Source organism: Propionispira raffinosivorans DSM 20765, from assembly GCF_000381065.1.
In the GTDB taxonomy this organism is placed as follows: Bacteria; Bacillota; Negativicutes; order Selenomonadales; family Selenomonadaceae; genus Propionispira; species Propionispira raffinosivorans.
Map to the genome: position 1 here is coordinate 1 of NZ_KB905858.1, position 91,701 is coordinate 91,701.

Below are 91,701 nucleotides of genomic sequence, written 5' to 3' on the forward strand. Positions count from 1 at the left end.
CGCCAGATTGTTTTCTTGAGCCAACCGAATGATTTTGTTTACGGTTTTCTTTGAGGCACCGCAGCTATATGCGATGTTCTGTTGGCTGAATCCTAATACGTGCAGGCGTAGGATTTCGCGATAGTGAGTCATAGAAATAACCTCCATAAAAATGAATTTACACCGAATGGTGTATAACTCCATTATAGGTCGAATTGGTTTCCATGACCGGAATCGCGGTTTCCAATTTTCCGGTAGGCCGGTTTCCTAAAGCCGGGCTGATGGTGTAGTTTGGACCATATTATTCAATCCTTGCGCATCTTTCATAAATTTGCACTCTTACTTATCATATTAATGCTCAGCAGTACGTTACTTCAATTTATACTTTTCGATAAATTTGTTATGTCAAATCTTGATGATCTAATATTATCTATCAATGAACGGGCTGCAAAAAATTTTGCCGTACAACTTTCTTCCACCTTGGAAAATATTGAATATACCTTAAAAAAAGCTGCAAATACCCCTGCTATTTGGCAAAATCAAAAAGAATTAGATCTCATGAATGAGATAACACCAAACATAACCGTCATGGCAGTTTTAGATTTACAGGGGAATTTCATAAGAATTAGTGGAATACCCGATCTCCCCACTGTCAATCTAGCAAAACGAGATTTTTTTCAGGCAGCCCTTCAAGGTAAAACCTCCATTACCGACGTCTATATCAATACGGCTGGTTATCAAATCATCGCCATCGCAACACCTATTTTGCAAGAGGGCATAATTACAGGTGTGCTGATCGGTTCAATTCGTATCCATGAAAATAGTTTTCCCTTGGTTTTTGACAATACGATTTTTGGTCGTGATGGTTATATATCCGTTATTGACAAACAGGGTACTATTCTTTATCATCATCTAGCAGAACGAATCGGACAAAAATCATCTATATTTTCAATAATTTCAGATCAAAATGGTGCACTAATTCATACCAACCCGTTCGGGCAAGAAAATTACGTAGGTTATAGCAAGGTTCCAACATTAGACTGGCTGGTTACCGTCAATCTTCCTACTTCTGAATTAACTGGATTTCGTCAATTATTATTTTATCAAAATATGATATCAGCTATTATTATCACAATTATATTGATCACGATTGCAATCTATACAATTCGTCGGGTCACGGACCCTATTGAGCGTTTAATTTCAGCATTCGCATTAATCCGGCAGGGAAAATATAAAGGAATCAATACAACGGACTATGCCGGTGAATTTCATGAAATGATTCATGCCTATAATTCAACGATATCTATACTGCAAAAATTGCATATTTCACTAAAAGAAAAATCGGAACTAGACAGTTTAACCAAAGCATATAATCGCCGTGCTTTTGACAGGTTAGCTAAAAAACTGGATCAAGAAATCCAATCCCATGCAGTAGACCAAGTTGTTGTAATGATTTTAGATCTTGATTTTTTCAAAGAACTAAATAACTCGCAGGGGCATTCAAGCGGAGATGATACCTTGCAAAATTTCACTGAGCTATGCCAAGCTGTAGCCGGAATTAAGTCCGTCTTTCGTTTTGGTGGTGATGAATTTACGATTATTCTACGAAATGTCTCTCTAACAGAGGCTCAGCATATTGCCGAAGAAATTCGGGCACTGTGCCAAAAAGCACTAGCTCCATGTACAACTAGTATTGGAATTGCAAGCTATCCTGAAAATGCTGCTACAATAAGAAATTTACTACTCGCAGCCGATAAAGCCTTGTACATCAGCAAAAAAAATAGAAACAGCATTACCATGGCTGATACACAAGCTTGATGATTATTAATCTCCATGCAACTACCCCAGCTTGATATAACAAAAGCTAATCTCCTCCATATTCATATCAATACTTCAAAAAACTTTATCATTAGCATCCATATAAATTCATGAATTCCCCAGCAATCACATCAATGCTTTTTATAGTTTCATTATGTATTTATGTGTTTTTATGTACCATAGTCGACTAATCTACTGTTTAACTTATAATTGCAATTTAACAAAAAATAATATATTATAATTTAGTGAATAGAAATAATGATTAAAGCTCTGAAAGATTTTTTCTTTTTAAAATTTTTGTATTATATATGGGCAAACTTGTTGAAAAACAAGGGCGCAAAACTATGGGTCTAAAGAAGTATTCCATGACTGCCAGGTTGCATAAGCGAATCGTGTATAAAATATACCGATATCCTATGTACTGGCAGTATTTTTTTTGTAAGAACAAAATAAATGTATACGAAAAAAATCGGTGAGCGATGTACGCACATTTAAAATGTAAAAATATTAACTGTAGAAATGGTTGTTAAATATGATTGAATTCTATCTTTCTTTTAATTTTAAAGAAGGCGGTGACAAGCATCCGCCCAAAATCGCTAATACAATACGAAAATGTCTGTTTGACAATCAGATTATAACATCTGGAAGACAGTTTCATCTTTACGTAGATGCAGAAAGACATAATCTTGACAAGAATAAAAATTGTCAAACCAAAGGATGCTTAACTAAATCAGTTCGCATGAACTTCTTATGTAAAGTTGATACAGCTCCTGATTTGCCTCCTTATGAATTAACTCTTCTCAATTTATTACTAGAACCTGCTTTTAAAATTTTAAGCAAACAATGTGGACTGGATAATTTTAAAATAAGGAAAATATAATCAAAATTTATCCGATGTAATACACCTATTGAAATATGAGGATGTTCAGGGGGGTTATCATTCACCCAGAGATAGTTGATAGTGTTCGGCTTATCCGATCATCTGATTCCCTCAAATAGAAATTTTTTCATCTGCTCGCTTCTCGTTATCATGAATCCAACTAAAAAGCTCTTGTCGTTCACAAATAAATACGAAACCCAATAATCCAAACGCTGCTATTCCACATAAAGGAAATCCCCAGACTCCGCCTAGATATTCCATCGCAGTTCCTGCATAAAAATTCCCCACAGGCGTAGATCCCTGATTAAGAAAAGAATATACACTCATGACCCTGCCACGATGTTCACCATCAGCATTTAATTGAAAAATCGAATTTCCCATATTCATAAAAGCTAAATTCAAAAAACCGATACAGGCAATACAAAGAAAGGCTGCATTATAATCTGCAACAAAGACCATAAAAATTTGCAAAAGTGCGGTTGTACATAAACAAAACAGAAAAAATCTTTTTCCTACCCCTTTTTCGGCACGAAAAGCCATAAAAACTGCACCAATAAATGCACCAATTCCAGCTGCGCTCATCAAGCCAGTATAAGCCTCCGCCCCCATACCTAGTACACTTTTGGCAAAGACAGGAATAATAACTGCATTATTCATCGCAAAGGTACAAATAATTGCCATAAACATTATATTGATCATCAATGCTTTACTCTGCTTAATATAACATAAACCTTCTTTAACTTCTTGGATAACCTTTTGTTTTTCCCGTATAACTTGCTGTGGTGAAACCTCAATATAAAACAAACTTAATAATACCGCAAAAAAGCTAATGGCGTTGATCGAAAAACAATACACGGTTCCAAAGTTCACCATCACAATTCCCGATAAAGCAGGCCCAATAATCTTTGCTAAATTCACAACTGTCGAGTTGAGTGACACGGCATTCATAATATCTCCCCTGCCAACAAGTTCAATAAAAAAAGACTGGCGTGCTGGCATATCAAAGGTTTGTGTCAGTCCTAAAAAAATGCTAAGCAGCAGAATATGCCAATATTGGAGCATATCAAAATAAGCTAAAAGAGTTAAAACAATCGCTTGAATCATCAAAGCAGATTGCGTCATCAATAAAATATTTCGTTTTGAAAAACGATCGACCAGAGCCCCCGCAAATAAAGTAAAAAGAAGGATCGGTGTAAATTGACAAACCCCGACCATACCTACCATAAAAGGTGAATTCGTCATCGTATAGACAAGCCAGACCTGTGCTGTCCGCTGCATCCAAGTACCAATCAGGGAGATGCATTGTCCAAACCAAAAATAGCGGAATTCTTTATGCTTCAAAGAAGAAAAAACTCTTTGCAGAATTGGAATTAATTTATTTTTTAGCAAGCAGGATGCTCCTTTCTGGTATCTCTTTTCAGATTACGAATATATCTGTATTGAAGTGTAACAAAAAATATATGTATTTGCATGAAAAGTCTTTCAGATTCACGTAGAATTGCGTTTACGGGATGACGTAAAAATAACCTGAGCTCTATTTTCTATAGAGCTCAGGTCTTTCGTCGCCTCAAAAAAAGCTGTGTGGAACTGCACTGAAATTCGTCGCGAACCAGTTAATCGTTCATATTGATTTGCTTATTGCATTTCTCTATGAGTTTGGTCCACCTGTTGCACGGCACGATTTTTTCCATCTCGCAATCGCTGTCCACCTCCAGGTCCACCCCAGCTTTCCTTGAATGACGTGCCCCAAGACATTATTTTATCCACCGGCGGCACATTAAAATAACTTGCTCCCATCAATACTAGTATAAATACAAGTGCTAATATGGACTCGATATTCCATATTTTTTTCTGCCTGCCTAATAACAGATATCTCCACAAAACGGAACGATTATACCAAGCATGCAGTAAAGCTACTACTAAGAAACCCAAAGACAAAATCGTATGCAACCGAATATATTCCGTCTTAGAAATTCCCGCCAATGTCCACTGTAACTCACGAGCTACCCTGCTCGGCGGTACTATATACAATACCAGACCAGTCAACACCATAAAAATAAACAAATACAAAGTCAATAGAGAAACAAGCTGTCGTGAAGATATTCCTTTAAACATGTTATCTACCTCCCCTTCGTATGATTTAAGAACCATTAAAAATCTATTCTATCTTTTCCAAATATTTCACACACCTGTAAATAATAAACCACCAGCATAATTCTGGCAGCTTATATATTTTTATTCACTTGTACCATTAATGCGCCTTTGTAGAACAGGTGCTTAAAACTACTTTTTTATCATATGTGCTGTTATAATGGTGTAACTATAAGAATTTACTGTAATGATGCAATTATCTATATTCACATACCAATTTTTACCTTTTTTATTTGTAATCGAACTAGCCTTCTGTATCTTTTCTTTGCACCAATTGACGACTTCATCTGTTTCTAACGAAAGATTTCTTTTGATGCGTACAACTCCCAAATCGGTTGTATGCAGCTTATTTAAATTTAAAAGCAATTCATTTGCAGTAATAATATTCAACTCCCCGATCGTATTTTTGCAAAGTTCATGGATTTTGAACAGCCTTTTCCCTATTATATCAACTTTTTGCCATTCTTTCATGCCGTAATATAATGGCATGAAAAAAACCGTCTAAAACGGTAAGCGGGTTCTTTTCAAATCAATAATTTAGAGGAGAGCAAACTCAACCACACATCAACTGTTTCTTTGTTTATAGTATAATACAAAAATATAATTTACAGCAATATTTAACTTTTTATCCTGCGATTCAAACTAATATTGCTACACGATATAGTGGGAGATGAAAAAATTATTCGGAGAAAAGTAAATTATAGTGGTGTATTTCATCTTCTTTTCAATAAGATTGCATATAATAAATTTAAAGCGATATGGCTTAGAAGGAATATGTTTCTAAAATCAAGGAGGTCCTTATCCAGATGAAAGGATTTAAACAGTTACAAGCTAAGCAAAAACTGACGCTTTTAATTACTGTATTTATTTTTTCTATTATCGGTGTATCGATAACAGGAAATTTGGCTGTAAAGCAAGGTAATGCTCGAATGGATCAACTTTTCACCATAAATATGAAGCAAATGCAATCCGCTTATAAAAGCAAGGTATTATTACATGAAACTGTAGAAGATGTATATAGTTTAATGCTTACGACCGAAGACAGCGAAAATCAAAGAATCAAAAAGGATCTCATTGTAAAAAGAAAAGAGCTGGATGAAAATTTTTCAGCCTATGAGCAGCTATCATTAACAGCAACACAAATTAACGAAATGAACGCTTTGAAAGATGCTTTGCAGCAACTCCGCACTGCTGACAATCATATAATAGACCTGGCAACACAAAACAAGAAACAAGAATCATATGCGTTATATCAGAAAGAAACAGTACCTTTATTTAAGAACGTTCTGTCCGCTTTGGATAAGATTGCAAACGATTCTAATCAAGCTGCCACGGAAATGAATGAACTTGGCAAGACCGAAATGGTTAAATCTGTATGGACATCTATTATAATCACCTTAATTGCCACTTTATTAGGTGTAAATTGGTATATTAACTCTTAAATCAATAAGACTAATAATGCCGTGTTTCTTCGCAGAGACACGGGTTTTATTATTTTCATTAAAAGGTGTAAGTAACCCAGATTTCCCTCCTATATTTGGTAGATTTAGAAACAATTTTGGTGTATAATCACAGCACAGGTTTCATTTTGTGTTTATGCTGACCGTATCATCCGTTTTTATAAGCTCAAAAGAAAGGAGGGAGCATTTTGAAACGAAAACCGTTTTTATTAAAAAAATTTTTCAAAGCAGAACCGTTTTTCATACTGAATAACATTTCTGCTTATGTTGCCTATATTGATGCCAATACTTTGCGCTATAAATTTGTTAATAATGCATTTATTAAAGCTTATAATATCTCAAGAGAACAAATTATAGGTAAACATATGAATGAAATACTTTCAGAAAAGAACTATCAAAATGCTATCAAATACATTTCAATCGTAAAAAAAGGAAAAATTGCCACATATGAATATTACTTTAATATGCATATTGGCAAGCGTTGGATTAAGGTAGAATATATACCTGAATTTGACATAAATAAAAAAGTTTGTTCTTTTATTGTTCTTGGATCTGATATTACCGATCGCAAAATAGCCGAAGAAAAATTGCAAAAAAGCGAAGCTCGTTACCGTTTTATGGTTGAGACTGCCAATGAAGGAATTCTAATTACTAGGCACGATTTGAAAATTATATTTGTTAATAATAAATTAGCATCTATGCTTGGCTATGAAATCAAAGAATTGATGGGACAACGTTTTAAAGATTTATTATTTGAAGAACATTTGGAAGATCTGAAAAGAAAAATATTGGAAAGAATACAAGGAAAAGATGCAACCTATGATCAATATTTACGAAAAAAAGATGGTTCTAAACATTGGGTAACTATTTCTGTAAAAGCAATGATGGATAACAAAAATAATTATATGGGCTCCTTTATCATGCTGACCGATATTCATGCGAGAAAAGTGCTTGAAGAACAATTAAAAGCCGCCATAAAAAAGCTTGAAGTATTAAGTAATGTTGATGGATTGACCGATCTGGCAAATCGACGATATTTTGATAATACAGTATCTTTAGAATACGATAAATTAGCAAAACATGGAGAGCTATTATCTTTTATTATGATTGATATTGATTTTTTCAAGGGGTTAAATGACTATTATGGACATCTGGTTGGAGACGATTGCCTGAAACAAGTTGCAAAGGCTTTAGCTGGGAGTGTTTCCGATCCCACCCAGCTCATTGCGCGCTATGGCGGTGAGGAATTTATTTGTATGTTACCAAAAACAAATGAGAAGGACGCCGAAACCCTTGCTGAAAAAATGCGAATTGCAGTTGAAAAGCTTCATATCTCTAACAAAGGGTCTAAAATCTCAACATATCTTACTGTCAGTCTAGGCGTTGTAACTATGCAGTGTTCCCCTGAACAAGAAGTAATAGAACTTATTAATCATGCAGATAAGGCACTTTATCGTGCGAAATCTACCGGACGTAATAGAGTTTGCACATAAATTTATATAATCCATACACGTGAATATGAAATCTAATACTTGCCTATTTACTAGCAAAATACACAATTATAAAGCAAAAAAGGGCTGATGCACATAATAAAACATGTGCATCAGCCCTTTTTAAAACTATAAACTTAAAATTAGAAACGTATAGCTTTTTATTTTTTGTTATTACACGTTTTGCATGTGATTATCTTTAAAGTCCGACCCATATTTCAGTCCAAACCCTAATGTACGATCCAATGAAATATGAGCGATCCATATGGTAGCAATCATCATGAAGGTCTGCTGTGCTGTATATAGACCATACACTAGCAAAATCACAGGCAATACATACGTGTGTCCAATATTGTATATATATGCACCTAAAGTTTTATCTACAAAATAGCCAATCATAAAAATATCAGGCGCTAATAATAATACTGCAAATACTATCCAATTAAACTGGCAAAAAGAATACCAATAGATACTACTTATTAAAATAACAGCATTTTCAGCTCTCAGAATAAATTTTATCATCATCACACCATCCCTTGACTTTACTATAAGTACTTTTATTTAGAACGATTATTTAAAATCCACTTGCTTCCATTAAATTTTTCATAAATTCAGGTACGATTGTAGACAATAACAACATAAGTGTTAAAACAATTAGTACTATAGTAAAGATCCATGCAACAATATTATACCATCCCGAATTTTTATACTGACCCATAATCGTTTGGTTATTAGCAATGAGTACCATAAAAATCAGAATAGGTGGTAATAATACCCCATTAACAACCTGGGATACTAACATGACATCCGTCAAGGATATATGGGGCCACAAAGCAATCCCTGCGCCTAATAAAATAATCACGGTATATACGCCAAAAAAAACAGGTGCTTCTTTTGGCTTTTTACTTACACCACTTTCGAACCCAAATGCTTCACAAACAGCATAGGCACTACTCAAGGGCAATATAAATGCTGCAAGCATGGAAGCTCCCAATAAACCAAAAGAAAACAACATACTTGCATATTTTCCAGCCAAAGGTTCCAGTGCCATTGCCGCATCTTTTACCGATTCAATTTCAATATGATTAATATTTAAAGCAGCCGCTGTAGCTACAATTACAAAAAATGCAATCAGCCAAGTAAAAAATGCCCCCAGCATAACATCCCAAAAAATATATTTATAATCTTTAACAGTTATTCCTTTATCAACCACTGCAGCCTGTATATAAAATTGTCCCCATGGGGTGATCGTTGTACCAATAATACCAATAGCCATCATAAGAAAAGCTGCATCGCTATGAAATGTAGGAGTAAAGGAAGTCATGAGAACTTCTTCCCACGGAGGGTTTATAATAATTCCCGATATAATATAACTTAGAAAAGTAGCACACAACACAAAAAATACTTTTTCAATTCGAGAATAATTGCCTTTAAGAACTGCCCACCAAACCATAAAGGCCATAAGCGGTACTGCAATAATTTTACTGACACCAAACATTTCAAAACTGGCAGCAATACCAGAAAATTCCGAAGCAGTCGTCCCCACATTCGCAATCATTAATACAATCATAGCAAAAAAAGTCCATTTTACACCAAAGGATTCACGAATCAAATCGGATAAACCGCGCCCGGTAATCGCGCCGGTTCGTGCTGAAATTTCTTGCGCCATAGCAAGACAAATCGAACTAACTAAAAGTGTAAATAATAAATCATAGCCATAGGTTGCCCCTGCCGAGGCATATGTGGCAATACCACCAGCATCATTATCAGCAAAAGCAGTAACAACGCCTGGTCCCATGACTGCAAAAAATAAACTCAAACGTATGCGCATATTTTTCATTTTCTACCTCCCCACTTACGAAGGGTAAACCAAGAGTGCATATCGATTTTTCCTTGTTCCGGCAGCAAAAAATCAAGAACATCATCTACCGTAACAATGCCTAAAATAATACCCTGCTCATCAATTACTGGCACAGCCAATAATCCATATTTATTGATAACCTGTGCGATAATTTCATGACCATCATCAAGCTGTACAGTCTGCAGCTTCATATGCATTAAATCGCGCAGTATTTTATTTGGCGCTGCAATAATCAATTCTCGCAAAGACAATATGCCCTGTAAGATTCCAATATTATCTACTACATAAAGATAATAGATTGTTTCGGCTTCCGGTGCCAATTCTCTAAGCCGATTGATAACCTCTTGTGCCGTAAGTTCTGCAGAAAATGCAATAAATTCAGTTGTCATCAACGCACCAGCAGTACCTTCCTCGTACTGCATAAGTTCACGCACGCCCTCCGCATCATCGACTTTCATCAGATTGAGTAGTTCTTCCGATTTTTCTACTGTCATTTCTACTAGAATATCGGCGGCTTCATCTGGCGGCATTTCTTCTAATAAATCAGATGCCCGCTGTTGATCCATTTGTTCAATAATTTCTACTTGTGCATCTAAATCCATTTCGCCCAAAGTATCAACTGCTTGTTGATCATTTAAAGTCTCAATAAAACCAGCACGCGTTTTATAATCCATTTCCTCTAGTAAATCCGCAATATCTGCCGGATGAAGCTGACTGATTTGTTGTTTTTCACGATTCAATTGAAGATAGGCATTCCAATTTTCTAAAGGATTCACATATTGTAAATCCAATAAATTATTTTTACAACCAGCGACTAAGAATTCTAGTCCAAGGCGACGGAACAATCCTTTTATCCCAATATCAACAGCAACTAATGTCATATATTCAATATTTTCCTGCATGACCCATGACAAAATAACATCATTAACACGAACAAGTTTTGATCCTTTTAAATCAATGATTTGCTTGTCCAGCAGCCATTTACTAATATAAATATCCGTTTCATGCAATACGATCGTTTTTTCTATTGCAAAGTTTTCTTTTAGCCGTATTTCTCGATACGTACAAGATTCTATCTGATCTATAGCAATTAATTGATGTTCTCTTGATTTATATTTAATTCCGATGATTTGTGGATAAGAATTCTCCCACTGTACAGCCATATCTTTGATTTTGCCTATCTTTCGATTACTTTTATCATAGATGGGCTTTCCTAATAAGCGACTAAAGCAAAATTCTCCTAAAACTTGTACCTCTACCATAGTAGAATACCTCCTTTTATCCACGAAAAGCGGATTATGTAAAATGCCCCCCTGCGTAAATTAAATAGTTTGAGTGACATACTTTCATCATCACTCAAACTATTTAATGATATCTGCTTTCAAAACATTGACCCATAGCATAGATTTTATCAAAAAAGCAACAACATATTCTACTACAACAGTGCACCCTTTGCTTATAAAAGTTCGTTACTAAACCCCAACCTGACCGACAGTAGTCGGAAGATTTTGCACCAGTCCCGCAAGCTTCCGACTAGCTGATGCAAATTTATACACTTTTTCCTCATATAACAATTATAGTTCATACTTAGCTGATTTTACAACTCCTAATTATTATGGTTAATCACCAATAAGTTAAAAGCATCAAGGAAAAAGCGTTAATCGAGATAATTCTCGATTTTTATGTATAGCTAATATCAGTATTTTTGTTGCATATCTTATTCTACCTCAACTATTTTTTGCTTGGAGGCTTTGTTCAGTCTTCCATTTAACAACTAATTTTTATCGTTGTTTTGTCAACTTGCAGCATAATTTGATTCATTCTTGTCTTCTATCGGAGAAATCGTTTTGGCAGTCTGTTTTTTTGCAGTAAGTATGTTTTTATATAAATAACCTTCACGAATGCCCGATTTGCTAACCACAATTGTTGTGCTTTTAAAATATCTACTCAGCGTATGTAAAATAATCAGTCCCGGTACAATTGTTTCAATGCGTCCTGGCACTGTTTTTAATAAAACCTTCAATGTTTCACTCGAAAGAAGTTCATTTTCTTCATCATTCTCTAAAAGTTTAATCATTTTTTTCATGTTAGACACTTTAATTTCAGCTGTATCCATCGACAAATTGAATAAAGATATATTGATTCTTCCGGTTGCACGAATCAGCCCACCCACACCACAAATAAAGGTTTGTGGTCTCGAAGCAAAATCAGTAATTTGTGCCAGTTCCGCTAAAACCGCATTTTTAATCATTTTTTGTTCTTTTTTATTTGGCAGCAAATATTGAACATACTGTTCATAAGCATTAAGTGAACCTATCGACAGACTTATGGAATTAACGATACGTCCATTTTCATACAAAACCAATTCTGTACTCGCTCCACCGATATCAAGGAGCAAGCCGTTTTGAGTCTGCATAGCATGTGTTGCTCCGAAAAGATCAAGTGCTGTCTCTTCCGTCCCCGAAAGAACAGTAACGCTTACACCTGTTTTTTGCATAATTTGTGCAATAACCATTGCACTATTTGAAATATTTCGCAAAGCCGTCGTAGCAAAGGCTGATATATTCGTAATATGAAATGTCTCCAATAAAACTTTAAATGAAGAAATTGCCTGACAAGTTTTATCAATTCCAGCTTGCAGCATTTTTTCTTTTTTAATATAGGAAGCCAACCCAGAAGGATGCTTTTTATTCAATAAGGCTGTTACTTGACCGTTATCTATTTTATATATTGCCAAACGGATAGAATTTGAGCCAATATTAATAATTCCCTGAACCATATCAAATCACTCCATCAATCTATATTTTCTACAACTAAATTATCATGTAAGATAATGAAGCTTCACGCGTATACACAAAATTCCTATATCTATTATAATATAATTCAAGCAAACTTATGTTAATTTACGGTTAAGTTATCTGCTATTAAAAAAATCAGATAGCTACCTGTTCTGTAGAGAAAAAGATCCCTCAATTATTAAGCCCCTAAATCAATTTGGCGTCTTGCCATCCTCTTTTGATTCAGAAACTTAATAATTGAGGGATCTAACTTTAAATTATTATTCTGCTTTTTGTCTAGTACCTTCATCTGCTGGATCTATTATCTGTTTTAATTTTTCAAGCTCATTTTTTAAATGATTGTATTCTTTCTGTTTTTCGGATATCTTTTTTTCTAAATCATTTTTCACTTTATATTTTGTTTCAGAATCGATTTTTCCCTTAAGCTTTTCTATTTTCAAGTCTATTTTTTCAGTCTTTTTATTTTTATTGCCAATATCTTTTAAGACTTTTACAATTTCCGCTCTTCTGTTTTTAGCTGCTTTTATTTCTGGTTTATTTTTTTCTATATATTTAAGATATTCCATAATTTTTTTCGTTAACTTTTTTGCTTTTTGAATACTATCTAAAGCTTTATTTGCATCCGTATCTTCTATAATAATTTTCATGCTATTTTGGATGTCCGTCATTATTGATTTATATTGATGAGCAAAATCAATAATTTCAGGTTCTAAATTAGCAGCGTTATTATCTGCTGCTAATTTCATGTTTCTCTTATAAATATTCACAAGTTTTTGAGCATACGCTTTACTAATACCAAAAGTACGTGCCAATGTTTCAAGAGATGCACTTATTTTTTTATTGCCAGCCACTATACTTTCTTTTGATAAATTTTTCAGTCTTTCTTGTTCATGATATATGATTGCTGCTTTATCTTCTGTAGTCATTTCAGACTTTGCAAAATTTGCAATCAATGCAAGTTTTTTTTGATCATCATCCGTATCATTCAATTCTACAATAGTAGCAAAAATATCTTTTTTGGAATTCGTTGCATAACGTGTATTTCCATTGATAATACCATATATCGCGGTTTTTTTAGTGGATTTTCCTCTTTCTGCAACGGTCAATTCTCTAATTAAGATTGGCTGCAAGTGTCCTACCGGCTTAATAGTATGTTTTATATTTTCGATATCAGACTTATATTCTTCTTTTGATTTTTCTTTTTGATCTTCTCGTATGTTGCTTTCCTCGATAACATCTGGATCAATTAAATCCATTCTAATTTTTGTTGCTTTAATGTTTTTCATTTTAAAAATCTCCTTTTATTTTTTATATACTCAATTTATTTTCATTTACAAATATATATTATTTTTCGTATACTTAGTATACGTTTTAAAATTATTCTTATTATATAACGATTTTAGTTAAACCGCAATCATTTTAGCAAATAAAACTGCCAGCAGCCCATTTCACAGGGTTACTGGCAGTGTAAAACTTTTTTCTTATAGAATTTTGGGTATTAAAAAGCACAAGGGGAAGAAGTAATACACTTTCCGCATACTTCACTTCCCGTACTATTTGCTGTCGTTAAAGTTTCATCAAAATAAGAACTACCAAATTCTGTGTAAACAGCAGCATTTTCTTTTAACATCGTATAACATTTCGTACGATTATAACCTAGTTCAGTAAGAGCACCGACCGGGCAATTTTTAAGGCAAATTTTGCAGCTCCCATTTTTTTTATATAAACATAGTTCATTTACCATAGGTCTGTCTGGCACTATATCCAAATTGGTTACAATCGTGAAAAAACGACCACAGCAGCCACTTTTGGTAATCAACATATTATTTATACCAAATGTTCCAAGCCCTGCTATATAAGCAAAATGCCGATGTGACCAATTGCTTATAAGTTTTTCTGTACTAAATGTTGAAGATTCCTTAGAGATAGCGGCATTATAGCCTTTTGAATTTAAATATTCTATTATATGTTGGTTTAAATATTTAAACATGGCATTTGTCTCTTCATAGGCTAAAGCCCACTGAGATGATGCTAACCTATGCTTCGTACTATTTGTTTTAGCAAGTTCTTTCGTAAAGGGGATGTAATAGGCAAGAACAATAGAAGCATCGTTTAATATATCTGTTGGCAATTCATGCTGGGAACTTATTATATTTTTAAGATTTAAGATAAAGGGATGTTTTGCATCAGCAAACCCAACCAGTGGCTGACCCCATTTTGTTGATATTTCTGTTTTCGCTTCATAGTTTTTCACAAATGAGGAAATTTCTTCTTCTATTTGTCCCTTTAGAGTTTGGTGTTTGTCTGTCATATTTTATATCCTCCGCCTATTTAAATTTATAGTATAAGTTAATTTACTCTAGACGGAATCATTACCTATCGCAACCGGTTCCGTTTAAGAGCGGCTCGCTGTTGGAACATCATTTTCAAATAAAGGTTTAAAAAACATCCAAATTCCTCCTCGTAAGCATATATTTAGAGTATAGCATATTCTTATAATGTCTGAAATAAAAAATGTTTGTGATGTTTTTGTCTTTTCACTTGCTGTTCATTATGTTTTCTTATTTTCAAGATCAAGCAGTGCTTTTTTCATGTCCAATCCACCTGCATAGCCGACAAGCTTCCCACCCATTCCAATAACCCGATGGCATGGAACCACGATCATCAAAGGATTTTTATGATTCGCCATCCCCACTGCACGACTAGCTTTCGGGTTGCCAACTACCGTCGCAATGTCCTTGTACGTGCGAGTTTCTCCGTAAGGAATTTGCCGAAGAGCTTCCCACACTTTTTTCTGAAATTCCGTACCATGAAGCTCATAAGGAAAGTCAAAAGTTTGGCGTTGTCCGTTGAGATATTCACTAATCTGTTTAAAAACAAGATTGGTTAGTGCTGAAGATTCATTGTCCATATCAACCTGCTCGACTCGGTCCAATGAAACAATAACCGTATCAGTATAGCCGATTTTTAGAATTCCAAGTTTAAAATCATAGAATGCGTACTGTATCATTTTCGATACTCCTTTCTGTATGCAGCAGGAGAAACTCCTGTTCCGGTTTTAAAAAATCGATAAAAAGATGACAATCCACCAAAGCCTACAGAATACGCGATGTCGATAATCCTGCCATCGGTATCCGAAATCAGCCGTTTTGCTTCTGTCAGACGCAACTTACTCACATATTCGGACAATGTAATACCATATTCCTCTTGAAAGATTTCAACCATACGATGTGAGGATACGCCCAACTGCCGCAATTTCTGATTCAGATCACAGCTTTTGCGAAAAGAATCATCAAGAAGCCGTTTTGCCTTTTCCGCGATTTCTCTAATTGGTTGATAGTCTAAAAGGTCGCTTCTGCACCGCTTGCAGGGACGAAAACCCGCGCGCCTCGCCTCTTCTGCAGCAGAAAAGAAACATACATTTTCCCGTTTTGGTATTTTAGACTTACAGGAAGGACGGCAATAAATCCCTGTGGATTGAACCGCGTAGAAGAAAATGCCATCATAGGCGGCATCGTTTTCATATACTGCTTTCCACATTTCTTCCTGTGTCATTTTTTTACCACCTCCCGTTTCTTTTTCGGTGCATAGTCTCGCATTCCATCAATCGCGCCTCCGGCAATTGCCCAAAGATACAGACTTGCTACCGTCCCGTAGGGTGAATACCGCCTTGCATATTTCTCAAACTTTTTTCTGTCGATACTTCTATGATGATACAGCATCCGCATACCTCGATGAATTGCAAGGTCTCCGTAGCTCACAATATTAGGTCGCTGCATACAGAAGGTCATAATCATTTCCGCAGTCCAAATACCAATCCCATTTAGAGATGAAAGTTCTTTGACAACCAATGCATCGGGCTGGTTGACCAGTGCTTCGATGTTGAATTCCTTGGTTTTTATCTTCTGCGCAAAGTCTTTGATGTATTCGGTTTTTTTGAATGTCATGCCAATTTTTTGAAGTTCGTTTGATTCAATAGAACAGATTGTATCTGGATTTATATTTTCAAGTCTGTCATTCAGCCTTTGCCAAATCGTCGCCTGCGCCTGAGTAGAGATCTGTTGTCCGATAATGTGATGAATGACGGAGGAAAACAGATCGCTGTCGACCGTCCGATAAATATGCCCGATCCGATCAATCGCTTTTCCTAGCAAATCGTCACGACTTTTTAAGAATTCAATGGCCTCGCTGCCATATTCAAAATGCAAAAAAATCACCCCCACTGCTGCAATTATAGCATAAGTATCCGGTGATTTTCTTCTCAATTTTGGATATTCAATTCGAAAAAAGTGTACTTTCTTTTCATCATTTTTTTAGAACTGGCACTTTCTTCAATGATCGAATAATATGATCGATTGCTAACACCGGATGCTTATATATCATGCGAGGTCCCGCATACCGCATTACAGTAGTTATTTTTTCTCGCATCTCTTTTTGATAGCAATGAATTGGACATTTACCACATACCGGTTTACGCTCACCAAAGAAACAATGGTCCAGGCGCTTTTGTACATAGTTTAACAAATCTTTACATTCGCTGCACAATCCGCTATCTATCTTATGATTCGCCTTGCAATAAATCGCAGTCATTTTTTCAGCAGTCTTTTTCTCACGCAAAATTCTTTGTCTCGTCAAACCGCACACTCCACTTCAGCTAGACTCTAATAATTTATACTACATTTTGTATTATTTTTTCATTACAGAATGCAAAATCCCTATCCCTTTTTGAATTTCTTCAGGTTCTAAATGTCCATATCCTAACAAGAGCTTATTTAAATGCCGACCTTTTTGAATTCCATGATAGTCGACTGAAGTGATTTTAAGACCCTTCCTCTTGCAACGTTCAAAAAAATCCGAATCAAAATTTTCCTTTTGAAATTCTATTGCAAGATGCAAACCCGCAGCATCACCCCAACTTCTCCAAGTATCAGCAAAATGAAATTTCAAGGCTTCTAATAATACCGTTCTTCGCTCCCCATACAATTTTTTCATGGATCGAATATGTCGATCAAATTTTCTTGTATGAAGAAATTCCGCCAGAGCAGCCTGCTCAAAGGGCGTATTTTGAACATCAGTGTGTAAACGAAGTTCACACCAGGCCGCTTGCAGCTCCCGCGGTAAAATTACATAGCCAATCCGAATTGCTGGAAATAATACTTTACTGAACGTGCCTATATAGATCACCTTATTTGGTGCCATTGCATAAAGTGGCGCTATCGGATCTCCCAAATAACGAAACTCACTGTCATAATCATCTTCTACCAAATAAGCTTCATTGGCTTTAGCATATCGAACCAACGCAGCTCGGCGAACAGCTGGTAATATTCCACCTAAAGGGAATTGATGGGACGGCGTCGTGTATACTGCACGAACTTTGGTTTTATTCAGCCACTCTGTCTGAATTCCGTGCTCATCAACAGGAATAGGCTCGATGCTGCATCCTGTATTTAGAATTGTTTTCAAAACACCTTGATTACATGGATCTTCTATCGCAATTTTATTTCCATGCCCGCCAAGAAGATTGCTAATCAGGTGCAACGCCTGAGTAGCACCTGAGCTAATAAAAATATCCTGTTCCTGCACACTTAATCCCTTACTGCGAAGCAGCCATGCGGAAATCTCGCTGCGCAGCGCAATCAACCCCTGCGGATTGCTATAACCGAAATCGTCCAATTGCAAGATTGCAGTAGTTTTATGCATCATTTGCTGCCAAAGGTATTGCGGAAAACGCTTCAAGTCTGGACGTCCGGTTTGAAAATCAACGATATAATAAGGGTTTTTTATGACTTTAATCTCAGCCCTTTTTTCTAAATCTGTTTCAAGCTGCAGTCCTTCTGCTATACGGGTCGGTGCTCCTTGGCGGTGCAGAACAAATCCTTCCGCAATGAGCATCTCATAAGCCTCACACACCGTATTACGCGATACTTTTATTTGTTCAGCTAATTCTCTCGTAGAAGGCAGTGCCACTCCTGCGGTAAGAACTCCAGTAAAAATCTGATCGCGTATTTTTTGATAAATTTGTCGTTTTATCGGAATCGCACTTTTCCGCTGGACTTGAATGCTATACATAACCCCTCCACTGGACTGGTATATTATTGGTTATACTGGAACTTTATCCATACCAGTTAATCAAATATAATTATAGCATATCAGATTGAAATGATCACATTTTTAGGAGGATACACTATGCAGCAAATAAAAGGAATGTTATTTTTATTAGGGGCATTTACATTGGCTGGTACTTCTGTAGTTGCAGCACGATATGTTACCGGAAAATTAGGTCCGTATACTATAACGTGTGTCAGTCTGCTTTTTGCCATATTATTTTTATTACCTCTCACCCGATGGAAAAACATAGAGAGTCTTTTCCATTTAACAGGCAAAGATTGGATTTATTTATTCTTTCAGTCCGTATGTGGTGTTTTTTTATATCGTATGTTTTTATTGTTTGGACTACTTCATACAAGTTCTGCAGAAGCTGGTATTTTAACCGGAGCAACTCCCGCGATTACAGTAATTCTTTCAAGATTTCTCTTAAAAGAAAAAATAACGTCCATTAAACTACTTGGTATTTTTTGTACGGTTGCCGGAATTTTATTAATCCAAAATATCTTTACATCCACAGATCATTTTTCTATGGCACATCTTGTCGGGAACCTATTCGTCATCTGTTCTGCGACTTGCGAATCTCTATTTAACACTTGCTCTAAGATTGCCGTTACCCAAAAACGATCTGGACCAAACACTACACTTTCTCCCATACTTCAGACTATACTGGTTAGTCTCATCGCAATAGTTCTTTGTCTCCTCCCGGCCAGTTTTGAACAGCCACTTGCGCTTCTTGCGCAGGCAGACCAGACAGAATGGTTTGCACTTATTTGGTATGGTGTTTTCGTAACTGCACTCGCATATATTTTTTGGTATGCAGGGATTAAACATTGTACGCTTTCGACTGCAGCTGCCTTTTCCGGCATGATTCCTTTTACTGCATTAGTTTTATCTGTTTTAATTTTAAAGGAACAGACCACGCTGCAACAATGGAGTGGCTGTATACTGCTTATAACAAGTATGGCCTTAATTGGTTTCACAAAAAAATCTTCAAATATTAAAATAAGCTCCGAATCAAAAGATACAATATAAAAACAACGCAGCGGTTTTCAAACTCGCTGCGTTGTTTTTATATCTCGAAACTATCTAGTCTTTTCAACAAGCCTTTATATTGTTCCAACAGTTTCCCGTCTTCCAATCGAATCGATGAATTATAATATATAACCTGTCCGCTGCCTCCACCAAGGGCATTTTTTTTCTTCAACTGGTGTTGTAGATTTTTTATCGTACCAATGTTCCCGTCAACAATCGCCATTTCCGGTGGCAGTATTTTTCTGAAGGTATCTTTGAAAAATGGAAAATGCGTACAGCCAAGAACGATAGCATCATAATCCGAAAGATGATACGGTGCAAAGACTTCTTCCAAATAAGGACGAACCCTCTTTTCATCAAAAGAGAATTTTTCTGCCAGCTCTACTAATCCGGGCAAGGGCAGAAGATCTACTATATTTTCGCCGTCAAGTTTTGCTATAAGATTATGCAGCTTTTCTTCCCTTAACGTCAACGCAGTAGCCGTTACAAAAACACGACGCCCTGGCTGTGACTTTTTCTCCAGTGCTGGTTTTACAGCTGGTTCCATTCCAATAATGGGCAGATCTTTATATTTTTCGCGCAACCCCTGAACGGCTACACTCGTTGCCGTATTACATGCAATGACAATCGCTTTAACGCCCTGGTGAACAATAAAGTCCATAGATTCAAAAATATATTTTCTTACCTCTTCTTTTGGTTTTGTCCCATAAGGAACGTGCGCCGTATCCGCATAGTAAATATAATCTTCATCCGGCATCCTTTTTATTAAATCATGCAGAACCGTCATACCGCCCAGTCCTGAATCAAAAACTGCAATTTGCATTGATTCTTCCTCCATACTATTTAGCTATAAAATTTTACAATTTGTAAAAAAACTTAAAAATCATCGCTTTTTTGCATATTCTATTGTATCGCATTTTCAGATTTCGTCAATGCCACAATCTGTTTCAATAAAAAATATAATCAATACAGGATATCAGTAAATAGTCTATCTCATTTTTTTATACATCGATAAAAATCTTTTCTATTTAATATAATTGTAACAACTGAGGCTATACTTCCTAATAGAACTAATCCACCCCAACCATATAGCTCGCCTAAAATACTACCAGCTTTGGTTCCTAATGCACCTCCTAAAAAATAAGCTGTCATAAAAGCAGTATTTAATCTACTTCTCGCACTTTCATTTAAAGAAAAAACTCTAAGCTGATTCCCGATAACACTATGTCTGGCAGAAACATCCAATAATATCATAAACGTCAATACAACCATTATACTCCATACAGAAAAATACATTACACAAAAACCCAGCAGAGAAATCACTCCCCCTACTGCAACAACAAATCCCGGAGTATAGGTATCAGCAATGCGCCCAATATAAGGAGCAACAATTATTCCTGCGATTCCACTTAATCCAAGTAATCCCACTTCATGGCTTGTAAGAAAGAATGGCGTTGAACTTGTCAAATATGCTACCGATCCCCATAGTGCACTGTACGCACCAAAAATAAGAAAACCACTCAAACAAGAACGTCTCAATTCTTTTTCATGTAAAAATAAAGAACATGTAGATTTTATTAACATTTTATAATTCAATTGATTATTTCCTTTATTCGCAGGAAAATTAAAAGATATAAATAAAATACTACCTATATCTATAAACGAAGCCACAAAAAAGACTGCACGCCATCCCCAAATTTCACCGATATATCCAGAAAGCAGCCGTGCTACTAATATTCCTGTTACTAACCCAGAAAGTAAAATACCAATTGCTTTACCTCGATTTTTCTTGTCCACATAGGATGGTGCAGCTGGAATTATAATTTGTGCACCGATGGATGTTATTCCAATAAAAAAATTTAGTACTTCTAATAATAAAAAAGACTCCGATATTGCTATTATAAAAGATGCAATTAGATTAATAAAAAGCAAGATTTGCAATAACCTTTTTCTATTGACTTTGTCCCCGAGTGGAACTAAAAAGAGCAGTCCTACAGCATATGATAATTGAACTATTGTAGGAATATTTCCGATTTGCGCTTGTGTAACGCCAAAAGCTTTCGCTAAAATCATTAATATTGGCTGACTATAATAGATATTGGCCACACAAAATGCACATATCATAGACATTAAATAAATAAGACGCATTATTATACCAAACCTTCCAACGATAAATTCATTTTTAATTGCACTATTTTGCTACGCTAATGTGCAATCAAGTTGACTCTGCTATTTTATAATATTAGTATAGAAAGAACAAGATAACTTATAAACCTAGGATTATTTCTCCTAGGCTTAAGCAGGGAGAGTCATATGAAAATCCACGAAGATATGAGAAGAAAAGATCTCGGCGTATTTCTTAAAACAAGGCGTAAAAATTTAATACCTGAAGCCTATGGATTTCATAGCAAAAACAGAAGAACAACGGGTCTTCGACGCGAAGAAGTTTCATTATTAATTGATGTTAGCGTGGATTGGTATACTCGTTTAGAACAAGGTCGAGATATACATGTTTCCTCTAGAGTTTTAGATAACATAGCCGATGTCTTTCATTTAAAGGCTAGTGAACGAACCTATTTATTCTTACTGTCACAACAAACAGTTCCAATGGACACATCCTCAAAAGCAGATACCATAACGCCTTCTCTTCAAACTTTTTTAGATAATCAAGGAACAAGCCCTTCCTATATTACAAATTTAAAATGGGATATTATCGCATGGAATAACGCAGCATGTGTAGTCTTTGGAGATTACAATAAGATGAATCGTTTTTATCGCAACTCTATTTGGCGAGCGTTTCACTCCCAATATATGAAAAATATATTAGACGACTGGGCGTCACATGCGAAAAAAAGAGTTGCACAGTTCAGAGCCAGTTATAGTCGCTTATATAAAGATCCATGGTGGGAATCTATGTTAAATGATCTCATATTAGATAAAGACTTTAAAAACTGGTGGGATTTATACAATATACAGGAGTCACCAGATGGCGATAAATTATTACACCATCCAATTGCGGGAACTTTACATTTGGGATATTTATCTTTCCGATGGTGCGATAATCCTAATTTGCTAATTACAGTACATATGCCAACCGATGAAGAATCCTCCGATAAAATAAAGAATTTAATAAATAATTATGAATTACAACACAAGAAATAATAACATTGTAAGCATTAAAAATGCCGTTACCTTGACACTATGTCATTTGGTAACGGCATTTCAAAAAATTCAAAATAAGAATAAACCTACAAAATTAAAGGTTATTACCCAAAAACTTGATCAAGTTTTTTCTTTAATTGAGCTGATATTGGAACTAAAGGCAGCCTTGCTTCATCTGAATGAATAAGCCCCTCTCTATATAATACATATTTTATCGGCATTGGATTGGATTCCGTAAACAACAATGAAATTAAATCGACTACATCATGCCACTTCTTCAATGCAGCATGATGATCGTTATTTTTCATCGCCGCATACAGCGCAATAAATTTTTCTGTCTCTATATGGGCCGATGCCATTATTCCCCCATCCCCACCAAGTGCTAAGGAATTATAAAAAAAGCAATCTTCTCCGGTAAGTATTGAGAAATTTTCCGGTTTATTTAATAGCAATTGCATTGATTGTTTTGTATCTCCACAAGAATCTTTTAAGCCGATTATATTTTTCAGTTTTGCCAGCCGATAAATTGTCTCATTTTCCATATTTATTCCAGTGCGATACGGAATATTATATAAGACGATATCTAAGTCCGTTGCCTCCGAAATCTTTCGAAAATGTTCATAGATTCCTTCTTGAGAGGGACGATTATAAAATGGACACACTGAAAGAATTCCATTCACCTTATATTTTTCGACAATTTTTAATTGCTTTACCAAACGTCTAGTATCATTCCCCCCCCAGCCAACAAAAATCGGTACGCGTCCATTCACATATTCAACGATTTTAGCAATGATTTCTTCATATTCAAGTTCATCAATCGTCGGGATTTCTCCCGTTGTTGCCAACGGCATAAATCCATAAATTCCTTTATCAATATAATGCTCCACCATTTTTTTTAGTGCTGGAAAATCTACATGATCGTTAAGAAACGGAGTAATTATTGGCAGCCAAACACCTTCAATCAAAGTCTTCTACCTCCATTAAATTTTATTTTCTCGATAATTTTGCTATAATCAACTATAATATACATTTTTATCGTACGGCATATAAGAATAGATGTAAAATGAAAGATACGAATAACTATGATCGAAAAATTAGATGGGAGTAGGTTTCTATGGATATTCAGCATTTGACTTCTTTTATCGAGATTGCAAACTCAAAGAGTTTTACTAAAACAGCTGAAAAATTGGGCTATGTTCAATCGAGTGTTTCCGCTCACATCAGTACCCTCGAAAAAGAATTAGGGGTTAAACTATTTTACCGACAAACTGGCAAAGGCGTACAGCTCACAAACGAAGGTAAGCATATGTTGCCGATTGTCGAACAGATCGTTAGCCTAGCCTCACAATTAGCAAAACCAAGTTCATCACCAGAAACTTTATCAATTGCCACAATTGAATCTTTGAGTCGAACTCGCCTAAAAGACCTCTTTCACGCCTATCCGGCTGCCTATCCCAATATCAATTTAGTCATAAATTACGGAAACTGCACGGATAATCTCAATCAACTGCGCCAGGAAAAAGTAGACATTGCGATTGTCCTCGCACCAAAAATTATTGATCCCGAATTTTCTATACAAGTTTTTTCGCAAGAATCACTGAGTGTCTTGGTATCCCCAGAGCATCCTCTCGCAAAAAAAGAAGAACTTGCACCTGCTGATTTTCAGCAACTGGATATAATACTGACAGAAAAAGGCTGCAGTTATCATGATTTATTTATTCGCTATATCCAGGAAAACCATATCACCCCACGAAAAATTGTAGAAATCAACAGTATTTCCGCAATCCTTGAATTAGTCCACACCTGTCAAGGAGTTACCTTTTTACCTGAAATTTCTGTATTAAACCAAATCATAGCAAACAAACTGCACCCACTAAAATTAATCGGACAAAAAACGGACATGTTCACGCAAATTGCCACCAGAAAAAACAAGACATCCGCTAACGCTATAAAACTATTTTTAAACGACTGTTCTTCGCATTCTACGTTGGAATAAAAGTTTCTGGATTACTTATGCTTAACTATATAATCAATATAATGATCAGCGCTCTGGTTGATTTCTTCATCGCTTGCTTGAAAAGATGAACCAAAAACAGTGAAATATGGTAATGCAATTGCGCCAACATGTATTGCACTAGCTTTAAATGGCATAATTAATTCATCTATTGTAAACGAAACCGAACCAGTATGTGTGTAATTTTCTTTTTTATCGCCTATCGACATTGCTAAACCAAATTTTTTTCCTTTCAGTTTATTCCCCTTTGAACCATAAGCCCAGCCATGAGTAAAAACATCATCGAACCATTTTTTTAGTAAAGGTGGATAACTATACCAATACAATGGAAACTGGAGAATAATATGATCGTAAGTCTCTAAGAGTTTTTGTTCGCGTTTAACATCAATATCCAAGTTTGGATATTCTTTATAAAGCTCGTGAATTACAATTTCATTTGGATGTTGAATTAGCTCCTGTTTCCACCTTTTGTTTACTCTTGACTCTTTAATGCAGGGATGCGCTAAAATTACAAGTGATTTCATGGTAAATCATCTTCCTTTCAAACTGCTTTCATATGATAAACCCATTATCATATACAACCCACTATTAGTAAATACACACCATAAAGTCAGTAAAAAGCTTACCTATAAGTATGTATTAGACTTGAAAGTAAATATATGTCATACTAGCATTATCATTTAAAATTTATAATTTTAAATGCATAGGAGATGATACTATAAAGCAATATAATTTGGGTATCGAGGCAACACTCGAAATACTCGGTGGGAAATGGAAAGCCCTCATTGTATGTCTACTTATAACAGGGACTAAAAGAACAGGCGAACTACAACGTCTTATTCCTGCTATCTCACAAAAGGTTCTCATACAACAACTCCGTGAACTTGAAAGGGATGGTATTGTAGGTCGGCACGCATATAATGAACTGCCGCCCAAAGTTGAATACTATATGACTGAATATGGAATTACAGCGAATAAAATCATTGATATAATGTGTTCTTGGGGAAGAAATAATATCAAAATGCGCCAAGAAAAGGGGGAAGCCGTCGAATTATTGAAAAACGAACTATAAATATAGCCTTAATGGATTCTTTACCATATTCCGCTAAGGCAAAACAACAAGAAGAGCCGCTTTTATTAGCAGCTCTTCTTGTTGTGCAGGAAAATACCAGCAATACTATTTTTACCAATTAAGTTTTACCAAGCAAAATATGCCAATGCCAGCCTACCGAATGTAATTCATTATCATTGATAAATTCGTTAATATGCTGTACTGAAATGATCTCAAATTTTTTAAATAGTTTTTCTATTAAAGTTATATCTGCATAAAAATGTGGAATGCCATTTTCCGGACCATCTTCTACACGAATTTTTGTATTTTCATCCACAACCGGCCAAGATTGATGAAAGCCCCATGCATTTTTAGAACCCAGAGTTACATAACATTCTCCACCAGGTCGCATAACACGAAATATTTCCTCCAATATCTTTTTTACGCCTTCGGTATCTGAATGTGATATAACATTTCTGCATAGGATGCAGTCAAACTGACTATCGTCATAAGGTAATTGAAGCATATCACCGACAGTACAATGGATTGCAAGTTCTTCAGTCTTTGCCCATTCTTTTGTTCTTGTAACAGCATACGCACTTAGATCAAAGGCCCAGGTAGTAAAACCATTTCCAGCAAAAAGTATACTGTGTCTACCTAATCCACAACCAAGATCCAAGAACTTATTCTTGTCTTGCTGTTTCCAACGATTAATAAGATAATAGCTTTCGATTGCTGGATTTCTCCAACATTTCGCATTATTCTCATCGACAATTTCCCATTTCCATGATTTTGATTTTATCATAGTCTCTTCCTTCTTCATAAATTAAAAAGCGAATGCTCTCCGTCAGCATTCGCTTTTTTGTGTTATATAAAAACAAGTTATATTTTATAAATTTTATACTATTATATTACCATAAAATTCGCAAAATTTCAAGACTTGTATAGTTCCTAGTATAAGCTTATCCTATACTATACGGAGGCGATGAATATGACGTTTGCTTTAGAAACTATAAAACTGCAACAACTTGCAGCTATACAGGAATTACAGGAATGCAATCAATTCACAGAAAAATTTGGTCTTACTTTGACCGGAGAGCAGATTCAAAGACTAGTGAATGAACGCTTTGAAGCTTTGCAAGAAAATGGACGCATTGAATTTGGCGAAGGAGTGCTAAAAAAGCTCGTTTACGCATTCTGCAGCTCACCTTATCTTTACCAGTTTGATTATGAGGATACTATTGCTGCATTGCAGGAAACTTTTTATTATTTCAAGAATGAATCCGATGACCGTCTTTCCGATGATGAGCTTATTACCTTCATGAAGCAGACTTTTGACGGTAAAGCGCAAGGCTCACTGGAATATCTGGCAGAAACCTCGCTTGAGGAACTTTGCCGCAATGCCCGGTATGGTTATAAACGAAACGAAGGAGAGTCTCTATGAATATATCGGCTTTGTTTCCATTCATAGATCCATTAGTAGACGATTTGAGCTTGCAGGATACGGAACGGCTGCAGATAAAGCTTTGGCAGCTCGTTTCCTACCAAAGCAAGCGTTACACTATGGGGGATAGCAGTTCACTTCGTATCGAAACAGCAGAGGAACTTTTCACTTCAATCTGCTTCTTGCTGCAACTTTATCAAAGAGAAACCCATATTCCATGGCAAAAGCTTTTTGATGCGGATTTCAAAGAACTTTTAAAAGAATCCCGCTCACTTGCAAAAGTCAGGATATCCCAGGCGAAAAGCCTTTATACAAGAACCCAGCAAAGTCTGCCAAAAATCAAAAACGATTTTCTCGAAGATACGCTGACCAATATCGGCATCTTTTTTCAAAAATACGATATATATTTCTTTGCCCATCAGATTCCCTGCATAATAGATTATCCTTTAGCCTGTCCTGTTCCTGAAACTTTATATGGTATCGAATACATTTTACAATATCTGCAGCAACTACTCATCGAAAATCATTTTCTGCAACGTTTCTCAAGCAGGGATTTGAACTGCCTGTTATCTGTCTATATACCCAACTATGAATCATCGCTTATCGATCTCTATGAGCCAGTTGTTATAAATGTTTGGGGACGCCAACTGCTCGCACAAACAATCACAGCCTTGAACATCAACAGCCACGAAAAATTTCGTCTGCAACAACGTCTTCAACACCATTCATCATCAGAGCTTCACCACTTAGCCGCCGCTTCTGCCAAAAAGCTTACAATTGAACTTTCATTGTCCACTCCTATCGAAACAGACTATTTACAGCATACTATCGACTCTTTGATTCCCCGCCTAAAAGTCGCTTTAGATGCACAAAATCTAAACGGAATTTTCATGTCATGGTAACCCTATCGTCAGGGGGCAGATTATGCTGCAAACTTATATTCTATGTCAGCTTTTGCGTTTACAGCGGTCGTCCGCTCCATTGTCCATAAGAGACAAAACCATCATCAGAATAAAGATTGCAAATTTAAACTTGTTTACTTTGAGTTTTGAATTCAACAAATTTTCCATATAACTTCTCCTTGCTATTGATACTCGACACGAATATTCCCCATGATGTTTCTTCAAATTTTATAATGATAACTCTTTTATATGTTGTTACAATGTAAAATCCAAACGCTTCTACTCTCTTACTTAAAAAAAATATTATAATAAATCTGTGCTAATTTCAATAGTTTTAAATGTAAAAATAAATTTAGTTCTTTCCACAATTAATTAAAAAGGCAGTTAGCTATGTAAAGAACCAAAAAGTGGTGCCAATCCAACAGACCAAAGAAAGCTATCAGTACACCCTTTTCTACAAGTAGCGCTGGATAAAAAAGAACGATTTAACCCAAACGTATCCCGTTACTTTCTCGTTCAAATACCAAAACTATCGGCTGCATCTTGCATGCATTAACAGTAACCTCAGCAATAATCATATGACCATCAATTACTTTTTATATGATAGTTTTCAACCGTTTTAAAGTATAATTCTTCTACATAAACAGGGAATTCTTCAATATTCCTATATAAAACAAATCCCTACCTGCCAGCTAGATAGAGATTGTTTTATACATCAGTCTGTATATGCAACAGCACTTATTTCAACTAATTGTGACGAAAAAGCAAAATATGGTACGCCTATAAGAGTTCCCGCGGGGCGGTGCTTCCCTAAGTATTCCTTGAACAGCTTAATGACGGAATCCGAATGCTCCCCAGCATCTGCCAGATAAATTTCCACATAAGCGAGGTTGGATTTCGTGATGCCAAACTCCGCTAAAACATGATCAAGATTTTTAAGTGTCTGGCGAGTTTGCGTTTCAATATCACCTTCGCCAATAAATATGCCTTCCGAATCATGAGAAAATTGCCCTGAAATATAAATCGTGCCATTCACGCTGTAGGCTTGGGAAATACCATGATCCCAAAGATTATGATTATAAGTTTTAATATTAGTCATTTTCTCTCTCCTTTACTTTAAGGTAAATTTAGTATAACAAGACAGCAAACAAAAAAATAGTACGCACTTTATTGATAGGTACTATTAGAAAGGATAGTGTAAATTATGGGAATGGCTGCATATAAGGGGCAAGTAAAAAATATCCAAGATACACCTTTTGGATACACCTTGTCAGTGATTGGCGGTAAATGGAAAATGGTTATCATATACCTTTTGGCAGAAAACCAGCCAATTCGCTTTAATGAACTAAAAAGACAAATTGGCTCAATTACCTTTAAGATATTGAGTTCACAACTGAAAGAACTGGAATCAGATGGTTTGATAGAACGAAAAGAGTATCCTCAAATTCCTCCTAAAGTTGAATACCGTTTAACAACTAAAGCAGAAACGCTCTTGCCTGTTTTAGAAGGATTATGCGAATGGGGAGCAAGAAATCAAAATAAATAAGCTGCCCGTTCAGGCAAGTTTTTTCATGACTGCCGCCTTTTCATCTAGCTTAGAAATGTTTTTTGTTTTTTTCTTTACTAAACTTTCGTGCATTTTTCATTCCACCTACTCCCGTGAACATAGCATTAAACTTTTCAGTCTCAATCTGCTTTGAATTTAATCTCTCATACTTGGCTTCTTTTTGAAGCTTCAAATAGTTCGCAAACCGATCCGCTGATACCATCCCATCATTTATGGCTTTTCGCACTGCACAAGCAGGCTCGCTCGTATGCGTACAATCTTGAAATTTACATTTTCGGGATAGTTCATCAATATCCGCAAAGGCTTTTGACATATCAGCACTTTCAATTCCTAATTCTCGCATTCCCGGAGTGTCAATAACGGCACCTAAACCCGGAAGAGCAATAAGTTCCCGTCTAGTAGTCGTATGCCGTCCCTTATCATCATGTCTAATTTTTTTAGTTTCCAAAACATTTTTTCCAACGAGCCTATTTATCAAAGTAGATTTCCCTACACCTGATGAGCCAATAAATGCAACGGTTCTGCCCTTGTCAAGATACTTTTCAATAGATAGCACACTGTCATCGCTTAAACTTGAAGTAACCAGCACATCCACTCCGCAAGAAACGGTGTCGACTTCAGACAGTTTTTCCGCAAGATCAACGCATAAATCTGCTTTGGTAAGCACGATAACCGGAATGGCCTGACTACTCCAAGCAACACTAAGATATCGCTCCAGTCTGCGGATATTAAAATCATTATTAAGTGACATGCAGATAAAAACAGTATCAATATTTGAGGCTACGACCTGTTCATCCTCCGATGTTCCCGCAGCCTTTCTGATAAAAGCACTTTTTCTTGGCAAAATATGCCGGATGATTGCATTTCCACTGATATTTTCATTACGGTCAAGCATAACGAAATCACCTACTGCCGGAAAATCAGACAAAGTCTTAACCTCAAAACGAAACTTCCCAAATATTTCTGCCGCTAGCTCGCCCGCCTCCGTTATTACTTTATACATATTTTTGTATTGGGATGCGACTCGGCCTACATAAAGATTCTTGTAAAAATCAGCTTCAACAACAAATCGTTCACTGAATCCCAAGTTTTCCATATCTATTTTGCTCATTTTTACCTCCAAAAGTTAAAAAAATTCAAAAATTACAAGATCACCTTTTAGTCCTTTGATTTTATATCATTATATTTTGTTTCGCAAAAAATGTATTCCCCTTTTTTCTTTCAGAAAAAAGAAAGAGAACGCTGCATTCTGCATAGCGTTCTCTTTCTTAATAACAAATTCATATTTTCATTTTAGTTAAAATTCCATAAACCGTTTTATCCGACAAAAAATATGTCTTCGCAATTTCTTTTACCGAAATTCCCGCTGCATATTTCCTAAAAATCTCCTGGTTTCGCGCGAACGTAATCTGCCGACTTTGACCATCCGCATCCCATGGCTGTCGATTATCCTTTTTGCGAGGAATATAGATGTACTCACCATCAACATATTTTTGGATCGCTGCAAGCAAAGACTCCGGCAATACCGCTTTACCATTCTGATAGCTCATTTTGCTTCCTCCTAAAGAAAAATATTTTTTAGGATTTAGCAAAAGCTATTCGAGCTTTAATTTTACTACAAACAGCTTTTGCTATTTGTAGTAAACAATCATCGATTTCATCAACAACTTAATAAGTCATTTCTCCCTTCATCATCAATTAATATTATTTTATATAGATTTTTCTAACATGTCAAACAGCAAACTGCTTATACAACAATAGTTTTCAAATTTTATTTTATGATAATATTCCCTTATTATCGCATTCAAAAAGTCCCCATATAGATTGACACCTGTTTCAGCATTTTCTTACATTAATACTAAAACAGATATCAATTATGAAGACTTTTTAACTATAGATACTTTTATAAAACAATCAACTAACATCTTTTATCGGAGGGGTAATTTCAACGTGTATCACTGTGGTCGATTCTTCATTAGAATAAATTGTAATAGGCTCTACGGCTTTTCTTATATGAATTAAGGTTTCCTTGCCTACTTTTATTTTTTCCAAATTAGTTTGCAATATAAAAGTACCACCAACAGAATAAAAAAAGTGCTCTTTCTCTGCCAGCATAATTTTTTTAGGTAATTGAACATATGCTTGTAGATTGACTGTCAATCCGCTATTCTTTCGTAACATAACATTAAAGTCTTTACAGCATCCCCAGCTGATTGTATCATCAGCACCGTCAAATGCATCAACAGCAAATGGCTGCAGAATTTCACCTAATTTATCCTTGTGTTGTAGTTTAATATTATTTTCCAAAATCATAAGAAATCGATCATAGTTGGGCAGCTTTGTAAAAATTGATTTTTCAATTTCTACAGTTGCTGAACTAATCCTAAGTGAAAAATCACGGTCAGCATATCGTCTGTCCTGTGGTGTAATATAAAGTTCTGTAGTGGTTCCACCTGACCACTGCGTTGTATTTTGATCTTTTTTCTCAAATATTTCTATATTCATCGTCATTTTACCATCAGGCTCCAGTTTGAATGCCTTGCAATAACTTCATACTTTCCGTCCGAATAATTTCTGTCGCCTGAGCCTTATATTCCATAAATTTTTGTGTTGTTTTTATATGATAATCTCTTGGTCGTTCTAAATCGATATTTAATATTTCCTTAATTTTCCCTGGACGGGAACTCATCAAAGCTACACGATCTGCTAAAAAAATGGCTTCATCAATATCATGTGTAACCATAATAATCATCTTAGGCGATTTCTGCCATACGTCAAGCAGTAATTCCTGCATAACGCCTCTAGTTTGCATATCTAAAGCACCAAATGGTTCGTCCAACAATAAAATATCTGGATTATTAGCTAAAGCTCTTGCAATAGCAACCCGTTGCCGCATACCACCGGATAAAGAATTTGGATGCTGATTTTCAAACCCTCTAAGACCTACTAAATCAATATAATGAGCTGCAATCTCTTTTGCGTTTTTAGTGTTTATTTTTTGTTGTTTCAACCCAAATTGAATATTTTCCGAAACGCTCATCCATGGAAAAAGAGTATACGCTTGAAATACCATGCCCCGATCAGCTCCAGGACCAGTAAGTTCTTTTCCGCAATGCCGAATTTTCCCCTGCGTTGCTTTTTCAAGACCGCAAATAATACGCAGCAATGTACTTTTACCGCAACCAGAAGTTCCCAATAAAGATACAAATTCTTTTGGTTTTACATGTAAATTTATTTCATCCAAAGCAAAAACATCACCATTTTTACTTGGATAAATTTTGCTTACACCTATAACATCAAGCCCCTGTTCTATCTGCGTGTTCATAGAATTACCGCCTTTCTTTAATGACTATCTTTATTCCAGTAAAATAATCGGTTATGACCTTCTTTAAACAAAATATCAATAATCATTCCTATAAACCCAATTGTTAAAATCCCCACAAAAATACGAGATGTATCCATCATTCTCTGTGACTGAATAATCATATAGCCAATCCCTGAAGAAGCTCCTACCAATTCAGCAACAATAACGTAAGTCCAAGCCCAGCCAAGCACGGTTCTCAACGTATCCACAATATCCGGCATTGCTTTTGGTAAAATAACTTTCCAGAGAACATCCCATTTTGAAGTTCCTAAAGTATAAGAAACCTCGATCATCGACATTGGAACATTGCGGACGTTTGTTGCAATCATCAAAATAAGTTGTGGTAAACTGCCCAAAATAATAATAGCTATTTTTTCTGATTCATCGATGCCTATCCATAAAATAAATAAAGGAATAAACGCTGATGCCGGTAAATAACGAATAAATGAAAAAACATATTCCAGCAAAGCCGAAGCTGGTGCATAAGTTCCTATTAAAAGCCCCAGTGGTATGGCAATTACAGCAGAAATAAGAAATCCACTCATGACCCGATATACTGTCATTTCAACGCCTTTAAGAAATTCTCCATCCGACAACAAATCAACGGCAACATGCACTGTATTCCCTATTGTTGGTAAAAAAAATGCATCTACTGTCCCCGATACTGTCAAAAACATCCATAGTAAAATGATAGAAAGAAAAGCTCCTGCAGCAAGTAGTACTGTATAAACTTTTTTTATTCTGCCCTTCGGCGTAAAAGCATCATTTAATTTAGCAATTATTTTTCTTCCTTTTTTCAAATTATTGTTTGCTGTTTGCTCTGTTGCAATAAACAGTGGCTCGACCTGCATATTTGCTTTTTCATTCACCATAATAACTCACCATCCTTTATTACATGTTGAACAATATTAATGCCCGTATGATATACCAAAAAGCGATAATCAGGATATGCCAGTAATAGTATGTCTGCTCTTTTTCCCTGTTCAATGCTGCCGACAGAATCTGCCTGATCGGTTGCTGCTGCTGCATTCAGCGTAATCGCTGTTAAAGCTTCTTCCAATGTCATCTGCATTGAAATCACTGCCAAGGCTAATATCAATGGTATAGAATACGTATAACAGCTTCCCGGATTGAAATCACTTGCTAAAGCAACCGCACAACCGGTATCAATCATTTTTCTTGCAGGAGCAAATGGTTTTCTCATACAAAAAGCTGTTGCCGGCAAGAGAACTGCTATTGTATTACCTGAAGACAAGACTTGAATATCTGCTTCTGTAATTGCTAATAAATGGTCAGCAGAAATGGCTTTGAGTTTATGAGCTAAAGCTGCTCCCCCTAGAGAATTAATTTCATCCGCATGCATTTTTAATTTAAACCCCATCTGAGCCGCTGTTGATAATAAACGTTCGGATTGTTCCAAAGAAAAAACGCCTGTTTCACAAAACACATCACAAAAATCCGCTAAATTTTCTTTTTTAACCTGCTTTAACACGTCGTTGACTAAAAAATCTATATATTGATCGCCATTCCCCTTATATTCTGGAGGAACCGCATGCGCTCCCAAAAAAGTTGTTTTCAATGAAATCGGCAAATCCTGTTTCAACCGATGCATAACGCGAAGCTGTTTCAGTTCGGTATCTTTATCCAATCCATAGCCACTTTTGCCCTCTAACGAAGTAACTCCCAGCTTTAGCATATTGTTTAAGACAGCCCTACCACTTTGATATAGACTCTCTTCTGAGCTTTCTCTCGTTGACTGCATCGTAGAACAGATGCCACCGCCTTGCTTTAAAAGCTCCAAATAAGGTACCCCTGCCAAACGATCGATGAATTCATCCGCGCGACTTCCACCAAAAAGAAAATGTGTATGCGGATCAATAAAACCAGGAATAGCACATTTACCATGAGCATTTACAATTTTAAAATCGTCACCAGCTTTTTTAGCATAGATCTCAACATCCGCGCTATTACCGACTTTTTGAATAATTCCTGCTTCGATATAAATTGCCGCATTTTCCTGGATTTCAATCTGTCGCATTGCAATTCCATGCCTTGCTGTTTTTCCTTTCGGGGTAACAAGCTGCGAGATATTTTGAATTAAGAGTTTTTCCATGTTCTTTCCGCCCTCCCCTTCTTTTTTCTTAAAATCACTTTGTAAAATATCCTGCAACTGCTTTCTTAATTAGATTATCATCTGCCAGACAAGGTTCTGTAATATGACTTTCATCCGCATATTCTCTATTGTATTTTTTCACGGTTTCGATTGAATGTTCATTTCTTGCCCAGCTGCGGCGTGCTACGCCACCCATAACATCCCAAAGCAGGGCACTTTTTATAATTTGATCAACTCGCGTACTGCCATCCAAAACCAGACCAAATCCGCCATTAATTGATTTGCCGATACCAACACCACCACCATTATGCAACGCCACCAGACTCATTCCACGGGCAGCATTCCCCGCGTAACATTGAACTGCCATATCGGCCATGACATTACTACCATCTTTGATATTTGCCGTTTCTCGAAAAGGCGAATCCGTCCCGCTTACATCATGATGATCACGTCCCATCATAACTGGACCAATTTCGCCAGTCTTGACCATTTCATTAAATTTTAAAGCAATACGAATGCGCCCTTCTGCATCTTGGTATAAGATACGGGCCTGTGTTCCAACAACCATATCATTTTTTTCTGCATCACGAATCCAATTATAGTTATCACGATCCTGATACCGACGATTTGGATCTATACATTCCATTGCAGCATGATCTGTCTTTAATAAATCTTCCCGTTTCCCGCTCAGGCAAATCCAGCGAAACGGGCCATAGCCATAATCAAAAAGTTGTGGTCCCATAATATCTTCCACATAAGATGGTAAAATAAACCCATCCTTTTCATCGATTCCATTTTTTGAAAGTTCTTTAACTCCAGCATCATAAACGGCTTTAAGAAACGAATTCCCATAATCAAAAAAGAATGTCCCCTGTTCTACACAACATTTAATTAATTCATAATGATGCCGTAAACTTTGATCGACCATATGCATAAATTTGATACGGTCTTTTGCCAGCATTTCTGTACGTTCATCAAAGGTTACTCCCTGTGGACAATAGCCGCCATCATAAGCGACATGACAGGATGTCTGATCAGACAGCAGGTCAATCTTAATTTTATGTTCTACCGCGTACTCTAACAAATCAACAATATTACCGCAATAAGCAATCGAGATAGTTGTTTTATCTTTAAGATGTTTCTGTGCCGAAGCAAAGACATCTGCCAAATTTTCATAACATTCGCTAACCCAGCCTTGATCCAAACGTGTTTTAATCCGTAAAAAATCGACCTCAGCCACAATTCCAACCGCATTGGCAATTTCTGCGGCCTTCGGTTGTGCACCGCTCATTCCGCCAAGACCGGAACTTACAAACAAATGCCCCGTCAAATCGCCATCGTTTGGTATTCCCAAATGCATTCTGCCAGCATTCAGCAAAGTGTTGTATGTCCCATGAACAATCCCTTGCGGCCCAATATACATCCAACCACCTGCAGTCATTTGTCCATAATTAGCAACGCCCATTTCTTCAGCAATTTCCCAATCTTTTTGATTATCAAACATTCCAATCATCAAAGCATTTGTAATAATGATACGCGGGGCTTCCGGTTTCGATTTAAACAATCCCAAAGGATGTCCTGATTCCATCACTAATGTCTGAGAATCTGTCATAACTTGCAAATACTTCTTGATTAAACGATACTGAAGCCAATTTTGACATACACTGCCTGTTTCACCATAGGTAACAAGCTCATATGGGTAAAGAGCTACTGCAAAATCAAGATTATTGTCTATCATTACCTGAAATGCTTTGCCTTCAATACAATTCCCTGAATATTCTTCGATTGGTTTTCCATAAATATGTTCTACCGGACGAAATCTATAGGCATAAATACGACCATACTTTATTAGCTCTTCCAAAAATTCAGGAACCAACTGTTTATGCAGCTTTGGATCAATATAACGCAGCGCATTTTTCAAAGCCACCTCAGTCTGTGCTGAAGATAAATGAAAACCTCTCGAAGGCGCCCGCCGTATACCTTCTTTAAATTTAGGCATAGACGGCAATTCTGTTTCCGGACCAATTACAAATTTTTTATTATCAGATGTCATAAAACATTTTCCTCCAAAACTAAAAATAATATTGGATGAGGCAAAAACGGCCTCATCACAATACGAATCCATGATTTATTTTGATCTCGTCAAGAACGAATCATCAATAATAGAAGCCGGATTAACTGCTTGATCAATTAATTTAGTCTGTAACCAAAGGTCTGATGCCATTTTTACAATTTTGTAAAAATCACCAGGTTTTTCTTTTGTTCCGAAATATGCTTTGTTTCCGGCTTCATCATAAAATTGTACATCCTTTAATTCTGCTTTGAGTTTTTCTGGTTTTTCACCAAGACGTTTTGCCATGATCTGCAAAGCATCGTCTTCATTTGATTTTAAATAATCCAAAGCATCATACCAGGCATCTACAATAGCCTGTGCCGATTCTGGATGTTGTGCTATAAAGTCTTTTTTCATTGCAAAGGTATCAACAATCACACCAGGACTTTGCTTACTATCCATCATAGTATAACCAAAGTCCGTAGCAGCTGCCCTTGAAAGCCATGGCTGCCAGGTAATCGCGGCATCTACTTTTCCGGCAACAAAGGCTGCACCAGCATCCCCCGCTGACATTGCCTGCACATCAAAGTCTTTAAGACTCATTCCCTTTGCGCTTAGTAAATATTGAAACCAGAAAAAGTCCGCCCCGCCCGTAGTGTCCAAGGCAATTTTTTTCCCTTTCAGCTCTTCAATTGTCTTAATTTCTTTTTTTGCGACAATTCCATCACCACCCGCCGAAGTATCGAGTGCCAAAATTTGTACTTCATCAATTCCTGCTGCTGCATTTACAACATGTGTATCCGCTGAAGTAGAAACTCCCTGAATACGATTTGCAGCCAAAGCACTCTTACTATCTGCCTTGCTTTCTATCGACTGTATTTTTACATTTGCACCATGCTTTTTAAAAAAACCTTTTTCTTCAGCAATATACAATGGTGCAAATCCAATCCAGGAAGACTGTCCTAAGATAATCTCACCATCATAAGCAGCACTTGAAGAAGATGCTTTCGCTGTGTCTTTTGCCGTAGAATTGGTACCACAGCCAGCAACTGAAAAAAGAAATACACCGGCCATTGCAACGGATACAATTTTTTTTAAGTATGTTTTCATTTTTTAACTCTCCTTTTATTTTCTATTACAAACAAAGTTACTAGTCATTGCTACTTAAAATTTTTAACCTTTATATTTGAGAATTTAACGAATTTAATTCACCAAATCAGCGGGGCGTTCTCCTTTTAACATTTTTAATGCATTTTCTACAGTTCTCCGTTTAAGTTCTTTATAAGATTCAATTGATATATAGGAAATATGTGGTGTTATAAGTATATTTTTCTGTGCAAAGATATTTTCGTTTCCTTGTGGTGGTTCCTGAACAATCACATCTAAGATTGCACCTGCCATTTTTTTTGAAGAAACCGCCTTGATCAACTCCTGTTCATTTAAAATTTTCCCCCTTGAAGTATTGATGAGATACGCCGTCGGTTTCATTAAATCAAAATGTTTTTTCGTTATAAGATTTTCGGTAGTCTCATCACACTTTATATGAATACTGACAAAATCAGCTGCAGCAAAGCCCTCTTCCAATGTTACTTTACAAGCACCTAAGGATGTTATTTTATCAGTTTTTACATACGGATCATAAATTAGGACTTGCATTCCTAATGCCCTTGCTTTTTTTGCAACGCCTGAACCAATTGTTCCGCAGCCAGCAATAAATAAAGTACTTGAACTAACCCGATGTATTGGTTCACGTACAGCCTGAGCACCCCATTTCCCCTGATGAATCGCCTCCGCATAAGTATCCAGCTGCTTATTACTGCGGTAAATTGCTGCCATTACATAATCTTCAATATCTTCCAAGCAATATCCCCGGACATTCGTTACCCCAATATTTTTTGCTCTAGCAGCTTTGATATCTACACGATCGTACCCACCACCATAAACGGCAATTCCTTTACAATGTTCCAACTGTGCTATCACAGATGCCGGAATTTTTGCATAAATTTGTGCAAAAATAAGATCTGCGTGTCGGCCAAAAGATGTAAGGTCTTTTTCATACGTATAGGTTGAAAAACGAAGCTCACAATTTGGCAGTTCTTTTTGTAAAATTTCTATTTCATCCTTATAATCTGACCATTCCTCATCTATAATCCAAACTAAAAATGACATCTCCCTTTTCCTCCTATAACAAAGTGATTACACCATTTTCTGCATCAAGTTCCACTCTGGTTCCATCGGATACATCTCTATAAAATTCAGTTGCTGCTTTATTGACCATTGGAGCTTCTAAAATAATTGCGCTGGCAGCCAACGTCGTATCGGCATTTTCTACAATCATTCCTGCAGGACTCATGCCTGTCATCTTCATCTGATACATTCCATCTGCTTGTACAACAGAACTTCCCTTTCCATAAGGAAAAACAATGATTTTTCCGGCAATTGATTTGCCATATAAGCAATGTTCTTTTTCAATAACAACTCCTGTTTTTGGATCAACCAGATAAAAGCATAAGCCATCCTGCGAAAACAATATTTCACCTTGTACCTTGCCACCAGAAATTTTATGACATGAATAACTCTGCCCCATCTTAATACATCCCTTTCAATGCAGCTTCCACGCTGTCTTCAAGTGAAGCAATTACAAAGCGCATATCTCTTCTTTTCGTATAGTACGCACATTTTGGTGAATCCGTAATGCCTTTTTTCCCATATAAAAATTTCCAACAAGGTTGATCCATACAAGTATCTTCAACAAGCTCTCCACCCGCTTCACGAATGATATCCATATATCCCATTTTTTCGGATAAATTTCTCGACAAAGCAGAGGACATTATGAAAAGTGGCACCTTTAATTTTTTTCCTTTTAACAAATCAACCACTCTGGCTATTTGATCAATCGTAAAATGTGGACAGCCAAATAAAGCAAAGTCAATCTCACCACCAGCATCTGATATTTCTTGTTGCATTGCTTTTAAATCAGCTTCCGTTATTGTCACCTCACCTTTTGGCTTTTTACCTTGAAATGCAGATTTCATATCTCTCGCTTCCGGTGTGAATCCCAAAATATGATACATTGCTACATTACCACCCGTATTTAGTTGTGCACCTAAATTCATCAGCGCTTCTTTGCTTGGATTTTTCAAGCCCTCAAAAACTGGAATTGAAAAACCGGTTTTCTTAGGAACAAAATAGCCTAGCATTTGATATGAAAAATCATCGGTCATATCTGCTTCTACATGAACCAAAATTTCACCGGCTCTATTTTCATCCAATAAATATCCATAAAGTGGTGTAACACCTGTTATCGCAGAACATAATGCACTTTGTGCGGATTCGCGATTAGAACGAGCCCCGCAAACAGAATTCACAAAAGGTGTAGCACTCGATTCAGAAAATGCAATCACTTCACCAAAACGAGGAACGTTTTTTTCAAGATAAGGCGTACAGTCATATGTCATTATTGCTTCTAAACGATTATATGCAGCATGGGTACGTTTCACGATCGCTTCATCTTCCGCTTCAATTCGCGTTATTTTTTGAAACTGCTTCAAGTGGAAACTCGGATTTACCGTTGGTCGAATGCGGCAGGTCGCTCCACCAGCTACTAATTTTTCAGCAAACCATAAATCAGCCTCCTGATTACTTAAAGCTACATGCGTTCGCGTGACTGGAACCATTTTAGGTGCATCATAGGCTTCTCCCACCGCTACTAAAATTTTCATTGCCAACTTTGTACCTTCACCATAAAATCCATTGAGCATTTTCTGTTCTTCATCTGTTAAAAGCATTTCATATCCCTCTTTTCTCCTTATAAATTTTCTTCTAAATGCTGCATTGTCTGTCCAATTTTTTCTAGAACTCTTTTTTCTGATATGCTTTGCAATTCACCGTTGCGAACTGTCGTCCGCCCATTTACTGCAACATTTTTTATAGCTGTTGGCTGCATCGAATATACCAGGTTAGGCAAAAATTGATTTCCTGCCGCCGTAATTGGCTGCATCGAAAGATTTCGCAAATCAATCCCCGTAAAGTCAGCTTTACAGCCCACCTCCAGCTTCCCAATTTTTAAACCCAATGCTTTTCCTCCGCCTATAGTGCCCATACGAAATGCATCTTTATAATTTACACACAAGGCATCCAACGTATGAACTTTCTGCAAAATAGACACCATGCGCATTTCTTCAAATATACTAATTCTATTATTGCTGCAAGCTCCATCACTCCCCAATCCAATAGAAACACCATACTTTAAAAATGCTGGTATATTCGTTACACCATCTGCCAAAAACATATTACTTGACGGACAATATGCCAGTTGTCCGCCCTTATCACCTAATAGCTTTATTTCCAAGTCATTCAACCATACACCATGAATAATGACCATACTTTCATCTACAACACCAATACTATCAAGATAAGTTAATGGCGTCATTTTATGCTCTTTTATAACTTGCTCCACTTCAAAAGGTTCTTCCGCTACATGAATATGATAGGTTGTCCCATATTTTCGCGCGAGATTGTACCCTGCTTTGATCATTGCGGGAGAAGCTGCATGTAAACTATGTGGCGCTGGCAAAACACGAACCATTCCCCCCGTATATTTTTTCATCAAAGTTTCTGTATTAAAAATCGCTGTTGAAACATCCTCAACATATCCCGCAGGAGCTCCGTCCCAGTCATACATTGTCCGTGCCAGTACAAGCCTGATCCCAGCATCCGTTGCCGCCTGAATTACCGCTTCATCACTTTCAATACCCTCATTATGCAAATAGAAAAAATCGCAAACCGTCGTAACGCCGCTTTTCATCATCTCTGTAAACGCAAATAAAGCTCCAGCATATATATCCACCGTCCGCATTTTAGGTGAAAATTTATATAAAGACTCATCCCTCCATTCTAAAAAAGGACGATCTACCGCAATACCTCTTAGTAAACTCTGAAAACTATGATTATGCGTATTCACTGCTCCTGGAATCAGCACGAGCCCAGGCCATTCTTCAAGCAACGCATTCGGATAAGAAGCTATTAATCGACTGCTTTCATCCACAGAAATAATTTCACCATTTTCTACAGCAATTCCATACCCATATTTTAATTTTTCATCTAATAGACAAGCTTCTGGTTTAAATATTTTTACAGTCATTTATTTTAAGCTCCTATCAAGTATCAAAATTGTATCCAATAAAATCTGTGCCGCTTTTACAATCTCATCATTTCCTGTCATTTCCTTGGGGCAATGGCTGTATCCATCAATACTTTGAACAAAAAGCATACCTGCTTTTGTGACTCTGGCCATGTTAGCCGCATCATGCCCTGCCATACTGACCAATTGCCGTTTTGTTTCTCCTGCAAAAAGAATCGCTTCATTGAGCGAATCTATGACGATCTTGTCCATTTTCATTTCCGGTTGATCCAAATCAAGGTTCCGTACAATCTGCAATTTTCGTTCGACCATAATTTCATCAACTGCTTTTGTCAATATTTGAAGAGCTTTGCCCCTTTTTACTGGATCAGCTGTACGAAGATCCAATGTCAAAGTAACTTCTCCAGGAATGATATTCGATGAATTCGGTAAAACCTCTACTCTTCCGACAGTAGCTGACACTTCCGTCATATCAGGCTGTTTCATAATATTTTCTACTGCCAGACAAACTTCGGCGGCTGCAGCCAAAGCATCGCGGCGATTTTGTATCTGTGTCGTTCCCGCATGGTTAGCCTCACCAACAATGCGAATGGTTTCACGATAAATTCCCGTAATGCAAGTCACAGAAGCTACAGCTTGGTTTTTATCATAAAGTCTGCGTCCCTGTTCAATATGACATTCAACAAATGCCGCTAAACTATTTTTTTTAATAACCGCATCTCCTACTTTGCTTATATCCCCACCGAGCCGACTAACAGCATGTTCTAATGTTTCGCCTGTATTCTTATCATAAAGTTTTTGTAAATCTCTATAAGTCAATCGTCCGCATAATACCTTGCTTCCTAAAGTAGAAACCGAAAACGAATTTGGCTCCTCCCCGGTAAAAGAAACTATTTCTAGCGGATGTTTCAATTCCAATAAATTTTCCTGGATAATCTGCATAATTTCAGTTGCGATTAATACCCCTAATGCCCCATCAAATCCGCCGCCATTTGGTACCGTATCATGATGTGAGCCAATTACAATTGGCAATCTTTCTGAAACTGTTTTTTGCCTCGCCCAAATATTTGCAATCGGATCTATATAGAGATTTAAATCCAATTCTTTAGTCCAGCAATTCACCAACCATTTTCTCGTTTTTTCATCAGCGGGACTAGCTAATTGCCGATCAATCCCCCCCCTTGTATTCATCCCTATTTTCGCAAGTTCTTGTAAGCGTCCAATCAATCGTGGAGCATTTATCTTCATAACTGATAGTTCTGCTTTTTCTATAATATTTTGCATTTGCGCACCTCTATTTCTATTGATTAACTCATTTTTACATTTCTATGAATGATGATATCATTCATAGAAATGTAAAAAAAAGACGTTTTACTTCCTTGTTTTCGGAAATAAAGCGCCTTTGCTTCTTCAACTGTCTTCAATTTCTTTTATTATAATCTTCCCTAAATTAAAAGTCAACTAGAAAATTACAAAGTTACAAATATTCATTTAAAATAAACTTCATTTTCTCGTTCGATTTGTTCAATCTGTTCCATCCTTTGATCTAATTCTGGCATTTGCTTGGCTGCATCACGTAATAACAAATTAAAAAAAGCAATTGGTGTACTATAAATATCAAAAATAGACGAAGTTGTTGCTGGTACAAATACCGTAGATTCACAAAAATTCATTGCAGGTGAAAAATGATTATCCGTAACGCCCGCAATATGGAAACCCTTTTCTTTTAATGAACTGCATTTTTGTACAAGTATTTTAGGATAACGAGGAAACATTACCGTAACTATATTTACATCCTCCGGATTACACAATTCAAGAGTGTCCCACATTGGCGAATTAGGACTTAACTGAAAAACATTGGATCGCATTTTATTCAAAATATAACCAACATATGGCAAAATAGTAGCTGACATTCTTGCAGAAAGCAAAATCAACTGTTTATCGGAAATAATCATATTTATAAGATTTTCATAAGCTTTCCCTTGCATAATATTAATCAGTTCATCCATATTCGCCAATTCAATGTCAAGAATATCCCGCAATGGATTGTCTTGCTTTTTATGTTGTTTGCTATACTGCAACCGTTGTGGAGCTGTCAATTTCTCACTTACAATATTCTGCAAAGTTCTCAAAAAATCATTATAGCCCCGATATCCTAAAGCAATAAAAAACCTGGATACACTTCCCTGACTAATCCCCAACTGATCTGCCAATTCATTTGCTGTCATAAAAATTATACGAAGATAATTTTTTTCTATATACACTGCAATCTTTTGATACGTTGGTGACTCTTTTGCTACATGCATCAACATACTATTTAATTCTTCAAAGTTCTGGATAAGTTTCGGATCTTTCATATCAGATAGGTCTCCTATTTTCAATTATATTGTAATACACGTCATTTTTCTTATTATATAATACATCGTAGTAAATTAACACATATTCTATTTATTTTCTTCCGGCACACCAATAACAACTTATGCTAAAAATAATCACAGCCAATGAATATTCTCTAGATCAAGATAGCAAGAAATAATACTAAACTACGTTTCATCAACCCGTGTAGTAAAGCATCTAAAAAAAATTAACACCCTTGAATTTTTTTCAATAACCAAGCCATATTTTCGCCGATATTTTTCATATTATTCATACCTTCCTGATCTTGTTCCACTTCACCGATCTCATTGCCATAGACCATATTCCAATAGGTTGAACCAACGAGGAACATTTCTTTACTATGCAAAAAATGATTTAACGTATCAGCCGCACTTATTGCCCCGCCTCGACGAGCAGCGATTACGGTAGCACCAACCTTATGTTTTAATAAACCTTTATTCGCTGCTAATACGATACTAGCTCGATCAATAAGCGCTTTGATCTGTGAAGTCACCCCTGCAGAATATACAGGTGAACCCAGAATAATCCCATCTGCCTTAATCATTTTCCCCAAACAATCATTAAAATCATCATTTTTGATAACGCATTGCTGATTTTGATTTTTCATACAGGCTTTACAGGCTATGCAGCCTTTAAGGTTTTTCCCAGATAAGGAAATCAATTCTGTTTCAATCCCCTGCTGATTGAGCTCTTTAAATACGGTTTGAATTAATATCGCTGTGTTCCCCTCTTTACGAGGGCTTCCATTTATACCAATAACTTTCATTACTTACATCTCCAATTCTGTCAGTCTCTTTTTATAAACTACTTTACCCGTTATCCACTCTAAAAGTTTGCCTTATTTTGAAACACGTTAACAAATATTATGCTTGTACCAAGCTGTTCCAGCCAGTCGTTTTATATAGAAACTACCACGGAATAACCAATCAATAAACATACCCATCCATACCCCTTCAATGCCAAAGCCTAATTTTATACCCAATAAATACCCGCCAAAGATTCTGAAAACCCACATTCCGATCAATGAAATAATCATTGTATATGTGGCATCTCCAGCCCCTTTTAATCCAGCTGGCAAAACAAAAGATATTGCCCAAACTATCATAAAAGCAGAATTCATGATCAATAAATCCAAAACCATTTTTGTAATAACCAAGTCTCTGGTATACAAGAGAACAACCCCCGGATAAAATGGAATACATGTCAAGGCAAATATTGTTAAACAAGCTGTGGCGAGCTTTAGTATGTATATTACGTTTTCCTTTGCTTTAGCAATATTTCTTTTCCCGATAGATTGTGCAACCATTGTAGTAGCAACTACACCTAATGCATTACCTGGTATATTCAACATTGCCGAAATATAGATTGCAATATAATTAGCGGCAATTGCTTCGGTGCCCAAACTAACAATATAAATCTGTGTAATAATTTTACCACCGTTAAAAAGCAATGCTTCTATTGCTGCAGGAATACCTACACTAAAAATCTTTTTAATTAAATCCAAATTTGGTCTAAAATAAAATGGATTTCCTATCTTTAAAAAACCAATACCATATGCATAAAAGGCAATTGCCAGTAATCCACCAATTATGCGTGAAATTCCTATTCCTAATGCCGCCCCCACGATTCCAAGCCCTGTAATTTCAAAAGAATATTCTTGTGTATGAAATTGTACCCCATATATAAAAGTATAACTCAATAGAATATTCAACATATTCATAATGATATTAATGAACATCGGCAATTTCGTATTTCCTACACCACGAAATATCCCGCAAACAATTAATTCGATGGCAATAAATGGATAGGTAAATATTGTTATTTCCCAAAAAGCAATAGCATTTTCCATAACACGAGGCTCTGCCTCATTGTACAAAAAATATAAGATCGTGTGTTCATAATATCCTATTATTATAGTTATAAGTATTGATATAAATGTCCCTATATACAATATCTGCTTGCCACTTTCATTCGACAAATTACGTTCTTTTCTTCCATAAAATTGTGCAACAAGAACCGTGCCACCTATTGCTAGTCCTGAAAAAGCATATATTATGACTATATTAAAAGAATCAATCATGCCGATTGCAGAAACAACTTCTTTTCCTAAACTACTAGCTATAATTGAGTTAAAAAAACCCATTATTAATATACAAAATTGCTCCACCATAACCGGAATAGCTAAATTCATAACATCTTTATGAAATAACATTTTATATAATATCCCCTATAATTTTCTAGCCTCAATCTGAGCGTTTTAAGACTAACAAATCCATACGATAAGAGTTTCAACGAATCATTCATCGATATTCTCAGGATTTCCTTACGTACTTATACAGCTCTTTTTGATAAAAGCCTTCTCATATCATATCACCTGTACTACTATTTTTCCATATTTAGGTATTCACAATATTTGCATTTTTAACATCAAACAAGTTGCAATATGATCTTTTACATGATAAAATCCAAAAGAATGTACTTAAAACGATGAATGGAGCTGTAGTCATGAAAAAAATCTTATTATTCCTACTATTATTCTTACTATCAACAACAACGGTATTTGCAGAATCAACACCAACAGTAACTCAGAAAAACTACACTGTTGCAATTATTCCATATCTAAATACTACCGAAGAAACAAAAGATTTCGTAAAAGACGTTGTTCAATCCAAATATGCGGAAGAATTTACAACAAAGAGCTTCAATATTGTCGCTGACGTAGATGTACAAAAAGCCTTACATACCGCTGGTTATGATGCCTCTAATATGGAATTACCAGAAAAAGATGTATTTGCCGCAGTAGCCAAAGAAACAAAAGCTGATTATGTTGTTGCGATGGAAATAACAAATTTAATAAGCACTAGACATATGAGTTTCTTTTCCACAAAGGTAGAAACAAAAGCTAAACTAAAATACAAGTTTTATAATACAAGCCAAGATAAACTCACTGCCTTCCAAACAACTGGAGATTCAGAAAATGTCGCCACACTCGTTGGAAATGTTGGATATAAAGCACCAATAACCACTGCATTGAATAAAGCTATGGATTCAGGATATGATAAAATCGTTAGTAATTTTTAAAATTGCCTAAATGTATCAACAGTAAAAACAGGAGCTATTCGGTTCCTGTTTTTTTGTCCCGAAAGATGATCACAGGTAAGACATTTTTCAAACCATCAAGTTTCACGAAATAACACACTTTTTTTGAAAACGTGAGTCACTCTGTGACTTACACCAACACCTGCCGTTTTATCGTCTTATAAAATTGGTAAGCACATCTCATGTTCCATTTCCACAAAACCATATTTTTTATACAATGGTTTGCCCATAGTTGTTGCTTCAAGCGAAATAAATGTAATATGTCTCGATTTTGCTTCCTTAACAAGGCAATCTAACATTTTTATTGCAATGCCTTGTTTACGATATTGGGGTACAGTATACATATTCATAATATAAGCTTTTTCACCACTTGGATTTTCATAAGTAGGCATGACTCTATAAAAGCTCACGCCACCGGCTCCTACAAAAAGGGCATTCTTATAAACTAAATATGCAATATGTGTTCCATTTGCTAAGCTGTGTTTATAATACTTATATGATTCTTGTTCTATCATGGACATATCAACATCATCATTCAGTTTGTTAGCTGCACGTAATACTTGAATTCTTGTTTTTATGAGTGTATCAATATCATCTATACTTGCTGTTTGGTATCGCAAATTCAAAAATCCACCCTTTCTCTACTTTAGAAATTAAGAAAATTTACATTTTTTTAATTTACACAAAGATAATCAATAATCTTATAATTATAAAACTTTCGTTCTATAATTTCAACGCAAAACAACATACTGCTATTCAGCTAATGAATTTTGTTTTTGACGAGAATCTTTTTTACATAAAATTTTCTTTGATAAATTTGATGAGAATTCGTTCATCAGTGTAAATCTGCCGACCTTTTTTCATTACAATGCCCGCCTCAAGATACAGCGGCTCTTTTACTGATATCGATATAATATCATCATCTGGCAAAATTGCATGCCGCATCAAAAAAGACGAGGCAATTTTTTGCCTTACAAGATTTCTCACTGTATGCAAATAAGGTGAATAATGTATCACATTCGGTTTAAAACCTTGCTTCGTAAATACCTGATGGACTAAATGCGTGAGATTGAATGTACCATCCAGCAGAACCAAAACTTCATCTTTTATATCCTCTATGGTAATAAACGGTCGCTGAGCAAAATATGAACTCTTGAAGGTACAAAAACAGCATTCTGCCACACCAAGTTTTCGATAAGTAAAGCTTTCGTCACAATCCTCGGTATAATTCATAAGTGCTAAATCCAGTTTCTCATCCTTTAACATACGCAGAGAATTCACTGGACCAGTTTCAATAATTTCCACTACAATTTCCGGGTATTTTTCTCGAAATTTCCCTAATAATAGTGGTGTAATATGCATACCAATTTGTGGAGGTACTGCCACACGGATATGATTTCGCCTATGCGTCATATCATTGATTTCATGTTCCAAATGATCTATTTCTTCTAATATAGGACGAATCCTCGCCAACAAAATATTTCCATCTCTTGAAATAAGAATCTTTTTACCATTACGTCGAAAGAGATTTAGCCCTGTTTCTGCTTCAAGTGTCTGCATCGCTACGCTAACCGTTGGCTGTGATACATGCAGAGTTTCTGCAGCTTTTGTGATATTTTGCCAACGGCAGACCTCATAAAAGTACCGCATTTGAATAACATTCATAACGTATTTCCGCCTCCATCTACAAAGATTCCAACGGTTTAATTATAGCATATCTATATAGTTTTTAACTATATAGATATGCTATAATTGTATTTCCCTTTTCCATCAATTTTGTTAATAATAAAAGAAAGAATCTTTTTAACTATAAGCAGAAAGAGGGTATCCATCATGACTCATACAGTCAGAATATATAATATAGTACCAAAAATTTTTGACAAACTTGATACGTATCGCAACAAAAAAATGCAGCAAGCCAAAGAATGTTGTCACCAATACGAAAAAGGCCATAAACCCTATCCTGATCTAAAAAACGAGGATATTGTTTCTTTCAACGCAAAATTCTTTGACGATCTCAGTTGAGACTGAAACCTAAAACCTTGTAAAAATTGCACGCTAAAAAAGTGATTCCTACCAGATACCGGAATCACTTTTTTTCATATGTTAATAAATTAAATGTTTGAGTGTCTGCAAGATCAAATCTGATTCGTGACAAACGGAATTTCTCCACCTGATCCAACTTTTGGAATAGTAATGTTTGGTTTTTTATAAACGCATACCAATGTATTGTTTTCATAGACAAAATAGCCAACTGGTCCAGACAGACAATCTTTAGGAATTAAGTACTGCTGTCCCCCGCCAATTCCATACGTTATATTTGCCTTACACTGTCCACCAGCAACTTCAATGAAATTGACTGATTCCGGTAACTTGATTTGATAAGCGGCAATAATCTGCCGATCACCCCATTCATTGTTTTTAAATACCTGTAATTTTTCGGCAAGCTCTCTAGCAGAATGTGCAGCCTGAAGCGTTTCTTGATTCGTATAAAAATCACTAGCACCGCCTGCAGTATAAAGAGCATAAACAAAATCCCCCTTCTTCAATTTAACTAATGCATAGTCATCTTGCTTATAGTTTTTGACTTGGTTTGATTTCGCTATATCGACAATGGTAGCAGTCTGATACGTGTATTCACCATTTGGATCTGAGTTATACACTGCATTTGCCGCAGTAATTGTACTACTGGAAAATACAAATAATAATGTTGCGAAAATAATTGATTGCAAACGTTTAGCTTTATCAACACTAATAATTCTAAACCAAGCCAGCCTTGCCCGTTGTGTTATTTTTGTAGTTGTCATTTTCATTCCTCCATTATTATAAATATATATATTTATAGAATACAGTTTACAGGGATCGACCGCAAGCCGCAAATTACTGTTACGACAGTAGCTTCGTCGATTTTTGCTGTTAAATTATACTTTGCCCTTTTCCATTCCTCCATAATATAACATTGTAATTAAAAACATAGTTTGGCACGAATATATTCATAACAGTTGTTTCTATTCATTATGTTAACTTTTTTATAATAAAAAATATAAAAAAAGCACACAAATGTTGAAAAATATTTCCATCAAAATTTGTGTGCTTTTATTATATTTATACTATCAGAAGATACTTTTATTTATTGTATTTTTTTCAGATGCCAAATAAATGCTGCATAATCTCCGTTGATTATTGGTGAAACCATTCCGGCAAATAGTTTGTCTCTTCCACCTGATCCATCAATATTCACATTACCAGAAACTGTATCTGGTACATTAAGCCCTACATACATGAGTTCGTCACCACCATATATGGTATCAGTCAGCCGATCTTGATATTGTCCGTTTGGATCAAGTCCTACAATACACAGACTAGTGAAATTAGGATTAGGCTCAGCACTCTGGCGGAAAAAGCTGACAACTGCTTCGCTTTTATCTTTAGATACAAAGGTCCAAGCGACTTCATTACCTTCAAATGGACTCTTCAAACGATAAAATTCCCCAAATTGAATAACTTTACGAATTTCCTTATAAAATGCAACTTGAGCTTTAATTTGTCTCTTTTCTCCATCACTAAGTTTCGTTAAATCGAGCTCATAACCATAATTTCCTCCCATAGCAGCAATACCACGTGTAGCAAATGGCGTAACACGCTGTACCTGATGATTTGGAACAGCAGAAACGTGACAGCCCATAGCAATATTAGGATAAACTAAGGACGTGCCATACTGAATTTTAAGCCGTTCCATCGCATCCGTATCATCACTAGTCCATGTTTGCGGCATGTAAGCAAGAATACCTGGATCAAAACGTCCGCCACCACCAGAGCAGCTTTCAAACAAGATATCTGGGAATTTTGCCGTAATCGTATCCATAATATAGTAAAGACCGAGCATATATCGATGAGCCGTTTCGCGTTGTCTCTGTGGGGGAAGTTTAGCTGAACCGATTTCCGTCATATTACGATTCATATCCCATTTCACATACTCAATATTGGCACTTTTTAATACATCACTAACAACTTTAATTATATAATCACACACGTCTTTCTGGGTGAGATCTAATATAAGCTGACGACGAGCTTGTGAACGGTTACGTCCATCAATATGCAAACACCAATCTGGATGCATTGTATATAATTTACTAATCGGACAAACCATTTCAGGCTCAAACCATATGCCGAATTTGAGTCCCATGTCATTAATCTCATCAACAAGCTTCTTTAACCCGCCGCTGAGTTTATTTTCATTAACAAACCAATCCCCCAGCGAACAAGTATCGCTGTCACGTTCACCGAACCAGCCATCATCTAAGACAAATAATTCAATGCCGAAAGTACTCGCCTGTTTCGCAATGGCTTTTATTTTGGTTTCATTAAAATCAAAATAAGTAGCTTCCCAGTTGTTTATTAGAATAGGCCGTTCTTTATCTCGCCAGGTACCACGCATCAAACGTTTGCTATAAAAGTTTTGAAAAACATGGGACATTCCTGTCAAACCTTTGTCCGAATAAACAAGAATTGCTTCTGGAGACTGGAACTCTTCACCTGATTCTAATAACCAAGCAAAATCAAATGGATTCATACCAATCTGCATTCTACTATTACCATACATGTCAACTTCTGTATTCGCTAAAAAATTGCCACTGTAGACCAGACTCATAGCATAAACCTCGCCGCTCTGTTCTGTCGTTTCTGGTCTGATCAATGCCAAAAATGGATTTTGCGCATGGCTGCTAGCACCTCTGCGACTTTCAATGCATTGTCCACCGCTGCGTAAAGGCGTACGGATGATATGGCGTTCTCTAGCCCAAGATCCAGAAAGTTGAATCATTTCAAATTTGTTTTCCTTAAAATCAACATTTGCACTCAGCACACGTTGTATTTTAATAGTATCCGTACTTTTATTAACAATTTTGACAGAACGAGCAATCGTATCATAACCATCAAAAACAGAAAAAGATAGTATTACTTCTACCGATTTAGCTGTATCGCACAAAATAATTTCTAAAGTCTGTGCTTCACTGTCATTTTCTACATACGTAGCAGGCAACCCCAGAAGCTTTTGTTTACCTGAAATAATTTTATGCGAAACATAACGAAAATCAGTAGCCGAAGTGCCATCTGCATATTCAAGTTCTACAGCAGGCGCACGCAAATCTGTAGATCCATATCCAGGATATTCCTGCGGTAAAGATTCCAAATGAAATTTCTCCACATTATCTGTATTAGCTAAAAAACTGCCCCAATCCTTCAGTCTAACAATATAGTCCAAATTATCAGCTCTAAGCTGGTGTCCCCAGTAGAGATGCAAAAGATGCCCTCTATCTAAGACTTTCATAATATAACTACTTTTGTTGCTTTTTAAATGAAAGGTTTTACTTTTCTCATCAAAAATAATCAATTCAATTTCTCCTCACAAACCGTATTGAAAGCAACCTATGCATCTACGGTAATAATAATTTTCCATTTCAAGAGCTTTAAGAAGATCTCTGGCGCATGCCCGTATCCTATTACAAGTCCATTCTCTTTTCTTGTGAATGATACTCTATCTAGTATATAATGTATGCTAGATGTATTTCTATGCTGATTGTTTCAAAAAATTGTCTTTATGTTGTATATCCTATCTAAAATCTATATTATGATTATGAAAGGATCTTTTATATGCGAGGTGAATTTCAGGAGTTTACTGCACAATCAAATCTAAGCCGTTCACTAACCTTATATTATGGAGGCTGGGAACACTGCTCCGCTTCACATGCCTTTGGCCCGGCTATTCGCCAACATTATCTTCTACATTACATTGTATCAGGAAAAGGGTCTTATTATGTGCACAACAAATGCTATCAACTAAAACAAAATGACGCCTTTTTGATTTGTCCGGGTGAGTCCACTTTTTATAAGGCTGATGAATCTGACCCTTGGGAATATTGTTGGATTAGTTTTGATGGCTATGAAGCGGCCGATATTTTAAAACGCTGCGGTTTATCAAAAAGTGCATTAATCTTTCATGATAAAAGCAACGGTAAACTACAAAACCTCTTACTTGACCTAATTTACCATTATGAAAACTTCACTAAGAATGAATATTCCACACTGAGCCAACTATATCAATGCTTTTCCTATATGCTTGAACAAGTCTCCCATATCAATGAAAAGTCTGCCTATATTGAAACTGCCATTGATTATATCTATCATAATTATAGTTACAATATAAAAATCACCGATATTGCAAAACATGTCAATCTTGACCGTACTTACCTATATCGTTTGTTTAAAGAGAGTTATAATATATCACCCCAGCAATATCTTTTACAATTCCGCTTACAAGTTGCTGTGAATATGTTAGAAACTACAAATGTAAGCATTACGGAAATTTCTTATTCCTGCGGTTTTAAAGATACGCCGACATTTTGTAAACATTTTAAAAAATTCTACTGTGATACACCCTTTCGCTACCGTAAAGAAAAACACATTGCTCTTGAAATAGAACAAAAAGCTTAACCAAACAATGCTTTGATTATGTTTTTTCTGATGGTATACCCCTAAGCAGAACAATGCCTCATCTTTACAATACCCATAAGAATCATTCTTGGGACATTGTAAAGATGAGGCATTATTTTCCTTGCGAGGATGATTGGTAATAGCTTCTAACCTTTTACAATTTAATTGTAACGCCTAAGTCAGCTTATTTCCGCCATAGATCACAGGCAATTTCATTTAAGGACTGTTTTGCTTCATCCGTTAGCGGTGTTAATGGTTCTTTACAGTTTTCCTGCATAGGTTTATTTAATTCCGCCATCGCCCATTTCATAACCGGATTGAACGGTGTATATACTTCATAAAATTTCATGCGTTTATCAATTTCCCGCTGCATTGTTTTAATTTTCTGGAGATCTTCCTGGCGCAAAGCTTCAACAACATTATGACAAAGTTCCGGATAGACATTGGATAAGGCTCCAATACAACCATTGCCGCCAGAAATAACGGCTGGAATACAATTGTTGTCATAACCCGTAAACACTTTAAAATCAGGATATTTACTCTTGATTTCCTGAATATATTTCTGTGTATGACGTAATACAGGATGTGTATCTTTCACACCAACGAAATTTTTATGTTTAATCAGAAGTCTTAAAATGGTATCGACGGATACATCATAGCCAGTACGATCCGCATAATTATATAAGAAAACATCCCCGTGAATTTGGTCCATAACTTCATCATAATAATGAAATACATCTTCCTGATTGCAAGCACTGTAATAAGGACCAACAATAATAACTGCATCAGCTCCAGCTTCAATCGCAATATTAGAAAGGGAAATCGTTTCCGATTTAGCCATCCGACCTGTACCAGCTAATACAAAACCTTTATGATTGATATGCTTCGCCGCATCGACAATCATCGCCTTGATTTCCTCATAGGTAAAAGCATAAAATTCACCGGCACTCCCGCCGACCAATACTCCGTCAATACCCGCCCCCAAAATTTGATCGTATAAATCATGCATTTCTTTATAATTTACGGTTCCATCTTCATTGATTGATGTTAAAATTGGACAAATATATTTACAATTCATTTAATTATCCCCTTCACAAATTTATTATATAAATCTACTTATTCATGCTTTCTTTATTGAGATCATAGACGAGCTTCATATCAGCCCACCACTCATGTTTAAAAGCGCCATCTATACGCATTTGGCAGGGGTCAGTTTCTTGCCACCATCTCTGTGTTTCAGCGTCTTGTGCCATCTTTGCCATATCGTATTCGAAATCATCCCCGCAGTACTCCATAATAGAAAAGAGTAAATCATCACGATTAAATATTTGATATTTCGTAATACCACATTCTTTTATCTTTTTATTTACACTAGCAAATGGATTTGCATGCAGCTTTTTATAATAATCTGCTTTTTCGGGACGAAGTCTGATTACACTGGCAAATATTTGCGGTTTATTAATTTGATAAAGCTTCTTGGTATTTTTACTAAAAAAGTCAGCATCATCACCAAAGTATTCCCTGACGGTTCGCAAATGTTCATCAAAGGATGAGTACAATTCAACAACCGGGAAGTTTGAAGCATACAGCAGTTTAGAAGCATCAAATTCACCCGTCAAAAAATCAAGCAGATTTTGTACAAAAACTTTATCCTCAGTAGCAAAACCAGAAACCTTACAATACACATTCGGTAGCTTAGCCAGCTTTTTCATGGCTCGTTTATAATCCGACGTCAGTTGTTTTACATTACCGCAATGATTGATCACAATTTTTGCCTTTGGAATCTGCGCTGCTGCCTGATACAAATCTTCCAGTTCTTCCACTCGATTACAACTCTCAAAAATCATATTTCGATCTACCAAAACTTCAAGCCCTTCAAGGAAACTTTGTTCTAAGCATCTCCCCCGCGGTGATGTATCAATATGGAGTGGCTCGCGAACACCAACAATTCCCATAGGAAGCCGCATGTGAGCACATAAATGTGGGGCCCGCATAATTCTGGCTAAAATCTTAGAACTCTTTAGATTAAAAATATACTCATCTTCCTGAATAGCAAGATCACAATCAACCTCTACAAAAACACCACCTTTAAAATCAACTTCATGTTTAGCGTAAACTTTGCATAAATCGTCAACGCTGAAGCTTTTTTTTATACCAGCGCATAAATCCAGCCATGGCAGATGTAATACATTCAAATCCCATATATGAAAGTGACTATCAACAACTTCTAGCATCCTATTATCTCCTTATACAATTTCTATTTCGAAAGGACTTTGCTTTTTATATAGCTTTGCAGCCTTTAAATCCATACCACGCAACAAATAAAAAGCAAGGTAAAAGAAGCAGATATCCAGCAGCAGTACCAAAATTGTCGGCAACATGCCCCATGAAAAATGGCATAATCGCTCCACCCACGATGCTCATAATAATTATACTGGAAGCCGTTTTAACAAGATTATCAGGAATTCTTACAACGCTTAAAGCAAAAATCGTGGGGAAACTAATTGACATAAAAAAGAAGGATGCGATCAACAAGAATATACTTAAACTGCCTGTGGCAAAATTCAAACAAACCATAAGAATAACATTTAGCAACGAATACAGTCCCAGAATGTTACCAGGGCTGAATTTTCTCATTAAAGGAGTGGTTATAATTCTTCCAACCATGAATGCTATTAATGCAATACCGAAGAAATAGGATGCTTTACTATCGGAAAGTCCATTCCAATGCTCAACACTGTAATTAATAAAAAATGCACCGGCACCGACCTGCGCCGCAATATATAAAAACTGTGCCAATGCACCAAGTCTGAAATGCTTATAGCTAAACAATTGGCGATATGACCCTGTGCCTTCTGAAGAATTTTCGCCGCCAGAAATTTCAGAGCCTTCCGGCATTTTTGTGACTAGAAATAAAAATAGCATGCATAAAACAATTGCTGCAATACCAATGTAAACCAACTGAACATTATGCATATTCTGCGCTATATCATTGCTTTGAGCGATCGAAAAAAATAATGTCCCCCCTATGATTGGTCCGATAAACTGACCAACACCATTAAAGCTTTGGGCAATATTGATACGCAAGGCTGCCCCTTCATCACGACCAAGTTTGGTAATATATGGATTCGCATTTGTTTCCAAACTGCCAAGACCACAGGCAATAACAAAAAATGCACATAAAAAGATAGGAAAACTGTGGGCATTACTTGCCGGAACTATAAGCAAGGCACCTAATGCATAAAGGAAAAGCCCCATGATAATTCCGCCTTTAAACCCAAATCGCTTTGCTACCATTGATGCCGGCGTAGCGATGACAAAATATCCGCCAAAATAAGCTGCCTGCAGCAAACCGGATGTTGCTTTTGTAATACCCAACTGATTTTGGAAATTTTTATTCATAACATCAATCAAGCCATAACTTAGCCCCCAAAGAAAGAACAGTACGGTAACCAAACAAGCTGCTATCTTAATATTTTTACTGCTGCTATTGTCACTCATTATTTTGCCTCCTTAACTCAATGCTCTATCTATATGAACATAACCACCATCCACAAAAACCCACTGAGCCGTGGTATGCGATGAAAGGGGCGACAGTAGAAAAACTGCCATATCTGCAATTTCTTCAATCGATGTAAACCTCTGTTCAAAGGGGATTTTATCCGCAATAATCTTTTTTCTTGCCTGAGGATCATCAAACGATTGAATCCAATTTGTATATAACGGAGTCCAGCATTCGCTGACTACAATCGCATTACTTCGTACATGATCCTTTGCCAAAGCAGCAGCCCACTCCCGTGTCAATCCCAAAATCGCCCCTTTTGCTGCCGCATAGGCGCTGGTTTTCCCCTGTCCCGTAAGAGCTGTCTTAGATGAAATATTTAAAATTGCTCCATGGCTGTCTTTAAGATGCTGCACAGCCGAATGAACAAGTGCATAATAATGTGTCAAATTCCCGTGCAGGCTCTTTTCAAATTCTTGCCAAGACGTTGTTTCTAAATCTTTATTATCATTTGCACCAGCATTATTTACGATACCGTAAATCGATCCCCAGCGTTTAACCACAGCCTCAACAATCGGTTGAATTTTATCCGTTTCATTCAAATCAACCTGAATAAATTCATACTGTTTTGTCAATCCTTCCAACTTTTCTTTGAATTCCGGCAAAATTGCCGACCGAGAAAGAATAATAGGAATCGCTCCTTCTCTGGCCAGAGCAAGTGTAATACCGCTCCCTATACCTTTCCCACCACCTGTTACAAAAATGACCTTTTCTTTTAATTGCAAATCCATATCGTTTAACCTCCATCTAAAATATATTAAACTGTTGTAGCGAGCCGCCAAATCGAAAAATCATTTTGTTGATTCAGCTCCGCTTTGGTAAGGGTTCCATTGCTTACCGACACAATAAAATCTAAAATTTCTTCACCCACGTCTTGAAGATTCTTTGTCCCATCGATTACAGTCCCTGCATTCAAATCTATGGAATCATTCATCGTCTGAAATACCGCTGAATTTGATGCTAATTTTATTGTCGGTGTAATGGCACTTCCCGTTGGGGTTCCAAGTCCTGTGGTGAACACGCAAATATTACACCCACCAGCCACCATACCACTTAGCTGCTCTATGTCATTACCCGGTGTATTCATAAAAGTGAGACCTTTATCCGTTATCTGTTTGGCGTATCCTTTCACTGCCACAACCGGTTGATTCCCTGCTTTGTAGATACAGCCCAATGATTTTTCCTCAATGCTGCTCAATCCGCCTTCAATATTTCCCGGACTTGGATTGGCACCACGCATATCGGCATGTGATTTTATTACGCTGTCTTCAAAACCCTTAATCGTGTTCAGGATTTCTTCTTTTACGCTATTATTTACCGCTCTACTGGCTAGAATATGTTCCGCACCGATCAGTTCTGTTGTTTCAGCCAAGATTACACTGCCACCATGCTGTATAACCATATCGGAAGCTTTGCCAAGACCTGGGTTTGCGCTAAGACCTGAAAAACTATCACTGCCGCCGCACTCCGTACCCAAGACTACATCTGACAAATTCCCTTCGCTTTTTTCCATTTTCATTGCTTCGGTCAGCATTTTTTTGACAATTTGTATTCCTTTTTCAATGCTCTTGCCAACACCGCCCACTTCCTGAATCGTAAAACACTCTATGTTTTTATAGGGCGCTCTGTCTCTAATTTCCTCTGCAACGGCTTTTGCAGGAACGCCCTCACACCCAAGACCTACCACTAAAACACTGTGAACGTTCGGGTTAGCTCCCGTTCCGACGAGGACATCCTGTGTTTGTCTTGCATCATAATTTAATTCGCTGCATCCATGCTGGTGCGTAACATAAACCACATTCGTTTCATCATTTTTGACTTCATCACTATACGTTATAGCATTCGCTATCCTTTCAACCACTTTATTGGCACAATGTACGCTGGGAATCACTAAAATGTGATTTCTAAAGCCAAAGCTTCCATCACTTCGTCTATATCCCTTAAGATTATATGTTTTATCATTTTGCGCAATCGCTGATTGACCATAAACCTTCTGTTTAATGTCTCTTACGCTGCTGTCCGTATCACCTCTGCCGCGTTCACTTTCAATATTATGTATATGTACCCATTCCCCAGCTTTAATATCACAGCTTGCAATACCGATGTGCGCAGCATATTTTATAATGGGCTCACCTTTTTTTATAGCCAGCGTTGCAAACTTATGGCCTTTACGAATATCTTGAAGAACAGTTACGCCAAGAGCAGCATCATTTTTTTTGAGAATTTCTAATGCGGTTGCCACATTATCCATTTCACTCACGTGAATTGCATTCATTTGACTATCCCCTTTCTTTTGTTCGTATATATTAACTTTGTTTGTATATACTTACTTTTACCATTATAATAGCAAATCAAATATGAATTGTCAAGAATTTAATGAAAATTCAATTAATACTTTACATAAAAAATATCGCACAACAGTTGGCTGTATAAATACAGTCCGCTGTTGTGCGATATTTTTATCATTACGCATACATTTAAAAATTTTTATCTAAACACTTGAAAATATTTCGTTTCAATCAGAAAACATATTTGCTTTCATCGGCAGTAACACAAGTTCTTTTTCAATCAGTTCAGCATGAAGTTTTAAAACAGCCAAAATTTGCTGGATTTTTTCCGGCGTAGAACGAAATATAGGAAGACTAACACTAATGGATGCTAGAACCTTATCTGCTATTTTAATAGGAACAGCCAGACACTCTATATCAATATTCGTTTCACCTCTTTCGTGAGCATATCCATTAGTTCTTACTGCCGCAAGTTGCAAAAACAGTGCTTCAAAATCCGGTGTAGTTCGTATCGTATATTTTATAAATTCATCTGGATAAAGTTCCATAATCTCCGCATTCGTTAATCCACTAAGAAGACATTTTCCGAGAGCTGTTGCATAGGCAGCAATTGTCTTGCCCGCAGACGATTCGATCCGTATGGCCTGATTCGGTTCCATCTTTTCTACATAAAGTACGTCTCCTCCATCTAATATACCAAGCTGGCATATTTCATCACAAGCCGTCATAATATCTCTCATATGCGGCTTAAGAATATTTAAATAATTCAACGAATGTACATAAGCATAGCCTAATTTAAAACAATTCTTTCCAATTGTAATTCGTGAACCAAAATTTTGGAGAAAGCCTTCCTGTAAAAGCGTCATGACGATAGGGTGCAATGTTCCCTTGGCAATGTCGGTACGCCTTGAAATTTCAGCAAAAGTAATTCCATCGACACTGTTATATACAGCATCAAAAATCTGCAAGACTCTAAGCGTTGGATTGTGTAATGTAATTTTATTCATATTCACATTATAGCGAATTAATTATTTATTGTAAAGTTTGCAGCAACAACAACGCTTCAACTAGGACACTTTATATAGCAACTTCTGCAAAATTAACACTTTAATTTTACACAGGAATAATTTTCTTCACCTATGCAAGTGCCGGATAGGTAAACAACAAAAAATGGGTTAAATTCAAACAAAAATGTGCCAATATACTAGCCTCAATGTGATTGGTTTTCTGATAAATCCATCCATATCCCAATCCTGCAAAAGTACCCCATATACTATAGCTAATTCCTCCTGCATAGTGAGCAAAGCCAAAAAGCAGCGAGGCAATGATAACAGCCATAACATTTCCCCACCGAAAACCCTTAAAAACAGCAACAAGGTTTTTCTGAATAAATCCACGGAAAAATCCCTCTTCAGCCGTACATACAAGCAATAAATTTGTTATCAGCCAAATAGGTAAACTCTCTGGCAGCTTCGGATCAAAACGAACCTTATCGGCAATAAGGGCAAAAAATACAAGAAGTATAATAAGCAGTCCTATTTTAGGAAAAGTTTGTTTTAACATAGCAAGCCATTCTTTTTTATGGAACAGTAACCGCTGCGTTAAGCCCAAAATAAGTAACCCAACTACCGTTTTATCAAAATTAATATAGAGTGTAAAAGGAACAGCTTCTTTACTAATATATACATCAGATAAAACTTTCAGATTATAAAAACAAGGGATTTTATGTGCACCGAGAGCGTAAGCCAAAAAGCAAACTATAATTCCAGCAAAGACGCGTTTTGAACACCTATATTGACTTTCGGTATATTGCACAGCATAAGCTAATAAAATAATGACAAAAATAGCATACACTTCGATTTGGCCGCTCATCAAGCCTAAAATACAGGCCAAACTAAAAGCAATACTCCATGCTGGAATTCTAAGTTTGCAAGGAAACCATAATAATAAAACTGCTATATAGAGAAGACTATAGCACACAATAGTTGTCCACGATATCATATCTGTCAACATCATAAATTTAGTTCCATTTCCTTTATCCCTTTTTTAACTCTTCATATTTAACAAATTTTAAATGTACATATGTCAAGTGTGGTTCGCGTATTGCTAGAAGAACTAGCTTCGCAATACCTCCTATATCGTGCTTCAATAAAATGCCTCTATTTTTGAAACAACTTTCTCATTTCTGGCAAAACACTTCAATTCCCTTAAGGGCAAATGCTTTCAAATCCTCTATCAAGTCTTCTTCACTATAACGGACAGGCAGTAATTTTATAACTTCTGTATTATTGCTACGTACCAAAAAAGTCAATGCAAAAGGCGCCATTGTACTCAAAATACAACTGTAAAGCTTCGGATTGTTTTTAGATAAGCCTGTGTATCCACTGAAAATTTTCACCACAATATTGAGTTTTGGAATTGCATTTTCTGATAAGATTTTCGCAATAAATGGAGAAGGATTCATCAATTCTCTAGCCCAAACCTTGATTTGCCAGCATTCTTTTTTCCATACATTCAAAATGAATGTATCTAAAAACTGAACCAGCTTTTCCTTTGCCGATATGTTTTTTTCTTCTATTTCCTGCAATTCCTTAATATTCAACAGGTATCGGTGAACCTCTTCCAAAACAGCCACATAGAGGCCATCATGACTTCCAAAATGGTAGTTAATGGCTGCACTATTTGCTTTAGCCCTTTCACAAATATTTTTACTCGTTGTCTTTTCATAACCTTGCTCTGCGATCAACTTTCCTGCTACATCGATGAGGAGTGCCTTTGTTGCATTCCCATCTCCTCGCAGCATATTATTTTTTACATGTTTAATTTTCTTCATGAAATTCACCTTTTCTTGCATTATTCACACTAATTTATTACGGAACAACCAGCCTGCCAAAGGCAAGGTCACTGCAGCGACTACAAGCATTGGCAAGAAATTGAACGCAATTTCCCCCGTTGTACAGCCTTCCAAATAAATCCGACGAATCGATTCAAGCGCAAAACGCAGCGGATCGGCATAGGTCAGTATTTGTAGAGTATAGGGCATATTGTGCACCGGAGTTGCCAGCCCAGATAATAATACCATAGGCAGCAATAAAACAAAACTATAAACCATGACCTGCTGCATACTAGATGATATTGCCGAGATGGAAAGACCTATACCGGTACAACTCAGGGTAAATATAATCAATGTTAAATAAAGGGGAAATATTGACCCCGCCATCGGTATTTTAAACCAAAACCGGCAAATCAGCAAGACGATTGTTGCTTGTGTCAATCCCACGATAAGAGGTGGCACTGCTTTCCCAATGAGAATTTCTGCTGGAGAAAGTGGCGTAACAAGCAATTGATCAAATGTTCCTTGTTCTCTTTCTCTGGCAACAGACAAGCCTGATAAAAGCAAAACCTGAATCAGACTCAAGAGTCCCATTAAGCCCGGCAAAAAATTCCAACGCGTAATGAGATTTGGATTATACCAAGTAACGGTTTCCAGTCGTATCGCATCGAGATTTCCACCCCAGGTTCGATTAAAATCATCCACGATACGATTTAAATATCCGCTGGCAACGGATGCCGTCATCGTATTGCGGCCATCTGTAATAACCTGAATATTTCCCCTTCCCCCTTTTTCTAAATGACTTGCAAAATCAGGTTCAATATGGATCACCATCAAAGCCTTTCCCGAGTCAATGACATCTGCAATCTCATTGGCATTTGCCAGGGTTTCAACCCGGTAAAAAACCTTCGTCCCATCCAATTTTGCTAAAAAATCCACAGACGCCTGACTATGACTTTGATCTACGCAGGCATAAGGCACTTGCTCTAAATTGTACGTAGCTGCATACCCAAACAAAATACTCTGAACAATTACAGGTACAATTAAAATGGCCCGTGTCGATGGGTCTTTTAATGTCGATAACATTTCTTTTTGACAAATCCACTTGAGTCTCCATAAAAATGCATATATATACTCCATATCAGCCAACCTTCTTTTTCGTTACTTTTAATGCGATTCCCAGAAAAAAGATGGCATACAAGGTCAGTACCCCGCAATTTTTTATAATCATTGTCCAGTTGTTTCCTGCCAAAAACAGCGATTTCAATAATTCCAAATAATACGTTGAGGGCAAAACCCCCCCTATACTGGCAATCCATTTTGGCACACAACGCAAATCATATAAAAATCCCGTGAGCATTAATGCGGGCAAAAAACTTACGATAAGGGATACCTGGCACGCCAAAAACTGGCTTTTTGTTATCGCAGAAATAACGAGACCCAAGCCTAGTGCTGTAAATAAATACAATACAGAGGCAAAAATTATAATCCATATGGAGCCATGTATCGGAACTTCATACAAAAATTTTGCTGTGAACAAACAAAGACCAAAGCCCATCATAGCAATACAAAAATAGGGGATTATCTTTGCAAGCAAAAGCTCCAGTAACTTTACAGGCGTTACAAAAAGCGATTCCAGTGTTCCCCGTTCCCATTCACGTGCCATAACAAGAGCCGTAAGAAATACACCCACAATTGTCATAATGAGCATCATAAGCCCGGGAACAAAATACCATGTGCTGGTATTTGCATCATTGAACCACATACGATTTTCAATAACAACTCGCCCTTTTTGCGGAAAAACAGATTTCGACAAAGCTATGTTTTTTTGCCGTACACTACCTTCTATATAGCTTTGCACAGCCATCGCCGTTGTAGAGTCTACACCATACAAAATCAATTGCAGGGAACTTTGCCTTTTCTGCAGTTTCTCTGAGAAATCAGGTGGAACCTGTAAAATAGCATCAACCTCTCTTTTTTTCAACAACTGTTTTGCTTCATTCATTGAATACACATACCATGGCGAAAAATACTCTGAACCATTAAGAAAATCCAATGCGTGCTGCGCTGTTGGGGAAGTATCCTCCATCACTACAGCCATCGGCACCTTCTTCACATCCAAAGAGATACCATAGCCAATGAGTAAAATCAATACGACAGGCAAAATTGCTCCAATTAAAATGCTGCTGCTGTCCCGACAAATTTGCAAAAATTCTTTATAGATCAAGGCCTTTAATCGACGGCAAAATCCATCAGCAACTTTATCTATCATACTTTTCACCTAGCCTTTTTCGTTCACGTGCATTTTCAATAATTTTTATAAAGACTTCATTCATACCGTCTTCTTTTGTGCCAACCTTTTCTCTGATTTCCTGCGGAGCTCCAATAGCTAAAAGCTTCCCCTGATCCTGTATCATAATTCGATCACAGTACTCAGCTTCTTCCATAAAATGTGTCGTAATAATAATTGTTGTTCCTTTTGCGGCAAGAACTGTAATCTGTCGCCAAAAATCTCGTCTGGCAAGTGGATCGATTCCACTTGTAGGCTCATCAAGAAATAAAATTTGGGGTTCATGCAAAAGTGCTACCGCCATGGAAAGCCTTTGCTTAAAGCCGCCAGGAAGCTCACCTGCAGCCTTATCTTCCTGCCCGTTGAGCTGGAATTCTTCTAAAACTTCTTCCATCCTTCGTTTCAGTCTTTTCGAAGCCATTCCATATACTCCGCCATAAAACAACAGATTTTCCCGCACACTCAGGTTCCCATATAAGGAAAATTTTTGTGCAACATAACCAATATTTGCTCTTGCTTGTGTTCTTGCCGTACGTAAATCCACTCCTGCAACACGCAGAAATCCACTGGTTATTGGCAGCAAACCGCAAAGCATACGAAAAGTAGTTGTCTTTCCTGCTCCATTTGGGCCCAATAGGCCAAACACCTCTCCCTCATGTACTTGAAAAGAAGTATTAGCAACCGCTGTAAAATCACCAAATTTACGAACTAAATCACGAACTTCAATATCCACCTTTTCTGACAGACTATATTCTCCTGCAAAAAATATTTTATTTTTTCTCGATAAAGAATTTTTTTCATGCTTTCTTTTATCCTGATGAAGTAACATCATAAACCCATCTTCCAGTCGTTCCTCCACTGGTTCTGCGTTCAATTCAGGCCTCGGTTTTTCTTCCCCGTTCTGCTGGATAAACCGCACAGCCCCACCTTCTGGAACTGCATCCACCACATGGTCTTTATCATCAAGCAGCATCGTCTGTAATATACGGGTTGGCATATTAGCTTTTGGCCAGACTTTATAACAACGGCCTTTGGCAATAGAGCACAAATCCTCTGGAGTTCCTCGTTTTAATAAACGGCCATCATTCATAACCAGAACTTCCTGGCAAAGAGCAGCCTCCTCCATATAAGCTGTACTAACAAAAACACTCAATGCCTCTTCTTTTACTAATTGCTGCAGAATTTCCCAAAGCTCTCGCCGCGAAAGAGGGTCGACACCAACGGTTGGTTCATCCAATAATAAAAGCTCCGGTGATCGCACTAGTGTGCAAGCCAGCCCTAGTTTTTGCTTCATCCCACCTGACAGCTTTCCTGCCTGACGTTCCGTAAAATTTTTTAACCCTGTCATTTCCAAAAGATGTGAAAATCTCTCTTCTCGTACATTTTTGTCAATACCATGCAAGTCTGCATAAAGGTTCATATTTTCCTGGATAGTCAAATCTTCATAAAGGCCAAATCTTTGCGGCATATAGCTGATACGATTCTGTATGTTTTGCTCATTTCCTTGTGTTTTCATTCCAAGCACCAAAAGCTGTCCTGCCGATGGTTCCATCAGCCCTGCAATCAATCGCATAAGTGTAGTTTTGCCAGCACCATCCGGCCCAATCAAAGCCGTAAGTGTTCCCTTCAGGACAGAAAAATCCACCTCATGTAAAGCTGTTATTTTTCGTGTAGATCGATGTATTGGAAACTCTTTTGTCAGGTGCTCCGCAAGTATAATCTTTGCATCCGTCATAAAACCCCATCCTTATTTTTTTAAAGTTTTACTTTTACTGTTGCAGGCATCCCCATGCGCAATAAATTTTCCGTATCTTCCACATAAACCCGAATCTCATACAAAAGAGATGTTCTAAGTTCATCGGTTTGCACTGTTTTAGGCGTAAATTCTGCTGTTGATGAAATATAGCCTATTTGTCCGTCAATTGCTTTGTCATGATATGTATCGATAAAAACTTCTGCTTTCTGTCCTTCATATATTTTCCCCAAGTCTGTTTCTTTTATATATGCTCTAACCCATTTTTTATTATTTAGCACTAATTTAAAAACAGGTTGTTGTGGTGAACCCATATCACCAACTTCTAAAAGACGCGAACGCACCACGCCATCCGATGGAGCCTGCAATTCAGTTTGCGCCAGGATATAGGACTGACGGGAAAGCTCATCTTTCAACGCTTTTAATTGTGCTTCTGCCTCTGCAATATCTTCATCTCTTGCACCAGCCAAAGCAAGATTATATGCCTCACCAGCTTCCTTTTTTTTAGCAGTTGCTACATTTGCCTTGGCTTGTACATCTTCCAGGTCCTGCTGGCTCACCGAACGTCCAGATGAACTTTCAAATGCATTTTGCTTGCGCGAAAGCTCTTGTGCAGCATACGTCTGATCCGCCTTTGCCGCCTCTAATTTCGCCGCATATTGGGCAATTTCTTCCGGTCGTGTTCCATTTTTCAAACGTAATACAACATTTTCCTGGGCTTCAATCTGTGAAGTCACCTGCTGTATTTTTAATGATACTTCCTCTGGGTCAAGCTTTGCTAATAGCTGGCCTTTTTTTACGGAATCCCCCTCTTCGACAAAAATATCGGTAATCCGATCACTTCCCCTGAAGGCAAGCGCCACTTCACGAACATCTACATTTCCAGATAAGCATAATTCACTGGCCGCTTTTGCTGCTTGGTTTTTTTCCTTTTGATAATAAAAAAATGTGCCTATACTTACAAGCAAAACAAGAAAAACGATAAAAACAGCTTTCTTTTTTCTTTGAACCAAATTAATAAAATTTATATTTTCTTTCATTTTACTGTTTCCTCACTTTTTCTGCATTTTTAATATTACTATTGTTAATCTCATCGTTTTCCAAAGGCGACCAGCCGCCTCCCATAGCTTTAAAAAGCTGCACCAGATCCGTGAGTTCCTGCCCTTTACTCACTACATAATCATTCTGCAGTTTAAGTAAATTACGCTGTGCATCTAAAACATCATGGTAATCAGTTAAACCATTTTCGTAGCTGTTTTGCGCAAGTTCCAATGCATCTTGGGCAGATTTTGTGCCTTTTTGCAACGCCTCTTTTCTTTCTCTTTCCTGTGAAAGCCCAGTCAATGAATTTCGCACTTCCGCAACAGCTTGTAACACTGTATTTTCATAATCTGCAAAATACTCTTTTTCCTTCTCTGTCTGTACATCAATATTTCTATGAATAGCACCCGCATGAAATATTGGCAAACTAATTTGCGGGCCAATACTAAAGCCTTTACTTCCTATAGAAATCAAAGATCCGCTATTTTCCGACTCCCAGCCCAATGAACCAAACAATGAAAATTTCGGTTTTAAATCTCCCTTTGCCGCTTTTGTTTTAGCAAGCTGCGCTGCTAGTTTTCTTTCCGCAGCATGTATATCAGGCCTTTGCCTAAGCGAATCGGCGGGTATAGCCGCATAAAGCTGCGGGTTGATATCTGGTAGTCCTGAATTTTTCTGCAACGTTGCCTGCAAGCTTCCTGGCAGCGAACCAGTTAAAATAGCTAATCGGTTCATCGTTTCCGAAATACTCGTTTTCAACTCGGGAATTTCTGCCTGCATCTGCTGTAAGGTATAGCTTGACTGTGTCAATGGCAAGTCACTTATCAAACCTGCATCGCGTTTTGTTTGCAGCAATTCTATGGATTTTTCTTGAGATTTAACCTGTTCTTTTACAATGTCCAATCGTTCCTGCAGCGCTCTAAGCGAAATATAATTCATAGCAACCTCAGAAGAAAGCGTGACCCAATTGGCATAAAGCGATGCATGTTCTGCCTGCAAGCTTGCTGATGCAGCACGGACATTCTCTTTTTGCCGGCCAAAAACATCAATTTCCCAGGAGGCATCCATTCCTAGCTTATAATCTGTGTGAAACCCTCGCAACCCTGTATATGGTGAATTTTCTGAAGTATCTGTTCTCGTCCAGCTTCCATTCGCATCCAACCAGGGCAACAGAGTCGCTTTACTGATTCCCAAAGCAGCTCGGGCCTCATTGACACGTGCGCGGGCCGATAGCAGATCTTTGTTTTGTTGCAAAGACAAAGTAATCAACCACGTTAATGTGTCATCCTGCATGACACTCCACCAATTCGCCAAAATGTCTGGTGACAAAGCAGCTTTTTCATTTTGCTCAAAATAAGGTTCTGGATATTCCAACGCTAAATCTGTCCAAGATTCCTTGGTCAAACCTTCATATTTTGCGTCAGCACTACTTTCTGCGGCATAGCCTATACTATTAAAAAGTACAGAAACCAATATTATCAAAGCAGCTCCAACCAATTGTTCAGGTAGTTTTCTCATCTTTATATTCACACCTTTCTCTTCGTTCAAGGCACAAAACGTAATGAAAAACTTGTGCCTAAACGCATTGTTTTTTTATAATATAATGACTTATTTGCTTTGCCTGCTTCCTTGTTTAAGGCGTTAAATATTATTTTCAACCTTCACCTTCTGTAAAGTATATTTCTCTCTTGCATTATATCAAATTCAAATTTTAATTTCAAGTTAATGTTTAAAATCTCATTCGACACGATATAATGTGATTATTCAGGCCACATTATATCATGTTAAATGAGATTTTTTGTGTCGACCTATAGACTCAACCTGCAAAACTTAACTCATAAATAATTATAGCCGCTAATTAAATTATTTATACTTTATTATTTCTTTATAGTCGCTGGTTTATAGTCCGTATACTTTTTGCATTTCTTTTCTATAATACCAATATTGTCAAAATATTTTTTCATAGTATCTTGAATTTCAAAAAAATGATCCTTGGCGCCATTGCCATTTAACATGGATTTTCTATGCCCGTTCTGTTCAATAACAAATTTCCATTTTCCGTTCTCATCTTTTTCTAAATCGCCGCCACAATGACAGATAGGACACTCAATGGTAAACCCTGCTTCATTCCAAAGCGGCTCCCCCAATGATAAAACATTAGAATGACAGTTCGGACACCAGCCCAATTTTTCATCGCCAAGGAAAGTCACATTTTCATAATTTCTAATACCTATTACTAAGTTCTCGCCCACGTGGGCAGCTCTATTGAGTAGACCCTCATCAAGCAAAACCTGCCCCGGTCTTGGCGCACGGTTTACCATTACTTGATCCACTACTTTAATATCTTGTGATAGTAAGGTTATATTCACACTTTCTAAAGTCAGCGACATCCAGCTATGAGTTGACCCCCCATTGCCTATAATTGCACCAACACGATGACGGAAAAATGCCTGATTGCCTACTTGCTTATGAAAGTTTGGTTCATAAGCCAAAAAGCGATCCGTAAAGACACGATAAATCCCAGCCGGCATAAAAGAATATGCCGGAACTGTCACCAGAATTCCGTCCGCTGCCAACCACTCCTTCATAATCAAGTCCATATCATCTTTATTTTTATACACACATTCCGGCGCTTCGCCCTTTTGCGTAAACTTTATGGTGCAAGATTCACAACCTGAGCAAGGTTTTATCGTGTAATCATGCAGATTAATCATTTTTATCTCTGCACCAAGTTCCTCAGCTCTCATCAGCGCGGCTTTTGTTAAAATTTCACCATTACCATTTTTTCTACCTGCAATAACTGCCAATATTTTCATTTTTGCCTCCATAAATTCCATATTAAAGTTCTACTGCTGTATCAAGGGAGTTATCCCCAATTATTTTTTTCTTCCGCATATACTTGTGGTAAAATTTTAGCCAAATTACTAAATTCTTTAATATTATGACTAAACAATGCACGTACTACTTCTTCTGGCACAGATTTTCTCTCAGGTACTACCTTTATGATTTCTCCATTATTAAAAGCATATCCAATCCAAAATCTTGATTCAAACATTGTCCCCCCGTCTACTGCATAAAACTTATGTGTCATAAATGCGGGACATGCACCCACACCTATTGCACATACCAGCGAATTACAGTATTTCGTTCTAATTAAACTTATATCATAACCAAAGTCTTTTGGATTTTTAAAACACAATGTCAACTTATCCGGTCCCATTCCAATATCTTCTAGTATTTCATGGTTAACTCCCCATGTTTTTTGATGATTCGGTACTCTAGGATCTAACACATACTCTGGCTTATCTGCCCGAGCATAATAATGATCCTCAGGATCCCATATTTTATACCTTAAATCACTGGACACACTATGCCATCCAAACCACCAGTCAAGCATTTCTACTGTTACATTTTTCATAAATGTCTTATTAGCTACAAATCCCGTTCCAAGTGTTGTAACGCAGAATCCAATTTCTAATTCTGTAGCCTGTCCCACCAAAAATTTATTTTTCTCTTCAATGGAAAGAGCTTTCTCACTATCCGCTACTTTCCCTATAGCTATTTTCTGTTTTTCAACTGGAATTTGGGCTAATTCCTGATAATAGTATTTAACATAAGGAAGCTTCTTTTCTATATCCGTTAATTCAACCATTTTGTCCCTCCATTTTGTTTCTACCCCTAAATAATATTCATTGCTGCAAGATAAGCTGTTTTTAATGCAGCATCTACTTTACCCGGATGAATACAATCACCAATTTCGAATACTGGAATGTTACCCGCAGCAGACTTTAATTCATCTGTTTTATTTGATTTCATACCCAATGCATAGAATATACGATCCGCCGCTAATGTCTTCTCATTTCCCAATTCATCTGCACACCGTACGCTATTTGATGTAATTTCCATACAATGATGGCCAGTTAAGGTTGAAATTTCGTATTTCTCCATTTCCTGCACTAACGCTTCACGATACATTCCAAAAGAGTCTTTTGCAACTTTTTCTAACATTTCAATTATAGTTACTTTATGCCCGCTTTTCGCTAAATGAAGTCCAGCTTCACAGCCAACAAGTCCACCTCCAATCATAATAATTCGTTTCTCTTTTATTTCTTTTTGATTAAATATCTCCAGTGCCTGTGCCGCTGTATTCAATCCCTTTATTGGTGGCATTGATGGTGTGGCTCCAATGGCTAAAATCAATGCCTCTGGACGCTGTTGCTTAATCAAATCTCCATTGGCCTTTTTTCCATAAATTACTTCAATGTTTCTTTTTTGTACTTCTGCTGCCAAAAGGTTTTTAAATGCTCTTAAATCATCTTTATCCACATCAATATCTGTAAAATTCAATACACCACCTAACGCAGTATGTTCGTCTACTAATGTTACTTTATGCCCGCGGTTACAAGCAGTGATTGCGGCCTGCATTCCAGCAGGACCACCCCCAATAATCAGAACCTTTCGACTTTTTTCCGGCTTACCAAATTCACTAAACATGACCTCAGTATCCGTTTCAGGATTAATTGCACAAACTCCTACTTTCTTAGACAGCGTTACTCCGTCATAAGGAATATCAGTATAGCCTTCTTCTGGTGAACCGGGAAAACAGTTGAAACAGCGAACACAGCGTCTGATTTCACTTTCTCTACCCGATGCTGCTTTATTAACAAATTCAGGATCTGCAATCATCTGACGCCCTAAAATCACATAATCTGCCTTCCCTTCAGCGATGATTTTTTCTGCCATTTCCGGTGAATTAATTCCGCCAACCACCCCCACTGGCAGGCTTGTATATTGCTTAATAATTGCCGAATCAGCTGCATTACAGCCGTGTTAAACAAACATAGAACTAAATTGGTGGGTTACAATTGGATCCGTATACAATCCCGTTGAAATGTGTACGGAGTCAGCAATGCCTTCCATCATCTTACAAAATCCCCCTGTTTCTTCTACCGTAACTCCTCCAGGAACACCTTCTGTTGCACTTAGTCTGACATCAATAATAAAACCTTTTCCTGTTATTTCTCGTATTCTTTTCAAGATTGCGAGCGGAAATTTCGCTCTATTCGCTAAGGTACCACCATACATATCTGTTCTAGTGTTTAATCTTGGTGATAAAAATTGTGTAAACAGAAATCCATGCCCGCCATGAATCAAAATTCCATCAAATCCTGCTTTTTGCATAAATTTGGCGGCTATAGCAAATTCATTGGCTACTCTATCCATATCGTCTTGTGTCATTGCTTCAACTCTAATTCCTTTGCTAGTGGTAAACGCAACTGGACCAATAGGATTTTTTTGACCTTTAAATGGAATTTTTTCAGATCCTGCATGAGATAATTCACAGATTGCTACAGCACCATATTTATGAATACGATTAGAATATTCTGAAAAAGCGTCAAAGCTTTTTCCTTCACAAACGGTAAAATCAACATTTGGAAATGGAAGTCTGTCCGCATCTGTAAAATTAATATCTGTCTCACCAACGATAACAGCTGCTACCCCGCCCTTTGCACGCGACTCAACTTTTCTGTAAGATTTTTCAGCTACTTGCGGATCAAGTGCAGATAAACTAAATGTCATTGGTGCACTAACAATACGATTTTTATAAGTCACTTTATTTACCTGAAATGGTTTAAATAACTTTTGAAATTTACTGCTCGACATATTACTTACACTCCTTTTATTTGTTATTATTGATTATACTTATTATATTTCTGTATTTTTTATACGTCTAATATTAAATTAAGCCTCAGTAATAACTATTTCTTATTTATTAGTCTTGAATGTCAAACTCAAATTCTATATAATAAATTAAAAATATAAATGCGAGGGAGGATACATACAACATGCATATTAGACAGTTAGAATATTTTATTGCAGTAGCAGAAACACTTAATTTCACAAAAGCATCACAACGTTTTTTCATTTCACAAACAGCCGTAACGCAACAAATTAAAGCATTGGAAAAAGAAATGAATGTGATGCTTTTTCTTAGAAATAAAAGACATGTGGAATTAACTCCCGCCGGGAAAGCATTTTTAACGGATGCCAAGGAAGTCGTGAGGCACCTTACTATTGCCATAGCAAAATCCACCTCCGTTTCTACTGGATTCATTGGTACACTTAAAATTGGAATTGTCAAAGATTATATGGATGTAGATCTTGTTGACTATATAAAACTATTTTACAAAGAATATCCTAACATCTCATTTACATTTGTTCGAAACAATGTTGGCTATTTATATGATAGTCTTTTAAACGGCAACTTGGATATTGTATTCAATGTTAAATTTAATTTAGAGAAATATTCACAAATTCAATACAGAACATTTAAAAAAGCTCCTTTACTTGCGATTCTACCACCGTCACATCCTCTTGCACATAAAATCAGTCTCACCAGAAGTGACTTAAAAGAAGAAGCATTTATATTGATAGGTACGGAAGAAAACAATTTTGGAGAAAAAGATAGTATCTTAAAGGGATTCCTTGAATCTGGTTATCTCCCCAACAACAGACAGTATGTAGAAGATGTTGAAACTATTTTAATTATGGTAGCATCTAATATGGGAATTGCCTTAGTACCTTCATATGCCCTTCCCTTGCAGAACTTTGCGGGAAGAATTATCTCGGTTCCTATATTGGGAGATGAAGAAAGAGTGGAAATTATTTCTGCTTGGGACAAAAGCAACAACAATCCCTCACTCACTAAATTTCTAGCAAACTTATAAAATCTAAAAATACACTTTTTTTATTTTCCAGCAATATTCTCTGTTAAGGTTAAATATTGAGAAGCAGTACAATGAAAGACATTGACCAATTGCCGCCGGAGGTAATCTATAGTATACTTAAATGTCTTAAAATAAAGATTAAGGTATGTAAAAAGATTTATAAAACTCGTTGATATTTATGTAGTCTACACTATAGTTTGATTTTCCAGGTCTTTACTGGCCTTTTTTCAGTGTGCCCTTTTTCTTCATAAAAAACTGATATCATTCGGTCAAAACCAACATCAATTGTCACTATTATTGCCTTCCTTCGCAGTTATAATTTGAACATTATTCTGTTCTAAAACCTCCGGAATAAATAGTAGTGGAATGTTATCAGTGACCAAAATATCATTTTTCACAGTGCCGCAGATGTAATAAAAAAAGTTTTTTGGATCAAACGAAGCTCTTAGCTCAAATTACATTATATTTCTTCAATGCATTATAAATGCCATCATTTCTAACATCATCAGTAATATCAAAGGCAATTGTTTTAATTTCATCAGTAGCATTACCCATGGCAATTCCATGTTTTACAGTTTTTAGCATTTCAATATCATTACAAGCATCCCCAAAAGCAAAAGTATCATAAAAAGACACACCTAGCTTTTCATATAAATACCCCACTGCAGTTCCTTTTGTATACCCTGGTAAATGAATGTCCATTCGTATATTGCCGGTGGTATAAGCATCTACAACCCAACCACTGGGAATATTAGCTTTGCAATCAAACAATTGTTTTTCTGTTTCAAACAAAGCCGTAACCATGTTTGCATGAACATCTTCCATCTTCCAATTAGCTTGCTCACTAGTTCCACTGGAAACAGATCCTCCAAAAAGTTCTACCTGGCGAAGTATTAGTGGATGCGTTAAAAGGCTTGTCCATTTACCAAAATGTCCGTTAAAAATGTATTGCCCTTCCTTTTGTTTAAATAAATCTACTAGAAACTTGATGTGCTTTTCCGAAAAAAAGTTATCATAAATAAGATTGTTTTGGAACTCTATATAGTTTCCATTACAAAAAATAAAGCCATCAAAGTTTAGGTTTGAAAAAGCTTCTGGCATACTAGCCCTAGCTGTTGCAACGACTGAATAATGACCCTTCAATCTTAGCTGTTCTATTGCTTTAATCGTACTTGGTAATGGTTCAAGCATTCCCGCAGGAATATCTATCATGGTTCCATCAATATCAAAAAACACTATTTTCTTTTTCATAAGATTACCTTCCTCCCTATTTATATTTTTAAGATAACATCATCTTAAGTTATGGGAACATTCCCATGCCAAGAAAATTTCATAAATATTCTTTAAATATTTATGATCGTTTTTATCTGGCTGTTCTCGTCATTTCCTTTTGTTTTCTTACCTGATACGAATTAACGAGCTGGATCATCTACAATAGATTTTAGTGGTCTGTATTTTTCATCTCCTACAGCACCTTATGGTGACTGCTTAAAAAGCTTGACGCCTGCCTTATTCCTCAAATGCCGCTTACACAGATGTTTCATCCCCAGGCGAAAGTGTTTTCCCAGCGACTAGATTTTCACAGATGAATGCTAGATTCTGTCAATTCAGGTTAAATTCAGATGAATTTTTCAATAAATTATAGATGCAAGTTTTATCAATTATAAAACATTTTGCACAACAGATCTGTTTTTTATCTTATGTTTATATATAGTAGGAGAACAATTCATGTATTTTTTAAATATTTCGGAATAATAACTACTACTAGAAAAGCCAGCTGAAATAGCCACTTCTGTAATGTTTAATCCTTCGTTTAATAAATAAGGAATACTCTTTTGAATGCGATAACTTAGAAGATAATCAAAAGGTGTATGATGTACAATTTTTTTAAATAAACGGCAACAAGAACTATTACTGAGATGGCAAGAGGTGGAGATGTCGTTTAACCTTATGGTTTCTTTGTAGTGGGCATGAATATAATTCAGTGCTGATTTTATTTGCATAATGTTTTTGTGCGGATTTTTAGGTTCATTTGGAAGTTTGCGATAAACATCTTGGTATAAATAGAAGCATAATTCAAACAATTTACTCACGATTAGCAATTCATAGCCAATAGTTTTTTCTTTATAAATTTTTTCTAGTTCCAATAATACTGAAATAATATTATTACTATCATCGTTACTCGAATTAAAATATGCAAACGCGAGTTGTTCATTTGTAACTATTTCGAATAGATATTTGTTTTCGAAAATACTATTTCTATGTCCTGAAATTAAAGTTGGATGAAAAGTAATTGCAAAATATTGGCAATTTAAACCAGAAGATGCTGTTCCTGAATGAAGACAGTTTTGATTTGCACATATAGCATCACCCTCTTTGAGCAGATATTGACTATTATTTACTTGATATATCATAGAACCGCTAAGAATATAAGTAAATTCAATTTCTGGATGCCAGTGGCACCCAAAAGTAGAACCCCTATAATTTGTAATTTCTTCATAGCCGATTCGAAAAGGAAAACTATCATTTCTAGCATAATCTCTATTTTCCAATTGATTTTCTCCGATATTTAGTACTTTACGTTGCATAAATCCTCCAAATGATAATATTGTTATAAAATGTAACGATATTATCGTAGATTTCAATTATATATAACATTATAATTGAAATTATAATAATTGAAAATAGTAAGGAGAAAACTTATGAGTGAGTTAGAAAAATGTATGATAGGCAATACGTTTAATTGTATTGACGAAGAACTTACGGATATGATAAGTAAGTCCAGAATAATGACCTATCAATATAATTCAAGCAGTAGCATAAAAGAAAAAAAGAGCATTCTGCGTGAGTTATTTGGTGAAATTGGTTCTAATGTAAAGATAGATATTCCATTTTACTGTGATTATGGTAAAAATATATTTATTGGGAATAATGGCATTATTAACATGAATTGTACATTTGTAGATTGCAATAAAATAGAAATTGGAAACAATGTTTTAATTGCCTCTAACGTACAAATATATACAGCAACACATCCAGTAAATGCAAAAGAACGTTTAGTGGACGAATGGAAAGAAAACTCGGGTCAAGCCTTTTTTAGAACTTATGCGTTACCGGTTAAGATTGAAGATAATGTCTGGATCGGCGGCGGCGCTATTATTCTGCCTGGCGTTACTATTGGGAAAAATAGTGTAATTGGAGCCGGAAGTATAGTGACGAAGAATATACCTACTAATTGCGTTGCGGTAGGAAATCCTTGCAGAGTAATTAGAAAACTTAATGAGAATAGGGAATAGCTGATAAATAAAATGATCCAGGTCTTGCATAATGCTGTATTTTTTTTGCATAACAATTCTTCTTTTCCGCATAAGCTATTTTTATATTCGTGATAAATGTAAGCGTCAACTAAACCATCACTTGTACAATCACATCATGAGAAAATACATTCAGGATATCTAAATTAAAGCTTTTTAGATTCTTTGAGAGGCTAAAAAACTCGAAGGGAGTCTAATTATGGATGTACAAATCGTAACACATGAAGTTCGGTTGCAAAAATGGATTGATCTTGTAAAAACTTGCCGCAGTAGTGGTAAAACCATTAAAAAGTGGTGTGCTGACAGTAAACGTCAAAAATGCCGTTACCTTGACAACCAGTCAGTTGGTAACGGCATTTTTGACGTTTACAGTTTTCCTATATCAAACATGCCAGATCAGCTCATGAAGCTTTTAAGTAGAGTTAAAAACAGGTATTTTAATTATTGGTCTTCAGCAATCAGTTTTGCTGCTACCTCACCCATTTCAGCCTCATTGTGTCCAACACCAGGCACCGTAATTAGCTGCCAATTAAATGGCACACCCATTTGTGCTGCTTTTTTCTGTGCAATAGCAAAAAATTCCTGCCCACGTTCAAAGCGATTTTCCCCTTGTGCATCTGCCAGCGGAGTATGCCGAAGATCAGCATTTGATTTCGTATCAGCCTCACCTAATAAAATTGTAACGGGTTTAGCAAAAGCTGCCTTCAAATCAGCTGCATTCAGTGGCAGCCCTTTAATTCCATAAGGGAACGCGACCTGGGAATCTGGCATTGTATACCAGCCAGAATTAGCAGCGATGATTTTTTTTGCTTTTGTTTCTTTATTAAGAAGCACATACCTATGAACCATTTGCGATCCAGCCGAATGTGAATATAGTACAAAATTTTCACCAGTAGCTCCTGACCTTATCTTTGCCTGGTCAAAAATTCGGTCAATCACTGGAAAAACCCAATTTTCTTTCGGCTGTAAATTGCCTGTTTCATCATCCGTATCTGAAACATTTCCTGTATTATAGTAACGCACACCCGGATACTTAGATTCAGAGAACTCCGGGCATACTACCAATAGATTATATTGGTCAGCATACTGAATCCAATCATCACAATAATCTTGTGCATTACGCTTAAACCCATGCATCACAACAACAATCGGTCGATCTGCTGTCCAATTGGCTGGGCGATAATAAAAAGCTTTCAGATCAGCATTCGTTGCACCTGTAGGTTCCGGCATTAAAAATGATCCTGACCCAACGTTTATTGTTTCAACTTTTTCAAAACCAATGGCACCGCAGTCAGCACTTTGCAACAAAAAAAGTAGACAAATAAACAGCACACTTGAGTTTAAAAATCTATGATTCAATTGAAATCCCTCCATATTGATAGCATAAATTCATTTTTTTACATTACCATTCTCTCTCAAAACAATTTATCTTATATTGTATAACATTCGGACGGTTACCATCCTAAAATATATCTCTGCCAAAATCTGATTCATTCCTTACACTAAACTTTGTGTTTGCTTATTATATAATCGTCAAATTAAATTATTTTTAATACTAGCCATAAAGTCCTCCACAGTTCTTGCATTATTAATATCATTTAATACATTCACATTATTAAGCAAGAAATATAATGTTTTAAATTCTTCTTTTTGGTATTGATTTAATGCAAGCATAAAAACACTATCTATCTTATATCCCGGGTTCCATTCAATGGAGTCTTTTAAGGTCATCACTGCAATAACAGGTTTAATTATAAATTCAGGGTTTCCATGCGGTATTCCAACATTTTGAAAAACACTTTGTGCTAGTTTTTCTCTTTCATAAATTGATAAAATATATTGTTCACGGATATATCCTTTTGCGGCCAAGGCTTGTCCTAAAAAATTTAAAACATCTTTCTTATTATTAAACTCCTGCTGCAGAAAAATTAAATCAGATGAAAAAAGCCGCACTAATGTCATTTGTTGTATTTTATTTTGTTTATTATAAACCAAAGAAAAATCAATCAATTTTTTCAATTTCTCTATACCATCATGGCGTATCATTTCCGTAGAAGATATAAACGGAATTCCTGAAATAACCGGTCCCATTGTTCCAACAATAGCAATAATCCGATAAATCTCTTGTAGTTTTCTCAAACGAACTTGAATATCTTCTTCGACTAATACTCCCAATGCAATAATATCTATACCCTCCAACTTTTCTGGTATTGTTTTGCGAATATTATCCTCAATCCATTTTGCAGTTCCAATTCCAGTGAGGCACATTGTTACAATTACAGAAGGAGCATCTGTTTTCCTATCAATACCACAAAATTCCTCATCAACTTTAGAAAAGTCATATTTCAATGAACTTACAATTTCGTCAATATCCATATTAGGAAGAAGTGCTTTACGAATAGCTTCCATCACCATTGGCGTATGTACTTTTATTACTGTACGTACCAAAATTCCAGTTTGATCGGTAATTAATTTGCCAAATCCAACCAAAGATCCCATATCGGCAAGCAATAACACACCTTTGCCTCGATCAATTTGTTTTACTATTTCAATCGTACGTTGTAAAGCCATTTCACAACTTTCTTCCAAAGGCATCTCCAGTGCTCGTGCGTATTCTACATTTAATAACCGATTGGCAACCTGAGCCATTCCCTCTGCAACATGTCCGTGCGACAACACAAGCACACCCACATGAGCTTCGGCAAACGAATCTTTTTTAGAATATGCTTTTAAATACATTGCAATAAATATTGTTTCATCCTCAGGTAAAGAAATCTTCAAATTATAATTTGCTATTTTCACCATTTCTTGTGCAAGTGCATATTCCATAGGGTTTTCAGCACATAATGTCGTTAGTTGATAATTTACAATGTTAGAAGCTGGCATTCTTTGACGTTCAAAAAACGTACCTAAATGCGTTGCCAAACAATATAAAAGACTATCATCGATATCTGGCATTTTACGTTTTGCAAAATTAATCATTTTTTCAACTACACAAATAATTTCTACTGATACAATTTTTTCTAAATCTTGCCGTGCTAAATTGTTTTTTCGTTGTTGTGTTTGTTTGATAAATTGCCGCATTTTCACTTCTAACTCTTCACTTATAATACGGTTAATAACCGCATTTTCAATGCCCTGATTTTCCATGTTAATATAACTATTTTCAATTTCTTGATAAATGTCAGTTGGATATAAATAGGTAGTCTGAATTAAATCTAATTTAGATTGATCATTTGGAGCAAATTCCAAATCTCCTTGCAACGTTAAAATTTTTTCTATTGAAGTTCTTTTTTCGCCAAGACTAAGTAACCCACGAACAACCTGCTGACGTAAATCACTGATTTCTATTTTTAAAGCAGGTTCTTTTTTTGTCATATGCCGCAAGAAGGATCGTGCACAGGCGACTTGAATATCAGAATACAGTTGACCAATATTTCCCGGACAAGTATATATTAACAGAGCAACAACAACATTATAAGACACTTGCACTTTTAAATGCAGTCGATTAGCCTCTTCTCGCATAAATGCAACGATGATTTGCAAACGTTCTTCCATTGGACGCTGTTCTAAAGATGGCAGCTCAATGAGCATAGGAATTCGACGTCGAAACTGTAAGAGTAAAAAAGATTCTACATTTTCTGTCGTTGCGGCAATTAACATTAACGAGATATTTTTAAAATTATCATTTTCACCTAATCTTCTGAATTTTCCTTTATCAATTAAATAATACAGCATTTCCTGTCCCTCTGGTGATAAGCGATGAATTTCATCCAAAAATAATATTCCATTATTCGCTTTTTCAACTAGGCCAGCCCGATCGCTATCCGCACCAGTAAATGCCCCTTTTACATAGCCAAACAGCTGCGACATTAAAAGTTGTGGTGTTTCAGCATAATCAGCACAATTAAATACAACAAATGGAAAGTTTTTTTCATCGTGTCCAGCTTCAAGCGCAAATTTATACATACAATGTGCTAATTCGCTTTTTCCTACACCAGTAGCTCCAACAATTAATGTATGCAAGCCTTTAGGAGGATACAAAATGGAAGCCTTAGCCAATTCCACCTGAGACCTTAAACTTCCATCACTACCAATAATAGCTTCAAATGCATTTTGTTTAGGAATAACTTCCTGTTCTAAAACAACTGTCTCTTCACTATGTTTTTTGGTAATTTTATTTTTAAATTGCTTAAATATTTCGCCCACTGCGTGCCGAGAAATATTATATCCTTCGTCATTTATTTTTTTTGTCAATGCTCTTTCTGATAAATCGGGGGTCTCTTGTAAAATTTTTTCTATTGTCACGAATAATACATCGCGCATTCTTTTACGAGAATTTTCAATGCCAAGCGAATTGCGAATTTTTATAACATCTATACGTGTAACATGTAAAATGGTTGCAAGTGCTTCATCCGTAAAAGGATTTTTTTTATCTTCATTTACAATTATTTTTATTAACTTTTCCATTAATTTCACCATCCAATGAATCTTAATATAGCCAAAACATAACAGCTGTAATATAACATTTTCAATTTAATATGTATAGTCTATCTTCTCATAAAATAAACCAATACCGCCTGTAAAAACAGGCGGCTATGTTATATTAAAACTATGCAGATTTCTTACTTTTATAAATCTAAAATGATGGAAACATCACCAAAAAGGCTATCCTAAATTGGAAAAGCTCATAAATTTTATATTCTTAACTATATGCACCCGTACATTTTTGCAGAAGATGCTCAACACTTTCATACGCTGGCGCATCTTCATAAAGAATTTCATATAATCCTTTCAATAAAGGTAGGCGTTCTATTTCTAATTTACCGTGCTTCGCTAATTCCTTTGCAACTAAATACCCAAAGTTGATTGCTGGATAACCTTCAACTGTGATACCTTCATCTTTCATTTTTGTAATTGCCTGACTAGCGCTCAACCCGCTGCCAATTGCTTCACCCAGCATACGATTCCGTCCAGCTTCACCAGTCAACTCTAAATCTCCAGCGCCCGGCAGACCATAGACAGGAGCCAGCGTCCCACCTAATGCTGTCGCCAATATTGCCATTTCAGATAATGCAAAAGTGAAAAGTGCACCCTTTGTATTTTTGTGAAGATATCCTTTTTCTCTCTTAAAAAAGCCTTCTGCCATTCCTAACCCAACACAATAAGCATTCTTCATGGCCGCACAAAGTTCTGTACTAATCACATCAGTTGTCACATTAACTCTATATACATTCGTCATCGCTGCTTTTTGCATACTTTTTGCAGCTTCAATATTGGTACTTGCATACGTTACAGATGTTGGTACTTCCCATAATATTTCAATTGCTTTGCACGGACCTGCAACAAATACAAAAGAAATTTTATCCTTAAGAACCTCGGGTACACGTTCCTTTAAAATTTCCGGTAAAAGTACAATATTGCCATTATGATCAGAATTAAAACCTTTTGTTACACTACCGATAATCATACCTGGCTGCAGATATAAAACAACCTGTTCAAAAACATCACCTAGCGCATCGGACGTGATCGCCATAATTACAATATCAGCACCATCAATAGCCTCTTTCATTTGAGTACTATAAAAAGTCTTAACCTCTTTCGGTAAAGGAAATTTATGTTTAGGGTGATTTTTTCCTGCTTGTAAAGCATCAATAATTTCATCATCCAAAGGAGAACCCCATAATCTAACTTCATTATCATTTCTTGTTAGTGGCATAACTAATGCACTGCCCATTGCACCTGCACCAATAATAGTGACTTTTGCCATAATATATACACTCCTTAAGTTTTATTTATGGATATTTACAGCGAAATAAAAACGATACTGTTATATTGAATTCATTTTCATTATACCATAAATAAAAATGAATTCAATATAAAAAGATAACAAAGAGTAAAAATAAGCAATAAAAGATAATTAAAAATATCTTTCCTTTTGATCGAGTAAGTAGTGAAAATTCCATTCCAATCTTCTTCCCTGAACCGAAACAATTCTACTTTATACATCCCCTTCTTGACCGATTTATTCGTTTTCATAACTCTCTTACTAATTAGATTCATAATAATTGATTTCTAATTATATGACCTCGCATACATCAGCGATTATTTTACAGATACACTTTATGAAAAATTTAATTTTCAAACAAATTAATAAATTGCTACAGTATAAAAAAATACAAAACAATCAAAAAAGTAAATAAAAGGTTGTTTTTTTGTTGCTTTTTTTATTTTTTTATGGCTAACTTTGTCTGTCATCTCTATATCTGAAATTATTTTTTATTTCAAAACAGTTGAATTTCTTGATTTCAGTCCTTATAAAAACAAATCATCCCATCATTTGGCATGTAAGTTGCATATATATAATTGAGCGAGATAGAAATTATACTGTTTTGAATTCAATTAACAACTTTCAAAAATTATTTCAGAATAAAAAGGAGGGCATAGTCTAATGTAAACGATAACCACGATGCGATCTAAGGAAGGTAATAATCGAAAGCAAACCATAAGAAAAATATAATCTTATCAATTTTAAATATGTAGGTGATAAAGTAATGGAAAAAATTTTTAAATTTGACGAAACCGTCATACGCGTAGGAATTGAAGCAGTTGATTGTTATGATGCCTTAGATCAATTGGCCAACACGCTTTGTAATGCAGGATATGTAAAAAAAAGTTATGTAGACGCAATTATCACCAGAGAAAAAATTTTTCCAACAGGTCTTCCCACTGGTAAATATGGTGTAGCAATTCCCCATGCCGATATATGTCACGTAAACTCTTCAATGATTGCAGTTGGCATTCTAAAAGACCCTGTAGAGTTTAAAAACATGGGAGATATTGAAGATACCGTATCTACAAAAATTATTTTTATGTTAGCAATGAATAACAGTGAAAATCAAGTAAAGCTCTTATCTGCATTTATGGGTAATTTACAAGATCAAGAATTACTCAAAAATTTAGCTGAAGCCAAAAATGTTCATTCCGTTATAAAACTAATCGATGGTAAAATTAAATTTTAATATGTAACACAATTGAAAGGATGTAAAATTATGGTATATAAAGTATTAACAGTGTGCGGAACCGGAATTGCAACATCAACCGTAGCCGCTGAAAAGTGTAAACAGTTATTATTAGAAAGAGGTCTATCTATAAATGCTATAGAGTGTAAAGTGTCCGAAATCGAAGGGAAAATTTCGGTTTTTCAGCCTCATGTTATAGTTCCTACAACAATAGTCTCTGATAATAAACTCTGTGGAATAAAAAAATTTCCTGGTCTTCCTTTCATAACAGGCATTGGCATGGATAAAGCCGCTGATGAAATAGCTGAATATTTAAAATCTATTAAAGAATAAATATATACACTTAAGTACTGAATATAACAAAATAAAAAAGCGAGGTTTAAATTTATGGAAATTATACAATTTATATTAGATTTAGGTCCCACCGTAATGATGCCAATTATTATTTTGATTTTGGGAGTTATATTAGGACAAGGTTTTCCAAAAGCTTTACGTTCCGGTTTGACTGTCGGCATGGGTTTTGCTGGTATATTTCTTGTTATTGGCTTGTTAACAACAAATCTTTCACCAGCTGCAAAAGCAATGGTTACAAACTTCGGACTGCATTTGGATGTAATGGACGTTGGCTGGCCAATCCATGCAGCAATCAGCTTCGGTACACCGATCGTCCCTGCAGTATTCCTTTTAGGATTGGTAATTAACATTATCATGCTGTCCACTAATTTAACAAAAACAATGGATATAGATTTATGGAACTATTGGCATTTCATTTTTGGCGGTGCACTTGTTATGTATTTGACGCAAAGCGCAGTGCTTGGAATTATTGCTTCTGGTATTACCATTGTTTGTGTTCTTAAACTAGCTGACTGGACGCAACCCTATGTGGAAAAAGTTTTTGGAATGCCCGGTATCTCACTTCCACATACAGAAACCGTAGGCTGGGCACCGCTTTGTATCTTCTTAAATAAAATTCTTGATAATATTCCTATAATTAATAAAATTGATATCAATCCTGAAAAAATTCAAAAAAGATTTGGCGTAATTGGTGAACCAATGTTTATCGGTGTTGTATTGGGGGCTGCCATCGGCGCACTTGCCGGCTATAAGCTCAATGCCATTATTCAATTGGGTGTAAATATGGGAGCGGTTATGTTCTTAATGCCAAGAATGTCTCGTATTTTAATGGAAGGATTAATGCCCCTTTCCGAAAGTGGTCGTGATTTTTTAAATAAAAAATTTCCTGGTAAAGAAGTATATATTGGTTTGGATGCCGCTGTCGTAATTGGTCATCCGTCCGTTTTGGCCGTTTGCCTGCTTATGATTCCGATTACCCTATTCCTTGCGGCAGTATTGCCTGGAAACAGAGTTCTTCCATTTACCGATTTAGCAGGGCTTCCTTTTTGCCTACTCTGGGCAGTTGGTGCTAGTAAAGGGAATGTGTTTAGAGGGTTAATTATCAGTTGCATCTTAATGGTAGGTATCTTATATATCGCAACAGATATTGCGAATGTAAGTACCACTATGGCAAAAGCAGTCCACTTTCCTTTCCCTGAAGGAACACTATCCATCTCATCACTTGATGGTGGTTCTCACATCGTTCCTTATATTATCTACAAGATTGTTGAACTTTTCTATTAAGAATCATAATTTTTCAACAGTGCTAAATTAATAAATTTTTCTGTCTTTTCTGATGATTATCATCAAAAAGACAAGCAAGTGAGGGAAAAATGATTTATGAAATGATGCGTGCAATGGCAGGTACCTATTTATGCAGTATCACAGATCTTTATATTGAACATCAAGACCTTCTTAACACGCTTATAGTCTGTGGTGCTCTTGTATGGCTGATATATCGCAACAAATATCATAAAAATAACAAACCAATAAAAGCAGTAAAAATAATGGGCATGACGATTTATGAAATAAAAGATTCTTAATAGAATAAACTAAAAGGGGCTGTTGCACTAAACGCATAATCCTAATAAATATACAAATCCTATCTTTTTGACGTGCAAAAGCTTGCGCTTTAGAGAATGGTTTTGCATATTTATTTGCGAAGAATGTCTAATGCGATAGCTCCTTTTTAATTGATGACAGGAAAATTCATAATATTACCAAAATGAGGTGTAAAATATGCTGTTACAAAAAGAAAGAGAATCCGTTGTAGTATATTGTCAAAAATTAGTAACAAATGGCTTAACCAGAGGAACAGGCGGAAACATTAGTATTGTAAATCGGGAAAAAAAGTTAATAGCAATTAGTCCTAGTGGTTTAGATTATTTTAAAACAAAACCAGAAGATGTAGTTGTTATAGATTTTGATGGAAATGTAGTAGATGGGGATCGTAAACCTTCCAGCGAAGTAGATATGCACAGAATTTTTTTCATAAATCGTCCCACCGTAAATGCCGTGGTTCATGCCCATTCCTTATATGGTGCTATTTTAGCTTGTTTGAATTGGAATCTTGAACCGGTACATTATCTGATTGGCTATGCAGGAGAAAATGTCCGATGTACACCGTATTGTACTTTTGGTACATGGGAACTGGCAAAAAGTGCCTACGAAGGTATGAAAGATCGTAATGCTGTCATTTTAGGAAACCATGGTCTCTTAGCAGTTGGTGCAGATATTGCTAAAGCCTTTGATACACTTGAAGAAATAGAATTTTGTGCCGAAATTTATTATAAAACAAAAATTGCTGGCAACCCCATTATTTTATCAAAAAAAGAAATGGATATTGTATTAGATAAATTCCAAACTTATGGACAAAAGAAAGGTTGATTTATGATGAAAATTGCTAATTTTTATGGACCGAAAGACGTCCGTATTGAAGAAGCTCCTATCCCCACTCCCAACGCTGGGGAAATTATTATTCAAAATAAGGTAGCTTTGACTTGTGGTACCGATGTAAAAATGTATATGCGAGGATATCCTTTGCTGACGCCACCACATGGTTTTGGACATGAAGCTGCCGGAATTGTATCGGCTATCGGTGCAGGCATAACAAAATTCAAAGTGGGCGATCGTGTTGTGGCACATGATTCAGCACCGTGTGGCACTTGTTATTACTGCAAACAAGGTCAGCACTCCATGTGTGAAAATCTCATTTTAAATTTTGGAGCCTTTTCTCAATATCAAAAAATACCGGCACCTTTAGTTGCTCAAAATGTTTTTCATATCCCTCCCCATATGAACTTATGTGATGCAGCATTAACTGAACCTTTTGCTTGCGCAGTATATGGTATAGCCGAAATTGGTATAGAACCTGGAGATACTGTTGTTGTGAATGGTGCCGGACCAATCGGTCTTATGTTTACTAGACTTGCTTACTTTAAAGGTGCTAAAGTCATTGCAACAGATCTTTCTGATAATCGCTTAAAAACAGCTAAACAATTAGGTGCGGCTATTACAATTAATGTTAGTAAATGTGAGGATATTGTACAAACCGTTAAAGAATACACAGATGACGGACGCGGGGCAGATGTAGCCATTGAAGCTGTCGGCATGCCTGCAACATGGGAAACAACCATCTCAATGTCAAGAAAAGGTGGTCGAGTTTTGCTTTTTGGCGGAACGAAGGGTGGCAGCACCATCCAGTTAGATGCAACGATGCTCCATTATTCACAAATTACAATAAAAGGTGTATTTCACACTACGCCTAAATATGTTGCCAAAGCTTTTGATCTGATTAAAAATGGCGTAATAAGTGCTGATGTATTTATTGGCAATGAATATCCCTTGGATAAAATTGTAGATGCCTTATTGTCACATAAAAGCGGCAACGTTATTAAAAACTGTATTGTTTTTGATTGATAAAAAATCAACATCTACGATTCCTACTTTTAATAAATAATATAAAAATAGCAGGTATACTTTCTGAAGCACCTGCTATTTTTATATTATTTAAATGAAACTACTTAATTGTAAAATTTTTCTTAATAACTATAAATATAGTATAGTTTGGATCTAGCTCTTATTCACTTCAATCTGCATTATGGTAAGCTTTTGCCAATATACTGATCGGATGCATCGTCTTAACCTCTGCCCCATGCTCAATCTGTGCGCGGCATGTACCACAATCTGTAAGAACCGTATCAACACCACTTGCTTTCACTGTATCAAAGAGAGTATTTCCTATTTTCATGGAAAGATCATAGTTTTCCGCTTTATAACCATAGTTGCCTGAAATTCCACAGCAGCCAGCATCGGCGTCGGTTACTTTAACACCCGGTACGAGTTTTAGTAGTTCCATGGCCGGAAGTCCAATTCCCTGTACACGCAAATGACACGGTGCATGATACATAAATTCATGGCTCACTTCACCAAATTCTTCATTTAATTGATCATTTTGGTAGAGTGCTTCTAAAAATTCACAGGCATCAAAAATATGTTTTGCATTTTCTTCCATGTCCGGAATTTCACCTTCAAAAAGTTCTTGGTATTCATCTTTGATCATCAAGCTGCAACTTGTACAAAGCGTAAGAATTGGATAGCCTTTATCGACCCATTGTTTGATAAGGTTTGTATTTGTTTTGGCATTTTTTTTGGCTTCATTCAAAAATCCGGTTGTAACGAGTGGTGAGCCACAACAAACAAAGTTTTCGTCAAATATGACCTGATAGCCATTTTTGTTCATAACGTCGATGAAGTCCAAGCCAATCTGCGGTTCGTTATAATTAATAATACAGCCTGGGAAAAATACAATTTTTTTCTCTAGTTCTGGTTGTTGTTTGCTTTTAAACAGGGAAGCAAAGGTTTGGTCGGAATAGGCTGGCAGCGGTCTTTGATCGGCTAACCCCATGACCTTAATAATGCCTAAAGAACGACCAACGGACATACCAGTATTGGCAAAAAATGCACCAAATGGTATTTTTGCCACGAGTTTAGACATTTTTTCAGGATGCCCCATCATTTCATCACGCTGTGAATGCGGGTGTGTTTCATAATATTTTGCCCGAGCTAACATATTCAAGGTTGAAATTGGCACACTGGACGGACAGGCAATATCACAGTTCTTGCAGTTTGAGCAGTATTCAAGGGATGCTTCGGAATCAGTTTCGGCAAAATTCAGTCGAGACTGTGCGGGTCCCACCATTTTTGGTCCACGAAATTTATGTGTTGCCGCGGTTACAGGGCATGCTGTTATACAGGCAGTACAAGCAACACAGCAATCAGGTAAGTTTATTTTTTTATCGTCCATATTATTTCACCTCTAGCACCGATACAGCTGCCTGATAGGCAGAGACAAGTGCTACACCATTACCGGATTTTTCAAAACTAAAATCATATCCACTAAGATTACGACCTGTGACAAAAACATTTTTCAAAATGCACTGTCCTTTTTTATCAATAGGACGCATTTCAGGATCTACAGCAATGCCAACTTGGGCAAATGGTTGTTTTTTATCTGAAAACAAGTCCAAGTTAGCCCAGGTTTCTTCACCGGCTGAAAGATTCACGGGTAGATTAAATACGGGTTCGGTAACTTTTTTTGCACTGGGTGCATAAAGACCGGAACCATAAAAGCCACCCGTGGCAAGAATAAAATGGTCCGCATAATAGGTATGTTCTTTACCAACACCATTCACAAGAACGGCTTCACAGAGACCATCACGAATAACCGATCCGGTTGCTTTCGCCTGTTCGATAATTTTGACTCCATATTTTCTGGCACAGTCATGAAGCATTTTGGATAAACGCATTCCGGACATGGATGGCGGAATGCATAGCGTTTCGGTAATGTCACACTGTAGTTCTGTTTTTAAGAATGTATAGGGGGTATAATCGGGTCTTGTTCCTAGTACTTGTGGCAGTACAATGGCTGCTCCTGGTTTTATAACAGCTTTTAGCTGCTTTGTGCATTCTTCTAAACCTTCTTTGGTATCGATCCAGCGAGCGATATCCATTGTCATAATATCTCGACCGCCAATCGCTTCTTCCATATGCGGATCAACGGTAACAATTTTATAGTCTTTGTCTTCACCCCAATGTTTTTTGAGATTTTGTTCTGTCATTTTTGCATAGTAATCTTTGAGCCCTTTAAAGTCTACCACATAAACGGTTTTGGCATCTTTTAACAGCTCACCATCAAACGTTTTTGAATAGAGTCCGGTTGGTTTCATGGTTCCGACGGCGGTAGGCACCCAATGTAAAGCTTGGGTAGTGCTGCCTTTGTATTCATAGCCTGCTTCTTGGGTGAGATTTAAAAAGAACTCGACTGCTTCTTCAATAAGTGGCAGCCCCAGTTTACTGTATGGATGAGTCGGCGAAAGCTGCTGGATTCCTTCTGCCGGAGTCCGGCAAGGTCTGTTATCGTTCGGATATGCCATAAGATCTACCAGACCACCACCAATTTCAAACGTACCGAGTCCAAATCTGAGCAGCGTTACGGCTTTGCCTTTTTTTGCAACGGCGATTGCCGCTAACAGTCCGGAGAATCCCCCGCCAATTACAAGTACATCATTTTTTTTCATCAGACATCGCTCCATTTAG

The 91,701-nt window shown here is 36.4% G+C and carries 84 protein-coding genes, 2 pseudogenes and 1 riboswitch; of the genes and pseudogenes, 21 read left to right on the top strand and 65 right to left on the bottom strand.

Translation table 11 applies throughout. The features are described from left to right. The first annotated feature begins 381 nt into the window (after positions 1-381). Both F606_RS0114325 and F606_RS0114330 read left to right on the top strand, forming a co-directional pair. Positions 382-1,797, top strand: a complete 1,416-nt coding sequence (locus tag F606_RS0114325; protein ID WP_169558428.1) for a sensor domain-containing diguanylate cyclase — start codon at positions 382-384, stop codon at positions 1,795-1,797. A gap of 301 nt (positions 1,798-2,098) precedes the next feature. After that, positions 2,099-2,182, top strand: a riboswitch (cyclic di-GMP riboswitch). 147 nt (positions 2,183-2,329) lie between these two features. Beyond that, on the top strand, positions 2,330-2,677 hold the full coding sequence (locus tag F606_RS0114330) for a hypothetical protein (protein WP_019554572.1): 348 nt from the start codon (positions 2,330-2,332) through the stop codon (positions 2,675-2,677). A 111-nt stretch (positions 2,678-2,788) separates the two neighbouring features. On the opposite strand, the gene F606_RS21220 is transcribed toward F606_RS0114330, so the two are convergent. The 3 genes from F606_RS21220 to F606_RS0114345 all read right to left on the bottom strand — a co-directional run bounded on the left by F606_RS21220 (position 2,789) and on the right by F606_RS0114345 (position 5,299). Further along, on the bottom strand, positions 2,789-4,066 hold the full coding sequence (locus tag F606_RS21220; RefSeq protein WP_019554573.1) for an MFS transporter: 1,278 nt from the start codon (positions 4,064-4,066) through the stop codon (positions 2,789-2,791). A 246-nt stretch (positions 4,067-4,312) separates the two neighbouring features. Next, positions 4,313-4,792, bottom strand: a complete 480-nt coding sequence (locus F606_RS0114340) for a DUF4405 domain-containing protein (RefSeq protein WP_019554574.1) — start codon at positions 4,790-4,792, stop codon at positions 4,313-4,315. Between the two features lie 168 nt (positions 4,793-4,960). Continuing rightward, positions 4,961-5,299, bottom strand: coding sequence for a DUF3781 domain-containing protein (locus tag F606_RS0114345; protein ID WP_083924055.1), 339 nt, complete (start codon positions 5,297-5,299; stop codon positions 4,961-4,963). Positions 5,300-5,634: 335 nt separating this feature from the next. Between F606_RS0114345 and F606_RS0114350 the strand changes: the two genes are divergently transcribed. Both F606_RS0114350 and F606_RS21225 read left to right on the top strand, forming a co-directional pair. Further along, the gene (locus F606_RS0114350) at positions 5,635-6,270 is read left to right on the top strand and encodes an MCP four helix bundle domain-containing protein (RefSeq protein WP_019554576.1); all 636 of its coding nucleotides are present in this window, start codon (positions 5,635-5,637) and stop codon (positions 6,268-6,270) included. A 206-nt stretch (positions 6,271-6,476) separates the two neighbouring features. After that, a complete protein-coding gene (locus F606_RS21225; RefSeq protein WP_019554577.1) occupies positions 6,477-7,781 on the top strand; it encodes a sensor domain-containing diguanylate cyclase in 1,305 nt (434 codons plus the stop codon). A gap of 171 nt (positions 7,782-7,952) precedes the next feature. On the opposite strand, the gene F606_RS0114360 is transcribed toward F606_RS21225, so the two are convergent. The 11 genes from F606_RS0114360 to pdxR form a co-directional block, all read right to left on the bottom strand. After that, a complete protein-coding gene (locus tag F606_RS0114360; RefSeq protein ID WP_019554578.1) occupies positions 7,953-8,303 on the bottom strand; it encodes a DUF4260 domain-containing protein in 351 nt (116 codons plus the stop codon). Positions 8,304-8,352: 49 nt separating this feature from the next. Further along, on the bottom strand, positions 8,353-9,618 hold the full coding sequence (locus F606_RS0114365; protein WP_019554579.1) for an Nramp family divalent metal transporter: 1,266 nt from the start codon (positions 9,616-9,618) through the stop codon (positions 8,353-8,355). Beyond that, positions 9,615-10,901, bottom strand: a complete 1,287-nt coding sequence (locus F606_RS0114370) for a magnesium transporter MgtE N-terminal domain-containing protein (protein WP_019554580.1) — start codon at positions 10,899-10,901, stop codon at positions 9,615-9,617. Before F606_RS0114370 ends, F606_RS0114365 begins: the two co-directional genes overlap by 4 nt. Before the next feature lie 533 nt (positions 10,902-11,434). Then, positions 11,435-12,418, bottom strand: a complete 984-nt coding sequence (locus tag F606_RS0114375) for a Ppx/GppA phosphatase family protein (protein ID WP_019554581.1) — start codon at positions 12,416-12,418, stop codon at positions 11,435-11,437. Between the two features lie 279 nt (positions 12,419-12,697). Continuing rightward, positions 12,698-13,723 (bottom strand): ParB N-terminal domain-containing protein, encoded by a 1,026-nt coding sequence (locus tag F606_RS0114380; protein WP_019554582.1) that lies wholly within the window; start codon positions 13,721-13,723, stop codon positions 12,698-12,700. Between the two features lie 212 nt (positions 13,724-13,935). Then, entirely contained in the window at positions 13,936-14,748 is an 813-nt protein-coding gene (locus F606_RS0114385) for an epoxyqueuosine reductase (RefSeq protein WP_019554583.1), read from the bottom strand. A 240-nt stretch (positions 14,749-14,988) separates the two neighbouring features. Continuing rightward, a complete protein-coding gene (locus F606_RS23840) occupies positions 14,989-15,447 on the bottom strand; it encodes a methylated-DNA--[protein]-cysteine S-methyltransferase (protein ID WP_019554584.1) in 459 nt (152 codons plus the stop codon). After that, positions 15,444-15,992, bottom strand: a complete 549-nt coding sequence (locus F606_RS0114395; protein WP_019554585.1) for a bifunctional transcriptional activator/DNA repair enzyme AdaA — start codon at positions 15,990-15,992, stop codon at positions 15,444-15,446. Before F606_RS0114395 ends, F606_RS23840 begins: the two co-directional genes overlap by 4 nt. Further along, positions 15,989-16,645, bottom strand: a complete 657-nt coding sequence (locus F606_RS0114400; protein WP_019554586.1) for a DNA-3-methyladenine glycosylase family protein — start codon at positions 16,643-16,645, stop codon at positions 15,989-15,991. Before F606_RS0114400 ends, F606_RS0114395 begins: the two co-directional genes overlap by 4 nt. A gap of 97 nt (positions 16,646-16,742) precedes the next feature. Next, the gene (locus tag F606_RS21230; protein ID WP_019554587.1) at positions 16,743-17,072 is read right to left on the bottom strand and encodes a nitrous oxide-stimulated promoter family protein; all 330 of its coding nucleotides are present in this window, start codon (positions 17,070-17,072) and stop codon (positions 16,743-16,745) included. Positions 17,073-17,123: 51 nt separating this feature from the next. Continuing rightward, positions 17,124-18,506 carry a MocR-like pyridoxine biosynthesis transcription factor PdxR gene (gene pdxR / locus F606_RS0114410; protein WP_019554588.1) on the bottom strand — a complete coding sequence of 461 codons (1,383 nt, stop codon included), beginning with the start codon at positions 18,504-18,506 and terminating at the stop codon, positions 17,124-17,126. Between the two features lie 117 nt (positions 18,507-18,623). Here pdxR and F606_RS0114415 point away from each other — a divergent pair, with 117 nt between their 5' ends. Beyond that, positions 18,624-19,577 (top strand): DMT family transporter, encoded by a 954-nt coding sequence (locus tag F606_RS0114415; protein WP_019554589.1) that lies wholly within the window; start codon positions 18,624-18,626, stop codon positions 19,575-19,577. Positions 19,578-19,614: 37 nt separating this feature from the next. Here the strand turns inward: F606_RS0114415 and murI are convergent, their stop codons facing one another. Both murI and F606_RS0114425 read right to left on the bottom strand, forming a co-directional pair. Further along, complete coding sequence (gene murI, locus F606_RS0114420) at positions 19,615-20,400, bottom strand: glutamate racemase (RefSeq protein ID WP_019554590.1); 786 nt, start codon at positions 20,398-20,400, stop codon at positions 19,615-19,617. Between the two features lie 170 nt (positions 20,401-20,570). Further along, a complete protein-coding gene (locus F606_RS0114425) occupies positions 20,571-21,725 on the bottom strand; it encodes an MFS transporter (protein WP_019554591.1) in 1,155 nt (384 codons plus the stop codon). Between the two features lie 165 nt (positions 21,726-21,890). On the opposite strand from F606_RS0114425, the gene F606_RS0114430 reads away from it, so the two are divergent. Next, the gene (locus tag F606_RS0114430; protein ID WP_019554592.1) at positions 21,891-22,739 is read left to right on the top strand and encodes a helix-turn-helix transcriptional regulator; all 849 of its coding nucleotides are present in this window, start codon (positions 21,891-21,893) and stop codon (positions 22,737-22,739) included. A gap of 104 nt (positions 22,740-22,843) precedes the next feature. Here the strand turns inward: F606_RS0114430 and dapA are convergent, their stop codons facing one another. Continuing rightward, the gene (gene dapA / locus F606_RS0114435; protein WP_019554593.1) at positions 22,844-23,704 is read right to left on the bottom strand and encodes a 4-hydroxy-tetrahydrodipicolinate synthase; all 861 of its coding nucleotides are present in this window, start codon (positions 23,702-23,704) and stop codon (positions 22,844-22,846) included. 149 nt (positions 23,705-23,853) lie between these two features. Between dapA and F606_RS0114440 the strand changes: the two genes are divergently transcribed. Next, on the top strand, positions 23,854-24,735 hold the full coding sequence (locus F606_RS0114440) for a LysR family transcriptional regulator (RefSeq protein WP_019554594.1): 882 nt from the start codon (positions 23,854-23,856) through the stop codon (positions 24,733-24,735). Positions 24,736-24,746: 11 nt separating this feature from the next. Here F606_RS0114440 and F606_RS0114445 read toward each other — a convergent pair whose 3' ends face one another. Next, positions 24,747-25,277, bottom strand: a complete 531-nt coding sequence (locus F606_RS0114445) for an NAD(P)H-dependent oxidoreductase (RefSeq protein ID WP_019554595.1) — start codon at positions 25,275-25,277, stop codon at positions 24,747-24,749. A gap of 209 nt (positions 25,278-25,486) precedes the next feature. Between F606_RS0114445 and F606_RS0114450 the strand changes: the two genes are divergently transcribed. Continuing rightward, positions 25,487-25,825 carry a winged helix-turn-helix transcriptional regulator gene (locus F606_RS0114450; RefSeq protein ID WP_019554596.1) on the top strand — a complete coding sequence of 113 codons (339 nt, stop codon included), beginning with the start codon at positions 25,487-25,489 and terminating at the stop codon, positions 25,823-25,825. A 118-nt stretch (positions 25,826-25,943) separates the two neighbouring features. On the opposite strand, the gene F606_RS0114455 is transcribed toward F606_RS0114450, so the two are convergent. Then, the gene (locus tag F606_RS0114455; protein ID WP_019554597.1) at positions 25,944-26,609 is read right to left on the bottom strand and encodes a class I SAM-dependent methyltransferase; all 666 of its coding nucleotides are present in this window, start codon (positions 26,607-26,609) and stop codon (positions 25,944-25,946) included. Between the two features lie 186 nt (positions 26,610-26,795). Between F606_RS0114455 and F606_RS0114460 the strand changes: the two genes are divergently transcribed. Both F606_RS0114460 and F606_RS0114465 read left to right on the top strand, forming a co-directional pair. Next, positions 26,796-27,248 carry a DUF6323 family protein gene (locus F606_RS0114460; RefSeq protein WP_019554598.1) on the top strand — a complete coding sequence of 151 codons (453 nt, stop codon included), beginning with the start codon at positions 26,796-26,798 and terminating at the stop codon, positions 27,246-27,248. Next, positions 27,245-28,150, top strand: a complete 906-nt coding sequence (locus F606_RS0114465; protein WP_019554599.1) for a DUF6179 domain-containing protein — start codon at positions 27,245-27,247, stop codon at positions 28,148-28,150. The genes F606_RS0114460 and F606_RS0114465 overlap by 4 nt, the downstream gene beginning before the upstream one ends. Before the next feature lie 715 nt (positions 28,151-28,865). On the opposite strand, the gene F606_RS0114475 is transcribed toward F606_RS0114465, so the two are convergent. Then, positions 28,866-29,249: a RidA family protein gene (locus tag F606_RS0114475; RefSeq protein ID WP_019554601.1), complete on the bottom strand. Its 384-nt coding sequence runs from the start codon at positions 29,247-29,249 to the stop codon at positions 28,866-28,868. A gap of 105 nt (positions 29,250-29,354) precedes the next feature. Here F606_RS0114475 and F606_RS0114480 point away from each other — a divergent pair, with 105 nt between their 5' ends. After that, a complete protein-coding gene (locus F606_RS0114480; RefSeq protein WP_019554602.1) occupies positions 29,355-29,696 on the top strand; it encodes a winged helix-turn-helix transcriptional regulator in 342 nt (113 codons plus the stop codon). Positions 29,697-29,745: 49 nt separating this feature from the next. Here the strand turns inward: F606_RS0114480 and rsgA are convergent, their stop codons facing one another. From rsgA to F606_RS0114560, 16 genes are all read right to left on the bottom strand, one after another. Continuing rightward, positions 29,746-30,828, bottom strand: coding sequence for a ribosome small subunit-dependent GTPase A (rsgA, locus tag F606_RS0114485; protein ID WP_019554603.1), 1,083 nt, complete (start codon positions 30,826-30,828; stop codon positions 29,746-29,748). Positions 30,829-30,997: 169 nt separating this feature from the next. Beyond that, complete coding sequence (locus F606_RS0114490) at positions 30,998-31,267, bottom strand: CD3324 family protein (protein ID WP_019554604.1); 270 nt, start codon at positions 31,265-31,267, stop codon at positions 30,998-31,000. Positions 31,268-31,631: 364 nt separating this feature from the next. Next, a complete protein-coding gene (locus F606_RS22385; RefSeq protein ID WP_169558429.1) occupies positions 31,632-32,222 on the bottom strand; it encodes a HutD family protein in 591 nt (196 codons plus the stop codon). Positions 32,223-32,235: 13 nt separating this feature from the next. Beyond that, positions 32,236-33,042 (bottom strand): ABC transporter ATP-binding protein, encoded by an 807-nt coding sequence (locus F606_RS0114500; RefSeq protein ID WP_019554606.1) that lies wholly within the window; start codon positions 33,040-33,042, stop codon positions 32,236-32,238. A gap of 17 nt (positions 33,043-33,059) precedes the next feature. Further along, entirely contained in the window at positions 33,060-33,953 is an 894-nt protein-coding gene (locus F606_RS0114505; protein ID WP_019554607.1) for an ABC transporter permease, read from the bottom strand. Continuing rightward, on the bottom strand, positions 33,947-35,194 hold the full coding sequence (gene hutI, locus F606_RS0114510; protein WP_019554608.1) for an imidazolonepropionase: 1,248 nt from the start codon (positions 35,192-35,194) through the stop codon (positions 33,947-33,949). Before hutI ends, F606_RS0114505 begins: the two co-directional genes overlap by 7 nt. A gap of 34 nt (positions 35,195-35,228) precedes the next feature. Further along, positions 35,229-37,247 (bottom strand): urocanate hydratase, encoded by a 2,019-nt coding sequence (locus F606_RS0114515; RefSeq protein WP_019554609.1) that lies wholly within the window; start codon positions 37,245-37,247, stop codon positions 35,229-35,231. Positions 37,248-37,322: 75 nt separating this feature from the next. Beyond that, complete coding sequence (locus tag F606_RS0114520) at positions 37,323-38,357, bottom strand: ABC transporter substrate-binding protein (protein ID WP_019554610.1); 1,035 nt, start codon at positions 38,355-38,357, stop codon at positions 37,323-37,325. Positions 38,358-38,450: 93 nt separating this feature from the next. Further along, the gene (locus F606_RS0114525; protein WP_019554611.1) at positions 38,451-39,416 is read right to left on the bottom strand and encodes a C-terminal binding protein; all 966 of its coding nucleotides are present in this window, start codon (positions 39,414-39,416) and stop codon (positions 38,451-38,453) included. Between the two features lie 13 nt (positions 39,417-39,429). Continuing rightward, entirely contained in the window at positions 39,430-39,834 is a 405-nt protein-coding gene (locus F606_RS0114530) for an aconitase X swivel domain-containing protein (protein ID WP_019554612.1), read from the bottom strand. Position 39,835: 1 nt separating this feature from the next. Further along, complete coding sequence (locus tag F606_RS0114535; protein WP_019554613.1) at positions 39,836-41,035, bottom strand: aconitase X catalytic domain-containing protein; 1,200 nt, start codon at positions 41,033-41,035, stop codon at positions 39,836-39,838. A 20-nt stretch (positions 41,036-41,055) separates the two neighbouring features. Beyond that, a complete protein-coding gene (locus tag F606_RS0114540) occupies positions 41,056-42,390 on the bottom strand; it encodes an amidohydrolase family protein (protein ID WP_019554614.1) in 1,335 nt (444 codons plus the stop codon). Beyond that, positions 42,391-43,674, bottom strand: a complete 1,284-nt coding sequence (locus F606_RS0114545; protein ID WP_019554615.1) for a M20 family metallo-hydrolase — start codon at positions 43,672-43,674, stop codon at positions 42,391-42,393. 203 nt (positions 43,675-43,877) lie between these two features. Continuing rightward, entirely contained in the window at positions 43,878-44,747 is an 870-nt protein-coding gene (locus F606_RS0114550; protein WP_019554616.1) for a MurR/RpiR family transcriptional regulator, read from the bottom strand. A 227-nt stretch (positions 44,748-44,974) separates the two neighbouring features. Continuing rightward, a complete protein-coding gene (locus F606_RS0114555) occupies positions 44,975-45,553 on the bottom strand; it encodes a flavodoxin family protein (protein WP_019554617.1) in 579 nt (192 codons plus the stop codon). A gap of 87 nt (positions 45,554-45,640) precedes the next feature. After that, entirely contained in the window at positions 45,641-46,999 is a 1,359-nt protein-coding gene (locus F606_RS0114560; RefSeq protein WP_019554618.1) for an MATE family efflux transporter, read from the bottom strand. 293 nt (positions 47,000-47,292) lie between these two features. Here F606_RS0114560 and F606_RS0114565 point away from each other — a divergent pair, with 293 nt between their 5' ends. Further along, positions 47,293-47,868, top strand: coding sequence for a hypothetical protein (locus F606_RS0114565; protein ID WP_019554619.1), 576 nt, complete (start codon positions 47,293-47,295; stop codon positions 47,866-47,868). A 176-nt stretch (positions 47,869-48,044) separates the two neighbouring features. On the opposite strand, the gene F606_RS0114570 is transcribed toward F606_RS0114565, so the two are convergent. The 4 genes from F606_RS0114570 to F606_RS0114590 all read right to left on the bottom strand — a co-directional run bounded on the left by F606_RS0114570 (position 48,045) and on the right by F606_RS0114590 (position 53,278). Continuing rightward, positions 48,045-48,506, bottom strand: a complete 462-nt coding sequence (locus F606_RS0114570; protein WP_019554620.1) for a GNAT family N-acetyltransferase — start codon at positions 48,504-48,506, stop codon at positions 48,045-48,047. 172 nt (positions 48,507-48,678) lie between these two features. After that, positions 48,679-49,551: a LysR family transcriptional regulator gene (locus F606_RS0114575; RefSeq protein WP_019554621.1), complete on the bottom strand. Its 873-nt coding sequence runs from the start codon at positions 49,549-49,551 to the stop codon at positions 48,679-48,681. Between the two features lie 473 nt (positions 49,552-50,024). Then, positions 50,025-50,693, bottom strand: coding sequence for a hypothetical protein (locus F606_RS0114585; RefSeq protein WP_019554623.1), 669 nt, complete (start codon positions 50,691-50,693; stop codon positions 50,025-50,027). Between the two features lie 323 nt (positions 50,694-51,016). Next, positions 51,017-53,278, bottom strand: a complete 2,262-nt coding sequence (locus F606_RS0114590; protein ID WP_019554624.1) for an alpha-galactosidase — start codon at positions 53,276-53,278, stop codon at positions 51,017-51,019. A 260-nt stretch (positions 53,279-53,538) separates the two neighbouring features. Here F606_RS0114590 and F606_RS0114595 point away from each other — a divergent pair, with 260 nt between their 5' ends. Beyond that, positions 53,539-54,378, top strand: a complete 840-nt coding sequence (locus F606_RS0114595) for an AraC family transcriptional regulator (RefSeq protein WP_019554625.1) — start codon at positions 53,539-53,541, stop codon at positions 54,376-54,378. 184 nt (positions 54,379-54,562) lie between these two features. On the opposite strand, the gene F606_RS0114600 is transcribed toward F606_RS0114595, so the two are convergent. From F606_RS0114600 to F606_RS23515, 18 genes and pseudogenes are all read right to left on the bottom strand, one after another. Next, on the bottom strand, positions 54,563-55,456 hold the full coding sequence (locus F606_RS0114600) for a dihydrodipicolinate synthase family protein (RefSeq protein WP_019554626.1): 894 nt from the start codon (positions 55,454-55,456) through the stop codon (positions 54,563-54,565). A gap of 34 nt (positions 55,457-55,490) precedes the next feature. Beyond that, complete coding sequence (locus F606_RS0114605) at positions 55,491-56,612, bottom strand: L-rhamnose mutarotase (RefSeq protein ID WP_019554627.1); 1,122 nt, start codon at positions 56,610-56,612, stop codon at positions 55,491-55,493. Between the two features lie 46 nt (positions 56,613-56,658). Beyond that, on the bottom strand, positions 56,659-57,879 hold the full coding sequence (locus F606_RS0114610) for a sugar MFS transporter (protein WP_019554628.1): 1,221 nt from the start codon (positions 57,877-57,879) through the stop codon (positions 56,659-56,661). Positions 57,880-57,891: 12 nt separating this feature from the next. Further along, the gene (locus F606_RS0114615; protein ID WP_019554629.1) at positions 57,892-58,671 is read right to left on the bottom strand and encodes an SDR family oxidoreductase; all 780 of its coding nucleotides are present in this window, start codon (positions 58,669-58,671) and stop codon (positions 57,892-57,894) included. Between the two features lie 26 nt (positions 58,672-58,697). Continuing rightward, positions 58,698-60,215 (bottom strand): UxaA family hydrolase, encoded by a 1,518-nt coding sequence (locus F606_RS0114620; RefSeq protein WP_019554630.1) that lies wholly within the window; start codon positions 60,213-60,215, stop codon positions 58,698-58,700. Positions 60,216-60,455: 240 nt separating this feature from the next. Continuing rightward, a complete protein-coding gene (locus tag F606_RS0114625) occupies positions 60,456-61,235 on the bottom strand; it encodes an IclR family transcriptional regulator (protein WP_019554631.1) in 780 nt (259 codons plus the stop codon). Between the two features lie 130 nt (positions 61,236-61,365). After that, a complete protein-coding gene (locus tag F606_RS22390; RefSeq protein ID WP_019554632.1) occupies positions 61,366-62,244 on the bottom strand; it encodes a CPBP family intramembrane glutamic endopeptidase in 879 nt (292 codons plus the stop codon). A 163-nt stretch (positions 62,245-62,407) separates the two neighbouring features. After that, a complete protein-coding gene (locus tag F606_RS0114640) occupies positions 62,408-63,061 on the bottom strand; it encodes a TetR/AcrR family transcriptional regulator (RefSeq protein WP_019554634.1) in 654 nt (217 codons plus the stop codon). A 24-nt stretch (positions 63,062-63,085) separates the two neighbouring features. Continuing rightward, the gene (locus tag F606_RS0114645; protein WP_019554635.1) at positions 63,086-64,201 is read right to left on the bottom strand and encodes an ABC transporter permease; all 1,116 of its coding nucleotides are present in this window, start codon (positions 64,199-64,201) and stop codon (positions 63,086-63,088) included. Between the two features lies 1 nt (position 64,202). Continuing rightward, positions 64,203-65,333: an ABC transporter permease gene (locus tag F606_RS0114650; protein WP_019554636.1), complete on the bottom strand. Its 1,131-nt coding sequence runs from the start codon at positions 65,331-65,333 to the stop codon at positions 64,203-64,205. Continuing rightward, positions 65,323-66,477: an ABC transporter ATP-binding protein gene (locus tag F606_RS0114655; protein WP_407635980.1), complete on the bottom strand. Its 1,155-nt coding sequence runs from the start codon at positions 66,475-66,477 to the stop codon at positions 65,323-65,325. Before F606_RS0114655 ends, F606_RS0114650 begins: the two co-directional genes overlap by 11 nt. Positions 66,478-66,495: 18 nt before the next feature. Beyond that, positions 66,496-66,975: pseudogene (locus F606_RS23975) on the bottom strand (ABC transporter ATP-binding protein); the annotation flags it as partial. Positions 66,976-67,106: 131 nt separating this feature from the next. Beyond that, complete coding sequence (locus F606_RS0114660; RefSeq protein WP_019554638.1) at positions 67,107-68,144, bottom strand: HlyD family secretion protein; 1,038 nt, start codon at positions 68,142-68,144, stop codon at positions 67,107-67,109. A 1-nt stretch (position 68,145) separates the two neighbouring features. After that, on the bottom strand, positions 68,146-69,663 hold the full coding sequence (locus tag F606_RS0114665) for an efflux transporter outer membrane subunit (RefSeq protein WP_019554639.1): 1,518 nt from the start codon (positions 69,661-69,663) through the stop codon (positions 68,146-68,148). A 359-nt stretch (positions 69,664-70,022) separates the two neighbouring features. After that, positions 70,023-70,961 (bottom strand): flavodoxin family protein, encoded by a 939-nt coding sequence (locus tag F606_RS0114670; protein WP_019554640.1) that lies wholly within the window; start codon positions 70,959-70,961, stop codon positions 70,023-70,025. A gap of 50 nt (positions 70,962-71,011) precedes the next feature. Beyond that, positions 71,012-71,797, bottom strand: a complete 786-nt coding sequence (locus tag F606_RS0114675) for a DAPG hydrolase family protein (protein WP_019554641.1) — start codon at positions 71,795-71,797, stop codon at positions 71,012-71,014. Between the two features lie 26 nt (positions 71,798-71,823). Then, positions 71,824-72,639 carry an FAD-dependent oxidoreductase gene (locus F606_RS23510; protein WP_281166775.1) on the bottom strand — a complete coding sequence of 272 codons (816 nt, stop codon included), beginning with the start codon at positions 72,637-72,639 and terminating at the stop codon, positions 71,824-71,826. 153 nt (positions 72,640-72,792) lie between these two features. Further along, positions 72,793-73,809, bottom strand: a pseudogene (locus tag F606_RS23515) (NADH:flavin oxidoreductase); the annotation flags it as partial. Positions 73,810-73,991: 182 nt separating this feature from the next. Between F606_RS23515 and F606_RS0114685 the strand changes: the two are divergent. Then, positions 73,992-74,873 (top strand): LysR family transcriptional regulator, encoded by an 882-nt coding sequence (locus tag F606_RS0114685; protein WP_019554644.1) that lies wholly within the window; start codon positions 73,992-73,994, stop codon positions 74,871-74,873. A 450-nt stretch (positions 74,874-75,323) separates the two neighbouring features. On the opposite strand, the gene F606_RS0114695 is transcribed toward F606_RS0114685, so the two are convergent. Beyond that, entirely contained in the window at positions 75,324-76,124 is an 801-nt protein-coding gene (locus F606_RS0114695; RefSeq protein ID WP_019554646.1) for a Cof-type HAD-IIB family hydrolase, read from the bottom strand. Positions 76,125-76,534: 410 nt separating this feature from the next. Then, positions 76,535-77,461, bottom strand: coding sequence for an AraC family transcriptional regulator (locus F606_RS0114700; RefSeq protein WP_019554647.1), 927 nt, complete (start codon positions 77,459-77,461; stop codon positions 76,535-76,537). Positions 77,462-77,575: 114 nt separating this feature from the next. Here F606_RS0114700 and F606_RS0114705 point away from each other — a divergent pair, with 114 nt between their 5' ends. After that, positions 77,576-78,169 (top strand): sugar O-acetyltransferase, encoded by a 594-nt coding sequence (locus F606_RS0114705; RefSeq protein ID WP_019554648.1) that lies wholly within the window; start codon positions 77,576-77,578, stop codon positions 78,167-78,169. Between the two features lie 459 nt (positions 78,170-78,628). On the opposite strand, the gene F606_RS0114710 is transcribed toward F606_RS0114705, so the two are convergent. The 3 genes from F606_RS0114710 to F606_RS0114720 all read right to left on the bottom strand — a co-directional run bounded on the left by F606_RS0114710 (position 78,629) and on the right by F606_RS0114720 (position 83,957). After that, entirely contained in the window at positions 78,629-79,546 is a 918-nt protein-coding gene (locus F606_RS0114710) for a hypothetical protein (RefSeq protein ID WP_019554649.1), read from the bottom strand. Between the two features lie 174 nt (positions 79,547-79,720). Further along, positions 79,721-82,657 (bottom strand): sigma 54-interacting transcriptional regulator, encoded by a 2,937-nt coding sequence (locus F606_RS0114715; protein WP_019554650.1) that lies wholly within the window; start codon positions 82,655-82,657, stop codon positions 79,721-79,723. 235 nt (positions 82,658-82,892) lie between these two features. Next, a complete protein-coding gene (locus tag F606_RS0114720) occupies positions 82,893-83,957 on the bottom strand; it encodes an NAD(P)H-dependent glycerol-3-phosphate dehydrogenase (protein WP_019554651.1) in 1,065 nt (354 codons plus the stop codon). A gap of 784 nt (positions 83,958-84,741) precedes the next feature. Here F606_RS0114720 and F606_RS0114725 point away from each other — a divergent pair. From F606_RS0114725 to F606_RS0114750, 6 genes are all read left to right on the top strand, one after another. Next, positions 84,742-85,209 carry a PTS sugar transporter subunit IIA gene (locus F606_RS0114725; RefSeq protein WP_019554652.1) on the top strand — a complete coding sequence of 156 codons (468 nt, stop codon included), beginning with the start codon at positions 84,742-84,744 and terminating at the stop codon, positions 85,207-85,209. Between the two features lie 30 nt (positions 85,210-85,239). After that, positions 85,240-85,542, top strand: coding sequence for a PTS sugar transporter subunit IIB (locus F606_RS0114730; RefSeq protein ID WP_019554653.1), 303 nt, complete (start codon positions 85,240-85,242; stop codon positions 85,540-85,542). Positions 85,543-85,596: 54 nt separating this feature from the next. Beyond that, positions 85,597-86,847: a PTS galactitol transporter subunit IIC gene (locus F606_RS0114735; RefSeq protein WP_019554654.1), complete on the top strand. Its 1,251-nt coding sequence runs from the start codon at positions 85,597-85,599 to the stop codon at positions 86,845-86,847. Between the two features lie 101 nt (positions 86,848-86,948). Then, entirely contained in the window at positions 86,949-87,146 is a 198-nt protein-coding gene (locus F606_RS0114740) for a hypothetical protein (RefSeq protein WP_245542126.1), read from the top strand. A 196-nt stretch (positions 87,147-87,342) separates the two neighbouring features. Then, the gene (locus F606_RS0114745) at positions 87,343-87,990 is read left to right on the top strand and encodes an L-fuculose-phosphate aldolase (RefSeq protein WP_019554656.1); all 648 of its coding nucleotides are present in this window, start codon (positions 87,343-87,345) and stop codon (positions 87,988-87,990) included. 3 nt (positions 87,991-87,993) lie between these two features. Then, positions 87,994-89,022: a zinc-binding dehydrogenase gene (locus F606_RS0114750; RefSeq protein ID WP_033368441.1), complete on the top strand. Its 1,029-nt coding sequence runs from the start codon at positions 87,994-87,996 to the stop codon at positions 89,020-89,022. Between the two features lie 169 nt (positions 89,023-89,191). Here the strand turns inward: F606_RS0114750 and F606_RS0114755 are convergent, their stop codons facing one another. Beyond that, positions 89,192-90,409 carry an anaerobic glycerol-3-phosphate dehydrogenase subunit C gene (locus F606_RS0114755; RefSeq protein ID WP_019554658.1) on the bottom strand — a complete coding sequence of 406 codons (1,218 nt, stop codon included), beginning with the start codon at positions 90,407-90,409 and terminating at the stop codon, positions 89,192-89,194. A gap of 1 nt (position 90,410) precedes the next feature. Next, the gene (glpB, locus tag F606_RS0114760) at positions 90,411-91,682 is read right to left on the bottom strand and encodes an anaerobic glycerol-3-phosphate dehydrogenase subunit GlpB (RefSeq protein ID WP_019554659.1); all 1,272 of its coding nucleotides are present in this window, start codon (positions 91,680-91,682) and stop codon (positions 90,411-90,413) included. Positions 91,683-91,701 lie beyond the last annotated feature (19 nt).

Excerpts from the sequence above, each read along its gene's own strand:
- F606_RS0114325 (WP_169558428.1), top strand. The coding sequence starts at position 382 with ATGTCAAATCTTGATGATCTAATATTATCTATCAATGAACGGGCTGCA.
- F606_RS0114330 (WP_019554572.1), top strand. The coding sequence starts at position 2,330 with ATGATTGAATTCTATCTTTCTTTTAATTTTAAAGAAGGCGGTGACAAG.
- F606_RS0114340 (WP_019554574.1), bottom strand. The coding sequence starts at position 4,792 with ATGTTTAAAGGAATATCTTCACGACAGCTTGTTTCTCTATTGACTTTG.
- F606_RS0114345 (WP_083924055.1), bottom strand. The coding sequence starts at position 5,299 with ATGAAAGAATGGCAAAAAGTTGATATAATAGGGAAAAGGCTGTTCAAA.
- F606_RS0114350 (WP_019554576.1), top strand. The coding sequence starts at position 5,635 with ATGAAAGGATTTAAACAGTTACAAGCTAAGCAAAAACTGACGCTTTTA.
- F606_RS0114360 (WP_019554578.1), bottom strand. The coding sequence starts at position 8,303 with ATGATGATAAAATTTATTCTGAGAGCTGAAAATGCTGTTATTTTAATA.
- F606_RS0114365 (WP_019554579.1), bottom strand. The coding sequence starts at position 9,618 with ATGAAAAATATGCGCATACGTTTGAGTTTATTTTTTGCAGTCATGGGA.
- F606_RS0114370 (WP_019554580.1), bottom strand. The coding sequence starts at position 10,901 with ATGGTAGAGGTACAAGTTTTAGGAGAATTTTGCTTTAGTCGCTTATTA.
- F606_RS0114375 (WP_019554581.1), bottom strand. The coding sequence starts at position 12,418 with ATGGTTCAGGGAATTATTAATATTGGCTCAAATTCTATCCGTTTGGCA.
- F606_RS0114380 (WP_019554582.1), bottom strand. The coding sequence starts at position 13,723 with ATGAAAAACATTAAAGCAACAAAAATTAGAATGGATTTAATTGATCCA.
- F606_RS0114385 (WP_019554583.1), bottom strand. The coding sequence starts at position 14,748 with ATGACAGACAAACACCAAACTCTAAAGGGACAAATAGAAGAAGAAATT.
- F606_RS23840 (WP_019554584.1), bottom strand. The coding sequence starts at position 15,447 with ATGATACAGTACGCATTCTATGATTTTAAACTTGGAATTCTAAAAATC.
- F606_RS0114395 (WP_019554585.1), bottom strand. The coding sequence starts at position 15,992 with ATGACACAGGAAGAAATGTGGAAAGCAGTATATGAAAACGATGCCGCC.
- pdxR (WP_019554588.1), bottom strand. The coding sequence starts at position 18,506 with ATGTATAGCATTCAAGTCCAGCGGAAAAGTGCGATTCCGATAAAACGA.
- F606_RS0114415 (WP_019554589.1), top strand. The coding sequence starts at position 18,624 with ATGCAGCAAATAAAAGGAATGTTATTTTTATTAGGGGCATTTACATTG.
- murI (WP_019554590.1), bottom strand. The coding sequence starts at position 20,400 with ATGCAAATTGCAGTTTTTGATTCAGGACTGGGCGGTATGACGGTTCTG.
- F606_RS0114425 (WP_019554591.1), bottom strand. The coding sequence starts at position 21,725 with ATGCGTCTTATTTATTTAATGTCTATGATATGTGCATTTTGTGTGGCC.
- F606_RS0114430 (WP_019554592.1), top strand. The coding sequence starts at position 21,891 with ATGAAAATCCACGAAGATATGAGAAGAAAAGATCTCGGCGTATTTCTT.
- F606_RS0114440 (WP_019554594.1), top strand. The coding sequence starts at position 23,854 with ATGGATATTCAGCATTTGACTTCTTTTATCGAGATTGCAAACTCAAAG.
- F606_RS0114445 (WP_019554595.1), bottom strand. The coding sequence starts at position 25,277 with ATGAAATCACTTGTAATTTTAGCGCATCCCTGCATTAAAGAGTCAAGA.
- F606_RS0114455 (WP_019554597.1), bottom strand. The coding sequence starts at position 26,609 with ATGATAAAATCAAAATCATGGAAATGGGAAATTGTCGATGAGAATAAT.
- F606_RS0114460 (WP_019554598.1), top strand. The coding sequence starts at position 26,796 with ATGACGTTTGCTTTAGAAACTATAAAACTGCAACAACTTGCAGCTATA.
- F606_RS0114465 (WP_019554599.1), top strand. The coding sequence starts at position 27,245 with ATGAATATATCGGCTTTGTTTCCATTCATAGATCCATTAGTAGACGAT.
- F606_RS0114475 (WP_019554601.1), bottom strand. The coding sequence starts at position 29,249 with ATGACTAATATTAAAACTTATAATCATAATCTTTGGGATCATGGTATT.
- F606_RS0114480 (WP_019554602.1), top strand. The coding sequence starts at position 29,355 with ATGGGAATGGCTGCATATAAGGGGCAAGTAAAAAATATCCAAGATACA.
- rsgA (WP_019554603.1), bottom strand. The coding sequence starts at position 30,828 with ATGAGCAAAATAGATATGGAAAACTTGGGATTCAGTGAACGATTTGTT.
- F606_RS0114490 (WP_019554604.1), bottom strand. The coding sequence starts at position 31,267 with ATGAGCTATCAGAATGGTAAAGCGGTATTGCCGGAGTCTTTGCTTGCA.
- F606_RS22385 (WP_169558429.1), bottom strand. The coding sequence starts at position 32,222 with ATGAATATAGAAATATTTGAGAAAAAAGATCAAAATACAACGCAGTGG.
- F606_RS0114500 (WP_019554606.1), bottom strand. The coding sequence starts at position 33,042 with ATGAACACGCAGATAGAACAGGGGCTTGATGTTATAGGTGTAAGCAAA.
- F606_RS0114505 (WP_019554607.1), bottom strand. The coding sequence starts at position 33,953 with ATGGTGAATGAAAAAGCAAATATGCAGGTCGAGCCACTGTTTATTGCA.
- hutI (WP_019554608.1), bottom strand. The coding sequence starts at position 35,194 with ATGGAAAAACTCTTAATTCAAAATATCTCGCAGCTTGTTACCCCGAAA.
- F606_RS0114515 (WP_019554609.1), bottom strand. The coding sequence starts at position 37,247 with ATGACATCTGATAATAAAAAATTTGTAATTGGTCCGGAAACAGAATTG.
- F606_RS0114520 (WP_019554610.1), bottom strand. The coding sequence starts at position 38,357 with ATGAAAACATACTTAAAAAAAATTGTATCCGTTGCAATGGCCGGTGTA.
- F606_RS0114525 (WP_019554611.1), bottom strand. The coding sequence starts at position 39,416 with ATGTCATTTTTAGTTTGGATTATAGATGAGGAATGGTCAGATTATAAG.
- F606_RS0114530 (WP_019554612.1), bottom strand. The coding sequence starts at position 39,834 with ATGGGGCAGAGTTATTCATGTCATAAAATTTCTGGTGGCAAGGTACAA.
- F606_RS0114535 (WP_019554613.1), bottom strand. The coding sequence starts at position 41,035 with ATGCTTTTAACAGATGAAGAACAGAAAATGCTCAATGGATTTTATGGT.
- F606_RS0114540 (WP_019554614.1), bottom strand. The coding sequence starts at position 42,390 with ATGACTGTAAAAATATTTAAACCAGAAGCTTGTCTATTAGATGAAAAA.
- F606_RS0114545 (WP_019554615.1), bottom strand. The coding sequence starts at position 43,674 with ATGCAAAATATTATAGAAAAAGCAGAACTATCAGTTATGAAGATAAAT.
- F606_RS0114550 (WP_019554616.1), bottom strand. The coding sequence starts at position 44,747 with ATGAAAGATCCGAAACTTATCCAGAACTTTGAAGAATTAAATAGTATG.
- F606_RS0114555 (WP_019554617.1), bottom strand. The coding sequence starts at position 45,553 with ATGAAAGTTATTGGTATAAATGGAAGCCCTCGTAAAGAGGGGAACACA.
- F606_RS0114560 (WP_019554618.1), bottom strand. The coding sequence starts at position 46,999 with ATGTTATTTCATAAAGATGTTATGAATTTAGCTATTCCGGTTATGGTG.
- F606_RS0114565 (WP_019554619.1), top strand. The coding sequence starts at position 47,293 with ATGAAAAAAATCTTATTATTCCTACTATTATTCTTACTATCAACAACA.
- F606_RS0114575 (WP_019554621.1), bottom strand. The coding sequence starts at position 49,551 with ATGAATGTTATTCAAATGCGGTACTTTTATGAGGTCTGCCGTTGGCAA.
- F606_RS0114585 (WP_019554623.1), bottom strand. The coding sequence starts at position 50,693 with ATGACAACTACAAAAATAACACAACGGGCAAGGCTGGCTTGGTTTAGA.
- F606_RS0114595 (WP_019554625.1), top strand. The coding sequence starts at position 53,539 with ATGCGAGGTGAATTTCAGGAGTTTACTGCACAATCAAATCTAAGCCGT.
- F606_RS0114600 (WP_019554626.1), bottom strand. The coding sequence starts at position 55,456 with ATGAATTGTAAATATATTTGTCCAATTTTAACATCAATCAATGAAGAT.
- F606_RS0114605 (WP_019554627.1), bottom strand. The coding sequence starts at position 56,612 with ATGCTAGAAGTTGTTGATAGTCACTTTCATATATGGGATTTGAATGTA.
- F606_RS0114610 (WP_019554628.1), bottom strand. The coding sequence starts at position 57,879 with ATGAGTGACAATAGCAGCAGTAAAAATATTAAGATAGCAGCTTGTTTG.
- F606_RS0114615 (WP_019554629.1), bottom strand. The coding sequence starts at position 58,671 with ATGGATTTGCAATTAAAAGAAAAGGTCATTTTTGTAACAGGTGGTGGG.
- F606_RS0114620 (WP_019554630.1), bottom strand. The coding sequence starts at position 60,215 with ATGAATGCAATTCACGTGAGTGAAATGGATAATGTGGCAACCGCATTA.
- F606_RS0114625 (WP_019554631.1), bottom strand. The coding sequence starts at position 61,235 with ATGAATAAAATTACATTACACAATCCAACGCTTAGAGTCTTGCAGATT.
- F606_RS22390 (WP_019554632.1), bottom strand. The coding sequence starts at position 62,244 with ATGATGTTGACAGATATGATATCGTGGACAACTATTGTGTGCTATAGT.
- F606_RS0114640 (WP_019554634.1), bottom strand. The coding sequence starts at position 63,061 with ATGAAGAAAATTAAACATGTAAAAAATAATATGCTGCGAGGAGATGGG.
- F606_RS0114645 (WP_019554635.1), bottom strand. The coding sequence starts at position 64,201 with ATGGAGTATATATATGCATTTTTATGGAGACTCAAGTGGATTTGTCAA.
- F606_RS0114650 (WP_019554636.1), bottom strand. The coding sequence starts at position 65,333 with ATGATAGATAAAGTTGCTGATGGATTTTGCCGTCGATTAAAGGCCTTG.
- F606_RS0114655 (WP_407635980.1), bottom strand. The coding sequence starts at position 66,477 with ATGGAGGAGGCTGCTCTTTGCCAGGAAGTTCTGGTTATGAATGATGGC.
- F606_RS0114660 (WP_019554638.1), bottom strand. The coding sequence starts at position 68,144 with ATGAAAGAAAATATAAATTTTATTAATTTGGTTCAAAGAAAAAAGAAA.
- F606_RS0114665 (WP_019554639.1), bottom strand. The coding sequence starts at position 69,663 with ATGAGAAAACTACCTGAACAATTGGTTGGAGCTGCTTTGATAATATTG.
- F606_RS0114670 (WP_019554640.1), bottom strand. The coding sequence starts at position 70,961 with ATGAAAATATTGGCAGTTATTGCAGGTAGAAAAAATGGTAATGGTGAA.
- F606_RS0114675 (WP_019554641.1), bottom strand. The coding sequence starts at position 71,797 with ATGGTTGAATTAACGGATATAGAAAAGAAGCTTCCTTATGTTAAATAC.
- F606_RS23510 (WP_281166775.1), bottom strand. The coding sequence starts at position 72,639 with ATGTTTAGTGAATTTGGTAAGCCGGAAAAAAGTCGAAAGGTTCTGATT.
- F606_RS0114685 (WP_019554644.1), top strand. The coding sequence starts at position 73,992 with ATGCATATTAGACAGTTAGAATATTTTATTGCAGTAGCAGAAACACTT.
- F606_RS0114695 (WP_019554646.1), bottom strand. The coding sequence starts at position 76,124 with ATGAAAAAGAAAATAGTGTTTTTTGATATTGATGGAACCATGATAGAT.
- F606_RS0114700 (WP_019554647.1), bottom strand. The coding sequence starts at position 77,461 with ATGCAACGTAAAGTACTAAATATCGGAGAAAATCAATTGGAAAATAGA.
- F606_RS0114705 (WP_019554648.1), top strand. The coding sequence starts at position 77,576 with ATGAGTGAGTTAGAAAAATGTATGATAGGCAATACGTTTAATTGTATT.
- F606_RS0114715 (WP_019554650.1), bottom strand. The coding sequence starts at position 82,657 with ATGGAAAAGTTAATAAAAATAATTGTAAATGAAGATAAAAAAAATCCT.
- F606_RS0114720 (WP_019554651.1), bottom strand. The coding sequence starts at position 83,957 with ATGGCAAAAGTCACTATTATTGGTGCAGGTGCAATGGGCAGTGCATTA.
- F606_RS0114725 (WP_019554652.1), top strand. The coding sequence starts at position 84,742 with ATGGAAAAAATTTTTAAATTTGACGAAACCGTCATACGCGTAGGAATT.
- F606_RS0114730 (WP_019554653.1), top strand. The coding sequence starts at position 85,240 with ATGGTATATAAAGTATTAACAGTGTGCGGAACCGGAATTGCAACATCA.
- F606_RS0114735 (WP_019554654.1), top strand. The coding sequence starts at position 85,597 with ATGGAAATTATACAATTTATATTAGATTTAGGTCCCACCGTAATGATG.
- F606_RS0114740 (WP_245542126.1), top strand. The coding sequence starts at position 86,949 with ATGATGCGTGCAATGGCAGGTACCTATTTATGCAGTATCACAGATCTT.
- F606_RS0114745 (WP_019554656.1), top strand. The coding sequence starts at position 87,343 with ATGCTGTTACAAAAAGAAAGAGAATCCGTTGTAGTATATTGTCAAAAA.
- F606_RS0114750 (WP_033368441.1), top strand. The coding sequence starts at position 87,994 with ATGATGAAAATTGCTAATTTTTATGGACCGAAAGACGTCCGTATTGAA.
- F606_RS0114755 (WP_019554658.1), bottom strand. The coding sequence starts at position 90,409 with ATGGACGATAAAAAAATAAACTTACCTGATTGCTGTGTTGCTTGTACT.
- glpB (WP_019554659.1), bottom strand. The coding sequence starts at position 91,682 with ATGAAAAAAAATGATGTACTTGTAATTGGCGGGGGATTCTCCGGACTG.